The following is a 115,343-nucleotide window of genomic DNA, read 5'->3' on the forward strand; positions in this document are numbered from 1 at the left end:
CGAAGCGTTCTTACCAAACGCTCTTAGTATTCTTACCAAACGCTACTTTCCACCTCTCATATTCTCCCACTCTCATGATAAGAGTAGTACTGTCCATCGGCAACGATGACGTGGTCCATGAACTTTAGGCGCATCAGGTTGCAGGCCTGCAGGAGACTTTTTGTCAGGTCGTTGTCAGCCTTGCTGGGCATGATGTTGCCCGAAGGGTGGTTGTGGCATGCCACAACGATTGTGGCGTTGCAGAGCACAGCCTCGCGGATTATTATGCGCACATCCACGCTCACCTCTGATATGCCACCGCGTGCTATTCGCTGTTTCTTGATAAGTCGCTGACTCTGGTTCAGGTATAGCACCCAGAACTCCTCTGTGTCGAGGTCTTGCATCAGTGGGTGCATGTGGTTATAAATGCGAGTGGCTGTGGTCAGCTCAGGGCGTTCCTCAGGCTTCTCCATCTGGCGACGCTTGCCCAGTTCGCAGGCAGCCATGATGGTTATGGCCTTCGCTGGTCCTATGCCGTTATACTGGCACAGGTCGTGAATGGTCTTCTTGCCCAGCGTGTTCAGGTTGTTGTTGCAGTCGCCCAGCAGTCGTTTCATCAAGCTGACAGCATCCTCCTTTGTTGATCCAGAGCCGACGAGTATTGCCAACAACTCTGCGTCGCTGAGCGACTGTGCCCCCAGCCGCTCCATCTTTTCGCGCGGACGGTCTTCCTCTGCCCATTGGTTAATGTTCAGCTTCGTCATCGTTTTTTCTTCGTCATTTCTCATCATGGCGACAAAATTACGAATAAAAATTGAAACACCAACTATTATGTTGATTTAAAACAAAAAACACGAGCAAAACATGCATTTCTATTTTGCTCGTGTTTTTATTTTGTGTCGTGTATCTACTTATAGAACTTCTTTTCCAAAGCTTGGCGTTCTGCCTCTGAGAGGTCGGCAGGTAGTGCTTCCGGCTGCTTCAAGACGCAGCGTTTCCACCATTGCTCTATGAAACCGAGGCCGTAGCCCATGAGCTGAACAAAGGCAGCAGGGATGCTGAGAACACCTACCCAAAGACTCTTATTGAGAATGCTGGAGTCGATACAGATAATGAGACTATATAATATAATAGGTGATAGTGCCAGGAGCGACAAGCAGGGAGCCAGGAAGAGTAGGATGGCTGTGCACAACAGCAAGCCAATGACGCCAAGTGTGAAGACGGTGGGCAACAGGTGAACAAGCTTCATGGTGCCCGGGTGGCGCTTCTCCAGGTTTATGCGGGCGCGACCGCTGTTGCTCACCTGGCGGAAGAACTTACGGAAGTCAGTGCGGCGCTTGTGCCATACCCACGCCTCGGGGATAAGGGCTGTCTTATAGCCTGCCTCGACTATGCGATAGGAGAAGTCGATGTCCTCGCCAAAGCGCATCTTCGAAAAACCGCCCAGTTCCTGATAGACCTCACGACGGATGCCCATGTTATAGGAACGTGGGAAGAACTTGTCGAGCTTTTTTCCTTTGCCACCGCGAATGCCGCCAGTGGTAAAGAATGAGGTCATGCTGTAAGAGATGGCTTTCTGGATAGGGGTGAACGACGGGTGAGAGGCGTCGGGACCGCCCCAGGCGTCGATGCTTGAGATGATAGATGATAGATGAGAGATATGGTCGGTTTTGCTGTCGGGTTCTTTACCGCAGGTGTAATCATATCTTTCATTTTTCATTTTTAATCTTTCATCTACGGCATGTAGATAATCTTCGGGTAGCACAACGTCAGAGTCGAGCACAATGAGCCAGTCGCCGTTGGCGCGCTCGGCACCGTAGTTGCGGCTCTGTCCTGGGCCGCTATTCTCCTTAAAGTAATAATGCAAATCAAGGATGCCTGCGTACTTGTCGCAGACATCCTTGCATGGTATGCTCGATCCGTCTTCAACGATGATGACTTCAAAATCCTTTACCTCCTGCTGACAGAGACTCTCTAAGAGCTCATCAACTTCATCAGGACGATTGAAGACCGGAACGATGATGCTGTATTTCATATTATTCTTTAGCGCGAGCGAGGTAGCTGCCGTCGCGAGTGTCAACCTGGATGAGGTCGCCCTCGTTGATGAACAGAGGAACACGCACTTCAACGCCTGTCTCAAGTGTAGCTGGCTTCAGAGTGTTGGTAGCGGTGTCGCCCTTGATGCCGGGCTCAGAGTGTGTAACGCGGAGAATGGTCTTCACAGGCATCTCAGCGTAGAGGATAGTGCCGTCGGTGGTGTCAGAAACAACCTCCACGATGTCGCTCTCCTTCATGTACTCATGACCGATAACGAGCTCGTTGTCGATGGGAATCTGCTCGAAGGTCTCCTGATTCATGAAGATACGGCCTGACTGGTCCTCGTAGAGATACTGGTATGGGCGACGCTCGATGATGACGTCTTCCAGTTTCTCACCGATGTTGAAACGACGCTCGAGCACGCGGCCGTCGCTGACGTTCTTCAACTTGATAATCATGATGGTGTTTCCCTTACCTGGCTTGCGGTGCTGGAAGTCGATGCAAACCCAAATGGCGCCGTCCATACGAATGGCGGTGCCCTTCTTAATGTCTTGTGAGTTAATCATAAAAACTTGAAAATGTATATATACAAATAATAAATGCGTACTTTGCGGCTGCAAAGGTACGAATAAGCGAGCGAAAATGCAAATAAATTTGCAATTTTCCGAGCGAAAGTACTTTCGAGCAAAGCTCAGAGGTACGAATAAGCGAGCGAAAATGCAAATTATTTTGTAATTTTCCGAAAATACAAATAAATTTTTGTTTTTGTGTTGAAAAGCATTACTTTTGCAGCTGTTATGATGAACTGGAACCAACTGATATCTAATTGTCGTCTCGGTCAGGAGCATCGCCGTCTTGAGCGCCATGATGACCGCACGGAGTTTAAACGCGACTATGACCGCCTGATTTTCTCGGCCCCTTTCCGCCGTTTGCAGAACAAGACGCAGGTGTTCCCATTGCCGGGCAGCGTCTTCGTCCACAACCGCCTGACCCACTCGCTCGAGGTAGCTTCTGTGGGCATGTCCTTGGGCAATGATGTCTATCAGCACCTGCATGAGCGCTATGGCTCAGAGCTCAGTCCGCTGGTGGCAGAGATAGGTCAGATTGTGGCAACGGCTTGTCTGGCTCACGACATGGGCAACCCACCGTTCGGCCATTCAGGTGAAAAGGCCATTCAGACATTCTTCACCGAGGGCAAGGGCGCCTATCTGCAACAGAAGGTGTCGCCAATATTCTGGGATGACATTACCCATTTCGAGGGCAATGCCAATGCTTTCCGCCTGTTGACCCACCAGTTCTGTGGCCGTCGTCCTGGTGGCTTCGTCATGACCTACAGCACCCTGGCTTCAATAGTGAAGTATCCTTTCTCATCGTCTGTTGCCGGCAAGAAAGGCAAGTTCGGCTTCTTCGACAGTGAGGCACCTATCTATCAGCGCATTGCCGAAGAGTTGGGAATACTGAGAATAGAAGAAGACAATCCTCTTACCTCTCACCTCTCGCCCCTCACCTCTCACCTGCGTTTCGCCCGTCATCCGCTGGTATATCTCGTTGAGGCTGCCGACGACATCTGCTATGAGATAATGGACCTTGAGGATGCCCACAAGCTGAAGATCCTCTCTTATGAAGAGACATCTCAGCTGATGCTCAGCTTCTTCGACGAAGAGACTCAGAAGCATATCATGAAGCGTATCGTAGATGAGGAAATAACCGATAACAACGAACGGGTGCAGTATCTTCGCGCTTGTGTCATTGGCAGGTTAGAGAACGAGTGCGTGAACACCTTCATCGAAAACGAACAGCTCATTCTGGAAGGACGTTTCGAGGGCTCGCTCGTTGACCATATCTCTCCACTTCAGCGCGATGCCTACAAGCAGTGTACAAAGATTTCCAAGGCACGCATCTATCGCAGTCGTCCTGTGCTTGATGTGGAACTGTCCGGTTATCGCATCATGGCTACGCTGATGGAACTGATGATTGAAGCCATCGAGCATCCTGAGCGCTACTACTCACAGCAGCTAATAGGCCGCGTCAGCAGCCAGTATGACATCAACAGCGATGACCTTGAGACACGTGTCATGGCGGTCATCGACTATATCAGTGGAATGACCGATGTCTACGCCCTCGATGTATATCAGAAAATTTGTGGAATATCGCTGCCTATAGTCTGACTTCTTGATGTCAACTTGTTACAGCGGCAGGGTCAGCACGAAGCGTGCGCCAGGATTGTAGCTTGTGTCAAGCGTCACGTCGCCACCCAGACGTCGTGCCAGCGAACGGGCTACGGTGAGACCTATGCCCATTCCGTCGGCATATTCATCCAACTGTACAAACTCCTCGAAGATGTGCTCCGCCTCCTCTGCGGGAATAGTCTTTCCATTATCCTCAACAGTGAATGTTACGTTGCGCCCGTCGCTATCTACCAGCAGTCGGGCCATGGCGTTGGGCAGCATCATTTTTGTGTGGTTGTCCATCGTAAACTTGCGGGCATTATGGAGCATCAGTACAAGAATGCGAATCACGGCACTCTCTTGCGTGAGCAGCATGGTCTGCTCGGCAGCGTTGGAGATGCTCATATCGAAGTTCAGTCCCTCCTGTTCCTCTATGCACGACTGTGATACAGCCTGTGCTGCCAGCTGTGCCACATATACAGTGTCTGTGCGGTCTATGACGCTGCGGCTGTTGATTTCCGAGAGTTCCAGCATCTTGTTCACAAGCTCGGTGATGCGGTTCGTGTTGGTGACTATGCGTTTCGATATGTCCTTCTTCGTGTCTTCGTCAAGCGTCATCCCTGGTGTGGTGACCACTTGTACAAAGCCCGACAGCACATTGAGCGGTGTGCGTATCTCGTGGCTCACCTGCTGAATGAAGTCGGTCTTCATCTTCGACGACTCTTCCGCCCTTGCGTTGGCAATGGTCAGCTCGGCGTTCGATTGCTCCAGCTGATCTAAGCTGTCAAGTAACAGCCGGTGCTCTTTCTTCAGGCGCTGTGCACTGTGATAATAGACAACGAAGAGCAGTATGAGCATGACGATGATAATCACACCAATCTCGATGATGAAGCGTGACTGCTGCAGCTTGCTCTGCATCTTCAGCTCGTCAACATGGAGCAGCGTGTTCATCTCGCTCAGCTGCACCTGCATGTCGTGACCATAAATGGAGTCGTTGTCAGCGAGAATCTGTTTGTAGAGGCTGGCAGCCTCGTCGGCACGCCCAAGGTGAACCAGTGCCTCGGCGCGTAGCATGTCGCCTTGATGGTCAACAAAATCCTCCAGTTTGACAATGCTGTCTGTCCAAGCCAGCGCCTCGGCATAATGACTCTGCCGCAGACTGTTGGAAGCCTTGAACAGGTAGATATAGTATAGTCCCAGATCGTTGGGCGAGAGCCTGATGTGCATCTCTGCGCTGTCAAGTGCCTCCCTGGCCTGCTCGTCGCGGTTGAGTCCGAGGAGTGCCGATGTGCGGGCGATATATGCCGAGCAAAGCGGGCCGTCAACCATTGCTGCTCCACGCTGCTGCTTTACTTCGTTAAGATAGGCCAGCCAGCGATTGCTTACCTCCAGGGCCTCATTGTATTTTTTGAGCTTGTCATACGACTTGCACAGGAAGTCATAGAAACCGCTTGTCATGCCGCGTCTCTCACCTTCGTTCTCCATCAGTGATATGCCGCGAAGGAAGGCATCGGAAGCCTCTTCATACTGCTTCATGTCATAGTAGGACAAGCCCATCTGCTTGTAGGCCATGGCGCGGCCTATGTTGTTGTCGCGCTTCGTGGCATCATCGAACATCTTGTGCGACTCTTGTAGTCCCATCTTCACCTTGCCTCTGTCGTGGAGGGCTGAACATTTGCGCTGCCATGTCTGGTAGAAGCGGTCCCACATCTCGTGTTTCTTAAACCACTCCATCTGTATTACGGCCTCCTGCTCCAGCTGCTCAAAGCGGGCTGAGTTGTTCAGTATGGCCACACGCGTCCAGCGCATAGAAGCCTCTTTGTTCAAGCTGTCTGTCTGCTGGTAGATGCTGATGAGACTGTCCAGAAAACTGAGCGAGCTGTCTATCTGTCCTCGCTTGTAGTACTCATTATATATAATAAAGCCGGTTCTAGCCTTCTCCATATCTGTCTGCTTGCTGAACCTCATAAGCAGCGAGTCCATGTCAACGGCATGAGCTGAAACAGCACACACAGACAAGAACACGATGAAGAATAGCGACTTTTTCAGAAGCGTAATCATTTTTATGGTAGTTATTGGAATAATGTATTAAAAAGTTAAGGTATATTCTACTTTGCAAAGTTAGTGTTAATATTACAATAAACAAACAACTTCATTAAAAAAATGAAATTATTTTTTAATTCGCTGTTCATTCTTTTCGTTATTTTGTAGGATTTCACTACATTTGCAAACAAAGCGAATGATTATAACCTCATGTTAAAAAACTGTTACTATAAAAACATGATTGAGGCGGGGTGCGACGAAGCCGGTCGCGGCTGTCTGGCAGGTGCTGTCTATGCGGCTGCCGTCATACTCCCACCGGACTATCACAACGAGATGCTCAACGACTCCAAACAGCTCACCGAGCGCCGCCGTTACTTGCTGCGCACGGAGATAGAGCGCGATGCTGTGGCGTGGGCCGTGGGCATAGTCAGTCCTAAGGAGATAGACAAGATAAACATCCTCAATGCTTCGATACTGGCCATGCACCGCGCCTTGGACCAGCTTTCGGTGCGTCCTGAAGCCATTATTGTTGATGGCAACCGCTTTAAGCCCTATCGTCCTGTGGTCAGCGGCATTGCCGCCGACACTCTCCAGCGATCCGCCACCGCCCTTCCCCATACCACCATTGTGAAGGGCGATGCCAAATATCTCAGTATTGCTGCCGCCTCCATTTTAGCCAAGACCTACCGCGACGACTATATGAACCAGTTGGCAGAGGAATATCCGCAGTACGACTGGCTGTCGAACAAGGGCTATCCCACGAAGAAGCACCGCGAGGCCATCCGTCTCTATGGCACCACGCCCTACCATCGCCGCACGTTCAACCTGCTGGGCGACGGACAACTGGAACTGGAATTCAAATAACACGAAACCCTTATAAAACCCTAAAACTATGTACGGAAAAATGAAAGAACATCTCAGCAAGACGCTCGCTGAGATTCGCGAGGCAGGACTCTACAAGCAAGAGCGTCTTATAGAGAGTCCACAGCGCGCTGCCATCGAGGTGGGCGGAAAAGAAGTGCTTAACTTCTGCGCCAACAACTACTTAGGACTTAGTGACCATCCGCGCCTTATCGAGGCCTCGAAGAAGATGATGGACCGCCGAGGCTTCGGCATGTCGAGCGTGCGCTTCATCTGTGGCACGCAGGACATACACAAGGAGCTGGAACAGGCCATCTCTAACTATTTCAAGACCGAGGACACAATTCTCTATGCCGCTTGCTTCGATGCCAACGGCGGCGTGTTCGAACCGCTGTTCACCGAGGAGGATGCCATCATCAGCGATGCGCTGAACCACGCCTCCATCATTGACGGTGTACGCCTGTGCAAGGCAAAGCGCTACCGTTATGCCAATGCTAACATGGAGGAGCTGGAGCACTGTCTGCAGGAGGCTCAGGCACAGCGCTTCCGCATTATCGTTACCGACGGTGTGTTCTCTATGGACGGAAACGTGGCTCCAGTGGATAAGATTTGTGACTTGGCAGAGAAATATGACGCACTGGTGATGGTTGACGAGAGCCATTCGGCTGGTGTCGTTGGACAGACAGGCCATGGCGTCAGCGAGTTCTTTGGCACTTACGGACGTGTTGACATCTACACGGGTACCCTTGGAAAATCATTTGGCGGTGCCCTCGGCGGCTTCACTACCGGCCGCAAGGAGATAATCGAACTGCTACGTCAGCGCTCACGTCCTTATCTGTTCTCTAACTCACTCGCGCCAGCCATCATCGGTGCCTCGCTCGAGGTGTTCAAGATGCTTGGCGAGAGCAATGAGATTCACGACCGTCTGGTAGAGAACGTGGAGTATTTCCGCGAGAAGATGATGGCTGCCGGCTTCGATATCAAGCCCACGCAGAGTGCTATCTGCGCCGTGATGCTCTATGATGCGAAGCTCTCGCAGGTCTATGCCGCGAAGATGCAGGACGAGGGCATCTATGTCACAGGCTTCTACTACCCCGTGGTACCGAAGGGACAGGCACGCATACGTGTACAGATCTCAGCAGGTCACAACCGCGAACAGCTCGACCGCTGCATAGCAGCATTCATAAAGGTCGGACGTGAGTTGGGAGTGCTCTCACCTCTTACCTCTCACCTCTAAAATCTCTAAGTATTTCTCTATGGCGGCCGCTATCTCGCTGCGACAGATATATTCGTCGGCAGAGTGAGAGCGGCTGCTTTCGCCTGGTCCCAGCTTGAACGATGGGAACGACATCAGTGCCTGGTCCGACAGGGTAGGCGAGCCAAAAGGCTTGAGACCCATAGCTACACATCTCTTTATTAATGGGTGGTCAAGACTTATGGCCGAAGAGTGCAGACGGAAGGAGCGTGCCTTCAGCTCACAGTGTTTCATGTTCTTGCACAGGAACTCATAGACATCCTCGTTACGATGGTTCTCGTTGGTGCGCACGTCGAGTATGAAATGCAGCGTGTCGGGCACCACGTTGTGCTGAGTGCCGGCTTCTATCACCGTGACGGTCATCTTCGTAGGACCAAGCAGCGGACTGACTTTATCGAAACGGTAGTCTCGCAACCACACGAGGTCGTCGAGAGCCTCGTAGATGGCGTTCACACCTTCGTTGCGTGCCGCATGGCCGCTTACCCCGTGAGCATAGCCGTCTATTACCATTAGTCCCTTCTCTGCCACGGCTGGCTGCATGCCGGTAGGTTCTCCCACTATGGCCACGTCAATTCGTGGCAGTAGTGGCAGCACCATCTCTATGCCGCTCTTTCCTGACACCTCTTCCTCACAAGAAGCCAGAAACACCAGGTTATAGTCTCTAGTCTGTAGTCTATAGTCCTCTGCCTGTAGTCTAAAAACTGTAAGCAGCGACACCAGTCCTCCACCGCAGTCGTTGGCGCCCAGTCCGTAGAGTCGGTCGCCCTCCCACTGTGGTGTGAATGGGTCTTTAGTCCACGTTGCCACAGGCTTCACCGTGTCTATGTGGGCGTTGAGAAGAATGGTCTGTCGCAACTCGTCAAAGTAGGGCGACAGCGCCCATATGTTGTTGCCTTTGCGCTGAGGCTGTAGCCCCCACTGCTCCATCTGTGTGAACAGCAGGTCTGCCGCAGCCGTCTCTTCACGGCTTATGCTTGGTGTTGCAATGAGCCGCTCCAGTAGCTCGCATGCCTGTTTCGTGAGTTCGTCCATAGTCAAGAACTGATTTTGCAAATATTTGCGTGCAAAAGTAATAATTATTCTATGAATAGCTACACCGTTTGGCAAAAATCAGGCGAAAAGAACATAGAACCACAGCAATTTCTATTTTTTTTCGCAAAAATGAAGATGTAATACAAAAACAATTCTTATCTTTGTCCAAATTTTATTCACAAACCAAAACTATGAGTATGAAAAAACTACAATTCTTTAGCCTTCTGTTAGGCTTAGTGTTCGGTTCGCTGGCTTTCGTTGCCTGCGGCGATGATGATGACGACAACAACACCACTCCCAAAGCTACCACTGCTACACTGGCAGACACAAAATGGTATGAGGAACAGACTATGGATGGTAAGTTCCTAAACTATGTTACCTACATCTTTGACAATGCAGGCCATGTCAGTTTTGGCAATTTGGACAATAATGGTGCCGATAAGAAGTGGCACAAGTGGACTCGCCATACCTATGATTATACTGTCAGTGGCGAGAAGTTCTCTTGGACTAACGAAGGTGGTACCTCCACAGGAACGTACTCTATTAACGGCGATATCCTTACTATTAAGATGGAGAGTAACTCGCGTGACATTGTCGTGAAGCGTATGACTGGCGATGTGTTGAACTGGTATAACAACGCTATCGAGGGCTTCGAAGGATATTACAAAAAATAAACATAAAAACACGTCAGTAATCCTGTCTGACGCATAATACAAACAGCCGGAGGTTTTCTCGCCTCCGGCTGTTGCTGTTATTTAGCTTTTAACTCACAAACTTGACCTGGCACCGTCTGAATGTCATATTCAAACACCTTCTTCAGCTGAATCTGGGGTTTCGAGGTGAGCGCCTTGGACAGCAGCGGTTCCTTTATCTGTGCAGGGGCAAAGAGCTCGTTGGGACAATCGCCTTGGGCAGGCTGCAAGCCTTTACCCTCCAATTCAACGTATGAGCGTACTCGTAGCGTGCCACCAATGGTAGAACGCACACTCGCTGATATAAGATTACCTTCGCGCCACTCCTCGTCCACGATGAATCCGCCACGTGCACGCAAGCCTTTTACCTGGCCTTTCTTCCAGTCTGTAGGCAGGGCAGGCAACAGATGGACGGCACCGTCATGACTCTGCAGCAGCATCTCGCAGATACCTGCCGACACGCCAAAGTTACCATCAATCTGGAAAGGCGGGTGGGCATCAAAGAGATTCGGATAGGTGCGGCCGTTGGGATACTTACGGGCAGCACCATCGTCGGGCAACAGATGCAGCATATTCTTAATGATGCGGAAGGCATGGTCGCCATCAAGCATGCGTGCCCAGAAATTCGTCTTCCATCCCAGGCTCCATCCCGTAGCCATGTCACCACGCTGGTTCAAGGTGTTAGCAGCAGCGGCAAAGAGTTCGGGATGTGAATACGGAGAAATCTGATTCGAGGGATACAAGCCATAGAGGTGAGAAATATGGCGATGCTCGTCCTTGGGATCGTCAGCATCGATAATCCACTCCTGAAGTTGGCCGTAACGTCCTATCTGCATGGGAGGGAGGTTCTTAAGTGAAAAGTTAAGAGTGGAGAGTGAAGAATCTCTTGCCGCATCCGTGTCCTTTCCAAGTACCTTGGCTGCCTTCAGCGTTTGACTCAGCACGTCGAAAGCAATCTGGTTGTCCATAGTGGAACCTGCACAGACATTAGTGCCTTTCCCCCTCGGTCCGTGCTCGGGTGAAACCGTAGGAACAGTCATCAGCCATCCAGCAGCCTGCTTCACCTCACCGGCAGCAGGATACACCTGCATATAATCGAGCAGGAAGTCAGCAGCACCTTTCATCACAGGATACCACTGTTTCAGGAATTCTTTGTCGCCTGTATAGAGATAATGCTGCCAGATATGCGTGGTCATCCAGGCTCCACCAGTGGGGAACATACCCCAAGGTGTGCCGTCAACAGGACCGGCAATACGCCACAGGTCGGTATTGTGATGTGCCACCCAGCCACGGCAACCATACATTTCCTTGGCAGTCTTCGCACCCGTCTCACTCAGATCTTTTATCATTGAGAAGAAGGGCTCTTGCGTCTCGGCGAGGTTGCCTATGAGTGCCGGCCAATAGTTCATCTCGGCATTAATGTTGATGGTGTACTTCGAGTCCCAGGGGGCATTCATCTTGTCGTTCCATACGCCCTGCAGATTTGCTGCCTGTCCGCCAGGCTGACTTGAAGAAATCAGCAGGTAGCGGCCATATTGCATCATCAGCGCTACCATGTCAAGGTCTAACTGAGAACTTAGAGTTGAGGACTGAGAGGTATGATTGGATTTTTCTTCAAAGGCCGCCAAACGCTTATCTGTAGCTAATGAAGAATCATCCGATTTAGGTAAAATAAGCTTTACACGATTGTACTGCTCCTGATATTTCTTAATGTGATTGGCCAGTACTAGCTTGTAGGGCTTGCCATACACAGCTGCCAACGCCTCATTATTCTTCTTCACAGGATTGCCGCTCACATCGTGGTAGTTTACGAAATTAGTACCTGCTGTGATATAGAGCGTAGCAGTTGTAGCATCATCCACGCTGATTCCATTGGATTTGAGCTCCACCTCGCCATCAGTTTCCACCAATACACGACACTCGGCTTTCAGTCCGGCCTTGATACCCTCCTGTCCTACGCCATCTATGACGGCTGCCAGTTCATTGACCGTTCCCTTGATACCTTCATGCTCTTTAACAGTAAAGACGTTTGAGGGTAACTGGCTTGTGAATTCCATGTCAAACTCCAGTTGCTTTCTCTTGTTGGCCTTCAGTTGCACAACAATCACATTGTCAGCCTGCGAAGCAAACACCGTGCGTTCGTATTTAACACCATTATAAACGTAAGAAGTTGTGGCAGTAGCATCACCAAGATTCAAGGCACGCTCATATTTTGTGACATTCTTATGACCTAACGACAGCTTCAGGCTACCCATAGGCAGGAAACGCATGCCATGAGGACCTTTCACGAAATGCTGGTCAATAAGCTTTGCAGCCTCGCCCTCCTTACCTTGGAAAATCAGACTGCGCACATCTGATAGATACTCCTGTGACTCAGTGCTGTTGTTACTATAAGGCTGACCGCTCCAGAATGTCTCTTCGTTGAGTTGAATCTCCTCAACATCGGTACCGCCATAAACCATGGCACCCATGTGACTGTTACCTACAGGCAGTGCCTCCAGCCAGTGGGCGGCAGGTTGTGCGTACCAAAGACGTTCGGTGTTGTTGTCTTTTTTTGCGAAAAGCTGTGCAGCTGACAGCATTGTTAGCAGGACAAGGATTGCTTTTTTCATTTCTGTTATGTTTATGATTCTGTATTTAGTTATTGTGGTTATCTGGGTGCAAAGATACAATAAATACATCAAAAACGCGCAAAGATTATGTTGCTTTGGCTTTTTAAAATGTTTCAAATGTATCGAAAAAGCTCAAAAATCTTTTGGCTTTTCCCTCGCTTAATCGTACTTTGAGACTTTGTCTCTAAGATACTCTCGCTCGGAAAATTGCAAATTTATTTGCATTTTCCCTCGCTTAATCGTATCTTTGCAGCCGCAAAAGAAAAAGAGATGAACAAGATAAAGATAACAAGGGCAGGAATATTAGCTGAGGTGCGTGACTATCTGGTCATCGCCATCGGTATGCTGTCTTACTGCATAGGATGGGGCGTGTTCCTTCTGCCAAACAATATCACTACTGGTGGAGTGGCAGGTGTGTCGTCAATTCTCTTCTGGGGAACAGGCATACCGGTTGAGGTGAGCTATTCCGTGATAAACGGTGCTCTGCTGCTTGCCGCACTGAGGATTCTTGGTATACGTTTTTGTCTGAGGACCATCTACGCTGTTGCCGTACTGACATTTGGCGTAGCCTTCACCACCGCAAACTATCACGGTCATCTGCTTGCCGACCAGCCGTTCATGGCAGCAATAATTGGTGCGGTGTTCTGCGGATGCGGTGTGGGACTGGGTCTCTCGAGCAATGGCTCCACAGGTGGAACAGATATCGTGGCTGCGATAATAAACAAATACCGTGACATATCGCTCGGACGAGTAATAATGATGTGTGACGTTATCATCATCTCGTCGAGCTATCTTGTACTGCAAGACTGGGAAAAAGTTATCTACGGCTATGTGGTTCTTTACGTCACGGCTTTCTGTATTGACCAGGTGGTGAACTCACAGCGTTCGTCAGTACAGTTCTTCATTATTTCTAACAAGTATCGTGAAATTGGCGAACGTATAAACCGTGAACCACATCGTGGCTGTACGGTCATTGATGCACAGGGCTTTTATTCAGGCAACGAGGTGAAGATGCTGTTCGTGTTGGCAAATCGCCGTCAGAGCGACGTTATCTTCCATATAATCAACGATGTTGACCCCAACGCTTTCGTGTCGCAGAGTGCTGTCATAGGTGTCTATGGCGAGGGCTTTGATAAGTTTAAGGCGCGTCGTAGTAAGAAAGAGAAATGATACGCTATACTCATAAAGAAGAGATTTGGAACACGTTCTCCCATGCCGGCGGCATCTTGCTTGGCGTGGTGGTGGGCATCATCTTTCTGGTGATGACCATAGGTGCTGAGAGCTCATGGGCAAGCATTGGCGTGTCGCTTTATCTTTTCGGAATGCTTGGGAGCTATATCGCCTCTACCGTCTATCATGCTCTGCCATTACGCTCGAAATGGAAGGAGCGTCTTCGCCGGTGGGACCACGCTGCCATCTATTGGCATATAGCAGGCTCTTACTCGCCACTAACGCTTGTAGCCCTTCGCAACGAAGGCTATTGGGGATGGAGCCTTTTCTCGTTTGTATGGCTGTGTGCCATTGTGGGCACCATCGTGAGCTTCATCCATCTGAAGGAACATTCCAATTTCGAGACACTGTGTTTCGTAGGCATGGGACTGAGTGTGTTGGTAGCTTTCAAACCGCTCATAGATACTGTCTCCACTGCCGCCTTCGTGTGGATAGTTGCCGAGGGTGTGAGCTACATAACCGGAGCAGTGTTCTATTCTCTGAACAAAACAAAATACATGCACTCTGTGTTCCACTTCTTCGTTCTTGCAGGAAGCATCTGCCACATCATTGCTGTGTGGGATGTGCTGCTGGAGTATCTTTAGAGGTGAGAGGTGAGAAGTGAGAGGTGAGAAGTGAGAGGTGAGAGAAAAGCAATGAGATGAAAAAAATATTATATATTTCAGTTATTTGTCTGTTAATGACGCTTGTTTCTTGTGGCGGCACAAAGCAGGGCGGAAAGGAGACGGCGGCAGAAGAAAAACCCGTTGGAGTGGAGTTCTCTGCTGACTCTGCCTATAGCTTCTGTCAACAGCAGTGCGACTTCGGGCCACGAGTAATGAACAGCGAAGCCCACGACCGTTGTGCCGAGTGGATAATGGAGAAGTTCCGTAGCTATGGCATGAGTGTTGAGGCTCAGCAGGCAACATTACATGGCTATGACGGTACACAGCTCCGCAGCATGAACATCATTGCGAGCTATCGTCCGGAGAAGACCGAGCGCATTTTGCTCTGCGCCCACTGGGATAGTCGTCCATGGGCCGACAACGACCCTGACGAGGCTAACTGGCACAAGCCCGTCATGGCAGCCAACGATGGTGCCAGCGGTGTGGCGGTGATGCTCGAGGTGGCTCGTCTGCTTGCGCTTACCGAGAGAGGCATTTCGGTTGACTCTGCAAATGCAGGCGCTGCTCTCAATGAGAATATCGGCATTGACTTCGTTTGTTTCGATGCTGAGGACTGGGGCACTCCGCAGTGGGCTGAATCGAAGGGTGATGATAGCGACACATGGGCGCTGGGAGCACAGTACTGGGCAGCCAATCCTCATCGCGACGGCTACAAGGCTCGTTTCGGCATACTGCTTGACATGGTGGGTGGCAGAGGTGCTCATTTCTATCAGGAACTCTATTCCAAGCACTATGCGCCAAGCATTGTCAACCGAGTGTGGAAAGCTGCTGAGACAGCTGGCTATGGCAGTTTCTTCCCCCGACTGGAGGGTGGTGCCATCACCGACGACCATGTGCCAGTGAACAAAGTAGCAGGCATACCATGTATAGACATCATACCTTACTATCCTGACTGTGAGGCAAGCTCGTTCGGACCTACATGGCATACAGTCATTGACGATATGAGCCATATAGATGCCTCAACGCTCCGTGCCGTAGGACAGACCGTTGTGCAAGTGGTGTTCTCGGAGAAATGAGAACTGATTACTCCCAATAAGGTTCTTGATATTTCCATAGCCAAAGACTGCGATAATCGTCTTTGGCTTTTTTCATGTATCGCGCCTGCTCGTCGTGACCGAGCTTGCGCCACAGGCGGTCAATGTTACGTGCCAACTCCTCCAGCGTAGTAGAGGCGACCTTGCTGTCAAAAGAATAGACTGCGGTGTTGATGGGCTCGTCACACCATTCCCAATTGTCGCCGCTGACCATTGAGAAGGTGTCAGTCCACACGCGCAGTGCTAAAACAGGATGACCTGCATCTTCGCAAATCTTGCCAAGATGCAGGCCACGCTTTGCCCTTTCGTCGCCTCCATGTGAACATTCTACTGCTTTCATTCCCCATTTCACTGTCTCATAGAGCTCTCGGGCATCCATGTTGGTGATGTTTCCTTTGGGGTCGCCACAGCAGACGAGTTCACCTTTTATGCGTTTTCTCATAGTGAGGCTCGCGAAAAGTATAGTTTATTTTACGTATTCAGAGAAGTCGGTGAGGTGCATGTCGCCTTTGCGAGCCAGCGTGTCGTGCATGGCAAAGGCAGCTGTAAGCTCGTGACGTGTCTGTCCCATCTTTGCCAGCTTCAGATACTCGCGAAGCAATGGCTTGTAGTCGGGGTGAGCGCAGTTCTCGATGATGATTTCTGCACGCTGTGCAGGAGACTTACCACGCAGATCGGCTACGCCCTGCTCTGTTACGATGATGTTCACATCGTGCTCTGAAGAGTCCTGATGGCTCACGAATGGCACTATAGACGAGATGAGACCACCCTTTGCCGTTGATGGACAGGTGAAGATAGACAGATAGGCGTTGCGGATGAAGTCGCCCGAACCGCCAATACCGTTCATCATCTTTGTACCACTGATATGGGTAGAGTTCGCGTTGCCATAGAGGTCCACCTCGATAGCTGTGTTGATGGCGATGACGCCCAGTCGGCGTATAACCTCGGGCGAGTTGGATATCTCGCTCTGGCGCAGGGTGAGGTGGTTCTTAAAGTAGTCCATGTTATCATAGACCTGCATAAGGCAGTCGTTAGAAACTGTCAGAGAACAAGCAGAAGCATCCTTTACACGACCGTTGAGCATCATGTCGATGACAGAGTTCTGGATAACCTCAGTATAGATGTTGAAGTTAGGCACATGCTTATCCTGTCCCAGCGCACCGAGGATGGCATTTGCTGTTGAGCCTACACCGCTCTGCAGTGGAAGGAACTCCTTTGGAATGCGACCCTTGTGCATCTCCTCAACGAGGAATTCTGCGGTAAGGAATCCAATCTTGTCGGTTACAGGATCATTATCCTTGAAGGCACGTGCCTCATCGGGGATGTTACATTCTACCACACCAACAACCTTGTCCTTGGGTATTGACACGTAAGGCACACCGATGCGGTCGCTCACCTTCTCAATCATGATGGGCTTGCGATAAGGAGGGTCGAGAGGCTCGTAAACGTCGTGGATAAATTTCGCGTTAGCGTTGTGGAACGAGTTGAGCTCCAGTATGACGCGCTTTGCCAGTCGGGCTGCTGTTGGCGAGATGCCGCCTGCTGCTGTGAGATAAACGTGGTAGTCGTTGCCAACTTCTTCGATGTCGCACACCTCAAGTATTGCCCAGTCCACCTGTCCATAGAAGCCATAGCGCAGCTCCTGTGCCATGTGACTCAGGTGCAGGTCGTTATAGGGAATTTCACCCATGTTGACGTGCTTGCGGAAATCGGGGTTTGTGGTGTAGGGAGCACGGTATTTGATGGCCTGTGCATTTGCCATGTCACCATCGGTTGACTGACCTGTTGATGCACCGGTGAAGATGCCAACCTTAAACTCGCGTCCTGCCTCATGCTCCTTTACGGCAATCTTGGCAAGTTCTTTCGTTGTAGCCTTTGCCACACCAGCAGGCGTAAAGCCGCTCATGGCAATGTTATCTCCGTTTTTGATAAGTGCTGCAGCCTCGGCAGCGGTCATACGTGTGTAAGCCATTTTGTTAGTTTTACGTAAAATTGCAAGCAAAATTACAAAGTATGTAACAGAAACGGAAGAATTACACGTTGTTTAACACAGTTTAACTTATAGATAAAGATAAAAAGCTAATAATTATGTACTTTTGGCCTTTGTAAGTTGAACCCTATTAATATTACTACTGTTATGAAAAAACTACTCATGTTGGTCTGCGTGACCATGTTGGCATTAACTGCCAGTGCCCAGAAGAATATCTATCAGTTGCAGAGTTCACAAGCCCGTTCATTGGAAGTTATCAGCAATTCCTATGTGCGCCCAGTCACCGTAGAGTTGAAGATTGATGAAACCAAGGGCCGCATAAAGGATGTGTGGGAAATTACCTACGAGGAGTTTGCAAGCATAGCCGGTGCAATAAGCGACCGCGGCTACAGCGACCAGCAGATGCAGCGCCTGCGCGACTATGCCACCTTCATGTCGAGCCAGAAACACAACTGCGATGTTATAGTCTCGCCAATCATTAACATCAGCACGAAGAACCTCGCCCAAGGCTGTACCATCACCCTTGTGGGATTCACTGCAAACTACATCAACTGGCGCACGATGCAGGATAGTGACATTCCCTGGATTAGAATTGAAAGCGAGCATCCACGCATACAAGGACAGGGCTATGTACCCTACACCAGAGCTACTGAACAAAAATAACCACATCGCCTTATGAAGAAACTGTTGATTTTACTGTTGGCATTAGGCACCTATGTCTCTGAAGCCAGCGCTCAATTTGGTACGGTCGTTTCGAAGAAGATTACTTCGAACACCATGAATGTAATCAAAGTACCTCGTGACAGAACGTTTTATTTTGCCGCTGGCGGACAGTTGAATGGCGTTACGGAAAGCCATTTTAAGCCCGTCATTGGCTACGAGGCAGCATTAGGCTACCAGTGGGCCATGAAACGTGGCACACAACTTGGGGCACAATTAGGCATTGAGGCTGGTATCACAAGTCGCGGATGGGAATATGACCAATTCTATGCAAGCCATAAGTCAACAGGTATGGCAGTTTTCCTCTCACCCATTAACTACGTTTACCGTATGGGACTGGGAGCAAATAATAATATCTGGTTAGAACCTCATATCGGTGCCTTTGCCGCAATAGATGTTATTGACAACTACGTACATAATGAGGGAAAGTATGAATTAGGAGAAAGAGGATATATAAACAGCCACACAAGTACTCCAGAAGTCGATGCAGGCATCAATGTAGGACTACGCCTATGGGTAGCTAAGCGCATCAGTGTGGATCTCTCTTATCGTCAAGGCTTCATCGAATTTGCAGAAGAAGAGGCAAAAATCCAATATAGAAACCATACCACTTTTTCAGGCTACGATGGTTATGAAACTACGGCTGAAGAGGTTAAGCACAGTGGCTTGTCTGGAAACCTTTGCCTGCGTATTGGCGTGAAATTAAATAAATAACTTATTCCCCCAAAAGACATCCATTATGAAACATATCAAATACATCTTCCTGTCAATTGTTGCTTTAGCAATAGCTTCCTGCGGTAAAGAAATGACTGTTGAAGAAATCACGCAGAAACTGCCAGAGCCTAAAGTCAATATAGAGATATCCTATGGAACAGGGTCGGAACTGAGAGTAAACAGAACTCAAACCATTTATCCTACGTGGAATTTCGGAGGTGAGAAAGTCAATTGGAGAACATCCAATGACAATGTTGTAATAACTGATTTCACCTTGTCATCTTCATCTGCTCCACATTCCGTCAGTGTTAAGGGCGTTGCTCAAGGAAAGTCCATCGTGACTGCTGAGATTGATGGCTATGAAGGTTCTGTTGAGGTGGAAGTTCTTCCCCTTGCCGATTTTACTATAAAACAAACTTCTGGCACAAAAAAAATGACTTATACCTTCGTTGCCCAATATTATGAGTTCTATCGTGCCGAGTGGAGTTTTGGAGACGGCACTACCTATAGCCAATATTCAGACTCTAAATACAATGGGGTAAATACCTACTATGCTTCAAGTGGCACTTATAATGTTACTCTTTCTCTGTACGACAAGAAGGGCAATAAGATTGATTCATACACCAAGTCAGTTACTGTAGAATAGCATTACTCTGTTTTGGTATTATAGAAGCAAAATAATGTTTTAAGTGAAATTATAGTTAATTATGGTCATAGTCCAAGCGATTATGGCCATATTTTTTTTACCTTTGCGCCCATGAAACGACTTTCTGCATTTTTTATTATGTTTCTGTTGGCAGTGACCGTAGCCTTCGCTCAGGACGATGCGAAGGAGGAGACGGTGCTCACACCTTCTTTGAAAATAGGAAAGGTGCTGGTGGATGGCGACTCTATACAGTACATGGAGATGCAGAACGTCTATGTATATCCTGAACCCACGTTTAAGACAAAGCGCCAGCAACAGGCATATATGCGCTTGGTACGCAATGTGAAGAAGGTGTTGCCCATAGCCAAGCAGGCGCGACAGATGCTCATAGAGACAGCGGAGTATATAGAGACGCTGCCCACTCAGAAAGAACGCGATGAACATCTGAAGCGTGTGGAGGCAGCCATAGTGGCAGAGTATAAGCCCAAAATGAAGAAGCTCACCTTTTCACAAGGCAAGCTTCTCATTAAACTTGTTGACCGCGAGTGTCACTCCACTGCTTTTGAGGCTATCCAGGCCTTCATCGGTCCTGTGCGTTCCGGCATGTGGCAGGCTTTTGCCTGGATGTTCGGTGCTTCACTGAAGAAAGACTATGACCCAGAAGGAGTTGACCGTCTCACCGAGCGTGTTGTTCTAATGGTAGAGGCGGGACAGCTCTGACTAAACTGTAACATAGCGGAAACAATAATGCGATGCAGTTCTTAATGTGCTATTTTACAAACTCGTCGACTTTGGTCACCAAACTCGACGAGTTTGGTTTTCAGCTTAGTTAGTTCTGGATTACAGAACTGTCAGGACAGGATTACAAAACTGCCAGTATTGAATTACAAAATTGCCAGTATTGGATTAATAAGTTGAGCCTTTTATTTGTCTTCAGGTAGTGGCCAGCATTCCGAGGGCGTGTGCATGCGTCGCATAGCCTCGTCGAAGAGTTGCACCATTTCGGGGTAGTCCTTGGCCAGATTATTCTGCTCAGCAGGGTCTTCATCGAGGTTATAGAGCTCGAGTGGTGCACCTTTCTTTATTGTAACACACTTCCATTTGCCCAGGCGTGCGGCACGTTGCTTGCCAGGGAACTCCCAGTAGAGCATGCGGTGGTTGGTGTCGGCATCGCTACCGAAGAACAGTGGTGAGATGTCCATGCCATCAGTATTCTGTGGCATGACGGCATCAGCGGCTTTTGCATCAGTAGAGCCATCGTCCTTGCTTGTGGCAATGCTGGCGAGCGTGGGCATGAAGTCGGGGAAATAGACCAGGTTGTCAAGACGACGCACAGGTACACGACCTGGCTGATAAACGATGAGCGGCACACGGATGCCTCCTTCGTAGAGCTGTGCCTTACGTCCGCGGAACCCCGCATTACAGTTCAGCTGAGGCAGTGGTGCCTGAACGGCGGCACCGTTGTCGCTGGCAAAGATGACGAGAGTGTTCTCTGCCAGTCCGCGTTTCTCAAGATGTTCCATAAGCCGGCCTACGGCTGCATCCATGTGTTCAATGAGTGCTGCATAGCGCTGTGCATTCTCCTTTGCCTCTGGCGAAGTGAACGGTTCGTCTATATCGTGCCAGCGCCAAGTGTGCTGGTCGATGATGTATGGCTCGTGGGGCGCATCATAGGCGAGATAGAGGAAGAAAGGCTCGTCTTTCTTCTGCTGACGGTCTATGAAGGCGATGGCGTCGTCGGTGGAGATGTCGGTATTGTGACGCACATGACGGTCGTTGCGGTTCGCCTTGATGTTTACGAGCTGGTCGCCGTCGAAGCGATAGTACGGATAATAATATGGTGCGTTGGAATGTACTGTAGAGATGGTCCAGCCATGGAACTCGTGGAAGCCGCGGTGGTTGGGCGCTGCCTGCGGATCATAGCCATCGAGGTGCCACTTGTTAATGAGACAAGTGCGATAGCCTGCTGAGGAAAGGACTGTGGCGATGGTGGTGTCACAGGGCATGAGGTTGGTGCGGTGGATATAGGTGGTGTCGCCGCGAGGGTTCACCTTGATGCCTACGCGACCGCCAACAGGACACTGATTGTCGCGAATACGCGAATGGCCTGTGTGCAGACCTGTCATGAGTGAACAGCGTGAGGGTGATGAGATGCCGCTGCCGGCGTAGCAGTGGGTGAACGTGGTGCCTTGGCTGGACAGACGGTCGATGTTTGGCGTGCTTACATGCTTGCTTCCAAAACACGAGAGGTCGCCATAGCCCATATCGTCGGCTAAAATAAAAACAATGTTCGGACGTTGGGGTGTGGCTTTCTGTGCATCCGAGGGTGATGCTATGGCTGACAGCGCCAACAGTGACAGTGCGGTTTGTTTCATGAAACTCTCTTTTGGAGCAAAAGTACTAAAAAACATGATTAAAACAAGCGTTTTGATAAAAAATGTGCTAATTTTGTAGGCTGTTAATTGCTTAGCAAGAAAAAAACCGATGATTAAGGATATTAAATATATAGCTTTCGATGCCGATGACACGTTGTGGGACTGTCAGGGACATTTCGAGCGGGTGATGCAGGAACTATACACGTTGCTGGAGCCATGGGTGGACCGCCAGACTGCTGCACGCGAGCTCTTTGCCACCGAGCGCAAGAACATGGCTCTGCTGGGCTATGGTACGAAGGCCTTCACTCTTTCGATGATAGAGACAGCGCTGAGAGTGTCGCACCACAAGATGAGCGGCGACCGTTTGGCATGGATTCAGCGCGAATGCTATACATTGCTTGAACTGCCAGCCACACCGCTGCCTGAGGTGAAGGAGACGCTGGACGAGCTGAGCCGACAGGGCTGGCATATGGCGGTCTTCACAAAAGGTGAGCTGCTTGACCAGGAGAACAAGCTGCGCCGATCAGGACTGGATGGCTACTTTGAGCATGTGGAGATAACGAGTGACAAGACCGAGCGTGAGTTCCTGAATCTTTGTAAGAGGGTGGGGCACAAGCCCGAACAGCTGCTCATGGTGGGTAACTCGCTGAAGAGCGACATAGCACCAGCGCTTGCCATAGGAGCATCGGCAGTACATATTCCATTCCAAGTGACATGGGAGCTGGAGCATAGCGAGCCTTTCGAGCATCCGCGTCTGCGAAACATTACTCACTTTGGTGAACTGCTCGACATCTTGCGATGAAAATACCGTCCATAGAAAAAGCACCTCTTCTTCCTATCGCAATAAGCCTTGTGGCAGGCATTCTGACAGGATTCAATATTGATGCCAGTATAAGCTACCCCTTTCTGGTGGTGATGGCTGTACTGGCATTCTTTTTGCGAAAAAAGCCTGTGGCCCATACACTGACGATAGTCATCGCGACAATGCTTTTGGGTATGGTTATTGCACAGAGGGAACATAGGATTAGTCATGGCTATGGCTACGATGGGCATGAAAGAATGTGCGACGTGGTCATAACATCGGAGCTTGTGGAGAAACGCAAGACGGTGGCTGTGGACGCGGTGAATGTGGATAATGGGGAGAAGCTGAAGTGCTATGTTCAGAAGGATAGTCTTTCTATGAAGCTGATGCCTGGCAACGGACTGAGGATAATGGCTCGCATAGAGGGACTTTCTGACGACGAAAAGACTTCCGACTATGACAGATACCTTCTCCGGCAAGGATATGCAGGACGTTGCTTCGTTAAGGCTGAGCATTGGGAGTGTCGAAGGTTGAAACTTGACAAACTGTCGGTTGTCATTCGTGCCCAGATAAGGTTCTTGCAGTGGCGCCATCAGTTGCTTGAACGTTACCGTATGGCAGATGTCTCTGGTGATGCCTATGCCGTGGTGGCTGCCATGACGCTTGGCGACAAGACAATGCTTAACGATGACTTGCGCGACACCTATTCCATTAGCGGTGCGTCACATGTGCTTGCTCTTAGTGGAATGCATCTCGGCATCATCTGTTGTCTGCTGCTGATGCTCACTATGAGTCGACGTCGACCACGCGTGCTGTCGCAGATATTACTCGTCATTGGCATCTGGGGCTTTGCCTTCCTTGTAGGGTTGCCTACAAGTGTAGTTCGTTCGGCACTGATGATAAGTATCTTTGCAGTGTTCTCGCTTGGTTACAGGACACACATGTCGGTGAACCTGCTGTGTCTGGCTGCTGTGATAATACTGTTGTGTAGCCCTTACGCTGTCTATGACGTGGGCTTTCAACTGTCTTTTGCTGCCGTGATGAGTATAGTGGTGCTTATGCCAATGTTTTTTGATGAACGTAACCCGTCTTTTCTTGTGGGGTGTATGGCGGTGTCGCTGGCAGCACAGGTGGGAGTGGCACCTATAATAGCCTATCACTTCGGACGCTTCTCCACTTATTTCCTGCTTACGAATCTTGTCGTGGTGCCTGCGGCATATGCCATAATCTGTGGCGCTTTCCTGACACTGCTGTTCCCGCCGCTGTCGATAGTACTAGTGTGGACGGTGAACACGCTGAACACAATACTCACCATGATAACGCGAATGCCACTTGCAAGCATCGAAGGGCTTCATCCCTCAATGGTGCAAGTGGCACTATACTATGTTTTTGTTGCCGTTATGTTGGCGGCTTATCTTATTTGGAAAGGCGATTACCCGAAGAGTGTGAACAGATGGTATAAAAGTTCATAGCCCTTATAGCCTGCTGTTACAGCTGCTGCATGTCATACAGACGCTTATAGTAGCCGTTCTTTTCAATAAGCTCTTCGTGCTGACCGCGCTCAACAATCTCGCCTTCATAGAGCACATATATCTCGTCAGCGTTCTTGATGGTTGACAGACGGTGGGCGATGGCAATGGTGGTGCGGCTCTTCATCAGTCGCTCCAAAGCCTCCTGTACCAAGCGTTCGCTCTCTGTGTCAAGCGCAGAGGTAGCCTCGTCAAGAATGAGAATTGGCGGGTTCTTCAGGATGGCACGGGCAATAGACACGCGCTGACGCTGACCGCCTGAGAGTCGTCCGCCACGGTCGCCAATCATAGTGTCGTAGCCGTGTTCGCTCTCCATGATGAACTCATGGGCATTGGCAATCTTTGCAGCTTCGATAACCTGTTCCATAGTTGCATTCTCTACACCGAACGTGATGTTGTTATAGAATGTGTCATTGAACAGGATAGCCTCCTGGTTAACATTACCAATGAGCGAACGGAGCTCTGATATGCGCACATTCTTTATGTTCTTACCATCGATGAGCACCTCGCCGCTGTTCACGTCGTGATAGCGAGGTATGAGGTCAACGAGCGTTGACTTACCTGAGCCTGACTGTCCTACGAGAGCTATGGTCTTGCCCTTCGGAACGGTGAGGTTGATGTGCTTCAGCACCGGACGGTCAGCGATATAGCTGAACGACACATCGCGAAGCTCAACTTCTTTCTCGAAAGAAGGCATGGGCTCTGGATTCTCTGGCTCCTTGATGGGGTTCTCAGCTTTCAGTATGAAGTCGATACGGTCCATTGATGCCAAGCCAAGTGGTATCTGATAGGTAGCCTTAGACAACTCCTTCAATGGGTTGATGACACTATATAGAATCACCATGTAGAAGATGAATGTCGAGGCATCGATAAGATGTGACTCGCTAAGGATGAGTGAGCCGCCAAACCAGAGCACGATGACGATGATGATGGTGCCGAGGAACTCCGACATCGGGTGGGCGGCATTCTGACGGATAATCATGGAGTTCATGCCGCGGCGGAACTCGTCGTTGACAAAACGGAAACGTGCGGCCATCTTGTGCTCGGCAATGAAAGCCTTGATGATACGCAATCCGCCGAGGGTCTCGTCAAGCTGGGCGATGATGTCGCCCCACTGTCCCTGAACGGCTGCTGACTGGCTCTTCAGCTTACGGCTCACGACGCCCATAATCCATCCGGCTATAGGGGCTACGATGAGCACGAAAAGGGTCATCTGCCAGCTCACGGTGAACAGGGTGAAGAAACACACGAGGATGGCGATGGGCTGACGGATGAGCATGTCGATAGAGCTGGTTATAGATCCCTCGACACACTGAACGTCGGCCGACATACGGGCAATGATATCGCCCTTGCGCTCTTCGGAGAAGAAGCTCAGTGGTAGTTTCAGCACTTTCTCATAGACCTGTATGCGGATGTCGCGAACAACACCTGTACGTAGAGGCACCATCACGGCTGAAGAGGCGAAATAGCCTGCGGTCTTGATGGCTGTCATTACGATAAGAGCTATACCCATGATGACAAGGGTGATGAATGCGCCGTGATTGGTAATCATCTCCTGCACCCATGCATAGCCGTTGTTTATGATATCGTCCTTATGGATGTGTGACCAGTCAATGGGCTTATACTCATAGACTGTCGTGTCGATTTTGAAAAGGATGTTGAGAATAGGGATGAGCACTACGAACGAGAACACATTCATCCACTGTGAGAAAAAGTTCAGCAACACTGACCAAGCCAAATATTTACGATATGGCTTGAGGTAGCGTGCCATGATAGATAGAAACTGTTTCAGCATATCATTTTATGTTTTGCGTGCAAAGGTACGAATAAAAAACTAATATGTATTAAAAAAAGGAATAATTCTTATAATTAGCACTTTGTTAGTGCTTGACATACCCACACTTACGGTGTGAGCCGGTCTTGTGTCATTCGTTCCATATATTGCTGTATGATAGCTTTCAACTCTTTTTCCATTGGTTGTTGATGGCTTACTTTGTTCAGCAGGTTGTTCTGCATGAGTGAGTCGCTGAGGGCATAGACAGCACGTGTGTTCTGACCATCGAACTGTAGCACATGACCGTGTTTTACATACTGATAGATGCCGTTCATGTAGTTAACAGCCCAAGTGCTGTCGGCAGGGGTGCTAAGCAAGTCGATGCCGAAGCCGAAGTATGGCTTTTCATAATGGAGCATGCCCATGACCGTTGGCAGTATGTCGATCTGCTGGGCAATCTTGTCCTGCATCTCAGGCATAAGGTCAGCATTACCTGGCTCATATATAATAATAGGTGAGCAGAATCCCCCGAGGTCAGTCTGATAGAAGGCATGGTCGCTGGTGTTAGTGTGGTCGCTGGTGATGATGAAGATTGTGTTCTTAAACCACGACTCTCTACTTGCAGTCTCAAAAAAACGTCCCAGCGCCATGTCGGTATAGCGTATGCACTTGTGTATCTCGATGCCTTCCTCTGGATAGACATCCTTGTATTTCTCTGGTATGACGTAAGGATGATGGCTCGATGCGGTGAAGACAGCTGTCATGAAAGGCTCTTTCATCTCAGACATCTTCGTAGCATAGTATTGCAGGAACGGCTCGTCCCAGATAGCCCAGGTTCCGTCGAAATCATTGTCACCTCCGAAGCGCTTGTCTTCGTTGAAGTCCTCACGGCCGTAGTATTCCTGAAAGCCGATGCTCTTGGCGAAAGCCATGAATCCCATGGAGCCGCGTTGTGCTCCGTGGAAGAAGGCTGTCTTGTAGCCTTCGGCTGCCAGCAACGATGCTATGCCATCAACGTGGTTCATTGAGGCGGGAGTAAGGAAGAACGGTTCCACGAACATGGGAATGGATGCCAGAATAGAGGGCATGCCATCGATGCTCTTCCTACCATTGCAGTAAGAGTGACGGAAGGTGATGCTTCGGCTTATGATAGAGTCTATGCATGGGGTGTAGCCTTTGTATTTGCCATCTTCCAAATGCTCGTTTAGTGCTCCGATATATTCGCGACCGAAACTCTCGACAATGAGAACCACGACGTTCTTCTTTGTCATCGTGATGCTGTCGGCAGGTATGTGGATGGGAGAATAAACAGATGCCATCTCATGCTCGTCGGAGAAATACTCTGGTACGACGAACACAGACTTGCCGATGGTGCGGTAGAGCGAGAAAGGTGTGTTCAATACCAATGCTGCCTCTATGGGACGCGCGGCATACTGGTTTGCATTCGAGATGGTTATAGGGCGCACGGCCTTTGTGAATCCACCTCTTATACCGCCAATCACCAATGGCGTCATGAGGAGTAGTGATAGCAGTGCGGCTCCGCTATAGTGAAGCCATGAGAAGTCGTTTGGCTTGATGGCAGGCTTCCTGTATAGCCGGTACATCACCCATATGATAACCACAAAGATAACGACAAGATATATGTGGTTGATTGTCTCTGTTAGGAAGATGCTTCCCAGATTGCCTTCGTTAGAGAACTCGCTAAACACTGTCGTTGTGGTTCGTCTCATCGTGAAGCGGAAATAGACGGCATCACACAGATTGACAGCTAATGCCAGCCCATTGACAGTCAGGAACAGGGCCTGACATAGTTTCTGATACCAGGCGACCTCTTTCAGATGAAGCGGGAAGAGCATCATGACGATATAGAGGCTGTTGGTAAGCAGGATGGCCGAAGTGTCGAACATCAGTCCACCGCCAAACAGCTCCATCAGGTGATTGAACGTGAGACCCTGCGAGAAATAGCTTAGGTTCTCCAACAGGTAGATGATGCGTGCCAGAAAATAGACGGCATAGGCTATGACAAGATTGCATAGCGTAGCCGTCAGTGGGGATAAGAGTCTTAGACTTCTGAAATTCATGCGGTCAGATTATTTCACCCAATAGTGTGGCACTTGTTGACCCTGTTATGCGAACACGTACCGTCTCACCAATATGGTGGGAACCTTTATCTACGACCACGGCCTTGTTCTGCTCAGTGCGTCCCATGAGCTGTTCACGGCTGCGCTTTGAGAAACTCTCAAGGAGCACATCGAACTCCTTGCCTTCGTCGCGTTTGTTTGCTTCTGCCGAGAGCTGTGTCTGCAGGGCAATCATCTCGTTCAGACGGCGAATCTTCTCTTCCTCGGGCACGTCGTCGGGAAGATGCTTAGAGGCGTAGGTTCCAGGACGCTCGCTATACTTGAACATGAAGGCAGAGTCGTAGCCCACCTCACGCATAAGCGACAGGCTCAGCTGATGATCCTCTTCTGTCTCGGAGTGATAGCCCACAAAGATGTCGGTGGAAAGGCCGCAGTCGGGTATGATGCGGCGAATGGCGGCAACACGGTCCAGATACCATTCACGGGTATATTTGCGGTTCATGAGTTTCAGGATACGGTCACTGCCGCTCTGTACTGGCAGGTGGATGTGCTTGCATACGTTGGGCTCCTCGGCAATGACATGGAGCGTCTCGTCGCTCATGTCCTTCGGGTGAGAGGTGGTGAAGCGTATGCGCATCTCGGGAACCTCATGAGCTACGGCTCTAAGAAGCTTCGGGAAGTCGAAGCCTTCAAAATTATATGAGTTGACATTCTGTCCTAACAGCGTGACCTCTTTGTAGCCACGGTCGCGAAGGTCACGTACCTCGCGCAGGATGCTCTCCACGTCGCGACTGCGCTCACGTCCGCGAGTGTAGGGAACAATACAGTAGTGGCAGAAGTTGTTGCAGCCACGCATGATGCTCACGAAACCACCTATCTTTGCACCATGCAGGCGCTGAGGTACGATGTCGCGGTAGGTCTCGGTCGTAGAAAGCTCAATGTTTATTGCCTTGTGGCCAAGCTCTGCCTGTGCTACAAGGTCGGGAAGTGACAGATAGGCGTCGGGACCTGCCACGAGGTCGGCACCATGATTCTCAAGCAGGTCCTGCTGAACACGCTCTGCCATGCAGCCGAGCACGCCAATGATTAGCGGGCGTTTGCGCTTCTGGTTGTTTAATGCTTCTAAACGGTGATATATCTTCTGCTCTGCATTGTCACGAACAGAGCAAGTGTTCAAGAACACAGCGTCAGCCTCTTCTACATTCTCACATGCTTCATAACCAGCCATCTTCATGACTGACGCTACAACCTCGGAGTCAGCAACATTCATCTGACAGCCATAGGTTTCAATAAATAGTTTTTTCATCAATCTTTTTTAAATCTTCAATTTTTGTTATTCCGGAATATTATTTACTCGTTGCAAAGAGAAACCGGTACCCTTGTTCTCAGGCTCGGGCTCTGGTTCTTTTTGTTGTGTTTTCTGTTGCTTCTTTTCTTGTTTGTTATCCTGTTGTACAGGCTTTGTCACTTCTTTAGTGCGCTCTGTCTCCTGTTTCGGTGCGGTCTCTGGCTGAGAAGGCTGCGTCTGCTCAGACTTTTCCGTCTGTTGCTTTGTTTCAGTCTTCTTTGCAGCTCTTGCCTTTCCGCCATACTGGAAGTAATAGACTCCCTTCTTGTTCTTGCCAATAGACTTGATGTACTGTCCTGGGCGTACGGTGTCGTCGTTGGTGTCCATCGTCAAGTTACCGTTAGAGTCGATGAGGTAGAGCACAGCAAGACGCTCTTCCGTTTCACGGCTCTCAACAATAAAGGCGAGACATCCATTTTCACCAACCTTCTTACTCGTGTAGATATTACGTCCGTCGGAGTCGCTTCCGTAGATCTTCATCGTCCTGTCGGTGATAATGTTCTTGCGGAATTCGATGAGGGCTTTCCTGTAATTGGCTTTGGCAATCTTCTCTTTTGCAGCTTCATCGCCCCACATACTTTCGAGCAGGCTCCACTCCTCCTCGGTGCAGATACAGCTGTCGGCAATATAACCTTCTTCACCGTTGGCTTTCACTCTATACAGCTCGCCTACCTTCTCATAGCCTTTCACTTCATCGCTATACTTGACAGTGCCGATGACCTGTGCACTGCTCTTGTCATCAAGGAGCACGTCGGTCTTGTCAGAGATGACATACATCTTCTCGCTTGAGCCATCGAAGATGTCAGAAACCCAGTTCCACGCAGAGTTAAACCATCCGTAGTACCAACCCAGACCGATGAGCGCAATAGTTATCAGACAGCCGCAGCCGCTACTGCTGCTCGAGTCGCTGCTACTACTGCTTGAAGAACTGCTCGATGATGATGAGGTCTGTTGTGTCGTTTGCTGTGAACCGCTACGACGAGCTTGAGCCAACATGTCGCGGAACATGTTGCAGTTGTCAACACCCGCATTCTCTGCTGCACGCAGATAAGTCTCTGCAGTATTGAGGTTGCGCCCTACACCGACACCGTTAATATATGCATAGCATAACAACAGGTTTGCAGGATTGTATCCGAGGTCAACAGCCTTCTTAGCCAGTTCAACACCACGCTGTGCACGTGATGTGTCATTGAATAGGATATGGTTTGCCATGAGGTGCATAGCTGATGCAGAACCCTTATCAACAGCACTCTCAAGCCACATCAACGCCTTCTTGTGATCTTTGGCTACTCCAATGCCGTTCTCGTAACAGTAGTGAACACGCACCATACAGTCGGTATCGGCGCTGAAGCTGTTGTTATCTTGGGCACCTTTCATGTAACACTCGAATGCTTTAGAGGCATCCTTCGTAACGTGCATGCCTGACTCGTACATGCGTCCCAGATAGTAATATGCGGGGTTATATCCCTGATTTGCGAATGACTCGAAGACCGAGTATGCCATATCCAGGTCTTCATTGTGCTGGAAGGCATAAACGGCTCCGTTCCAAAGCGTATCAAAGTCCAAACCCTGGTCTTGCTTCTGATCCTGTCGTGTCCAGAAGAGAGCGTCCTCTGATGTCTGATCCAGGGTCATCACCTGCATGAAGTCCTGATAGTCTGCTTTCTGCTTTAGCTTCTTGACATTTGATGCAAAGGTCTCGGCATGCTGCTTCAGATCAAGGTCGGTATAGTCACTGACCTCGGAAACGAGCGTTTCACAGATGTTGTGCAGGTCGTCGACCGACTTGCCGTTCTCCAGTGCCTCAATGATGTCAATGATAAGATTGTGGACGGTGGCGCATTTCTCTACACCACCGATTCCTTCTATATGCTTACGCAGCTTTTGCAGACTTTTCTGACATTTCTTCGCCTGCCCTTCTAAGATCTGATCCATGCTTACCTGTTCGTTTCTTCCTTATTATTACTTTACACGTGCTTGTTAGCCAGACGGCGACGCTCGCGCTCAATCTCCTGTTCACTGAGCGTGCCCTCGCCCTTGATGGTGAATGTCTTTGTTTTACCCTGACACTCCACCTTAATATTTACTATACCATTAGAGTCGCGTACAACAAAAGCAGTGATCTCTGTCTTTGCAGGTACGGGGAAGCCCCATTCGAGCTCAGACTCCTCAATGAGTGTACACTTCTCCAGCTCCACCTCTTCGTCGGTACTGATGTTCTCGTAGAGAGCAAGGTTAACGCTTGTGCTTCCGTCTTCGCGGGTTGTGAATCCTGTAGAGCCCTCATAGACCAGTGAGTCGGTACGCTTAATGACGTTCTGCACGATGAGGCGGTCCTCAGAACCGTAGCAGCGGATGCCATAAGAGCGTGTGGCGAGGTCGTCGCCGAGCGTCACCTTGGTTTTCTCGCCCTCTAAGCTTGAGGCATGGATGGCTGCACCTTTAGCTACAGCACGGTCTGGCTCAAGGTTGTCCAGTCTGAGGTTGCAGTTTGGATATTCCTCCATCAGGCGCTTCTTAATCATCGGCATATATGATGAGCCGCCAACGAGGATGATATCACTGATGTTGAGATTGTCGGTACGCTCAAGAGCCAGCTTCTTCGCTTTCTCTACTATGTTGATGGTGCGGTCAACGAGGTCTTCAGTCAGTTCCTCGAACACACTGCGAGAAATGTCTATAAAGTGCATCTTGCGCTGATACATGAACTTGAAGGCAGCCTTATCAGCTTTAGACAGGTTCTTCTTACAGTTCTCTGCATTGACGAGCATCTTACCGACTTCCTTCGAGTCCTTGATGTCATCATAAGTTACGTCAAGTCCTTCCTTCTGAAGGGCATAGTCTATGAGAGCGATGTCCCAGTCCACGCCGCCGAGGTGGTGGTTGCCGTCGCTGGCGAGTGTCTCAAGCTCGTTGTTCTCCATGCGCATGATGCTCACATCGAAGGTGCCACCGCCAAGGTCGTAGATCATAAATGTCTTGTTGTTCAGTCCCTTTGTGCCATAGCTAAGTGCTGCCGCTGTAGGCTCGTTGAGCAGTCCGAGCACTTCCAGTCCGGCTATCTGCGCAGCCTGCTTAGTGCGCTCGCGCTCGTCGTTGCCGAAATAGGCGGGAACGGTGATGACTGCCTTATGAATGGGCGGCAGTCCCTCATAGGAGCGTTGCTCGTTGGCATCGTCAACAACTTTCTTCAGTATGAGTGCTGATGCTGTGATAGGAGTGACTGTAGTGCCATCGATGTCGAGCTCGTAGTTCTTGTTGGACATCTCGCGCTTAATGAAAGCCACAGTACGCTTGATATCACTACCCATCATACTCTTTGCCTCGCCGCCCACTACTGGCTCACCTGTCTCGTCATAGAATATAACTGATGGCGTTGTAGCAGCATCCTCAAGGTTCTTGATGACCTGTGGCAGTCCGTCCTCACCGATAACAGCGATACAAGAGTTGGTTGTGCCCAGGTCAATGCCATATACTTCTTTCATTGTTCTGTTGTTTTTATTTATGATTCTTTTTTGTTTTTGCTTCACGTGTTATTTCAGCTTGACCACCTCTTCCTGACGGATGACATAGCTGAACTTCTTTGGCACTTTGTTGTCTGCCATGATATTCTGCAGCTGTACGTCGGAGCGCACCACTACATAGGGTACTGCCCACTCATATCCAGGCTGCTCTGTGCGATAGGTGCCTGCGAGTTCTGGCGTTGGAGCTTCCTCGGTGTCGGTGATGGCCTGTCGCTTAGGATTGAACTCCAGTGTACCGGCTTCGGCGAAGCGGCGCACACCATTGTCCTCAAGCGACGAGTCAATCCACTGCTCCAGTCGGCGCACGTCATCAAGCAAGTCGTCATAGTCCTTAGCCTCTTTCTGCTTGGCCAGGATGGTGCGCACGTTGTCTGCCAGACCTATAAGCTCCATTATTAGTCCGTGTTGCGTCTTGTATATCACATCATCCTGGAATTTCAGCAGTTGGTTGTGCTGCTGCTGGATGATATTCTCTTTCTCTTCTATCTGTGCGTCGAAGCGTTTCTGGGCTTCAGCATATTCGTTCTGCTGTTTCTCTGCCGAACGCTGTATGCTGTCCATGCGGGCGTTCATCTGCTGCAGATAGAACGCTATGTTCTGGAGCACGGCATTGCCTGCAGTCTGCTTCTGCTGCTCTGTCTCAGCAGTAGTCACCTGCTCTGTGGCCTTCGCCTCTTGGCTGTCATTCACTTGTTCTTCAGCCTTATCTTCAATGACAGTCTGTGACTGTTCTTCTACCTTTGTCTCTTCAGTAGGCTTCTGTTCCTCCTGAGAGTGGGTTTCTTCTTTCTTTTTCCAACTCCATTCCATAGCTGTATGTATTTGTTGTTATCTTTCTTTCTGTCCTTTGTTCCACCGTTCGTCTTCCACCTCTCCGTCATCATAATAGTGATGGCATAGTCCGTCAGGACCTTCCGGTGTCATTCGTCCAGTGATGTAAGAGCCGTCGCGCAGATAGCAGATACCTTCGCCTTCCTGCATGACGCCATTTTTAAAACGGGCGCAGATCTGTTTGCCGTCGGGCAGATAGAGGATACCTGCTCCGTTCTGCTTTCCGTTCTTCCATTCGCCAGCATATCGGTAGCCGTCAGCACCTATGCTCACGCCTACGCCCTTCTGGCGATTTATGCTCCACTCGCCGGCATATTTGTTTATGTTCTTATCGACCTCCATGCCTATGCCCTGTCGCATGTCCAGCTTCCATTCGCCGGCATAGTAGTCGTTAAGTTCCGAGCGCTCCACGCCGAAGCCTGAGCGTTCGCCCTCCTTGCTGCGGTTGCCGCAGTAGAATTTTCCGTTGTCTTCTTCCTCGAACGAGAGCTCTCCTTTAGGTCCCCCTTCGTTGTTGCCATCGTCGGTCAGTTCCTCCGGCATCTCGTCTGTCCACTCCAGTGAGTAGAGGAAACAATCTACGATATAGTCGGCTACTCCGTGGCGCAGGAAGTTACGCTCTTGGAACGCCTGTTTGATGTTTGCCAGTCGCAGAGAATAGATGTCATCGTCAAGTCCCTGTAGCTCCAAGAGCTGCGCTCCAAGGTTACTGTTCACTGCACACTGTATGATGCGGTTGCTGACAGCGTCGCCAGGCAGATAGTCGCTGATGAGACCGCGCAGTCGCGTCTCACCAACGACATCTTGTCCGAATTGTTCCACCAGCTCGTGCATGGCGGTGTAAAGTGTCATCTCTTCTTGTCTCATTCTTCAGCTATAGACTCTTGAGAATCTTGTTCTACTGGCTCTTGAGGTTTTTGCTCTTCAGATATTTGAGGCTCTTCTGTCTCTTGAGGTTCCACTGTTGACAGCATGCTGCTGAGAGTCGCTTCTTCTGGCTCTTGTTCGATAGCCTCTGGTGTTTCCACCGGTACTCTCTCCAGAGCCTCAAGGGCTTGCTGTGAGACGGCCTCCATGTTCTGCTGCTTCTGTTGCAGTGCCTCCATACGGCGGTTGCTGTCAGCGGTGTGGTAGTCAGCGGTCTGCTGTTGCCACAACAGTCGGGCTGCCTCTTCATCGTTGCTGGCTTTCTTGCGTATGTCATCCACCTCAACCTTGAGCGTATTGAAGCGTTCCTCGTTGGCAGCCATCCACTCGTTGTAGGCTTCTGTCTCCTGTTTCAGATTCTCAGTAGCTTGCTCGTTTGCTGTCTGAGTGGCATTGAGCTTTTCTGTCACCTCGTGTAGCGTGTCCTCATGTTTTCTGAGCAGGTTGAGGAAATTGTTCTGTTCCCTTTCCGCATCATCGCGTTTTTTCTTCAGTTCGGCTAGTTGAGCCTCTAACTCCTGCACCTCCTTCTTGACTTTCTCAAGTTCGGCTGTTCGCTTCTGTCGTTCGGCATTCAGCTCGCGTATCTCGCGTTCCTTTTTGTATGCTTGCAGACCTGTCTTGATAAGTGCCAGATCAATGATGCCCGCCATTGACATATCGTCTTGTGAGGCCTTTGCACTCAACTTCGGCAGGAAGTCACCCAGTTCCTCTACAGCCTTGTCCTTGCCTAGGTTATCAAAGATGCCGAGCGTCTGCGAGTAGAAGTTGGCCAGTCGTTCGAAGTTGCCCCATGAGTCGTCAAGTCCGTCACTGCCGAGGATTACTGCTACGGGGAAGTCGCCCATGCCGCTGAAGGCATAGCGGAACTCACCCACCGGACTGCCGTCGCAGAGCGATGTTGTCAGGTTCAGGAAGCAGCGACAGTCCCAAGGCACTGGCTCAAACCAGTTCAGCGAGGCATCGCATGCCATCATCTTTCCGTCGCCAATATGGAAGGCGAACCAGTACAGCGGCGTGCGCACGAAAGCCATCAGCGTACTGCCATAAGCTTTGACGATTGGCGTGTACATGCTGTCGCGCAGTCCGCTCTGCTTCTCCTTCTGCCATTGCTGGTAATACTTTCCGAGCATTGTCTGCTCATGGTCGTTGAAGGGATTTTCCTCAGCATGCTGCTCGATGGCCTGAAGCCACTGCATGTAGATGCGTCCGAAGAGCATTGTGAAGCGCAGGTCCTGGTCACGTATGTCAGCCACCTGTTTCAGAAACTGCTGATCCTGCTCATGGCGCTGCAGTTCCACCTCAGTCATCTTTGAGGTGTCGCATCCTGTGGCAGCCACGGCGGCGTCTTCATCCTTAGGATGGCTGGTCACCGCTCCTTTCTTTCCGAGAAACAGACGGGCAGGAGTCTCTTCCACAAACTGGCGAATGTTGGCCAGTGCCGTTTCGGCGGCCAGACGCGAACCTACGTCACTACGAACGTAGGTGTCGCCTCCGTGTCCGTCGCATACGATGGCCACGCGCAGTGAGCCGTCGTCGCTCTCATAGCTGAGCGAATAGTCCTGACACACGATGTCTTTCTTCACATGGGAAGCACCGCGTCGTGTGGCATTGAATACTATGATTTCACTCATATCGTGTGGCGTTACTGTTCAATTGATTATTGTTTATCCCCATGAGCCCCAGTCATCGGTGCCGCTGCTTACCTCGGTACCAACATCAACGCCGTCGAACTGGTCGTCGCTCTTCACCTGCTCGGCAATCTTCTCCGACAGTTCCTCCTGCTTGGTCTGGGGAGCGTCGCTGCCCACTGATGAGCTCTTGCTGGCCACCTGTGAAGAGGTGACGCTGACGAAGCGGATAATCTTCTTCAGCTGCTCTTTGTTGTGAACGGTGAGCACAGCCTCGCTTGTGCCGGTGAACTCAGCCAAAATATCCTGGTTTGCATCTTCGCCTATGGCAATGGCTACCTTGATGCCGGCGCGGAACCAAGGGTTGCCCTTCAGTTTTTCCAGTCCGTGTTTATAGTCATCGGTAGGCTCACCGTCAGACATGAAGATGAAAGCGGGTGCAAACGAGCCTACAGCCTCCTGCATGAATGCTTTCTTTGATAGTTTAGCGTTCAGCTCGTTGAATGCGTCGCCCATAGCGGTCAGACCACCAGCCTCGAGGGTACGCCAAGAGAACTCGCCTGGATCCATGGGCTGTGGATACATCCACTCACAGCCGCTTGAGAACTCCAGTGCGGCAATCTTGATCTGTGCGTCAGGGTTTGTCGATGAGATGTCATCTACATAGGGCAATACCTCCTGTACTGCCACGTTTACGCTCTCTATTCTCTCTCCCTTCATGCTGCCTGATGTGTCAACGATGAAGAAAAGTACCATTGTACGCCTCGGGGTGGCGTCAACCTCATCAAATGCTCCCATAGTTGTAATTTTTTTAGTTTTTTATTTTGGTTTCAATTATTGATTATTATTTCACGATTTCGCCTGTGATGTCCTTCGAGAAGCGAATCTTTGCTCCGATGACCATAGGCATGCCTGAGCCGCTGTCCACGTTGCGCACGGTGCCGTCGGGCAGAGTGACCGTCCAGGGCTGACCCGACTTGTTGACGAGTCCCCATTTCTTTGGGTCAACCTTGTTGCGTACTGCCTCGCCCACAACCGTATCATGGTCTTCCTCGAAGGTGGTCATACATTTATAGAACTTCTGTCCGGGTACAAGTGGCACGTTATACTTGCCGCACTTCACGAGGACGGGCTTCGTCAGTGGCTTGCCGCACTCGATACACTGTGTAGGCGTCTCATCGTTGACGAAGGTCATCTTGCCACATATCGGGCACTGTACATAGAAAGCTCTGAGCTGAACGAGCAGCTGCTCCCATTTGCGGTCCATAGTGCGCTTCGTTGGGTCGTGCATAGCTTCACTGCTGAAAGTCTTGATAAACTCGTCCTGCAGCATTTTTGGGTAGGCACCCCAGCGGCGTATAACGTTCTTATGGACACCGGGTACTGGACGGTTTTTGGGGTTTGTTGGGTCCATGATGAAGATGGCGTCCTTGCCGTTGAGCTTGCGCTCGGCATCCTCGTTCATACATGGGCATGACAGTGCGAAGGCACCCTCGAACGGACGATTCAGATAGAACAGTATGAACAGCGTAACGGCGAGTGAGAAATAGTCGGTGTTACGGTTTGGCAGCGACTGGTGCTCAACAATCTCAGGCGCCATGAAACCTACCTTACCGGCAATACCCATGTTCACGCCGTTAGGAGCAACGTTGTCATTGTCGCAGATGAGCACATGGCCAGTCTCGGGATTTATGAAGAAGTTACCATCGTTCATATCCTGATAGCTCAGTCCACGGATGTGGAGCTTCTGGAAACTTGTGCATATCTGCAGGGCAGCGTCTATCACGCACTCTACGCTCTTGAATCGAGCCTTGGCAAGCATGAACGCGCCCAGTTCCTCATAGCCTTTCGGACGCAGTTTCATTATGTATCCATAGCTGTCGTTCTGACGCTCAGTTACTGCCAGTGGCCAGATGAACGATTCGCTTGGGGCACCTGCCTCAGCGTTCTTCTTCAGGTTAGCATAGAAAGCATCGGGGTAAGGCAGATGATACCACTTCAAAGCATAGTCGTTGCCGTTGTAGTCAACGAGATAAACGATACCCTGACCGCCTCGGCCGAGTTCTTTCTTTACGGTACAGCTGCCGCCGTTGGTAAATTTTACCTTTGTTCCAGTTGATAGTTCTGACATATCGTTATCGTTTTTTTTGTTGTTTACTGTTGTTCAGGCGGACTATCCGCCTTTCTTCCCATTGTTTAATAGCCTCCGCCGCTGAGGTCGAAGTCATCGCTTGTCGTTACCTCGCCAGAGTTGCCGCATACAGGACAATGGAAGGTTCCTTCTCCTACGTAGCAGCTTATCTTTCCACATTGGCCGCATTGTACCCAGCTCTGGTTGCCGCAGTGGGGACAGCCTGGGAACTTGTCTCCGTTGAATATGTTGCCGCGCACCTTGTTCTCGGTGAATCCTTCGCTCTTGGCGGCTTTCTCCGTCAGTTTGAAGGACCAGTCGAAGACATAGTCTTTGCCTTGTTTGATGGCGGTGATGCCATAGGGCTGTTTGTTGCGCGAGCAATAGGCCACAATCACCATTCCGTCATACTTTGGATGTTTCATAGTCTTTGTAGTTTTTTTGGTCTATATTATTGGTTGTTATAAATTCTTTCGTTTCATCTTCCGTTTGTTACATCTTCTTCAGTTGGCTCATCACGTCGGGCAGGCTGCCGTTGGCTAAGTTGTCATATACAGCCTTTACTATGCGGAAACCATCACCATATACAGGCGTTGGGTCACGCTCCAGGATTGTCATCATGGCCTGTGACACAGGTGTCGCCATGTGCTTATATACAATCCATGAGCCGAGATTGCAGAAACCCTCTGTCAGCTCTGACCGCAGATATATGTTCCTTTCGTATTGCCACACATGAAGCAACTCGTGGGCAAGCACTCCGCCGAACACTATGCGATGCATGTGGTTGAGCATGTTAACCTCGTAGCTCTTGCTGAATATAGATTTTGCTACCTTGGTCTCACCCATCTTGTGGGCTTGTGTGGCAGGACGTCCTGGGGTGTAGCGTGGTTGAATAAGGCGTATGGGTACAGAGTTAGGCCATTTGTCAATGCCGTGGGCAGCGAGCATCTGCTTCACTCTCGTCTCTACCCATTCCACATGCTTGTCGGTCTTCACCTCCTTCTGCATGCAGTCGGCACACTGGTAGCGACCATCGGGCAGTCTGTGGTCTGTAGATGCCACGAAGCGCTGACAGCTGAAGCATTGGAAAGCGTGCTCCGGATGTGCTCCGAAGCCATGCAAGTCCTTCTTGAACATGCCTCTAAGTTCCTCTCCGCAATATGCACATTTCATGTGTTTACGCTTTTTTCGGCTGTAAAATTAGTAAATTACAAGCAGACGGCAACTCTGATTGAGTTAATTTTTTATAATAGAACACGCGCGAAGCCTCTTACTGAGCCTCAATCGAACATTACTCGTGGGTTCATAACGCTGGGACTGCGCCATTCTAATTGGTAGTCTTTGCGTAGAACTGTAGCGCGCTCATGCCAGAAAGCATGGCAGAATCCCATTCCGCGTGGAGTGTCGGCAAGGTTATCATATACCTTACGGTCGGCTTCGTCGATAATCTCCTCCCAGCGTGCTGTCCACTCTACTGGGTCGTGCTTCAGTCCGCCCGACTGTGGTATCTCATTTAGTTTGCCTTCGTCTGCCAGCTTGATGTTGCGCTCCAGGCGTTCTATCTCTTCGATTACGTCTTCAGTAATAGTGAGTTCGTGCTGCTCCATTGCCTCTGTTCGTCGTAGTACGAGTTTCTCGAACTTCAGCAGTCGAACCATCAGACGTGGGTGCTCGCTCAGTGCATCAGCCATGCGCTTCACTGCGCTATAGAGCTTGTTTATCATGTGGTCGTAACCTTCGAGAGGCTCAGCATAGCGGAGCATCTCTTCTGCCAGTGATGCTATCTCCCACTCATTCTCTTGCTCGTGCAGGTCATGCTCTGCCAGAAGTACGGTGCCGCATACAACTTCCCAATAGGCGTCAATCTCGCCTTCATGACCATGTAGCTCAATGCCGGCAGCTGCCTTGCGGGCTTTCTCCAGTTCTTCGCGATAGTTAAGTTCTTCTTCCATATTTTATCACATGTTATTGTTAGTTTCCGCAAATATATGACAAATAATTGACAAACAACGTTTTTTCGCAGTATTTTTTTGCTTTATGTGCCTTTTTGCGTACTTTTGCAGGGATAAACTCAATTCTAAAGCCGTAAATAATCAAAATATCAATATAATTTATGGAAGAAATGGAAATTAAAAGTCAGTTGCCTGAGAATGCGTTTCGGGAGCTGAAAGATGGCGAGCAGTATGAACCGCTGATGTCGCCACAGGGCACATTCCCTGAAGTTAACGCATGGTCCGTGTCTGTCGGTGTGGCTATGGCCATCGTCTTCTCGGCAGCAGCAGCTTATCTCGGACTGAAAGTGGGTCAGGTGTTTGAAGCCGCCATCCCCATTGCTATCATCGCCGTAGGCATGAGCACGCTGATGAAACGTTCAAAGGCGCTGGGAGAAAACGTTATCATCCAGTCTATAGGTGCCTGTTCGGGCGCTGTCGTTGCCGGAGCCATTTTTACTTTACCTGCCATCTATATCCTGCAGGCGAAATATGGTTTTGACGATGTTGCGTTCTACAAGATGTTCCTTGCCTCGCTGCTTGGCGGAATTCTGGGCATCTTGTTCCTGATACCGTTCAGAAAATATTTCGTTAAGGATATGCATGGTAAGTACCCCTTCCCTGAGGCCACTGCTACCACACAGGTGTTGGTGAGCGGTGAGAAGGGTGGCAGTCAGGCAAAGCCTCTGTTGCTGGCAGGTCTCGTGGGCGGTCTCTACGACTTTGTGGTGTCCACGTTCGGACTGTGGAACGAGGTGTTTACCTCACGTATGGTTGCTGGAGGCCAATGGCTTGCAGACAAGGCAAAGATGGTGTTCTCGCTTAATACTGGAGCTGCTGTGCTCGGCCTGGGTTATATCATTGGACTGCGCTACACACTGATTATATGTATTGGCTCGCTGGCTGTATGGTGGTTGCTGGTGCCAGGGATGGCAATCATATTTGGTGATACTGTACTTAACCAGTGGGACCCCACAATAACAACGGCTGTTGGAGAGATGTCACCTGAAGCCATCTTCAAAGCTTACGGCAAGTCTATCGGCATTGGCGCAATAGCAATGTCAGGCATCATTGGTATTATCAAGAGCTGGGGCATCATCAAGAGTGCTGTCGGACTGGCTGCCAAGGAAATGAAAGGCAGCGGAAATGTTGATGAGGCTAATCAGAAGCGCACAGACAAAGATCTTAGCTTCCGTTTCATAGGCATTGCCTCTGTGACGGCTATCATCTGCACATTCCTGTTCTTCTGGCTCGGCGTGATGGAAGGCAACTTCCTCTTTGCGGCTGTGGCCATCGTGCTGACAGTAATCATCGCGTTCCTCTTCACCACTGTTGCGGCTAACGCTATAGCTATTGTGGGTTCAAACCCTGTTAGTGGTATGACGCTGATGACGCTCATCGTTGCTTCGGTAGTGATGGTGGCTGTAGGTTTGAAGGGCGTGGGCGGTATGATTGCTGCGCTGATCATGGGTGGTGTGGTATGTACGGCACTATCGGTGTCAGGCTCGTTTATCACTGACCTTAAGATAGGCTACTGGATGGGCACAACGCCAAGGAAACAGGAGATGTGGAAATTCCTCGGCACACTGGTGTCGGCAGCTACCGTCGTAGGTGTGATGATGATACTCAACAAAGCCTATGGCTTCGCTTCTGGACAGCTTGCTGCTCCTCAGGCTAACGCTATGGCTGCCGTCATCGATCCGCTTATGAATGGAGTAGGCGCCCCTTGGCTGCTCTATGGTATCGGAGCCGTGCTGGCTGTGGTGCTGACGCTCTGCAAAGTGCCTGCACTGCCTTTCGCTCTTGGCATGTTCATACCTCTTCAGCTTAATACTCCTCTTGTGGTGGGTGGACTGATTAACTGGTTCGTTACCACACGTTCGAAGGACAAGGCTGTCAACGAGGAACGTGGCGAGAAGGGTAATCTCATCGCATCTGGATTCATCGCCGGCGGTGCGCTGATGGGTGTTGTGAGCGCCATTCTTAGATTCTGCGAGGTGAAGTTTGACTTTGATGCCTGGTGGGCTAACCCATTGTCAGAGTGGTGCGCTCTTGCTGCTTATCTGCTGCTGATAATCTACTTTATCATAGCTACTAAGGTCAAGAAATAATCTGACAATGCAAAAATCGGACAATCGTACTGAATGATGAACGATTGTCCGATTTCTTTGTGTATATATGCCAGTACCTTTGCAGCAAAACAATTACTAAAAACTAATCTCTTAAACAAATGATGAAGAAACTGATACTTTCAATGGCTTTGGCTGCTACCATGACGACAGCCGTGGCACAACTGCCAATACAGGACTTCGGACAGAAGCGTGGCATGTGGGCATCAATAGCTGTTGACCCATCGAGTGGTGCTATCTCTCTTGGTGAATACAAAAACCACTCCAACAAGCTCCTCATCAGTTGGCGCATGCTCCCTACAGACACATGGGAATCATCGTTTGCTATCTACAGTCGTTCGGCCGACGATGTCAATGCTTTTATCTATAATCGTGTGACAACTAGTCCTGTGAAGAACTCTACCTGCTATCAGACAAGTAATCCAGGCTATGCATTGACATATTATCTTGTGCCTGCAGAACACTTCGACGGCGATTTACCCATCTTCCTTATGGATGACGATGAGAAGTCTGCCCTTCGTGCTGCAGCTGTTGACTCGCTGACCATTGATGAGCGTATCTATAGAGACAAACTGCCCTATGTGCAGATAGACCTTAAATCGACTGCAGACTGTAGTGACTACCCTTCAGCTATCACCTATGAAGCCAATGACTGTTCAGTGGGCGACCTCGACGGCGACGGCGAGATGGAGATAGTGGTTAAGCGACTGATCAATGCTTATAATGACAAAGGAGAGAAGACCTGTAATGCAGAGTCTGCTGGCGACACAGACCCACGTGCACGCCACATCGCTCTTTTTGATGCATATAAGCTTGACGGCACATTCCTTTGGCGCGTAAAGTCTGGACCAAACATCACCCCAGGCAACTCTATCAACTTCGCTGTGGCCGACCTCGATGGCGATGGCTGTGCAGAGGTGGTTACAAAGACCAGCGAGGGTACTGTCTTCGGCGATGGCTATGAGATTCCCGATACCGATGGCGATAATAAGACAGACTACCGCGATGTTTGGCCTGCAGGTCACTATATAGGTGACGGCCCCAAAGGTTATGGCGGACCGGAGTTCTTCTCTGTCATCGATGGTAAGACGGGTAGGGAGCTGGCACGTGCTAACTTTATCTGCCGTGGTAAGGAAGGCGAGACGCCTGCTCAGTTGGCAGCCAACTGGGAGGCAAACGACTGGAAGTGGGATCCTCGTTCAAATAAATATATATGGAAGCTGGCTAACTCGTTGCGATTGGGTGTGGCTAAGTTCCAGCCTGGCGAGGGCATGCAGATATTCCTTGGTCGTGGCGTCTATGGCCGTACGGTCGTAGAGGGATGGCAGTATAATGGCGAAGGTCAGGAAATGACTCGCCTGTGGAAACTTGATACTGACGATGCTGGCGGTAAGGATGTTAACAAAGACGGAAAGACCTTCAAGGCCTACGCTGGTCAGGGCAACCATGCCTTTAATGTGGCTGACCTCGATGGTGATGGACTTGACGAGGTGATGTATGGCTCGTGTGCTTGGGACAACGACGGCACAGGACTGTGGTCAACGGGGCTCGGCCATGGCGATGCCAGCCATGTGGGACGTTTCCTGCCTAACAGCGATGGCTTGCAGGTGTTCCATTGTCTTGAGAACGGCACTTGTCAGGTGGCGCTCCACGATGCTAAGGATGGAAAGATACTGTGGGCAAAATATGGTGCCTCAGATAATGATATGGGACGCTGCATGACGGCCGATGTTGATCCAGGAAAAGCCGGTTATGAGTTCTGGATGTACGGCAATGAGCTGTTCGATATGAACGGCAATGAAATAATGAACAGCGAGGGAACCGCTCGTGCCAAGGAGAGCTCGGCAAATGCCGGCATCTGGTTCGACGGCTATCTGAACCGTCAGATGATTGATGGCGGAATAATCAATAGCTACAGTCACGGTCGCACGTTCACTATGTATCGCTATGACATATCTTTCAACAACAGCACTAAGTCTAATCCTGGCTGGTATGGAGACATGATTGGCGACTGGCGTGAAGAGGTAATCGTGCCTGACCAGACGAAGCTGAAGAACATAAAGGTTTTCTCTACCTGGTATCCTACGGAGTATAAGCTGCCTTACCTCATGAGCGACCATACTTACTACATGCAATGCATCCACGAGCAGGTAGGCTATAACCAGCCAACAAACATTGGTGGCTACTATCTCGGTTATGGAATGGATTTTGCCAAAGTGCCCATCGTGGCAACAGGAATAGAAGATGTGAATGCCGAGATACCTTACATGGAGAAGGGTGACAATCGCATCTATGACCTCAGCGGACGAGTAGTGTCAACACCTTCAAAAGGCATCTATGTTCGCAATGGAAAGAAGTTCTTTGTGAAGTAAAAATCAACTACTTATCTATTATATTTTGAAGCGGATGTTCAATGTGATATTGAGTGTCCGCTTCCCTCTTTTGGAAACCTTGTAATTTGTTAAGTTTTCCAAAATTATTTCTATATTGTTGATAATCAGATGTTTGACATTTCTTAACAACAAAAAAGTTGTCCAAAACTAACAACTTTTGCGAGATTATTAGTACCTTTGCACAAGTGTTATTTCGATACAAAAACAAATATTCCTTTAATTTATTATGATACAGACAGTTGTAAAGCGCGACGGTCGCGTCGTCGGCTTTAATGAGCAAAAAATCATGGCAGCAATTCGTAAAGCCATGATGGCAACAGAGAAAGGTGAGGATGAGCGATTGCTCAACACCATAACAGATCACATTGCACAGCGCGGACAGTCACAGATGACCGTTGAGGCTATTCAGGACCTCGTGGAGGTAGAGCTGATGAAGAGTGCGCGCAAGGACGTGGCACAGAAGTATATTGCCTATCGCAACCAGCGTTCTATAGCACGAAAGGCAAAGACTCGTGACATCTTCCTCGACATTGTTAACGTGAAGAACAATGACATCACTCGTGAGAATGCGAACATGAATGCCGACACACCTGCCGGCATGATGATGAAGTTCGCTTCAGAGACTACAAAGCCTTTTGTTGACGATTATCTTCTTTCACAGGATGTGCGCGATGCAGTAGAGCATAACTATCTGCACATCCACGACAAGGACTACTATCCCACGAAGTCACTCACCTGTGTTCAGCATCCACTTGACAATATCCTTAACTGCGGCTTCATTGCCGGACATGGTGCTTCGCGCCCTGCAAAGCGCATCGAGACAGCATCTGTGCTGGCTTGCATCTCTTTGGAGTGCGCACAGAATGAGATGCATGGCGGACAGGCCATACCAGCCTTCGACTTCTATCTGGCACCTTTCGTCCGTCTGTCATACATTGAGGAACTGAAGAATCTTGAAGACCTCAATGGCGAGGACTACAGCGCTCTCTACGAGGAGCCCCTCATGGACTATCTGAAGCAGCCGCTCGATGGACTGACTGGTGTTGACCGTGTGCGTCAGCATGCCATCAACAAGACCGTTGCCCGTGTTCACCAGTCCATGGAGGCTTTCATCCACAACATGAACACCATTCACTCTCGTGGCGGTAACCAGGTAGTCTTCTCTTCTATCAACTACGGAACAGACACCAGTGCCGAGGGACGCTGCATCATGCGCGAGCTGCTGCTCTCTACCTACGAAGGCGTAGGCGGTGGCGAGACAGCCATCTTCCCCATACAGATTTGGAAGAAGAAGCGTGGCGTGAACTATCTGCCCGAGGATCGCAACTTCGACCTCTATCAGCTGGCATGCAAGGTTACTGCACGTCGTTTCTTCCCCAACTTCCTTAACCTCGACGCAACGTTCAACCAGTCAGAAGAATGGCAGGCTGACGATCCTAAGCGCTACCTGCACGAGGTGGCAACGATGGGCTGCCGCACACGTGTGTTTGAGAACCGCTTCGGACCAAAGACCAGCATCGGACGTGGTAACATCTCGTTCACTACTATTAATATCGTGAAGATTGCCATCGAGTGTATGAATATTGAGAACAAGGAAGAGCGCATAGCAAAGTTCTTCGCAAACCTCGATGACATGCTTGAGATAGCTGCCAAGCAGCTCGACGAGCGCTTCCAGTTCCAGAAGACAGCCCTTGTGAAGCAGTTCCCACTGCTCATGAAAAGCCTGTGGATAGGTGCCGACAAGCTCGGACCAAACGAGACCATAGAGAGCGTCATCAATCAGGGCACCCTCGGAATAGGCTTCATCGGACTGGCAGAGTGTCTTGTTGCTCTGACAGGCAAGCATCATGGTGAGAGCGAGGAGTCACAGGAGTTAGGTCTGAAGATCGTTACTTATATGCGCGACCGCGTCAACGACTTCTGCGAGCGCTATCATCACAACTACTCTGTTTTGGCTACGCCTGCAGAGGGACTGGCAGGCCGCTTCACCAAGCGCGACCGAAAGATGTTCGGTGTCATCCCAGGAGTTACCGATCGTGACTACTACACCAACTCTAACCACGTGCCAGTCTATTACAAGTGCTCTGCACGCCATAAGGCCGAGGTTGAGGCTCCTTATCACGACCTCACACGCGGCGGACATATCTTCTATGTAGAGATTGATGGTGACGCAACTCATAATCCACAGGTGATAATGAGTGTTGTTGACATGATGGACCGTCTTAATATGGGCTATGGCTCTGTTAACCACAACCGCAACCGCTGCATGGACTGCGGCTATGAGAATGCACAGTCAGGCCTTAAGGTTTGTCCGAAGTGCGGCTCAACAAACATCGACAAGCTGCAGCGCATCACCGGCTACCTCGTAGGAACGACCGACCGTTGGAACAGTGGCAAGCTGGCTGAGCTCAATGACCGCGTTACTCACATTGACGACGGTGAGCAGACATTGTTCTAATTGGTTATAAGCTTTTTGTCAGCTCCTTCGATTCTATGTTGAATAAAAGGTTTCTCTTTGCGTTGTTGCTGCCAGTGTTAGCGACAGCTGCTATGGCTCAGGATGGGGGAGCGAAGTGTCCCCTCGTGTATGACGTAGAAAACACAGGAAGCAACTTCGCAAAGCCACTGATGCCAGAGCCGGAGAAGCTGCCAGTCATCAGAGAACTGCCTGATGCGCTGGAGGGCGTGGCGAGCTTTGCCGATTGGGCAAAGCGCCGCAGTGATATAGGCCACATGATTCAGCATTATGGCATCGGAGAGAAGCCTGCCGTAGAGCCTCGGCAAGTGTCGGCACATATGGAAGGCGACACAGCACTTGTTGTTGATGGATAATTCGGATAATTCGGAACCGTCCCCATTTTTTTCCGGAACCGCATTCTATGCTAAATTCCAAACATTGATTGATATTTAACTATATATTTAACACTTGAGGAGCTAGGCTTACCTCGTTACTCGTTCTATACACGTTATCGGGATTGTATTTTACCCGATCTCTGACCATTGCCACGAGGATGTGCAGCATCTTGTTCTTGATGTTATTATGTATCAGCAACGGATGCTTGCCTCGTTCTATGAGCCGCTGATAATAGCTGTGTACGTTTATGTCAAACTTAATTGCCGCCAGTGCCGCTTGCGAGAGTAAGGACTTAATCCTCCTGTTGGCAAAAGGACTGACCTGAGGCCTGCTGTTGACGCTAGTGCCCGATTGTCGTCCGAATGGAGCAATACCATAATAGCAGGCTATCTTCCTTGAGTCTAGGTCAAATTTCTGGAAGTTGTCCGTATAGACCATCAGGCACGTCGCATTCTGCACTCCAATGCCTGGCATGGAGGTGATGATGCCAAAGATCTCCCTGAGTTCGTCATCAGAGGCAATGATTTCCTTAATCTTCTGGTCACATTTCGCGATGGCTTTGTTTACCTCTGTAATAAGGTGTTTGCTGGTAAAAGACATAAAAGCTCTGGCATCCGACTTCTCCTGTGTGAGACGTTTCTCGTCTCTTCTGACCGTCAGTGCTACCTTCTGCCTGACAAGGCTGTGACGATAAAGGAATATCTCTCTCAAACAAGTTAGCGAGGCACTCTGAGGCTTGTGCAGTATCATCTTGTCGTAGTTACGCATAGCATACTCTGCGATGGCCCGTGAGTCAGCCTTGTCGTTCTTTACACGTTGGATACCTGCAGAGTGCTTGATCTTGTAGGCACACTCCAGCCACATGTCATAGCCCGAGGCATAAAGATAGTTGCTAAGCCCGATACTATACCCACCGGTATTCTCCCCACAGAAGAGCCAGGAATCTGCCGCAAAGCCCTCTGCATGAGCCTTCACCCACTTCGCCAGACGACGATAGCCTGATGTTTTGTTGTCAAACACTTCGTGCACGCTAGGGGCACATTCCTTCAGTCCCTCTGCCTGAATGAGGGTCGCATCAAACTTTTCTTTCGAGAAATCGATGCCAATAAAGATTTTTTTCATACCTTTGTACCGTTAAAATGAAGGAATTGGCCAATAGTTGTCTGGTCTTGGACTCTAAATAGGCTATTATGCCGCTGGCATTCTATCTGGACTTCGCAACTAAGCAGGAAGGACTAAGACGGTTCATAGACTCTAAAGGACTGTTGTCCCACGGATAGTTTCCCTTTCCTGTCGGCCTCTTCCTCCTTCTGACAACAAAGGTAAGGATTTGGCCGTGATAAAGCAAATTCTTCACTGATATATTCTATCAGAGCGCAAAATTAGAGTCCCCATTTTTTCAAAGATACTACTTTTCCGTTATAGCAGCTTAACATAGTCACAATTATTTTCAGATTCTGACCGTTATTGATTCGGATGCAGTCAGAAATTCTCATCAAGACAGACTATTATTCTTAAATCTGTGTCACAGATTTATAAAACCATGACGTAGATTATTAAATCTGCGACGCAGATTATGTAATCCGTGCCGCAGATTTAACTATTTTAATCCGGCTAAGAAGCATTTTTAACCGTTACTCCGCTCTATTTCTGATAGTCTAAGTGGATAATCGGAACCGTCCCCGTTTTTCAAAAGGCAAAAAATCGCGTATTTTTGGATTTTATTCACTAAAAATGTTGCTACATTAGAAAATATTTGTAACTTTGCGAGCGTATTCTTTGCAAAGGCTCCGTGAAACGCCTGAGTACCAACGGAGTGCAAAAGCGGCCTAAGGGTCGATTGTGATGAATACATCTCTTTTTAATTGCTCAATTTTCCTGCCGAACTGCGACCTCGAAAGGGATTTTTACGAGCAAGAACCTATACATTGTTGAAGCTGCGTTTATACGCAGACTTCACCATAAATGTATAGGGGCTGTCGCAGGCCTGGCAGGAATTTGGTTGGGTCTGCGTTTTTTGTGTCTCTACACTTCAAGTGCTTTCCCTTCCAGCTTAAAAAGCGAATGTTGAGAAAACTAACTAAACAATTATGTATATGACACAAAAATTTTACTTACTTTCTAAGAGCCTTCTCACTAAGATTGCTCTTGTTGCCGCCCTGATGAGCTGGGGAGGAATTGCTGCGGAGGCAGATGATGTTATTTATAATGGCGAAGGGACTATTCCTACAGGATGGACTGGTTCGGATACTAAAATAGCTAATAATGAAATTGTAGGAACCAACACATGGACACCTTATAATCTGATATCAGAATCTGCCATTTTTGCTCCAAATCAAACATTAGTATTAACTGTTAGAGGCACGAGAACAACCAGTGCAAGAATACAAATTTATACATCTTCGACTGGATCTTTTGATAAGGTTGCTAAAGAATATACATCAGAAATACGTGTTGACACGGACAATGCTTATGAATTAATTTATAGAAACACAAGTGCCAATACGTACTATCTGAAAATTACTGGTAGTTATGCAGCAATACAGAAGATAGAGATTTTGGATCCTATTACTTCGTTAACTCTGGATGAAGGGACTCCTACCGATTTTTCTTCTTTAACGGTAGCGACTTCTATCCCAACTGTTACTGTAAAATACACGGCAAAAAATGGTTGGAATACTATCTGTATGCCATTTCAGTTGAGAACTTGGAGTGTAAATCATATGAATTCCATCTTTGGGACAGGATGGTCTGCTTATACACTTTCTAGCTATTCTTCAAACACATTGACTTTTACGGCTATATCTGGTTCGGGATATATTCAACCAAATACCCCAATGCTAGTTAACGCACCTAATGCTTCCGGTGAACAAGTGACATTAAACCTTACAAATATTGAAGTAACATACTCCGCAAATCCTTCAACTCCAGCCAATGGCATCACTTTCCAAGGCACTTATGCTCCAATGCCAGCAGGCTCATTGGTAGGAAAGTACGGTGTCACTTCTGACGGTAAACTGGCAAAGGGTGGTAGTGGCGCATGGATGAAAGGCTACAGAGCCTACCTCACAGGACTGCCTACAGGAGCCCAAGCACGTATCATTGTTATAGATGGTGATGATGAAACAACAGACATTGGCGGACTGGCACAGATAGTAGACGATGAGATTCTTGGCAAGGGCGGCTCTAAAGCACCTCGCGCTTACAACCTGCAAGGACAGCAGGTGCGCAATGGCAAGAAAGGCATATATGTAGTGAATGGGAAAAAGATAGTGGTAAAATAATCAGAAGGAGGATAACTTATGAAAAAGAACTATATACAACCCGAACTGCGTATCGTTTTTATAAAAGGTACTACCATACTGTCAGGCTCATCAGGTAACGAAATTGAAACCGGCGAAAGCAATGCCACCATCATCGTTACAAATACTGATGATTATAATGGTGAATTCTTCTCTCGCAAAGGTCACAGTAGCATCTGGGACGACGAAGAATAACCACTGATAGATTCAAACTTTTCACCCATCCCTGCACTCTTTTTTAGCGCGCTTACCTGTGTCATTGCAAGTTATCGGGTAAGCACCTGAGAGGAAGCACGGGATGGGTGTTTTGCTGATAATAAACGGCAGGCTTCAAGTGACGAGCCTGCCGTTGTCTTTCTATGGATAAGTATTATTCTATAGCAATAAGTTCACGGCCTATTTTGTGTAGACCTTCAACAATGCGACGGCGTTGCTCTGGACGAGGCTTCTTAATGCCGTTAGCATAGTGGCTTAGCTGGTGCTGATTGATACCAGACACACGGCTGATAGCAGCAATGGAGGCATAAGGAGAGCACATTTGCAACAATGCAGCTGCATCCAGATGGTACTCGAATTCGTAGTCGCCATCGCGAAGCCACTGAGGTACATCGTCGCCATCAGCAATCATTCCTTCTATATGGAAGTTGAGGGTTTCGCGCACCTCATCAACCAGTTCGTCGTACGCTTTAGCGGTAACAACTACTGCACCAGGTACATTCTCGCTCAGAGCTGCACCAAAATTCTTGTCACACCATGAAACATTTACAATAATTTTTTCCATATCCTTTCCTTTTATTATTTCCAACCTGCTTGTTTCCAAATACTATTCAAGAGAAATTGGCTTAACACCTCATTCTTATGTCCTCTGATAGTCACCTTGCCTTTATTCTGAGGATGTTTATATTGTCGATGGTCACCTTTGGTGGCTACAAGGACCCATCCGTCAGCTTCAAGCATTTTGATGACTTCGATAACCTTATATGCTTTCATGTTTGTACTATATGTTGGTGCAAAGGTAATAAAAAGAATACCATTTTGCAAACAAATCATCAAAAAAAGTATTCTTTTTAATACTCTTTAAGATAAATAGAATTCGGAGTCCCCATTTTTCTTCTTTAAACTATCAAGAACTAATTCGCAATCAAACATAATACGCCTCTTTTTGAATTCTTTGTTTCAATAATGCGTTCATATTGTCACGCATCCTTACCAAGTCTACATTACATCCTAAAAGATGTTGTAGCTCTTGTTGCATATGGTCTATTGTAAGTAATGACAATGGAGCGCCTTCGTAACAAACATCTACATCGCTATTCTCCGTATGCTGACCACGTGCCACAGAACCAAAAACACCAATTCGAGTTAGTCCGTAATGGTTTACTGCCCTCGGTTTAAATGTTCCAAGCAATTGAATTATTTCCGATCTAGTCTTCATGTTCCAGTCCTTTCATTTTTCACTATCGAACTCAAATGAGCAAATAAAATGTCTGTGCACCAAGATGCACGTGGCAAAGATAGAAAGAAAAAACCGAACCGCAAAGCGATTCAGAGAAAAACTTGTTTGTGAATAAAAAAAGTAATGAGTCAGTGGAACCGTCACCCTGATTCATCATAGCCATATTCGTAGCTCAAATTAAACCCAATTATGGAAATTCGTTTCAATGATGCCAGAGGGACAGGCGCTGACATCTCAAATAGATATCGACGGTTTTATTTATAAAGCGTATTAAAGTTGTTTAGGAGTTTTTTGCTTTGTTCTGAATGCGAAATACAATTGTTCTCAATTAGCATGCGCTTGATGGGCCGAGAAGGCGAAATCAATGATAGATAACAATAAAAAAACTGTATTTTCCTTGCAGAACCAAATAATATTTGTAATTTTGCCGATGTAATCTTGAAAATGATATATTCCAACAACTAAAAAACAATAAAGAGGGGCAAATACTTCCTTTTACTTTTTTTGCAACATATTATATTATCTTTAACTAAAACAATAAAACTATGAATGAGGAAATTTTAAATGAAGAAATGACTGAAATGACTGTCGATGAGGGTATGAAAGCTAACCTGATTTCTGCTGCAAATTGGGCAAAGTTCCTGTGCATTGTTGGTAGTATTAGTGCAGGACTTATTCTGTTGGTTGGAATTATCATATTATTTGGGGGATCCAGTTTTAGCACTATTCCGTATGCGAGTGCCGCAGGTTTTGCGTATATAATTCTTGGTGCTATTTACATTTATCCGATTCTGAAGGGATTCCAGTTTGCGAACTCAACGAAGTCTGCCTGTCTTTACAACGAGAAAGAAGATTTGGCGCAAGGCTTTGAAGGGTTACAATCACTCTTTCAATTTATAGGTATCTTAACTATCATTATACTGGCATTATATGCATTGATCTTTATCGCAGCAATTGCTTTTATATAATTGCTCTAGAATCCGGTGAAAAAAATAACATCAATAACCATTAAAACGAAACGAGTATGAGAAAAAGTGTGATTTTCGGAGCCTTCTTTCAGATGATTATTGATGCAGAAAAAGAATCTCGGATATTGCTATTATGCAGAGGGGACTGACAAAACCGTAGAGCTTGTTCACACAAATGCTGAACTAAAGGAAATCTTCTCTAATTGATGACGCCATGTGCTAAGTGTAGTGGTGGGCGTCTCGCTTTAACGGATAATGTTTAGTGATTTAATACCTTATCTTGAAATACTCGAGCAGGGCTTTGTATTGGTCTTGGGCTGTCAGACATGTGTCTGTTAGATAGCCATTGATATGCCCCCATTCGTGTAGGCCGCGATAGTAGAACATTTTGAGTTCGTCCGTGATAATGAATGGCACGATATTATTGGCCAGACATTCCTTGAACATCAACAAACGGCCTATTCGGCCATTACCGTCTTGGAAAGGATGAATGCGTTCGAATTGTACATGGAAATTGAGAATGTCTTCCAGCGTCTTATTGTTATTATGATTGTAGTCGCTAAGCAATGCCTTTATCTGTTGATGAACCTGTTCTGGTGGACATGTTTCCTGTCCACCTACTTCATTTGGCAATCGCTTGTAGTCACCAACAGTGAACCAATCTTTTCGACTATCGGATGTTCCTGTCTTAAGCAATAGATGCAGTTGCTTGACGAACGCTTCTGTCACTTTCTCCTCTGCATGGTCTATGATATAGTCTATGCAGTGGAAGTGGTTGACGGTTTCCATGATATCATCCACGTTGACGGCATTGTCAGTAACGCCTATAGTGTTTGTTTCATAAATATAGCGTGTTTGGTCGTGAGTCAGACGACTACCCTCAATATGATTTGAGTTGTAGGTCAAGTCAATCTGCGTACGATGATAGATATTGCCTTTCAGCTTTGAAGACTTTTGTTCCATTAGGGCTGCCAGCAGGGGCGAGATCTTTCCTGTGGATGCTCTTCGTTTGGGAAGCATGGCATCGCTTGGAATATTCCAGGTTTTTCCTGTTAAGAACGCACCTTCTATTTTTCCGCTCGCACAGTAATTGCGGGCAGTTCGTTCAGAAATTCCGTACTTCTCAGCAAATTGTATGACTGATATATACTCCATCTTTTTCTTCTATCGGCAAGTTCGTAGTTCTTTTTCTGTTGCAAATGTACTACTTTTTGCCGATACCGGCAAGATTTTGGACAGTTTTGTTACGAATCAGCGGAATCGTTCCGCTAATCAGCAATCAGATTACTACGGCAGTGCCGCTGACAGCGACCATGAGCATAGAACCCTTGGCACCAATGGTTTCGTAGTCTATATCGACGCCTACGATGGCATCTTTTCGCAAAGAAAAAGAAGGAAAAAGTGTTAAACAGCGATGTTTACATTATTTATATTTTCTTTTGCAAAGAATCTTTCTTGGGAAAGAAAAATATCCCTACCTTTGCAACATCATTGAAAAAGAGACAATCAATAATCATGAAAAGAACTGTTTTTGCTGCATTTTTGTGTGGTGTCGTGTCCTGTTGCGTCATGCCTGTGACGGCGCAGAACGGTCCCACTATGGGGTGGAGCTCCTGGAATACCTACGGAGTGAACATCAATGATGAGCTCATACGTAACCAGGCTAACGCAATGGTGTCGAAGGGACTGAAGAGCGTTGGCTTCAACCACATAAATATTGACGACGGCTATTTTGGAGGCAGGGATAAGGAGACAGGTCAGCTGCTGATACACCCGACACGTTTCCCTAACGGTCTGAAGGGCATCGTTGACCATATCCACAGCAAGGGCTTGAAGGCAGGCATATATAGCGATGCAGGCCGTAACACCTGTGGCAGCATGTTCAATGGCGATGTGATAGGCAAGGGAGTGGGACTCTATGAACATGACCAGCAAGATGCAGATTTCTTCTTCAAGGAGCTGGGATTCGACTTTATAAAGGTGGACTTCTGTGGTGGTTCGTACTATCACAACGAGGACCATCTGGTGCTTGACGAGAAAGCTCGATATACATCCATTGCACAAGCTATTGCCAATACTGGTAGAACGGATGTGCGCATGAACGCCTGCCGTTGGGCTTATCCTGGCACATGGGTTGACGATGCTGCCTTCTCTTGGCGTACAACTGGCGACATCTACGACGGATGGGCTTCAGTAAAGGGAATACTTGCTGAGAACCTGTATCTCGCGGCTTATAGCAGCGAGGGGCACTTCAACGATATGGATATGCTTGAGGTGGGACGTTCCATGACAACTGAGGAGGACAAGACCCATTTTGGCATGTGGTGCATCATGAACTCACCGCTGCTCATAGGATGCGACATGACAAACATAAAGTCATCGGCACTCTTATTGCTGAAGAACAAGGAACTAATAGCACTGAACCAGGACACCCTCTACCAGCAGGCTTATGTAGCAGCCCTTAACAATGAGTGCTATATCTTGGTGAAGGACATAGAAAAGCGTAACGGAACGAAGCGTGCCTTTGCCGTCTATAACTCTACTGACGCAAGCAAGACGGTGAACGTTAGTTTCAAAGCCCTGGATCTGGCAGGACAGGTGACCCTGCGCGACGTGTTCCAGAAGAAAGACCTCGGCGAGTTCACTGATAGCTATGAGGTGACGGTGCCTGCCCATGGTACCCGTATCTATGTTGCGAATGCTGAAACGCGGTTGGAGCGCACGCGCTATGAGGCGGAGACTGCCTATATAAGCGACTATCAGGAGATAAAGAATAACCAGTCAGAGAAGACGGGAATATATGAGTATGCTTCTTACTGCTCTGCGGGTCTGAAAGCAGGATGGCTGGGATTTAGCGAAAAGAACGACCTACAGTGGCGCGATGTGTATAGTTTTGAAGGTGGCACTTATCAGCTTACCATAGCTTATATATGTGGCGCGAACAGAAACATTACCATCAGCGTGAACGGACAGAAGGTGCAGACCGTTTCCTGTAACTCTGGTGGTTGGGACAAGGTGGCCACACGAAACATTACCATTCAGTTGGAGAAAGGACGTAATGTGATAAGACTGTCTAATCCTTCGAACTGGATGCCCGATATAGACTATATTCTCCTGAAGAACAAGTCGGCATCAGCAGCCATCAATGCAACAGAGTCGGATAACCGCGATGATGACAGAGCATTTAGTCTTCTCGGTCGTGAGGTAGATGCCGACAATATGCAGCATGCAGTAGTAATAAAGAATGGTAAGAAAATATTGAAATGATACAAGTATTGTCGATAATAGAGGATACGATGGTCGATGGACCAGGTTTCCGCACGTCTATCTATTGTGCAGGATGCCGCCATAACTGTAAGGGATGTCATAATCCACAGTCATGGGACTTCGATGGCGGACATGCCATGTCAACAGAGGATATAATGAGAGTCATCGAGGCCGACCCCTATGCTAACGTCACCTTCTCCGGTGGCGACCCAATGTATCAGCCGGAAGGCTTTGCTGAGCTGGCTCGTGAGATAAGAAAACGAACGAAGAAAACGATATGGTGCTACACGGGATTTACCTTTGAGGCTCTGATGACAAATCCTCGTCAGCGTGCGCTGCTCGAACAGCTCGATGTACTCGTTGACGGCCCTTTCGTCAAGGCCGAACGCGACGAGACACTATGTTTCCGTGGCTCGCGTAACCAGCGGCTGATAGATGTGCCGGCATCGCTGAAGCGTGGTAAGGTGGTGGAATACAAATACTCACCGACAAGCATCGCGGTGTAGTTGTATTATCTTGTAGTTCTCAGTGTTTGCAGTAAGACACTGAGAACTATTAGTGTTATGCCTAAATAGAACGAGAAATTAACTTCACGACCTTCACCGAAGATAAGGAACGCGAGGATAATGGTATAACACGGCTCGAGGTTGTAGCTGAGGTTCACGGTGAAGGCAGAAAGGCGCTTCAATGCCTGAATCTGCAAGAGGTACATGCCTACAGTGCAGAACAGCGCGTGGCAGAGCATGAACCACAGGTTGTTGCCTTCGGGGATAACCACTACAGCCTGACTGCTTGGAAAGACCATCAGATAGAGTGGTATTATGCAGCTTACGACAATGAGACCGCCCGACATCTGTGACATGAGCACATCGCGGCTTCTCACCCCCACGCTGGCTTTCTTGTTATATATGACATAGAGCGCACATACGAGCGACGACACTATGCCAATCATTATGCCGTAGCGGTAGCGAGTGTCGAAAGAGAAGATGCACATTACGCCAGCCACGGTGATGCACGACAGCAGCAGCTCCATCCAAGAGAAGCGCCGCTTGAGTATCAGCGGCTCACAGATGGCAGTGAAGAAACCTACGAGTGAGAAACATATCACTCCAATGCTCACGTTGGATGCCTTTATGCTGCCATAGAAGAGCATCCAGTGTAGGCCGAGAAGCGCTCCGCAACCGCTCAACTGTATGAACTTACGCAGTGTGACCTTGGGTAAGCCGGTGAACACCAGGAGTATTGACGTGGTGAACAGCATGCGGTACCACACGATATCTACTTCGTTAAGTGTGATGAGCTTGCCGAAAAGTCCAGTGAAACCGGCCAGAAGCACACTCAGGTGAAGCTGTATAAAACCTTTTCTCGTCTCGTTCATTAACCTTTCTTTTTTCTTTAGACAACGAATTAAAAAACGAATTATTTGAATATCTCTGATAGCGGTTTCATTACGAAGTCGCGCTGACGCATCAGCGGATGCGGAATCTTCAGATCGGGCTTGTTGACAGTGAGGTCATCATAGAGAAGTATGTCAATATCTATTGTGCGGTCGTGGTAGTGGCCGTCAACAGATTTCTGTGTTCTGCCAAGCAGTCGTTCGATGGATTGGGCCTTTTTTAGCACTTCGTGAGGTGAGAGTGTTGTCTCGCAGCAGATGACACTGTTGATAAAAGAGTTGTCAGACTCAAAACCCCATGGCTCTGATTCATATAAAGCTGACTGGCGCACAATGGTGCCAATCAGCTTTTCTATCTCTGCATAGGCTCTGCTTATGTTTCCCTGGCGGTCGCCAAGGTTGGAGCCTAAACCTAAATATATTTTATGCTTAGTCAAATTCTCAACTCTCCATTCTCTTAGTCATCGAGCATCAGTATGGCATCGCCGAAGCAACCGAACTGGTACTTATGCTTCAGAGCCAGCTTATAGGCTTCGATGGTGAGGTCATAGCCTCCGAAGGCAGCTGTTGCCATCATCATTGTTGACTCGGGGTGATAGAAGTTGGCAATCATGCTGTTGGCGAGTCCGAAGTCGTAAGGTGGGAACAGGAACTTGTTGGTCCATCCCTCATACTCCTTCAGCAAGCCGTCGGTGCCTACTGATGTCTCTGTGGCACGGGCAACGCTAACACCTACTGCGCATATCTTGCTGTTTCTTGCCTTTGCCTCATTAACTATGTTGCAGCAGTCGGCATTGATGACCATCTGTTCAGAGTTCATCTTGTGCTTAGATAGGTCTTCCACCTCTATCTGGTCGAAGCAGCCAAGGCTACAGTGAACGGTGAGGTAGGCGAAGTTAAAGCCTTTGATCTCCATGATCTTCATCAGCTGTTTGCTGAAGTGCAGACCTGTTGATGGAGCGGTGACAGCACCTTCGTTCTTCGCGAAGATGGTCTGGAAGTTCTCCATGTCATCGGGCTCGGTGGCACGGCGCTCCACGATATAGCGTGGCAGTGGTGCCTCACCAAGAGAATAAAGCTCGTGCTTGAACTCGTCGTGGTCGCAGTCGTAGAGGAATCGCAGTGTGCGACCGCGTGAGGTGGTGTTGTCAATAACCTCTGCCACCATGGGACCGTCGCCGTCGAAGAACAGCTTGTTGCCAATACGGATCTTGCGTGCAGGCTCAACGAGCACGTCCCACAGGCGCAGCTCCTCGTTAAGCTCGCGCAGGAGGAATACCTCGATCTTCGCGTCTGTCTTCTCCTTTGTGCCATAGAGGCGCGCTGGGAACACCTTCGTGTCGTTGAAGATGAATGTGTCACCCTCGTCGAAGTAGTTCACTATGTCGCGGAAGGTGAGATACTCTTCGGTGTCGTTGCCATCGGCATCTTTCTTGAAGAGTTCAATCTTCTCGCTCTTGCGGTGAAGTACCATCAGGCGGCACTGGTCGCGATTATAGATTCTGTCCACAGTTCCGTCTTCGTTCTTGAAGGCACGGTGAGGAGGGTAGAGTGCCACCAGCTCCTCTGGCAGTTTGAATTTAAATTGTGATAGTTTCATCTATGTATAATAATTTTGTTTTATTCATTACTTAGCAGTTCATGCTTTTGCCTTTGCTGGCATCTCGTCTTCAGTGTCCACTGTTTCAAGCCATTCGTTGAAGCCGTCAAGAGTGAGGCAGTCTTCTATGCGCTTGTCGCCAAGACGTGTGCGGCACAGTGCTGTAAGGAAGGCACCGCTACCGAGTGCTGCACCTATGTCACGGGCCAATGAGCGTATGTATGTGCCCTTGCCGCATGCCACGCGTATGCTCATCTGCATGGTCTCTGGGTTGAAGTCGGTCAGCTCTATCTCGTCAATATGTATGGGCTTTGCCTGCAGTTCCACGTCGGCACCTTTGCGTGCCAGTTTGTATGCTCTGTATCCGTCAACCATTACAGCCGAGAAAAGCGGTGGCACCTGCATTATATCGCCTTCAAACTGATGCAGCACTTGTTCTATCAGTTCCCGTGTGATATGCTTTGTGGGGTAGGTCATGTCAACGGTGTGCTCCCTGTCGTAGGAAGGCGTCGTTGCGCCCAGTTGCAGTGTTGCTGTGTATTCTTTGCTTTGCAGTTGAAGGCTTTCTATCTTCTTTGTAGCCTTGCCGGTGCATAGTATCAGCACTCCTGTAGCCAAAGGATCGAGCGTGCCGGCATGACCTGTCTTCAGCCTTTTCACGCCCAGCTTTTTCGACAGTCGTGTACGCACGAAAGCCAACGCGCCGAACGATGTCATGCGGTATGGCTTGTTTATGTAGATAAATTCGCCTTCGTGGAAGTTCATTTCACTCACTTAAGGTTTGGTTATGTGTTGATGTCCGTATTAATCTACCATTGCAAGAGAATGGCCTGTGAGCAGCAGTATGATTATTATGCTGCCTACAACGATGCGATATATGCCGAACGCCTTGAAGCCGTATTTAGTGAGGAAAGCCACAAACCACTTCATAGCCAGCAATGCCACGATGAAAGCCACCACGCATCCAAGTATCAGCATTGTTATGTTGTGAGTAGTAGCCCATGCAGCATCTTCCTTCAGCAGGTCGAGCAAGTCCAAGAGTGTTGCTCCAGCCATAGTGGGAACAGCCAGGAAGAACGAGAACTCTGCCGCGCGTTTACGTGTCAGTCCCTGTGTCATACCGCCCACGATGGTTGCCATTGAGCGCGACACACCCGGGATTACCGATATACACTGGTAGAGACCAATGTTGAAAGCACGTTTCTCGCTCAGTTTGTTCTCATCGGTGCCTTTGTTAAACAGTTTGTCACAAAACAGCATAAAGATACCGCCTACTACCAGCATCACAGCCACCACCTCTACACTGTCCAGAAGCCAGTCGAGCAGTCCCGACTTCTTTGCCAGCAGTCCTATGACAACAGCAGGAAGCACGCCAATGAACAGCAGCCAATAAAAGCTGAACTTATGCTTCAGTTTCTGGAAAGTGTTGCTGCCGGCAGGCGCAGGTGAGTTGTCGAGCTGGAAAAACTGTTTCCAGTAGAGACAAACCACTGATAGTATGGCGCCAAACTGTATTATGAATGTGAAGGCATGAACGAAAGGATCGCCTTGTGGAACGCCAAGAAGATTCTGTGTGATAATCATGTGTCCTGTCGATGAAACGGGCAGAAACTCTGTCAGTCCTTCAACAATGGCAATGATGATTGTCTCAATCCATGTCATTCTTTACGTCCTCCTTATCCTTAGCCTTATAAACGACAGCATAGATCATCGACACAAAACCGATGAGGCACACTATAGGTGCAACCTTTATGCGGCGTACACTGAAAATGTCGGGATTGTAGGCCGACTCTGTTGAGCCGTCGCCACCCATGAGTATGAACCCTATGATGACAATAGCCATTCCTATTGCCAACAGAATGAAATTCATTCGTCCAAATGCAAAATTTCTCTTATCCATTGTCTTTTATATAATTCTCAATTCTCAATTCTCAGTTCTCAATTCTCAGTTCTCAAATCTTATAAAGCTCTCCTGCCTTCATGCGTAGGAACTTGTTTACCGACAGGAAGGTGCAGAACAGCATTATCACCAGTCCAGAGGCGAACACAGCTGCAGCAGTGACGCTCATCTCAAACACGCCGATAACCTGTTCTACTCCTGGCTGATAGCGGTAGAGGGCATATAGCACTCCGCCAAGCACTCCGCATGCCAGTAGCGATGCCACCAGGCCGATGCCTATGGCGCGGCTAAGGAACGGACGTCGAATAAATCCCCACGATGCTCCCACCAGTTTCATGGTGTGTATGGAGAAACGGCGTGAGTAGATGTCCAGACGTACTGAGTTTGATATAAGTGAATAGCTCACTATGATGAGCAATACTGCCAGTGCAAGGAGTATTACCGAAGCCCTCTGCAGGTTGTTGTTCACGCTTTCAGTGAGATCTTCCTGATATGCAACGTCGGTGACAATCCTCTTGTTGCGTTTCAGCTGTTTCGATATGCGTCGTAGTGAGTCGGCATTAGCATAGTCTGCATTTACGTTAAGCTCGATAGTCGCCACAAAGGGGTTTACACCAAGGAACTCTGAAGGGTCGCTTCCCATCGCCTCGGTCTGTTCCTTCAACGCCTGCTCCTTGCTTATATAGACCACCTTTTTTGCGTATGGCTTCTTGCCCAGGTCTTTGGCAAAGCTGACACTCTCCTTAGCCGTAACGCTGTCGCCCAGCATCACGGTAACAGTGAGATTCTCGCGCACATAATTAGAAAGATTCTGGGTGGTGAATACAGTGAGTACTACAAGCCCTAAAAGAGTAAGCACCATGGTGGTGCTGATACACAATGTCACGGCCTGCATACCTTGATGGCGCCGGGTCGTCTTTTGTCGTTTTTCCATTAGCTAATTGGAACGTTTACACCAAATTTTGTGCAAAGTTAGTAATTTCTTCACTATAAAAGTTTGTATATAATTGGTTTACATGCGCGAGTTATGTATATTTAACACTTTTAGTCTAAAAAAAACTGCTTCGCCGTCTTTTTCTCGCAGTTTACTATTACCTTTGCCCGTGCTATGAGTACAGTTATCTATCCTTCACCCATCTTCGGACCTGTTCATAGTCGCCGACTGGGTCTGTCGCTCGGCATTAATCTTCTGCCGGCCGACGGTAAGGTGTGCAGCTTCGACTGCATATATTGTGAGTGTGGCTTCAATGAAGATCACCGTCCCAAACTATCCATGCCTTCTCGTGAAGAGGTGGCTCAGAAGCTTGAAGAACGTCTGCAACTGATGACAGCTGAAGGGCGCCTGCCTGACGTGCTGACCTTTGCCGGTAATGGCGAACCGACATGTCATCCGCATTTCCCTGAGATCATTGACGATGTGATTGCCTTGCGCAACCGTTATTGTCCTGATGCTAAGGTGTCGGTGCTGAGCAACTCGACCCTCATACATGTTGAGCGTGTTCACGATGCCTTGATGAAGGTTGATAACAATATTCTTAAGCTCGATACCGTCTCGCCTGATTATATCAAGCGCGTTGATCGTCCTGCAGGCATATATGATGTCAACCGCATCATTGAACGAATGAAGGCTTTCAATGGACATATCATCATTCAGACGATATTCTTCCATGGACCTGAGGTGACAAACACTTCCGAGGATTATGTTGCTCCGTGGCTTGAGGCGGTAAAGGCGATTCATCCACAGCAGGTGATGGTCTATACCGTTGACCGCGAGACTCCCGACAAGACGCTGTCGAAAGCTACTCATGAAGAACTTGACGGTATTCGTGACCGCGTAATCGCCGCCGGCATATCTTGTACTGCATCTTATTAAAAACCCACCCCCAACCCATTCTTTGCAAGCAAAGCGTCGCAAGCGCCGAGCGCCCTAGGGGAGGGGGAGTGTATATAGTTTTTTATGGAGTTCCGCACTATTGTTAATATCCCCCAACCGTCGTTCCAGATAGAACCGCTGGAGCGAATGCTCTTTGTTGGATCGTGTTTTGCCGATGGAATCGGACAGAAGTTTGTGGAAGAGCGGTTCCGCGCAACTGTTAATCCTTACGGTACAATGTATAATCCCGCCTCGATACTTCATACCGTGGAGCGTTTCTGTGAAGAGTCTGTTGACGGCGAGTTTCCCCGCGTTGCGTTCTTTACGCTGGGCACTAATCATGTCTATCGGCTCAATGCGACAGGCGAGATTGTTGACAACTGTCAGAAGCGTCCTCAGCGATTGTTTACTGAAGAGGTGCTTGCTGTCGATGAAATCGTTTATTTCTTAAAAAAAGCGATAGGAAAGTTGCGATGTCATCACCCTGATATTCATGTTGTGCTGACCGTGAGCCCCATACGCTATGCGAAATATGGATACCATGAGAGCCAGTTGTCGAAAGCAACACTTCTGTTGGCTGTTGACAAACTGTTGAAGGAAAGCGATGAGGCTGTCTCTTATTTTCCGGCCTACGAGATTGTTCTCGACGAACTGCGCGATTATCGGTTTTATAAAGAGGATATGCTTCATCCGTCAGCACAGGCTGTTGAGTATATCTGGCAACAGCTTGTGGATAATTATCTGTCGCCTGCTGCACAGACATTCCTCAAAGAGTGGAAGCCAATAAAAGAGGCTCTTGGTCACCGACCGTTCAATCCCGATAGCGAGGAATATAAGCGGTTCTTGACTGAAGCAAAGGCAAAAGAAAAAGCCTTACTGACAAAGTACGGCTTTAGACTATAGACGGTAATTTTTCTTGACGTCTTCAATTATGGAGTTGGGGACGAGATTATCGATAGAATCGCCTGTTTTTATGCGATTTCTTATTTCTGTACTTGAGATGTCCATCAGCTCTGTATCTACGATTTTTACGCTTGGAGGAAGTGTCGTGAGGTCAATATCGCTTCCGCGACGAGGATAGACAATTATCTGATGTTTTTTTACAATGTCTTCGCTGCGATACCATCGTGGGAATAGTTCCCAGTTGTCACCGCCAATAAGAAGTACAAAAGTGTCGTTAGGGAAGTCCTGTTTCAGATGCTCAAGTGTGGTCCATGTGTAGGAAGGCTTGGGAAGGCGCAGTTCATAGTCACATGCTTTTATCCCTTTTTCGCCTTCCAATGCTTTCTTCGTCATCTCAAAGCGGAGTTTGTCATCAAGGAGATCGTTCCTTCCCTGTTTAAGCGGGTTCTGTGGCGAAACCATCAGCCATACCTCGTCGAGCCCGCCCAGTGTCAGCAGTTGGCGTGCCAAAGAAATATGTCCCACATGAATAGGGTTAAAACTGCCACCGAACAGACCTATTTTCATTATTCCTCCTTAAGAAAATCGTTTACCAGTCGCAGTGTCTCTGCCTTTGCCTCCTCCAGGTTGTCGTTCACTACGATATGGTCGAACTGTGGTGCAAAGGTCATCTCATATTCTGCCTTTGCAAGTCGTTCTGCAATAGCCTCTGCTGTATCGGTGGCGCGACCCTCGAGACGACGGCGCAACTCTTCTACCGACGGTGGCTGGATGAACAGGCTCATCGCTTCGTCACCATAGTATTTCTTTATGTTTATACCACCTTTCACATCTACGTCGAATACCACGTTCTGCCCCATCTCGCGCTGACGCTCCACCTGCTCTTTCAGTGTGCCATAGAAACGGTTTTCATAGACCTCTTCATATTCCAGGAACTCGTCCTTTGCAATTTTTTCGCGGAACTCTTCTGGTGTTAGAAAGAAATACTCCACACCATTTTGCTCTGTGCCGCGTGGTGCACGCGATGTGCAAGAAATAGAGAATGCCATGTGCAGCTCAGGGTGTTCCTTCATCAGCCACTGCACGATTGTGCTTTTACCACTGCCGCTAGGAGCAGAGATAACAAACATTTTACCTTTCATACTTCGTAAAATTCGTTGTTTAAAGAAATAGGAAGTTGAATTGTTTTTACTCCCCTCCTTGGATGGGGCGGGGGAGGTTACAGTGCATTCAGCACTTGCTCTTTAATCTGTTCGAGCTCGTCCTTCATCTGTACGACGATGTTCTGCATCTCGGCCTGGTTCGATTTTGAACCGGTGGTGTTTATCTCGCGTCCCATCTCTTGCGCGATGAAACCGAGCTTTTTCCCTTGTCCGTGACCGTTGGCCATGGTCTCGCGGAAGTATTTCAGGTGGTTGGTCAGACGCTGCTTCTCTTCGCTGATATCCAACTTCTCGATGTAGTATATCAGCTCTTGCTCTAAGCGGTTCTTGTCATATTCCACTCCGGGAATCTGTTGTAGCCCGTCAACAATACGCTGACGAATCTTCTCTACACGTGACTTCTCGTAAGGCTCAATCTCTGCCAGCAGACGCTCTATGTTGTCTATCTTCTCATTGAACTTCTTCTCAAGTGCTGCACCCTCTTGTTTGCGGAAGTCTATAAGTGCATCTATAGCCTGTGTGACAGCCTTGCGTCCCTCTGTCCATTCCTCGTCGGTGAGCACCTCTTGGTCTGTCTTCGCCATCACGTCAGGCATACGGGTAAGCAGTGGCAGCCACTCTGATGGTTCAGCGATACCTATACGTCCTGCAGCATCCTTTAGCTGATTGTAGTAGATCTCCATGAGTGCAGCGTTGACAGGAGTGGCGTCGACACCCTGCTCCTTCTCTATCCATAGTGAGAAGTCCACCTTACCGCGCTCCACGGCAGCAGCAACCATCTGCCTTATCTCCATCTCTTTCTCACGGAAAAGCGGAGCGATGCGTGTCTGCAGGTCGAGCTGCTTTGAGTTTAATGACTTGATTTCAACGTTGATTTTCTTGTCTTTGTAGGCTACAACAGCTTTGCCATAGCCCGTCATTGATTGTATCATGATATTTGTTGTGTATTGTTTCTTCGTTGCAAAGGTACTATTAAGTGATTAAAATGCCAAATTTTTTTCCACTTTTCCTGTCTGTAACTAAAAAGGTGTCTCGCCTTTCGGCGAAACACCCATTATCAGATTGTGTTGAATAATCGAAACTAGAACTTCCAACCAAGACGGATAGCTGGCTCGATGTAAACATTGAGTCTTGCAGTTGTTCTTGTGTTGTCAATAGCACCTGCTGTAGGTGTAATGGTCATTGTCTTGATGTCAGTCTCTGTTACCACAGGAGTTGTTGTTGGGTTGTTTACAACCATCTTGCCGATTCTGCGACCATCTTCAGATGTTTCTGTCCAGTTGGTCTTGGTGTTAACAGTAACGGCTGTCAGACCAGCAGGTACAGTACCAGTATATCTTGTGATATTGTCCTGGTTCTCGTTGTAAGTGGTCTTGTATGTTGGATTAACATAGCTGGTTGCGCTGAAGCGGATGCCAAGCTCTGTGCCTACATAGAGACCCTTGTAGATGTAGAAATCCAAACCGGTAAATGCCTGAGCGAAGAAAGAGTGGTTAGACGCATTACCTGTGTCGTCACCATCAGTCCACTCCGTTTTTTGGGTATAATTGCTCTTCGTCTCTGTAATTGTGTTGAATGCGCCCGTTGTTGTAAGGTTATAGTTATCAGAATTGCCTTTTTCTTCAATTTCAGCTGAATAGAACTCTCCTCTATACCCCAGCTCACCACCAATATAGATGTTCATACGACCATTGTTAACGATATGGTGCTCATAACCTACAGCAACTTTAAATGAAGCGTCAGCTCTTGTTGTCTCTGTCTCTTTGTTATTAATGATGTAGCTTGTTACATCGTTGTCGAACTTGTTATTATAGGTTTCCTTAACAGTGTTGTTGTCGCCACCAATGCTGAATCCAAGGTTAACGCGGAGAGCGCTCTTTTCACTAAAGAAGTAACGAACCTTCAGACCGTCAATACGGAACTGGTTGTAGTTGTTGCCAAATGGGTTGAACTGAACTTCAGTAGTAATGGTTCCTGCCTCAGGTGTATACTGGGCCATTGCACTTGTTGATACAAGCATCAAAGCAGCAGCTGCTGCGAACTTTACGATTGTTTTCATTGCGTTTAAGATTTAATTATACAAAAAGTTTATTGTGTAAACTGCGGCAAATATATGGGTTTCTTCTGAATTAAACAATTTTTTTTAAAGAAATTTTTAAAAAGTATAAAATTTTGTAGCATTTTCGCCTCTTTTGTTCCCTTTTTTGCGTTAATGGTGTGTCTTTTCATGGAAAATGTTTAACTTTGCACCTTATTTAATATATAAGGAACTGACTATGTCTTGTATTTTGCATATTGAAACAAGCACTTCGGTGTGTTCAGTGGCTGTGAGCGAAGATTCTCACGTCATCTATCATGCCGAGGAACACACGGGTGAGAAGGGCAGCGCAGCCGAGAAGCTTGGCACTATGGTTGACGAGGCTCTTTCATTCACCGATAACCATGCCATACCCTTCGATGCTGTGGCCGTGAGCTGCGGACCTGGTTCATATACAGGCCTGCGTATTGGCGTGTCTATGGCAAAAGGTATCTGTTTCGGCCGTGATCTGAAGCTACTTGCCGTACCAACGCTCGAACTGCTCTGTGTGCCGGTGCTGCTGAGTGAGAAGGTAGAATGCCCCGACCCATCCGAAGAAGGTGGAACATCACAAAAAGAACCGCTGCTCTGTCCTATGCTCGATGCCCGTAGAATGGAGGTCTATGCAGGTCTCTACGATCGTGCCCTCCGTCCTGTACGTCAGGTGCAGGCTGATGTGGTCAATGGCGACACCTATCGTGAGTGGCTCATGGAGCGCCCTGTCTATTTCTTCGGTAACGGTGCTGAGAAATGCATGGAGACAATACGCACCGGTCTGCCCGAAGAGTGTGTTTCAAACGCGCGTTTCATACCTGATGTGGAGCCCCTCGCTCGTTGGATGCAGCCCTTGGCAGAACGCCGCTTGATTAACGGCCAGACCGAGGATGTGGCTTATTTTGAGCCGTTCTATCTTAAAGACTATGTGGCAAAGATGCCAAAGAACCCCCTGATTTGATTTATGGATATTAAAGGATTAGACTACAACACACAGCGCGAGCCGCTGCTCATGCCCGAGTATGGTCGCGAGATACAGCTCATGGTTGACCACGCCATGACAATCCCTTCGCGTGAAGAGCGTCTTCGTTGCGCCAAGACCATCGTAAAGCAGATGGAGTTTAAGGTGCCTCAGATGCGTGAGAACGGAAACTACAAGCAGACACTCTGGGATCATCTCTACCTTATGAGTCGTGGAGAACTCGACATCGACTGGCCCTTTGATGTAAGCAATGCCGAGAAGATGCATACCAAGCCCACACCTGTGCCCCTGCCAAAGGGAAAGATTCATCTGCGTCATTATGGTCGTATGATTGAAGAAGCCCTGCAGCGCCTGACGGAGATGCCCGATGGTGCTGAGCGCGACGAGCTTATACGTCTCACTGCCAACCAGATGAAGCGTGACCTCGTACAGTGGGGTCATGGCTCTATTGATGATGAGAAGGTGGCTGATGACATGGCACGCCTGACCAACGGTGCGGTGCAGTTAGATCTCCACACGTTCCGTTTTGAACAGGTCAAGCCCCAGAGCGAGCCTGTGCAGACAAAGAAAGGCAAGAAGCGTAAGTAAGCGGTGCTTCAACGAGATAGATATACTACGTAGAAACACCTAACGAATAATAACGATGGCATCATTCTTAATAGAAGGCGGACATGCGCTGAAAGGAACCATCCAGCCGCAGGGCGCAAAGAACGAGGCACTACAGGTTATATGTGCTACGTTGCTCACTGGTGAAAAGGTGACCATTAGTAACATACCCGACATACGCGACGTCAACAACCTCATACAGCTGTTGCGTGACATTGGCGTGAGAGAAGAGAAGATTATCAGTACGCGTGCTGACGGCTCGTCGGTAACGTCTTACTCCTTCCAGGCTGACAGCCTCAATCTTGACTATCTGGAGAGCGACGAGTTCGTGCGCAAGTGTTCAGAGCTGCGCGGCTCCATCATGATGATTGGTCCGCTGCTGGCACGTTTCGGCAAGGCTTACCTCGCCAAGCCTGGTGGTGACCAGATAGGCCGTCGTCGTCTTGACACCCATTTCCTCGGTTTCGATAAACTCGGGGCAAAGTTCGAGCAGGTAGAAGGACGTAGCGTCTATAAGATAGCAACGCAGAAGCTCCGCGGAACATACATGCTCCTTGACGAGGCTTCAGTCACAGGTACTGCCAACATTGTCATGGCAGCTGTACTGGCCAAAGGTACCACAACTATATATAATGCAGCCTGCGAGCCTTATCTGCAGCAGCTATGTAACATGCTCAACCGCATGGGGGCACGCATCAGCGGCGTTGGTTCGAACCTGCTCACCATTGAAGGCGTTACTAAGCTGCACGGCACCGATCACGCCATATTGCCAGATATGATTGAGGTGGGCTCGTTTATAGGCATGGCAGCCATGGTAGGCGACGGCGTGAGGATAAAAGACGTGTCGCTGAAGAATCTGGGCATCATACCCGATGTGTTCCGCCGTATGGGCATCAAGGTGAAGGCTGAGGGCGACGACCTCATCGTTCCGACACAGCGCCACTACGAGATACAGTCCTTCATGGATGGTACGACCATGATTATTGCCGATGCTCCATGGCCAGGACTGACACCTGACCTGCTGTCGGTGCTAATCACCGTGGCAACACAGGCCCGCGGTTCGGTGCTGTTCCACCAGAAAATGTTTGAGAGCCGTCTGTTCTTCGTCGATAAGCTCATAGACATGGGGGCACAGATAATCCTCTGCGACCCTCACCGTGCTGTCGTCGTAGGTCATGACCGTAAGATTCCACTTCGTGGCGGTCGCATGTCGAGTCCCGACATTCGTGCAGGTATTGCCCTGCTTATCGCTGCCATGAGTGCTAAGGGAACCAGTCGCATCGATAACATTGAGCAGATAGACCGCGGCTACGAACACATAGAAGACCGCTTGAATGCTCTTGGCGCTTGCATAACACGTGTGTAAGCCACCTAAATAGTGATTGGTATGATAAGGAAAGAAGAGGTTTTTAGGATTGGTCGCCTTGGTAAGGCCCACGGCATTCAGGGCGAGGTGACACTTCAGTTCGATGACGATATTTTCGACCGCGTAGATGCCGACTTCCTCGTGCTTGAGGTAGAGGGCATACTCGTACCGTTCTTCATGGAGGAATATCGCTTCCGCAGTGACAGTACCGCGCTGGTGAAGTTTTGCGATGTTGATACCCAGGAGCGAGCACGCGAGCTTACGGGTTGCGACGTCTATTTCCCTCTGTCGCTTGTGCCCGATGAAGATGATGCGCCCCTCTCTGTAGCCTTCCTTGTTGGCTTCAAACTTATTGATGCCGGCACGGGAAAAACCGTTGGCACTATCGCTTCTGTCGATGACTCTACCGTAAACCTGCTTTTCGAACTGGAAGACGGCACTCTTATCCCCGCCAACGACGACCTCATCACTTCGATAGATAAAGATAAACGTCAAATAATAATGGAGCTGCCCGAAGGACTGCTCAATTTATGATTCTGTTATGAAACGACAAATAGCCATTCTCGGCTCAACAGGAAGTATCGGCACACAGGCTCTTCAGGTTATAGAAGAGCATTCCGATCTCTATGAAGTATATTGCCTCACGGCCAACAACAAGGTTGAACTGCTGGCAGAGCAGGCACATAAGTTCCACCCTGCAGCTGTGGTCATAGCTAATGAACAGCGCTATGACGAACTGAAACAGCTTATGAGCGACATGCCCGACGTGAAGGTATATGCCGGAGCACGCGCCCTCGACGAGATTGTAGAGTCACAGCCCATCGACATGGTGCTCACCGCAATGGTGGGCTTCGCAGGACTGAACCCCACGATACATGCCATCAAGGCACATAAGACCATCTGTCTTGCCAACAAGGAGACACTCGTCGTGGCAGGCGAGCTGATATGCCGACTGGCAATAGAGAACCATGTAGCCATTCTGCCTGTTGACAGCGAGCATTCTGCCATATTCCAGAGTCTCGTGGGCGAAGACCAGAACCCGATAGATAAGATTCTGCTCACTGCTTCTGGCGGACCGTTCCGCACGAAGAGCATGGAGGAGATAGGCCATGTGACCAAGGCCGATGCTTTGCGCCATCCTACATGGGACATGGGAGCAAAGATCACCATTGACTCGGCATCGATGATGAACAAGGGCTTCGAGGTTATCGAGGCAAAATGGCTCTTTGGCGTCGATGCAAAGCAGATTCAAGTGCTCGTACACCCACAGTCAATCGTACACTCTGCCGTACAGTTTCAGGATGGCTCGGTGAAGGCACAGCTCGGCGTTCCCGACATGCGCCTGCCCATACAGTATGCCTTCTCCTTCCCCCACCGACTGCCACTCAGCGGCGATAAGCTCGACCTCTTTGCTGCACAGAAGCTGGAGTTCTTCGAGCCCGACCTGAAGAAGTTCCGTTGTCTGGCTATGGCTTATGAGGCATTGGCGCGAGGCGGCAACATGCCATGCATCGTCAATGCAGCCAATGAGATTGTAAACCGTGCGTTCCTCGAAGACCGCTGCGGCTTCCTGCAGATGGGCGACATCATTGCCGAGACCATGGCGAAAGCCACCTTTATCAAGACACCAACACTCGATGACTATATGCAGACCGATGCAGAGGCACGTCGCATAGCATCACAATTATTATAATAACGACAAATGGAAGTTTTTTTAATTCGAACACTACAGTTCATTCTCGCCATCTCACTGCTTGTACTGCTGCATGAGGGCGGACATTTCTTTTTCTCAAAGCTCTTTGGCGTAAGAGTTGACAAATTCTTCATATTCTTCGACCTCGGAATAGGTAAGTGGAGCGGTAAGCTGTTCAGCTTCAAGCCGAAGAAGAGCGACACCGAGTATGGCATCGGATGGCTGCCACTGGGCGGCTATTGTAAGATATCAGGTATGATTGATGAGAGCTTCGACACCGAACAGATGAAGCAGCCCGAACAGCCGTGGGAGTTCCGCACAAAGCCCGCATGGCAGCGCCTGCTCATCATGACTGGCGGTGTGCTCGTCAACTTCCTGCTCGCCTTGTTCATCTACTCCATGATAATGTTCACGTGGGGCAACACCTATTACGATGTGAAAGACATGACCTACGGCATGAAGTTCAGCGACGAGGCGAAGGCTCTTGGCTTCCAGGACGGTGATATACTCATCAGCCACGATGGTACAGCTTTCGATGCTTTCGATGTTGACACCTATCGTGACCTTGCCGATGCTACCGAAGTAACGGTGAAACGCGACGGCAAGAACGTGTCTCTCAGTCTGCCTGGCAACCTCAACCTGCTTGACATGATAAAAGACGAGCCACGCTTCGTATTCCCATTCATGCCTGCTGTCGTTGACAGCGTTAGTCCTAATACTCCTGCTGCAGAGCTGGGACTGAAGCATGGCACGAAGCTGCTTGCCATAGGCGGACACGATGTCGATTCCCATAACAGCTTTCTCTTTGAGATTGGTCGTCTGAAGGACATGATGACCGCAGCACAGACACCTGAAGACAGTCTGAAGGTGCGTACCACCACGCTCGTCTATGCTAACGGTGAGCAGGTTGATACTGCCACTGTAGTGCTTACGTCAGACCTTCGTCTTGGCTTCACTGCAAAACATTATTTCAATCTCTATGAGCCGGTACACGAGACCTATGGTTTCTTTGCCAGCTTCCCTGCCGGCATTGAGTATGGAATGGATGTACTGAAGGGCTATGTGGGTGACCTGCGCTACCTGTTCTCAAGCGATGGTGCCAAGTCGCTCGGAGGTTTCGGGTCTATTGGTAAGATGTTCCCCCCAGTATGGGACTGGCACATGTTCTGGTTGATGACGGCACTGCTCTCCATCATCCTCGCCTTCATGAATATCCTGCCTATTCCTGCGCTCGATGGTGGTCATGTGCTGTTCCTGCTTTACGAGATGGTTACTCGTCGCAAGCCAAGCGAGCAGTTCATGATTTGGGCTGAATACTTTGGCTTCGGAGTCGTCATCCTCCTTATGGTCGTTGCCAACCTGAATGACATCCTACGTGAACTGAACCTCATGTAAAGTTAATTGACATATATAAGAGGGTGTGTCAAAACTGATACACCCTCTTTTCTGACAGTTCTATAATATAGTTTTGACATCCTCGTATTCTTGTTTTTACTACCCTGAAAACCAAAGTCGTCGACTTTGGTGACCAAACTCGTCGACTTTGGTCACCAAACTCGACGAGTTTGTAAAATGGTATTGTCAGAACCACATCGCACCCCTGACTATAACACATCGCAATTCTGTAACCTTCAGTCCCATTTTAAATACCGATGTTTGCAGTTTTTTATAAAAACACCGCTTACGCTAAAAACAGGACCTCTCCTCGCTCGGCTCTGCCGCTTTGCAAGGCAAAGAACCTCTCCAAAGGGCGAGGGGAGTGAATACAAAAGAGGGTGTGTCAAAACACAAGATTTAATTAAAAACAACGGATTTCACGGATTTTACGGATTAAAGCCCTACTGATAATCAGTAACTTAGAAAATCCGTTTAATCCGTGAAATCCGTTGTGGTTAATTATGACACGTCCTCTCTATGTGTAGTTCGTTACTTAACCACTACCTTGAGCTAAAGCTCGAGCTCGTTCACGTTCGATAGAGCATGAGCGAGCTCTGCTCTATTCTCACTTAACCACTACCTTTTTACCGTCGTGGATGTAGATGCCCTTTGGCAGCTTCTTGCCATCTTCGACCTTCAGACCCGAGAGGGTGTAGGTAGCTGCGGGACGCTTCACCTCGAAGTTCACTGTGCGGATAGCTGTGACGAGGAATGAGAGTTCCACAATATCACTGTCAGCATAGCCAGGAGCCTTGGCAAACGCCTTGATGACTAAGTCGCTGGTTAAAGGAATGGGCGCTTCGTACTTCTTCACGCTGCTGCTGCCTTCTGCGCATGGGCAGGTGCCGTCGAGCGTGTAGTAGATGGTTGCCTCGGGCAGTTCGCAGGTTAGCTCAATCATCGTGCCGTAAGCGTAGGCTTGATCCGGCATGTAGTTCGACTCAGGCATTGGGCAGATGAAGTCATTTTCGTCCTTCACGTTGACCACCACCACCTTCTTCATGTCGCTGTCATCCTGCATCTGGATGATGGCAGCGGTGGTGCCATGAGCCTCGCCCGTGAGGTTCAGTGTGGCAAAGCCCTGCTCGTTGAAGGTCAGCTCGTCACTTTCAGCTGTTACTATCATGTCAGAGAGAATCTTCACGCTGGCCTTCTTGCCGGCAGCTGCATCGGCAGGCATGGCTTGGATGGTGACAGGCGTAGTCTTGTCGTAAACGACGTGAACAACTGAGTCGGCCAACAGTGCATTGATAGTTTGCGTGATGTCGAAATCCTGCGTATAAGCATCACCCATCGTCACACCTGCATAGCTCTCCACGTTGCCGCTCACGGTGAGCAGCAGCTTTTGGCCTACTGGCAGACTGGTCTCGGGGATGAAGTCGGCACGCTGTGCATAGAGCGTATCGGCACCGTTGAATACCGGTTCCACGCTTCCGCTAATGGCCTCACCGCTCATAGTGACGCTGATGTTCTCAGCACTCAGTGAAGAGGGCAGCATGTACTTGTCGAACGTGACTTGCACACCGTTCTGCGTAGCCTTGACCTGACTGACCACAGGCTGCGAGAACTGCGTCATGCTCTGGTTCACATCGAGTTGTGGTGGTGGCACGGGCAGCCATTCCGAGTATTCGGTCTGATAGCCCTGCTTCTCATATTTCACCTGCCACAGTCCGGTAGGCACCATCCATCCGTATTCGCCATTCGCGTCGGTCACCTGCGGGTTCACCTGTCCGTAATTCTCGGCATCCCATACGATGACCTTCTCCACATCGTCGCCAAACTCGTTCTTCGTCACCTTCTTATAGAACACGGTTGTCGTAGCACCCTCCAAGCGGTTGCTCTCCACGCCCTCATAGACGAAGCCAGAAGGGTCGAGTGTTGGTGGCGAATCCGGGCAGCAAGGGCCGCAGTTGCTGGTGCACTCCTTCGGGTCTTTCTTTTTAGATTTCTTTGTCTCTGTGCACTCCAATTCGTTTCTCTCAATGATGAGATCGCAGTATTCCTCTGTAATGCGCATGCCGAAGTATTCATCACAAATCTTGGTCAGTGCCATACTGCCGACCGACAGTCCTAAGCCCATGAGACCTTCAGGTGCAGCCACAATTGTGGTGCAGCCCACCAGACTGGCAATAGCTCCTGTGATGCCTATTATGTCGGCAGTAATCTTCTTCATGCTGTAGCCAGCGGCCCACCATGCCAGGTTGAAGGCATCTTCCCTCAGCTGAGTGGCCTTGAACTGATCGTTCGGACACGGATTTGGAATGCTAAAGTAGAAATCAACTATCGTCTGACAGTTCTGTACCATCTCTCTCAGGTTGTTCACCAACGAGATGAAGCCGCCTACACAGCCTATTGCGTCGCCGAATTTCAGGTAGCTGAGCGCATTGCGTGTCTTGCAGGCCAGCGTCGATTTCTTGGCCAGTTCGTTCAGTCGATCATAGCGCACCTTGTTGAATTCGGCTATCTCTCGCGGAGTGAGCGTACCCATACCCTTGGTCTTATTAATCAGCTTGATGATATTGCTCTGTTTCTTGGCAATGTCGTCGATGTAGTTGCTCATCACATCGATGGCCACACTCAGGTATTCCTGATATTCCGATATCTTTTCGCTGATACCGCTCAGTTTTTCCCACATCGCCTCGATAGTTTCCTTTAGAGCTTGGATGTCGTATGAGCTGACACGGCGGCTGGTGGCTGGAATATCATTTTTGAACGTTACTACGAGATTGTCTTTCAGGCTCACTAAAGTGAGTGTATTGTCCTCATCGTTCGAGCGGATGTAGAGAGCACTTCCGTCATCCATCATAAAGCATTGGTAGCCCTCCGACTGTAGCGACAATTCTGTCATACCCGTGGCAGGAGCCGTGATGATGCCATTGAACATTTCGCCCAAACTGTTCATGTCCTTCAGGTCTTTGGTAATGGCCTGTTCGAAATAAGTCTTCTGTGCAATGATATTGTCGATGTCGATGTTCAGTGCCGACTCGTCGCTTTCGCTGATGTCTTCATCGTCAATCTGCATGCCATAGTAGCCCAAAACCTGAACATAGATGTTGTACAGCTGGTCGTCAATGGCCTTGCAGCGTTCTTGGTCGTTATTGTCGATAGCAGCCTGTAGCTGCTCCAGCAGGGGTGTAGCCTGGTCGATGAGCTGCTGTGGAATCAAGTCGGGTGTAAGCAGATTCTTATAGAAGTTGACGGCATTCTGCACTTTCACTCGCGAACCAATGATGTCACTGTGGTAATAGGGCGTCACGTTCACGTTGCAGGGCATCGATCGGGTGTTGAACTTCTCGTAGGCAATCCAGCGGTTCTTGCGTGCGTTGTAGTGGGCAGGAATTATGAAATGCTCAGCATCGGGTCCGTCGGTGAAGATGGACAGATCTACGGCATAGACCTTCGTGGTGTCGTTGTTCGACAGATTGATCTCGAAGGTGAAGTCGGTGTTATAGCCCTCTTCGTTAGAGTAACCGTAGGAGTGAGGATTGGTCTCGCGTTCCATCAGGTCGAACGTTACCACCTGCTCCTGCAAGTGCACCGGGTGGTGGTTGAAGAACGACATCTTCACCGACAAAGGCACCACAGCGTTGGGGTCGAACCTCACCTTCTTGCTCTCAGTCTGATAGCTCACACCATTCTTGTAGGTAATCTTCGCATAAACGTCATAGACATCCATGGCCAGGGCGTTGGGCAGGGTGCACGTGGCTTTCCACTCACCTTTGCTGTTGATCTGTGCCTTACCGATGGGCTGGTTGCCCGCCATCACCGTCACCTCGTAGTATTCTTGTACCCAAGGTTTACTTTGAGCAAGTCCATAAGATATGCGACGCGGTGCTCCCTGTCTGGCAGTGGCGGTAGAGTCTTCAGTCTCGTCCTCTTCCGGTTCAAAGTACATGGCTGTGCCCTTCACGTTGAAGGTAGGTTTGACAATCATGTCGGGAGCCTGAATGCCCGAACGACTGACCGCGATGCTCGTGGTCTCCAGAATCTCGCGCTCCTCCTTGCCGTTGAGGGTGTATACTAAGTAGATCTCGGGCGTGTAGTTTCCAGCCTTCAGTGGTATCATGCTCAGCTGCATCCTGCCGCCTTCGTCGTAGTGAGGCCATTCGATGGTGAGCTTACGCTCGACCTCATCCCAAGTCGTGGTGGCAGCGGTGAGCTGTATCTCGCTCTTGCTTACATGCGATCCCGATGCGATAACATCCTCAACAGTACCAATGGGAAAATACATTCCTCCACCACCACTGCCATTCGATGAGGAATGGACATATACTGTTCGGTAATACATGCGATAGCTGCGGTAGGCCGAAGGCTTGCTGATTCCTTCGGGTACGTACATCTCCAGTCGGCAATCGGTGGGATAGAGCGACTCATCATAGGTGCTGCCATAGACGCGCTCTTTCAGACCTTTAAAGGCCACTCTCGCCGTAATGCCTATGCTCTGGCCCACAACGCCCGTGCCATTGCCAAACCTGGCGCGGCGCTCCGTCAAGTGACTTTCAAGCTGGGTCATGGTGAGAGGCACACGGGTAAAGCGTGTCTTGGCCGAATGGCCATTGCTGATGCTTACTTGCTCGGTAACATAGTCGGTGTCTTCAACGTACTGCTCTAACTGGCTCTTGCTATTGATGGAGGCATACTGCGGTCCTTGCGACATGGCAGCCAGCAGGTAGTCGCCTGCCTGCAGTCCTTCGAAGCGCAGCAAGCTCTCATTACCAAAAGCCTGTTTCTTCACCAGTTCGCCCGTCTCGGCCTTGAACAACAGCACAGCGGGGTGGCTGCTGCTTGACATGTAGTAGGAGGCCTCGATATAACCGCGCTGAACGATGGGCAGCGTCACGCCCACTTCTTTCTGCTGACCTACCACGGTGCTTGCCTCCACGGGGTCGATGTCGTTCTTGGCACTGCTGGCCGCAACCGTCAGCCGTGTGCCTTCGGGCAACTGGGTGTAGAAGGTATAGCGCGGATAGCTAGACAGATAATGCGTGATGACCGAGTCCTTGCCATTGGGCAGATGGGCGGTGAACTCATAGTTCAGGCTGCGCCCGTCGGTATAGCCCTGCATCACCGTTGGAGTCACGTCCTCTGCCACAGCAGCCTGATAGGTGTGACTCAGCGTTAGCTGTGTGCCGTCGGCCTGTGTAAAGGCGGTGGTAAACTCTGTGCTGTCGGCCAGGTTGACATTGAACGACTTCGAGCCGTGTATTGGTGATGTCACGGTAATGTGGCTCCAGGTGGCCAGAGCCTCTCCTACAGCCCGTCCGTCACCGCCAGTGGTCAGCGATGTGGAATTTCCTGTGACTCCCGATGGCAGTATCTGTGACACCTGCACCGTGGCATTTTCAATGCCCGCATGGGTTGCTTCGTCAATGACGCTGAATGTCACCGTTGTGTTCTTCAGCGGCTCTAATGGCAGCACGATGTTGTCGGGCTGTCCGCTCTGTCCCACAATGATGACTGTCGTGTCGGGCTGCTCATACTGGCTGGCCAGTTGGCGTTCCAGCGAGACCACATACTTCACGGTCTGTCCGTCGAGCATATCGACAAGCTTGGTGCCGCGAGCCAGGTAGCTGTTGTCGGCAGCGAGCCACATGTTGCTGAACTTATCCTCAGGCATGGTCTGACCGTCGGCCTTGATGGTGAGCGACAGTGCGTGCACGTTTTTCAGTTGCGGGAAGGTGACGTTGAGGTGCTCGCTCTGCACGAAGATGTTGTCTATCTGGGCCACTGCGGCACCACGGCTGTTGACCAGTGCCAGCGAGTAGTTGGTGTTCTCAGGCAGGTAGGTGAAGGCATACTCGTTTCGTCCGTTCATCAGCAGGCGGCGCACTTGTCCGCTGCTCAGCGAGGTCAGCTCTAACGACATGTTCTTATACTGTGCCAACTGGGCGGCGGTGGCGTTGTCCATCAGTTTCACCGTCAGGTTCACGTAGTTCTGGTCCATGGCCAGAATGGTAAAGTCTTTCCAGCCTTTGGCTTGCTTATAGAGCTCTACCGACTCAGCCGGTACGCGCACCACCATGTCGGGGCAGTCGGGGAAGGCCCACTTTCCGCTCTCCACGAGATCCCACTTTTCGGTCACCTCGTTGTATTCTTTATCGAATTCCAGCTCTGGAGGGGTCATAGCAAAACAGATGAAGGTCTGCAGTTTCGTACCCATGAAAGCATTGCGCTCAATCTTCTTCAGCGTTGAGGGCAACAGAACTTCTTTAATGCTCAATTCGCTCATGGGCCCTCCATAGTTTCCGCCATTGATGGTCTCTATGGTTGAGCGGCTGAGGTCGTAGACCAGACAGTTCTTGAAGTCATAGATATTGCCGAAACTCTGTGAGATGAAACGTATCACCTTGTCGTAGTCGTCTTCGGTGAAGCCAGCCGGGTATCTGCTATCGTAATCCAAGATGAGTGTGCCTGTTTCAGGATCCCACGAGTTGGCTCCGGGCTGGTAGCCAGGGGCTTCTGGGTCGTACTCAAAGAATCCTCTCAGTTTCACATCCTCATCGGGCATGGTGAAACTTAAAATTGAAGCCGTCGGTGTCTGGTTTTCAAATGTGTATGGCAGACCGTTGAGAGTCCATTCTTTCAGAGCAAAGTCATAGCTCCTATAGCTAATATAAAATACGACCGGAGCACCTACGGGAACCTGCACATTATTGAGTGTGTCGGTACAATAATAAAACTGTGTTGAGCTCGTCACACCGCCGTCGTCAACAACTTCTGCAAAGAAAGAGACGGTGACCGACACTACACCTTCTGGCAGTGTCTCCACGCTCAGACGGTGTGTTTTCGGACTCTGTGCGGTGGCCGTGAGGGTCAGTAGGCACAGTAGGAATATATTGAATAGCTTTTTCATAATCGTTCGGTTTTTAGCGTTGATGATGTTTTACTTCAATACTTTCTTACCATTATTAATATAGATGCCACGCTGAGGAGCGCTGATGCGCTGACCGGCCAGATTAAAAAGACCTTCCATACGTTGCGGCTGGGCTTCGTCAATATCGGTAATAGCAGTTGGATCGGCATTGCCAATAGCAATCAGGAAGCGAGAAGAGAGCGTGGTTGCCTCAGCAACCTCAAAGGTATAAGGCTCAGCTGGTGTGCCATCGGCATGGAGCAGTAGCCTGCGGGTATTGGTTTCGTTGTCAACGAGCCAAACATCCTCAGCAACACTACTATAGAGGGTTCCTGTCTTCAGGGCAAGACTCATCTTATAGGAACCAGCTTTGGGCAACTGCATGCCCAGACGGATGAGGCCATCGTCCAATGGTCGCTCGTTGATTGCATAGGCCACGCCGCCAGCCATAGTGTAAAGCAAGGTAGCGTTGTCAGCAGCCATTGCCGGCGCATCGCGACCAATGTCGTAGCAAGTGGTGGCTTCGGGGTTGATGACGAAGCGGGTGGTGGCTGTCACAGGAGCCTCCGCCTGTTCGGTGGCCTCCGCGTTACGCGACAGTATCGCGTTAAACACAACACGGTGGGCATTCTTGTCGGCACGGTGCAGGGCGCGGCGACTGTTGCTTTCGTTGCCCTTGGCTAACTGGTTGCCAAACTGACGGCGGTCGGCATCGAAAGTGAGCGAGCTGAGGCCGTCGGGAGCCTGAATGAAGATTGCCGACATGGGGTGGATGACATAGTCGTCGTCGAGTGCCGTCACTATGTCCCAGTCGCTATAGATGGGATTCCACACAATGACGGGGCCGTCGAAATCGAGTCCGCGGATGTAGAAGAAGGCAGCATATGGCATTCCAATGAAGTTCCAATTGCGGTTGTGGGCGAACTCGCCCTGATAGTGGTTGAGCGGCAGGGTGATGTCGCCAGCGGTGGTCAGATAGTCGGTGCCCCCCTGATGCGAGCGGAAGTGTAGGGTGCTCCATTCCTTCTTCCACTCTCCTTTGTCGTTTTTCGTAATAGTCTCATCCCCTTTATAGGCATAGCCCTGTCCGGCACGCAGCATCTCGTCGTTGCTCACCCTCACCCACGTGTTGCTGAAATTTCCGGCAGCACGCGCAGCACCGTCGTATCGGTAGATGACATAGGGTGTGTTGGGCAGTTCGGGAATGATGTCGTACATGTGTACATCGAACGACGGTGTGAAGTAGGTTTCATAATCTATCTTACAGCCCAGGTCTAACTGGTCGCAGGCAATGGTTCCGCGGTTGAGCAGTACATCGAACTTAAATGGTGGATCCTCCTCCCACCAGTAAGCCATAGGAATGTCCACAAGGTCGAAGTTCATGGAGAGTGTACCGATGTTGAGCTGTGCGCCCTCCTCTACTGAGAGGCGCGGTCGCTCCTTGGCGCTCACGCTGAGACCGCTGCCATAGAGCGAGCGATACTCCACATCAACCTTATCGGTGCCCAGGCTATTGTTGGGTGTGATGGCAGTGTATCCGGTAATCGTCAGTTTGTCCACGGCTACATCGATGGGCTGGATACTGGCCATCCGGTTGTAGTTATTGTTGTTCTGATAGAACGACAGCGTCTTGGCAGGCACATAGAGTGTGCCATTAGTGATGTTACCTTCAATGTATCCCCCATAGGGAGGTATCACGGCACGGATGATGAGGCTGTCCAAGGCTTTCGCTCCCGACACGAAATTTGTGCCCAGTGCGATGATTGTCGTGGGCAGATCGAACACCTTCAGCGTGTCGCTGCTGAAGCAACCGTCTCCGATGGTGAGCACACCCTCGGGCACTGCCACATGGGTGTACTTACCGCCTGTGAAAGCTTCATAGCCCAAGGTCTTCAGGGCCTTAGGCAATGTGAGGCTTTGCAGGGGAACATCGCAGAAAGCCCTATCGCCGATGGAGGTCACCCCGTCTGGCAGGTCAATATGCTTCAACTGATTGCAGTATCTGAACGCTTCTACGCCGATGGTTTTCAGCTGAGCAGACAGTGTAACATTCTCCAGTTTAGGGCAATCCGAGAAGGTACCCGGAGCGATTGTGGTGACAGTTTCGGGCAGACGGATGCTGCGTAGTGAGGAGCAAGACGAGAAGGCATTGGTGCCGATAGCGCTGACGGTCTGTGGAATATCAATCTTGCGCAGATTCTTGCATCCCGTGAACATCCCATCGCTGATGGTAGTGACCGTCTCGGGCCACACCATCTCCTCGCCATCCCAGCCCATGAAGGCATTCCCTTCAATCATCGTGACGCTATTTGGCAGTACCACTCTCTTTAATCCGTGAAGTTCATGGAAAGCGCCCTGGCCTATTTTGCGAACCGATGCCGGCAGGGCAATGGTGTCGAGCGATGTGCCGCCAAAGAACCAACTGGGTATCTCGGTAAGTGTCTCGGGCAGACGTACATAGTGAAGCGAGTCGCAGCCACGGAAGGTCTCATAGCCTACGTCATACTTGTCGATGGGTCCGTCGGGGAAGTAGAACGTGCGCAGCGAGTCGCAGTTGGAAAACACAGCGCCACCATCTATTTTCACACCTTCAGGCAAAGTGAACGTCCTGAAGGCTGTACTCGCAAAAGCACTACTATTAATCACTTCCAGACTGGCCGGCAGTTTCACCTCGCTCAGTCTCGAGCATTCCTCGAAGAAGCCATCGGGAATCGCCTTGATTCCTTCAGGCAGCACGATGCTGGTCAGTCCACTACACCCCAAGAAGGAACTGCTTCCCAGATTTGTCAAGCCTTGGGGCAGCTCGATGCTGATCAGTCCACTACACCCCCAGAAGGAAAGGCTTCCCAGATCTGTCAAGCCTTGGGGCAGCTCGATACTCTTGAGCGACACACAGTTAATAAAGGCACCGTCATAAATCATGGTCACCGTGGCAGGTATGTCGATGCTCTCCAGATGAGTACAACCATTGAAACAGCTGTACGGGATAGCCGTCAGTGCTTCGGGTAGCACCACGCTGCGTAGTGAATCGCAATTCTCAAAGCACCTGTCGCCTATAGTAGTGACCGTTCGTGGCAGCAGACAGCGGCGCAGCTTGGATTCCCAATTGCCCAGCCAGATGTCCTCACCGTTCTCTGCGGTTGTGGCCGAAAGGTCAAGCATTGTGATATTGATGAGCTGATTACGTATCACGTTGTAATCATCAACATTCAGCGGACCAGTGACAGTAAGCTCGCCCACGTCATAGAGTTCGCCCAGCTCCTCTATCTGTTCCTGAATCTTCACGAACAGAGTGCCGGCCTCGTCAGTGGTAACCGCTACCTTTAGATTCAGTGGCACGTGTTGTTCTTCTTCCTGGGCCACGGCTACGCCTGTTGTCATTATGCAGACAACTAAGGTAAGCAATAGTCTTGATAGTCTTTCCATATTTATAGTGGTTTTAGTTAATACTTTTTTGCGTTGTTTAGGTTGTCTCAAAATATAATTAGATTCACTACTGTCCGGTTAAATTTCACCAAAGCGAAAGTTGGCGGTCATCTTCCGGATTTTGATTAATAATTGGTTTGTCAAAAAGTTCATTCAGCGGAGTCCTCTCAAAGAGAACTTGGCCGATGACATTAGAGAATATGTAAAGATTTTGTTCGATATGATACATCTTCAGAGCAATAATAAGCAGCAGGTAGTCACAGATGGCAATCCATATCTGTGTGAAGACTGCGTTTTGGGACGTCCCATAGAACGTCTTGATGTGCAGGTGCTGCTTGATCCATTTGAAGAACGTTTCGATAGTCCAGCGCTCTCGGTACAGTTCCGCAATGGTAATTGCTTCAAGGGTGAAGTCATTCGTCAGGAATCGATACACTACGTTCTGCGCAAAGTCCTCATAGACGACCAGACGCAACAAATCAGGGTACTTCTTGGCTGTAAAGAGACCAGTAAGACTGATGGACTCGTCAGAGATGACGCCAGTCTGCCTGTCAACCTCTCTTGCCTCGAATACGGAATATTTCATGTTGTCCTTTGCTCTGGTTACAAAGTAAGCCTTCTGCTGTTGGAAGAGACGGAACAGACGGTCAAAGTCCACATAGCCTTTATCCATCAGATAGTAAGCCCCTGCTTCTACAGGCAAGCTGTCCATAGCCTGAGTATCATGCACATTGCCAGGAGTAAGCATGATGAAGTTGGGTATGTTGTTCTTTACATCAATCAAAGTGTGCATCTTGAAAGCACCTTTGTCATGATGGAACTTCGCCCATGGACAGAGATGCAGACACAGGTTGATGGTACTGCTGTCAAAGGCATACACCATATTGTCAATTCCCAACCGATAGTATTCATCTTTATACAGGACTTTAGCCCTCTCGACAAGTACCATTGCGTAGTCCTGATAGATACGCCAGTCCTTCTTCTCGTTCATGTCGGCGAGAGTGGACTTGGGCATCACCTTCAGACCGGCATGATACAACTTGGAGTTGAAAGCAGTCAACTGAGCCTCTATGCTACGAAGGCTTGCGCTGCTGGTCAGCTGAGCATAACTCATGACAAGGAACTGGTCACGGCAAGTGAATCGTCTTGCATGAAAATCCCCTCTATATCTGTCAATACATTTCCTGAGCTCGTAGTCAGGGATGAGAGACATCAGTTGCGAGAATACAGTATTTCCGGCATTCATATCCTGTGCTATCTTATATATGAGACAGTACAAAGATAAAAAATCAAATCGGAAAATTTTTAAATCGCTGTATCTCATTGAAATTTAAACATTTAATTAACGTTCGGAAAAATTTAACCGGACACTAGTGAATTAGATTATTGTTTTATATGTGTAAGTAGTAGTGTCTTTTATTATAGTGTGGCTTGTAGCCACTCGCGAGGGGTCATATTTGTGAAGTTTTTAAACGTGCGGTAGAAGGAAATCTCATTGTCAAAGCCCGACTCCAGCGCTATAGCTGCAATTTTCTTATGCGGTGAATTAGTCAGTTGGATTTTAACAAAGTCTATGCGGTAGCTGTTGACAAACGTTGAGAAAGTGCATCCGCGATGGGTCTTGATGCTTTCGGATACATAACGACTATTGACACCCAGCAGGGCGGCAATGTCTGATAATTTCAAGCGTGTCTTGAGAAACAACTGCTCCTTTTCCATCAGTTCGCAGATGCGTTCGAAAAGTGATTCGATTGCGTCGTCTGGCGCTTTGTTCATAATTGTACGTACGATTAATTTGTGCAAAGATAGTAAAATCGCGTACAGAAGAACTTACAAAAAAGGAGAACTGACTAACAAATTCCAATTTTGTTAGTCGGTTTCGTTTAGCCATTCCCTTGGAGTCATGCCTGTGAGGTTCTTGAACGTCCGGAAAAACGATGTTTCGTTGGCAAAACCGCATTCATAGGCAATGGCGGCAATCTTCATGTCAGGATGCTCTTTAAGTAGTTTTTTCGCATAGTCTATGCGGTAGCCATTGACGAACTGTGAGAAGGAGATGCCCTCCTGCTGGTTTATGCAGTCGGATACGTAACGCCCATTGGTGCACAGCTGTGTCGCCACATCAGCAACCTTGAGCTCACTATTCTTAAACAGTTGCTCGCTTTCCATTAGTTTGCGTATACGTGGCATAAGCGTATCTATAGGGACAGACACAACTATTGACGGTTGCTTGTCTTCGATGGAATCGGTGACTTTTGAACTTTTTTTTATTATTATAAAACAAAATATCAATAATAGAGGTGATACTGACAATGCCCACCACCAACTGCTGTGTTCTACCTCGGTTTCATCGGGTGAGAAGCGAAATAACCACGCAGTGTTAAGCGGCGCATAGTTGTCGTGTTGCACATCACCATGTCCGAAGTTCAGTCCTCCGCAGATAATAAGGTTGCCTTCTGGCGAGAGTATTGGTGAGCCATAGCCGCATTCAGGCATGGGATCGGTATAGTAAACTGTTATGGGAGCAGGGCGTTGCGCATAGTCAATCGCCACTATATAATGCCGTTCAAGGGTGTCTAATCCATGGATATAGGCCCGTTGTGTCCTTCTGTCAGCGAGAACTCGCGACTCATAGAGTATAGTGTCTGTGTTGATGCCCTTTGTCGGAATACAACATGTTGTTGGGAGTAGTGAGAAAATGGTGTCGCGTATCGCCATGACAGCTATCTTGTTGCTGTCATTATAGGCTACCACTAAATGTTCGTAGTGTCCTTTTTCCTCGTCGCCAATAAAGCCTGCATCGTTGTTTATGTTGCACTCAAGGAGTAGGGGATGCCATTCTTTCAGTAGTGGCGCATGGAACGGAGAACCTTTGACTCGGTCAACTATATCTGTGTCGTTGCGTTGGAAGTCAGGATTCTCGCTGCTGAAAATAATTGCATTGTTGGGTGCTATGCGCAGAATAAGAGGTAGCATATGTGGCGTAGAAACATCTTTCTTCTTGTGAAATAATTTCCGTCCGTCGAATATCTCTATTTCGTCAGTAGCTTTCTGATTGCCAGATATAATCACTCTTCCACTGTCAAGTTCGAGCGCCGTGGCCATGCTGCGTTTGCGGTACAAGCATCCGAAACCTTCGAAAGAATGTGTCTTTGCGTCGTACCATTCTGCCATGAACGACTGTCCTATACCCAGGGGTTGGTCGTGCCCACCAGCCAGTAGCACCTTACCAGAGCGTAAAGAAACAACGATGCCGTTGTCATGAGCATAGACCATTGACAGCTGATGCCACTCGCCGTTGCGCAGATATTCAGCCGTTGCCGTGGGGACAAAGCCAAGAGTGTGTCCGCCGAAGACTGTTAGTTCGCCGTTGAGAAAGAAAGCAGCATGGCTACCACGTGGCGTGTTCAGGTCTGGCAGTCGTTCTGGTGTAATATGCACCATAGCAGGAGTCTCCCCATTCTGTGCCATCATTGGTTCTGTTATGGCGAGAATGGTGAGAAACAGAAAAAAAATGCTCAGATTATGGTGCATGGATAGGAAGTTTAGATTAATTTCTCTGCAAAATTAAGGATAAGTCAACAAAAAATGACTGAAAAAGTAAAAAAAGAACTAACATTTTTTTATACACTTCCGTTGTTCTTGCAGAATTGCCAATTATTTCGTACTTTTGCAGCCCAAAGAGCAAAAATAATAAAAAATAAACAATATGAGAAAGAATTTTGTTGAAGAACTGCGCTGGCGTGGAATGCTGGCACAGATTATGCCTGGCACTGAAGAGCTCCTGCAGAAGGAGATGGTGACAGCTTACTTAGGCACCGACCCGACTGCAGATTCACTGCACATCGGTCACCTATGCGGCATCATGATGCTGCGTCACCTGCAGCGCTGTGGCCACAAGCCCATCATCCTCGTTGGCGGTGCCACAGGTATGATTGGTGACCCAAGCGGAAAGTCACAGGAGCGTAACCTCCTCAACGACGAGACACTGCGCCACAATCAGGAGTGCATCAAGGCACAGGTTGCTAAGTTCCTGGATTTCGAGAGCAAGGATGCCAATGCGGCTGAGATGGTTAACAACTACGACTGGATGAAGAACTTCACCTTCCTTGATTTCGCACGCGAGGTTGGTAAGCACATCACCGTGAACTATATGATGGCAAAGGAGTCTGTGCAGCAGCGTCTTAACGGCACAGCACGCGATGGACTCAGCTTCACCGAGTTCACCTACCAGCTTCTTCAGGGCTATGACTTCCTCTACCTCTATCAGCATAAGGGCGTGAAGCTTCAGCTGGGCGGCAACGACCAGTGGGGTAACATGACCACAGGTACCGAGCTCATCCGTCGCACACTGGGTAACGACGTGGAGACATTCGCGCTGACCTGTCCGCTCATCACCAAGAGCGATGGCAAGAAGTTTGGAAAGACCGAGAGTGGAAACATCTGGCTCGACCCGAAGCGCACCACTCCTTATCGTTTCTATCAGTTCTGGCTTAACGTGAGCGACGAGGATGCAGAGCGTTACATCAAGATCTTCACTTCCCTGGAGAAAGATGTCATCGATGCGCTCATCGAGGAGCACAAGCAGGATCCCGGTCGCCGCGTGCTGCAGAAGCGTCTGGCAGAGGAGGTAACTGTTATGGTACACTCTCGCGAAGCTCTTGACATGGCTATCGAGGCATCAAACATACTCTTCGGCAAAGCAACGAAGGAGGCACTTGAGAAGCTCGACGAACAGACATTCCTCGATGTGTTCGACGGTGTTGAGAAGTTTGAGATTGGCAAGGACCAGCTCGGACAGCCCGCTATTGAGCTCTTCACCACTGCCGCTCCCGTCTTCCCCTCGAAGGGTGAGATGCGCAAGATGGTGCAGGGTGGTGGCGTTTCCCTGAACAAGGAGAAGCTGACCGACCAGAACCGTCCTGTCACCACTGAAGACCTCATCGATGGCAAGTATCTCCTTGCTCAGAAGGGTAAGAAGAACTATTACCTCATAACAGTGAAGTAATCGGATAATACCGACCTTATACACTAAAAAATGTCCGGAGCCCCCGGACATTTTTTTGTTTCACGTTATAGTGAGATATGAGAAAAGCCAGCTTTCCGCAGTGGATAGCTGGCTTTTATAGTGGTTGGACGACTCGGATTCGAACCGGGAATGACAGAACCAAAACCTGTAGTGTTACCATTACACCATCGTCCAATCATGTGCTTGAATATGCTTCTTTCTGCAAATTCGGCTGCAAAGGTACTAAAAAAATGATATGTCACCAAATTTTTAGTTATTTATCTTATCCCAGCGTGACGTTCTCTACGTCTATCGGCTCGTTGAGGAATATCTGGGCATGCTCGCGGAAGGTGTCGGGATTCTCGGTAGTGAGATAGTGGGTGACACCACCTTTAGAGCATCGCTGCTCAAGGTCACCATGACGTTGTAGATAGTCTTTCAATGAGCTTGCTACATAGTCGCCCTGAGCAATGATATTGATGCCTGTGGGCATGAATTTCCTTATCTTTGGCAGTAGGATGGGGTAGTGGGTGCAGCCAAGGATTACGGCATCTATGGCGGGATCTTTCTCTATGAGCTGGTCTATGCACTTCTTAACGAAGTAGTCGGCACCAGGGGAGTCAGCCTCGTTGTATTCCACTAACGGTACCCAGAACGGACATGCTACGCCGGTCACGCTGACATCGGGGTGCAGTTTCTTTATCTCCAGATTATAGCTCTCGCTTTTAATGGTTCCTTCCGTGGCAAGCACGCCGATATGGCGCGACTTTGTCAGGCTGCCGATAATCTCTGCCGTGGGACGTATGACACCCAGCACACGGCGCTCAGAATCCCATCCTGGAAGGTCGTTCTGCTGTATGCTTCGCAGCGCCTTTGCCGATGCTGTGTTACAGCCAAGTATCACAAGCTGGCAGCCACGCTCAAAGAGGAATCGTACCGCTTGGCGTGTGAACTCATAGACTACGTCAAAAGAACGAGGACCATAGGGTGCACGCGCATTGTCGCCGAGGTAGAGATAGTCATACTCGGGCAACAGTCGGCGTATGCCATCGAGGATGGTCAGTCCGCCGTAGCCACTATCGAAGACACCTATTGGTCCAGGATTCTTGCTGAGTGTTATCATTTAAGATAGTCTTCCACCATCTGCTGTATGTCCATTCCCATCGTTGGGTCAATGAACGGACATGCGTTGGCATCGGTATTGATGACAAGGGCAAAACGGTATTCCTTGGCTATTGTGGCAAGGACACCGTTGAGGCGCTGCTTCAGTGGAATGAAGACATCGACCTCGGCCTTTTTCAGCTCCTCGCGAGCCTGAGCTTTGAACTCTATGTTGTGTTGCATGAGTGCTTTTAGCTCGTTCTGGCGTTTCAGCAGGATGGTCTTTGGAAATTCTTTCTGTCCCTCAAGGAACAGCTCGTACTTCTGGTTGAAGTCATCTTCCACGCGCTGTATCTCTTTCTGATAAGCCTCGCGCAGACGAGCTACTGAGTCGAGCGTAGCCTCGTACTCAGGCATTGACTTCAGCGCTGCCTCGTAGCTAAGATAACCGAAGCGTATCTGATTAGCAACGGTGTCTGTGCTCTCGACGGGAGCCTCTGTCTGTGCCTGAATAGTCAGCGCAAATAGTGAAAGTATTACGAATAGTATTCGTTTCATTTTTTTAGAGGTTAGAGGTGAGTGGTTAGAGGTGAGTGGTGAGAGATTTGTTTATTTCAGACCGAGCTTAGCCTTCACCTGAGCAGTAACATCTGTAGAGAGTGTTGTGCTGATGTAAGGAATGCCAGCGCCCATCTCCATGATATATACATATCCGCCTTCGGTACCTACCTTCTTGATAGCATCGAGCACCTTTGTGGTGATGGCCTGCATCTTGTCCTGCTGAGCCTTCTGAAGTGCCTGCTGGTTGTCCTGATAGCTCTGCTGAATCTTCTGATACATCTGCTCCAGCTCCTGCTGACGGCGCTGCTTGATGTTGTCGGGAAGTGTTGCCTGATCTTTCTCAAAAGCCTCACCCTTCTTCTGGAGCTCGTCCTGCATCATCTTGAGGTCTGCCTCATACTGCTTTGTGAGATTCTCAATCTCGGTGCGTGCAGTGTTGAACTCTGGCATGGCCTGAATTATCTCCTGTGTGTTGACGTGGCCGAACTTAGCCTGTGACTGTGCTGATGCGGTGAGACCGCAGATAGCGCAAATAGCGCAAATGATAAACTTTTTCATTGTTTTTTATTGTTTTTGATTTTTGATTTTTCTTTTTCGACTTTTCGTTTAACCGATTAATCGTTTAATCGATTTTCCGATTCTTCGATTAGTCGTTAATTCGATTAAACGAAAAAACGACAGTAAATTAATTAGCATAACCCAGCTTGCGCAGCACCTCGTTAGAAATGTCGATCTTTGGCGATCCAAAGATGATGCCTGTATCGCTGGCGCGGTCGAGAACGAGATGGTAGCCGCGGAGGTCGGCAATGTCCTTTACGGCATTATATACTTCCTCCTGTATAGGTGACATGAGTGATGTGCGCTTCTTGAAGAGCTCACCCTCAGGACCGAAGTACTTGCGCTTCAGTTCGGCAGCTTGCTTCTCTTTCTCCATTATAGCATCCTGACGAGCCTTCTTCTGTTCGGCTGAGAGGAATACTATTTCGTTCTGGTAGTTCTTATACATGGTCTGTGCCTCGGTGTTGATGGCATCGACTTCTGCCTGCCATTTTCTTGACACCTGTGCCAACTGCTCGTTAGCGCGTTCATAGGCTGGTATGTTCTTGAAGATATAGTCCATGTCCACAAGAGCGAACTTCTGTGCCTGCAACGAAACAGTTGCTGCCAGCATAACCATCATCAATAATACTTTTTTCATAATCGTTTTTTTTAAAAGGTTACATCTGTTTGATGTGAAAACCGTGAAAAGGTTTAAAGTTTTCTTAGAATTCCTGTCCCAGTACGAAGTGGAAGTTGCTTCCGCCGCGTGTTTCCTGAGTTGTTCCTTTATATACTTTGTCGAAGCCGTAGGCCCAGTCAATACCCATCAGACCAACCATTGGGAGGAATATGCGTACGCCGAGACCTGCAGAGCGTTTCATATCGAACGGATTGAACTTCTTTGTTTCGTTCCATGCGTTACCTGCTTCAGCGAAGCCAAGACCATAGATGGTGGTGTTGCCGAGCATGAATGGGTAGCGAATCTCCAGTGTGAAGCGGTCATAGGCGTAACCTTCCTGACCATAAGGAGTAAGTGAACCGTTCTCGTAGCCGCGCAGACCGATGGTCTCTTCTGCATAGCTGGTGCTATATCCGCTCATGCCGTCACCGCCCATGTAGAATGTTTCGAATGGCGACCTTTTGTCTTTATTGTATGAACCGAGGAGACCGAACTCAACACGTGTCATCAGCACGAAGCATTTCTGCTCGTTGGTGAGGGCTGTATAGGTGCGGCTCTTGAACTTCCACTTGTGGTATTCAATCCAGCGGTATTTCTCACGCAGTTCCTCGTTATACTGTTCGCGATTGCTGTTGTAGGTATCGGCAGTAGCCATACGAGAGTAGTCCTTTCCGTCGAAGAGAGACCAAGGTGGAGTAAGCGTTACTGACAGCGAGAACTCTGAGCCATGACGTGGGAAGAGTGGGTTGTCAGTAGATGTACGCGTGAGAGCGAGACCGAAGTTAAGGTTGTTACAGTTACCGTTGGAGATGAGGAAGTAACGCCAGTCTTTCAGCATGTAGCGCTGATAGGCCACCGTTGCCGATAGCTGGAAGTAGTCATCGGGCCAGCGCAGACGCTTACCCCAACCAACTGATACACCAAACAGCTTGATGTATTTGTCGTCGTCGAGATAGCTCTCGTAGTTGTTGTAGTATGAGTTGTTGTATGTGCCGTAGCCACCATAGTAACCATAGAGGGAGTTCATCCATGAGTTATTATAGTATGTGCTTGACACGTCGCTCTGCTTAGAGTAGTAGGCCGATATGTTGAATGAGTTTGGACGCTTTCCGCCAAACCATCCTGTGGCATAGCTACCGCTGAGTGAGCTGTAGTAGCGACCATTGGTCTGGAAGCTGAGTCCTATCTGCTCACCATCGCCTGAAGGCATGATTCCGCGATGCAGCTTGTTCTTGCCGAGAAGGTTGCGTATTGAGAAGTTGTTGAACTTCACACCGATACGTCCTATGATACCAGTCTGTCCCCAGCCGAGTGACAGCTCCAGCTGGTCGTTTGATTTCTGTTCAAGGTTCCAGTTGATGTCCACGGTGCCGTCCTCGTAGTTTGGCTTCACGTCGGGCTGCACCTTCTCAGGATCGAAATATCCCATTGAGGCTATCTCACGTGCCGAACGCATCAGGGCATCTTTAGAGAACAGGTCGCCAGGCTTTGTGCGCAGCTCGCGGCGTACTACCTCCTCATAGAGGCGGTCGTTACCGAATATCCTCACGTTGCTCAGGTGAGCCTGTGGTCCTTCTGTTATGCGTATCTCTACGTCGATAGAGTCGCCAACGATATTAATATCTGTCGGTTCTATGTTTGAGAACACATAACCATTATTATAATAGTAGTTGCCTACAGCATCATCGTCGTCACGCAGACGCTTCGTCATGAGCTTCTGGTTATATACGTCGCCAGTCTTCATGCCGAGCACACGGTTAAGATAGTCTGTTGAGACAACGGTATTACCTACCCAGTTGATGTTGCGCAGATAGTATTTCTCACCTTCGTCAATCTTTACATAGACATTGAGATGCTTTTCATCTACGGTATATATAGAGTCTTCAATGATGGTGGCATCGCGGAAACCCAGTTCGCTGTAGCGCTCGAGCAGTTTCTCCTTAGCCTCAGTATAGCGTTCTGGGGTGAACTTCTTTGCCTTGAAGAGGCTGTAGAACTTGCCAGACTCGTGAATCTTGCCGAAATGGCCTTTGTTCCATAGCTTACCCTTAATCTTCTTGGTTGACAGCTTCTCGTTGCCTTCGAAGATGATGCGGCGCACCTTCATCTTGGCTTTCTTGTCAACGTTGACATCGAGGATGACCTGATTCTTTCCTGTCACATCGTCGCGCTGGCGTATGTCTATCTCAGCATTCTTGTAGCCCTTGTCGTCGAAATACTTTGTTGCAAGAATCTTTGCACGGTCTATGAGGTTTTTTGTGAGACTCATACCCCTTGCCATGCCCAGCTTTGACTCGAGGTCCTCGCGTTCCGACTTCTTCACGCCGTGGTAGTTTATCTGGGTAATCTTCGGACGAAGTGAAAGGTGGAGCGTAAGATAGATCTTTGAGTTTACTATACTGTCGGCTGAGATCTGTACCTTCGAGAACAGTCCGTGCTTCCAGTAGCGTTTCACTGCCTCTGTGATCTCCGTGCCAGGAACGCTGATGGTCTGTCCAACTGATAGTCCAGACAGGCCTATAACTACATAGTCCTCGTATTCGTTGACACCTTCAACGGCAATTCCACCAATCTCACATTGTCTTGGGGTGCCGGCGTAGGAAATTTCAGGGTTCACGATGAAATCCTGCGCTCTTGCAGTGGTGAATGACAAATGACAGATGACCAGTGATAATACCATTACCACCATCCATCTGTATCTCATCATGTCCTTCATCGTAAAACGACTCATTTTTATATAGCACATATATTTTCTGTTGTCATTTATCTTTTATCATTCTGAGAGGCTGCCTCGCTTTCCACCTGAGCCTCTGTCTTTCCGAAACGGCGCTGACGGCTCTGGAAGCTTGCTATGGCCTTGTGCAGCTCAGCCTCGTCGAAGTCTGGCCAGTAGGTGTCGCAGAAATAGAGCTCGCTGTAGGCTATCTGCCAGAGCAGGTAGTTTGATATGCGCAGTTCACCGCCAGTACGTATGAGCAGGTCTGGGTCGGGCATAAAGCGTGTCTGCAGGTGCTTGCTTATCATCTGCTCGTCTATATACTTCCAGTCCATGTATGAAGACTCGCCCATGTCGCGTCGTTGCATAATCTCCTGCATGGCATTCACTATCTCCCAACGACTGCTGTAGCTCAGCGCAACCACCATGGTCATGGCAGTATTGTTAGCAGTATGCTCTTCTGTCTCACGCAGCTTTCTGTACACGTTTTCAGGAAGACGACGCATGTCGCCTATGACACGGAAGCGCACATTGTTCTTCTGAAAAATCTCGTCTTCAAGCGATGTGAGTACCAGTCCCATGAGAGCTGAGACCTCGTCGGCGGGGCGGTTCCAGTTCTCTGTAGAGAAGGTATAGAGTGTCAGGTATTTTACACCTAATCTTACACACTCTGACGTAATCTTGCGTACAGCCTCCACGCCAGCCTGATGTCCTACCGTGCGCTCTTTTCCACGCTCCATAGCCCAGCGTCCATTACCATCCATGATGATGGCAATGTGCTGTGGTATGCGGTTCATATCTAATTCGTTGTTCATATTTCGTAATTCTCAGTTCTTACTTCTCACCTCTTACTTCTCACCTCTCACCTCTCACCTCTCACCTCTCACTTCTCACTCCCTATCATTATGACATGTGCGGCATTTTGCCCAGAGGTCGTAAGTGAGGGTCACCGTGAAGGCGCTGTAGCAGTCGGTGTTCTTGAAGAGCCCACTGCTTTTTATGCCGTAAGGGTCTTCAACTCCGTCAAGGAGGTCATTGCCTGTGAAGTGCATAGACCATTCTGCTGCGAGGTTCCATCTGTTACCCGCCTTGTACTTAACGCCTATTCCGAGTGGCAGCTGTCCTGCTGCTTTCGAGTGTTTGTAATGTTGCCCGCTCAGCGTTGCATCAGCGTTGGCGTATGTCACTCCCAGTCCGATGGCAATGAACGGTGTGAAAGGTTTCGCACCATAGTATTCATGACCTGTTCCGAATGGCAGGAAGTTATATTCATAGCGAATCACTACATCTATGAGTGATGTGGAGTACTCTGCCTGACTGGCAGCCGTTGCCGGATACCATGTGTTGGCTTTTGCCGATGTGCCGCTCAGTTTTGCATATCCCACACTCATGGCCCATGCCATGCGTGGGTTGAGCTTGTATTTAGCAACAATCTCCCCCATGGGTTTCATGCCACGGAGAAGGTTGTCATTGTAGTCGCCCTCATAGGTCACGAGACCTGCGCCTGCTCCCAGCTCCAGCCGGTATTCAGGCTCTGTCTGTGCCATCATGCTCATTGTGGTGAGCAGAAAGACTATGAAGGCAATTGTATGTTTCATTTCACGCCTTTCCATACTTTGCCATTGGCTGTAACAGCCCATAGCACGTTATTGTGGGAGTCTTTCGTTACAGCCATCATCGCCTCAGGAAGTGCGTAGCTGGTATCTATGCGCCATGTTATTCCCTGGTCAACGCTCTTGTAGGCTGTTGTCGCTGATGTGCCATAGGCAATGGCAGCATCATTGATATATACAAGCGATGAGTGCTGGGCTTGAGGCAGCTTGTAGTCGTTGATAGACTCAGTAGGAATGTTTACCCACTTGCCTCCTTTTGGCGTACCACCATAGCGCGTAATCTTTCTCCAAACAACAGTATTTGTCTTGTTATTGCCTGTAAGCAGACAGTAGTCTGTGCTGTCGCTGGCTATGAATGGGAAGCTTGCGAAGGCTATGTCGTCGAGACCTAACAGTTGCTTCACGGAGTCGGTCTTAAGACTTGTGCTCAGGTCATCAGCCATCCATGTCAGTCCTCCGTCAGAAGAGACGTTCATCACGCTGTCTTTTGTGATGGCATAAAGCTCTTTCGTGCTCAAGCCCGCCAGCTTCTTCAGTCCCGTTACTGTTGCGGTGCTCTCTGCGTTCCATGTCGTGCCGTCTGTAGTGCTGTACAGCTGTCCGCCGCTCATGGTGAACGCTTTCTTTGTGTTTGACACAGCATTAGCCCAAGCGTTCTCGTCGAGAGTGGCTACCTTTGTCCAGGTCTTGCCATAGTCTTTTGAAGCGAGCACCTCTGTGGCGCTGCTCTTCTTGCCCATTGCCACGAGAACCGTGTCGATGGTGAGCATTCGCATGTTGCTGAATCCTGACAGCTGTGTGTCTTGAGCAACCTGATACCAGCCAACATTGTCTGACGCGCGTTTTGCTACGTTGAGCTGAACGCGATAGTCGCGATAATATGTTCCGTCGGTTGAGAACACGCGGAAGATGCGTGTCGTTGAGTCGTTAGCGAAGTCAATACCCACGGAAGAGCTGTACCACTGGAACTGGTCGTTGTCGATATTCTTTACTGCGATGCCACCTGAGTTGAGTGCCGTCACCGTACACAATACGCTGTTGATACGTGTGCCGTAGGGTAGTGAGTCGGTGTTGAAGATGTGGTAGCCGGCAGGCAGGCTCGCAGTTGCTGCAGCCGTCTGCTTTATGTGCATCTTGTAGTTTGAGCCAGTTATCTTGGCAATCACAGAGTCTTTGCCGTCTGCATATTGGTTAAGGGCTCCAAGTGTGAAGGCTGTGATTGCCGCATCGTTGTAAAGCGTTACTTCCTCGTTGTCGTCTTTCAGACATGATGTCAAAGACATGGTTGCGGCGAGCAGCACGCAGAGCATATAGAGGTATTTCTTCATTCTTTTTCTATGAAAAATTTCATTTTTGGCTGCAAATTTACGCACAATTCCGCAAAAAGCGGTCTTTTTCGCCACTTTATTAAAGAAAATATATGATAAACAGCCCGATTTTAAGTTGTTTTTAGTTTTCTGCGGTCGAGTAGGTTACTGATGCATGCCTCAAGATATTTCACAGCGAATGGTTTCTCTATGAATGCGTCAACGCCGGCTTTCATGGCTGCCACCTTCGACTGGCTGTCGGTTTTTGCCGTGAGGAGTATGAACGGTATCTGGTTTGTGGCTGCATTCTGTCGCATACGGCTGCACAACTCAGGACCGTCCATCTGTTCCATCATCCAGTCGCTGATGATGATGTCCACTGTTGAGGTGGGCGCATGACCGTCTTTGACTACAAGCGAGTTCTCAAGTATCTTGAGTGCCTCAGCGCCGTCGCGTGCTGGCGTGACTTCAAACCTGTCCATGAATGTGGTGACGAGGAAGGTTAGCATGTCCTCATTGTCATCGACTATGAGCATCGACGGCTTCTGTTGCTGTACAACCTCGGAAGCGTTCTTACTAATCTCTTCCAGCGTTTGGTTAGAACGCTCCTCGCGTTCTGGCTGAACGGGTTCGCCGCTTATCTCCTGTGTCGAGGGCAGCGTGATGCGGAAGGTGGTGCCCTTGCCCAGTTCTGATAGCACTTCTACTGTACCGTGGTGCTGTTCCGCTATCTTCTTTACGATGCTCAGGCCGATGCCTGTTCCTGGCTTTCGGTCCTTCGTCTGGAAGAACGGATCGAACACTCGCTTCTGGTCTTCCTTGCTTATACCGTGGCCATTGTCTGATACCTCAAGACAGAACTGCTTGCCGTCTTCTATGACACGGCAGCTCAGCGTTATCTTGTCCTTGGTGTACTTGTTGGCGTTAGAGAGCAGGTTGCTTAACAGCTTCACCATTCCTTCGCGGTCTATGACAGGCGTGAACGTCTCGTCAGGATAGTTTATGATGAGCTGACGTTTGCTCTGCTGGAATGTTGTCTCGAAGTTTGCTGCAATATTGCTCATCAGCTCACGCATGTTCTGTGGCGCGAAGTTCACATCGGCCTGGCTCTTGTCGAGCTTGCGGAAGTCGAGGAGCTGGTTCACAAGCTCTAACAGACGGTGGGCGTTGCGCTCAATGACGTCAAGCTGAGAGTCGATGCCCTTTGGCGTGCTGGCACTTTCTGCGAGACTGCTCTTCACCTGCTCAAGCGGACCTATGATGAGCGACACTGGGGTGCGTATCTCGTGGGCAATGGTGGTGAAGAACTCCACACGTGCGTTGTGAAGCTCCTCTTGTTTTGTTTTGTTGAGTTGCTCCATCTCCTTGCGGTGACGACGCTCGACATACATGATGCGCAGACGTATGAAAGCAATGATGAATAGAGCGAACAATATGACGTAGAGCGTCTTGGCATAGATGTTCCACCAGAAAGGAGGGTGTATCTCGATGATGAGTCGCGCCTCCTTTTCAGACCACACTCCATCGTTGTTTGTAGCCTTGACACGGAACGTATAGACACCTGGCGAAAGGTTCGTGTAAGTGGCTTTATGCTCATGGCCTACGTAGTTCCAAGTCTTGTCGAAGCCTTCGAGCATATAGGCATACATGTTCTTCTCTGGCGAGCAGTAGCTTAGCGATGCAAAGGAGAGACTGAACACATTGTCGTTGTAGTAGAGGTCTAACTTCTCTATCTCAGCAAGCGCTTTTGGCAGATGCCAGTTGCCTACGGGTATTGGGTCGTTGTTTATCTCCAGCTGGGTGATGAATACAGGCGCCTGCTGCTGGTTCACGGTGACCAAGTGAGGATAGAATGAGTTGAAGCCTGATATTGAGCCGAAGTATAGGCGTCCGTCGCTTGTCTTTGTTACGGCATTGCGAAGGAAGCGCTCTCCCTCGAGGCCGTCGTGACGCGTGAATCGTAGCAGACTTTTCTCTGGCTCATATTTCATTATTCCGTTATCGCTCGACAGCCATAACACACCTTGGTCTTCAGCCATTGCAGCAACGGCCTGTTGTGGCACGTCGAGGTGAATGCGCTGGAAGTTGTCGGCAGCTTCATCGTAGCGACACAGTCCACCTTGCGTGGCAGCCCAGATGATGCCTTTACCGTCTATGACGAGGCAGTTTATAATATTGTCGCTGAGCGATGTCTCGTTATTTGCCTCGTGGCGATATGCTTTTGTTTTCTCGTTTCCGTCATAGCGCCAGATGCCCTCTCCCTGAGTGGCAATCCATAGGCGGCCCTTGCTGTCCTCTTCTATATCGATAGGCAGTGACGTCTTTTTTATGACACGTTCGAAGCGGTCGCCTTGTCTATTATAGCGACACAGTCCGCCCATGGTGACAACCCATATGGCGCCTTTGCTGTCGCGAAGCAGAGTGCATGAGTTTGGGTCGAAGAGTCCTTCATTGCTGCTGGCAGCTTCATAGTGACGCAGGCGTCCTGTCTGTGTGTTATAAACATACACTCCATCACCAAAGGTGCCAATCCACAGGTCGTTACCATCCATGATGAAAGAGTAAGGCTTCATGCCGTGTAGTTTCTCTTCGTTGTTAAAAGACACCTTCTTGCCATTCTGGTAGCAGATAACATTGCCGTTCTCGCCAGCAACCCACATTCTGCCGAGGTGGTCTTCGCAGAAACGCCATGAGAGACCATCGGAAACGCCAGTGAAACGGTGGGCGATGGGCGACGAGTAGCTCACACCGTTGTAGGCTGTACCAGTCCAAAGTCCTCCCTCATGATCTCGTGCAATGGACTGAACGTATGGAGACGTCTGGTATATCTCGTAAGTATGACTGCGCGTATCGAAGAGCCAGAGACCATCGTCGCATGCTAACAGGATCTGTTGTTCAGAGAGCTCGAACATAGCGTGGAGGTTCTGGCAGTGGCCAGGCGCTGACACGGCCATGTACTGGATGTTTGAGTCGTGGTCAACCAATGCCACACCGTGATCTCTTGTGCCTAACCATTGCTGTCCGTTACTTGTCTGTAGCATGGCTGTGATAGGCGAGGGTAGGCTGCCTTTTAACTCAACAGCAGTGAACTCGTCTTTCGATTTGTCGAGGCGCCACAGAGACGCGGCGTGTCCTCCATTCGCTATGAGCCACTGGCGATTGTCGTTGTCGGAGTAGATATAGTTTATGATGCCCTTAGCAGCATCCATCGGATAGTGGCGTGTCTGTCCGCTTGTCGCATTAAAACTATATACACCTTGCCCCCAGGTAGAAATCCATAGCGTGCCCAGCTTGTCTCTGACAATGTTTCTTACCACCGTGTCAATGTCTTCTATGATGGGCTCGAAAGATTCTGGAACATATCGGAAACGGTACAGGCCATTTGTTGTGCCAACGAGCATGTCACCATTGTCTTCTGGCAGTAGCGAGGTGACGTAGGTGTTGATAATGTCGCCATCGTCGTTGGTAATCATGAAATTAGTGGCTGTCACTCCGTCATAGCGCGAGAGGCCATTGCTCGTGCCTATCCAGATGAACCCTCTGCTGTCCTGCGTTATACAGCTGATGCTGTTGGATGCCAAACCATTGTCTATCGTTAGCTGGCGCTGACGATAGTTTACTTGTGACAGACCGTTCATCGTGGTCAGTACTATGAGGAAAAACGAAAGAAAAAGCCGTTTCATGACTAATTGGTCTTTAATTATTTGGCAAAGGTAATGAAAAACAACGGTATTTTGCAAATTTTAAGCTTCAAATTTGGCATTCTGCATATTTTGACGTACTTTTGCATGAGTTATTATAGAAGAAAAGCTATGGAGCAAATTAATTCGCACTTATCGCGCCTCGTGCATGATGTAGCTGCCCAGTTGGGCAACCGTGAGGCACTTATCTACAAGGACTTTGGTGGAACACAGTGGAAATCATACTCTTGGAACGAGTTCTCTGAGGCTGTGTGGAAGGTGTCAAGCGCCATGTTGAACATGGGAGTGAAGGTTCAGGAGAATATTGGCGTGTTCTCACAGAATACTGTACAGTATCTCTTCACCGACTTCGGAGCATGGGGCATAAGGGCTGTTACGATTCCGTTCTATGCCACCTCTTCGGAACAGCAGATACAGTTCATGGTGAGCGATGCTAAGATTCGCTTCCTCTTTGTCGGTGAGCAAGAGCAGTACGACAAGGCTCGCCGTGTGTTCTCAATGTGCAAGTCGTTGGAGAAGATCATAGTTTTTGACCCAGCTGTTCATATTGAAGATGGCGACACTACTGCCATGCACTTTGACGATTTCCTGAAAATGGGCGAAGAGCAGTCGCGACGCAGCGAGGTTGAGAGTCTTCAGCAGAGTGCATCGTTCGATGAAATCGCAAATATTCTATATACCAGTGGCACCACAGGCGACTCAAAGGGCGTTATCCTAACCCACAGCCAGTATCATGCCGCTTTTGAGGCAAACCATAAGTGCGTGGCTGTTACCAGCGAAGACCGAGTGATGAACTTCCTGCCCTTTACTCATATCTTTGAGAAAGGATGGAAGATACTGTGCATCACCGTTGGCGCACGTCTGATTGTCAATACCCGTCCTATGGAGGTTCAGCAGTCTATGCGTGAGACCCATCCTACATGTATGTCGAGCGTGCCACGTTTCTGGGAGAAGGTATATACAGGCGTTCAGGAGAAGATAGATAACAGCGGCGCCCTGCAGCGTAAGTTGTTCCGTCATGCCCTCGAGGTGGGTCGCAAGCATAACATAGATTATCTGTCGCAGGGCAAGCGTCCGCCTATGGCCTTGCACCTCGAGTACGAGATGCTTAACCGTACGGTCTTTTCACTCGTCCGTAAGGAGCTCGGACTTGAGAATGCCCATTTCTTCCCAACAGCAGGCGCTACCGTAAGCCGTCATGTTGAAGAGTTCGTACATTCCATAGGTATTAACATGGTGGTGGGCTACGGACTCACAGAGAGTCTTGCCACCGTGAGCTGCAACCATCTTGGCGAACCTTGGACAGTGGGAAGCGTAGGAGTTCCCATTGAAGGTATTAGTGTGAAGATAAGCAACGAGGGTGAGGTGCTCCTCAAAGGTCCGACCATCACTCGCGGCTACTATAATCGTGATGACATCACGCGTGAGTCATTCACAGAAGATGGCTATTTCCGTACTGGCGACTCTGGCTATCTGAAGAATGGTGAGCTGTTCCTAAAGGAGCGCATAAAAGACCTCTTCAAGACCTCAAACGGCAAGTATATCGCTCCCCAGATGATTGAGTCTAAGCTGCTTGTTGACAAGTATATAGACCAGATTGCTATCATTGCCGACCAGCGTAAGTTTGTTTCGGCTCTCATCATCCCAGTCTATCCGTTGCTTGAGGAGTATGCCCGTGCACACAACATCGCTTTCGACTCTCGTGAAGACCTCTGCAAGAACAAGCAGATTCACGACATGCTCATGGAACGTATCGACACCTTGCAGCAGCAGCTGGCTCACTACGAGCAGGTGAAGCGCTTCACGCTCCTTCCTCACAGCTTCTCATTGGAGCGTGGCGAGCTAACAAACACGCTGAAGATTAAGCGCCGCGTACTCAACGAGAACTACAAGGCCGAGATCGATGCTATGTATGCTGAGTAACCCTTATACAAGATAATACTCACGAAATAAGCCAGAAGCCTGGAGCTTCTGGCTTATTTCTTTGCATTAGAAAATGTGGTTCTGCCTATTTTGTAATCCGTTATTGGCAGTTCTGTAATCCAAATATGACTAAGCCAAAAACCAAACTCGTCGACTTTGGTCACCAAACTCGTCGACTTTGGTCACCAAACTCGTCGAGTTTGTAAAATAATATCGTCAGAACCACATCGCAATTCAGTTTTGGCTATGCTACAGTTCAGTCTAAATAATGCCATAGCGTAGTCAGGATCATGGGTTGTTTGAAGTGAATTCAACGAATTCATTCAAAAACCTGTCCCCATGATCTTGGAAAATAGTGGTTATTTGCCTTTCTTTTTCCTGAACTGGCTGGCATATAGACCATTAATTTCCACAGCTTTATCAACCCATCCTGCGTATTCGTTTTTTCTTCCTGTTGACAAAGTTACAAGCTCCATCTCAGAAGGCATGTCAATTGATAGCATTTTCTCAGACATTAGGTATTGATTTTCTTTGTCGTTTTTATACAAATAGTGCATCATAGCCCAATAGTAGCCTTTCATCATAAAATAATAGTCATTGTCTTTCCTGTTAATAATATCCTCGGCACATTTATACAACCTTTCAGCACCTTCAAGGAATTCTGGTATGACAATAAAATCTGCATTGAATCCTCCTTTAGCATTTGCTATACCACCTACGAGAATAGTCCAAAATCTGCGATCATTAATTTGAGTGATATATTCAGGAGAAGCCTCTGCTGCTAACTTACAAACCGAATCGGCTTTCTCGAAATAGCTGACTCTTTGTTCAGTAGTTAAAGTAGTATCTACTCCTAGATAAGTATATGCTGTAATTAGTTGGTTATAGTGAGCATACTCTACAGGTCGTCCAAGACTCCTACGGTATTGCTCAAACTCTGAGAATTTTTCTATGCTTTTGTCATATTGCTCTGTCTTATTGTAGCAATTGACAAGATCCAAATTCGTGTTCATTAATTCTGTAGTATCCTTGACCATTTCTAATTCTTTATTATAAGCGTCTATCGCTTCGGTATATCTTTTCTTTTCTTCATATGCCTTAGCAATGAACTTATAATCATTAAAACTAGGCTGCAGAGTATCTGTTTGTTCAAAGAACGTCTCGCTCATTTTTATCACCTCGTCCCATTTCTCGTATCTGCCTAAATTCCATAGCTTTGCTCTAAGGAGTGGGGGGTAATTGGGAAATTTTTCTAGGCCTTTATTTGCAATGTTTATTCCGTAATCCTCTTTTGGGAAGCTTCTGTAGTATTGGAAAACTAGAATCGCAAAGTTGTTCCAGTGAGCTGCTGATAGTTCGTTCCTTTCACCGGCTTTCTCATAGTATTCTGCAGCATCAAGAAGGAAGTTCTTGTCTTTTTTAGCAAGAATATCTTCGTAGTATCGTGCTGCATCCAAATAACCAGGATAGTCTGGTAATTTTTTCTTTAATGCCTCGAGCTCTTCGTCAATGGTAGCAACAGACAGCGTGTCATTATAGTGTTTATATTGTGCTTGCAGTCTTACCCATAGCATATATGGTTCTGCGCTATTTGGCATCAATATCTTTGCACTATCAATTTTGATTTTACATTTTTCGAGAAGTTCTGGCTTAATCTTCAATTTGTTTGGATCACCATTTTCATAGTACCATGCCATAGAATGGAAAAGTCTTGCTTCACTAAGATATGCCTCAGTATATTCTGGGTGCATCTTCTTTAGCGCACTATATCTTCTTTCTCCATAGACCTCATTATTATATATGGTATAAAAGGATTCTGCAATAGAATCCATAAGTACTGGATCCCAACCAAACTTCTCACACTGGATGTCAGCAAAATTCATTATGTCATCAGGAGTGTCTTTGGTCCTGTATTTCAAGATTGAGTCCATAGCAATCTTTGATGCTTTTAGACTTGCCTCGTATTCTGGTGTGTTCTTCTTAATCTTTTTGCTTGTCTTAGAGGAAACTGTAGTTTTTACAGCTACTTTTGGAGATGCTTTTTCGCCTTTCTTTGCCTTCTCTTTCTTTGCTTTTGGCTCCTTAGCCTTCTTCTCCTTCTTTGGCTTTGTAGCCTTAGCCTCCTTCTTGGCATCATCCTTCTGCTGTACATCCTGAGCGATGACAGCGGTGCTCACCATGGCGAGCAACAAGAAGCATATATATAATCGTTTCATCATTGTCATGACTGTTTTAAATGTTAGAATCCTGTAATTGCATTAGAACTGATACTGCAGACCGAGGTCAAGCATCTCAAATGTTCTCAGACGTCCCATCTTCACTGTTTTGAGATCCTCCATGAGTGGCACTAAGTATATCTGTGGAGATAGTGTTATGCCAATATGCTTGGTCAGATGAGCCGAGAGCTTCACACCGCCGTTTAAAGCAAATAGTGTGCCCTTGGGATCTTGTAATGTGGTTTTAGCCTCGTGGTATTCACGAAGATTCTCGTTTATGTCAAGCTCTGAACTCTGTTTTATGTGAAATGCTATGCCAGGGCCGAAGAATAGGTCGAGGTTGAACAGACGGCTGCCCTTTGAACCTACGCTACGATAACCGCAAAGTGCATTGGTGAGGTTAATGTCATAGTCCAGAGCTGCGAAGCCAATTCGGTTTGTGTAGTGCCATAGTCCATTTCTGATGGCAGGCTTCTCATTTGGCAGCTCTGTGTTATAATCCTTGAACGCAGAGTAGTCTGATGTTGAGAAACTAAAGAAGGCAAAGCCTAGACGAACAGCCGATGTCTTGTTCAGACGGTATTCCAAAAAGCCGTTATAGTTGTAGTTAAACGGTTTCTTTCCTTTAAAGCGTGATTCCGACATGATGAGGTTCATGCCTGCACCCAGACCTACAGCGAAACGACTCATCGTGCTGTCATGGTCAATGGCATATTTGCGATATCTCTTTTCTATCAGTGCTGACGTTACACCAATGTTCACACCATAAGAGTTGTCACTGAAATTCTGTGACCAGTTCTTGTTTCTGTATGGAATGTTATACACGTTGTGCATGTAGCGTGGTTCAAGGAATATCTGAAGCCCGTCTGTAAGACGATACCACAGATGCAGTCCAACCGTGTAGGACTCACTCCAGCAGTGGAGCGATGGCGAATCCTTATGTTTGATGAACCATCCTAAGCCTGCACCACCGGTGATGTAGGCTCCGAATGGTGCATCCCAACGGAAGCTCTTAAGCATGCCAAGAGGATTAACCATTGCCTCTACACGTCCGCCGACATATAATGAACTGAAAATCTGTTCGTAGTAACGATAGCCATTATTGCCAACCACATACTTCTTTGCCCAGTCAGAGTGGCGGGTCATGACAGATCCGCGTATTCCGATGGCAGGTGAGAACCATTTGCCTACGCTCAGCGCAACCTCATGACCCATTGTCTCCATCAAGCTCATGTTGGGTATATCGTTGACAATGGGACCACCGGCAAACTCGAATATCCATGGTTTCTGCCATGAATAGAGGTGAAGTGAGTCCGATGTAATGTTATTAGGATTCTTTTCCTTCGATTCATTTATCATACGGTGCCGTTTGGCGCGTGTCAGATGGTTATCGAAGTAATAGACCATGTTCATGTTAAGTCCGTATGTAACGTCATATCGGCGCCAGTTCATGTTTCCGCTGAAGTCAATGTCGTCAGAGGCAAGCTCGCAGAACGGCTCTATGTTAACCATACCATGAGGTCCTGTATAGAATCTGAACTGCAAGCCGCCATGTATCTCAACAGGTGTGGCTTTAATGCCTGTTCCACGCATAAGGGCACGGTGCATTCCCACACCGAGAAGTGTAGATATGTTTACTGGTCGTGTAGGCTTATATCCGCTAGCGTATGAACTCAAGTCGAAGCTATGGTCCAGTGTCAGTCCCCATCTGAGGTATAGCCTGTCTTTGTTCTGCTGATAGCCTATAGCGCCCTGGCCAAGCATTCTTAGGGAGTGGTATGGCCCGAACTGTTTGCCAAATCCAAGATGGAATGTTGTCAGTGTATTGAACTTATAATACTTATTTGGTGGTGCAATCTCCTCGGCACCGAGTCCCATCTGTATGAACATGTCCTTATACCACTTGCCTTTGTCTATGGTGTCGCCTTGAGCAAGGTAACGATGGTCCATGACGTAGTTCATGGCATTTAGTGAGCGTGCGCTGTCTGAAACGAGATTGCGCTTTTTACGAAGACTGTCAGGCACTGCAAATGGGTTGTCCTCCTTTACAGTGTCTCTTTGTTCAGCGGTAAGTATGGGCTGCGAAAATTGTCCGTACACATATGTGTGCGGAACTGTACTCATGAATAGTATTATTATAAAAACTAAGCTATGTGTATTCCTTATTGTCATCGTAAAAATATCACGGTTTCATTTAATAGCTATGCTACTCTGCTTCTGTATTTTTCTCTGTCGGAGTAGTTGCTTCTGCCTGATTCTGTACTTTCTTGAGAAGGGCAGCGAATCCGAGTTCCTCAAGGTTATATCCTTTAGCCTCAAGTTTGTCTATTGCATCAGCAACTTCCTCGTCGTCTATTTCTTTACGTAAATCGAAAATTTTTCTATATACAGGAACAAATGCATTTTTGTATGGATACGTTTTTCTAATCTCATCAATAACGTGGCCTTCGTTAAAGTAATAACGCATCAAGTCATTCTTACCTCTTTGGGCTTCCATGTCAAATGCGTGTTGAAAATACCCGAGATAGTGCCCCATCCTCTTTAGGTCTACTTCTCCAAAAGTATCCATATCAGCATCGTCTAATTCCAAATCAGCCTGTCTGTCTGTCTTTTTTGACCAGAGTATGCCTTTTAAATACCATTTAGTCGGTTTGCCGTCGTCCATTAAATCTACCCAATATTCTGCTTCATCCTCTTTGCCTAATTCTTCTGGAAGTTCAGTGTATAATATAGCACGGTTGTCAATACCTGAATTCTCTATGAACTCCTGAGCGGCTTTAAAGTCGCGCTCTTGTTCATCGGTTCTATTCTTGTTAGGTAGTTGTTCCTTGAAGTTTACGAAATGTTCAAGTCTTTGAACACCTTCTTTTACTTCATCATTATATGTGTTAATGTCTTGCTTGAGCATCTGAAGCATCTGCTTTGCTCTTTTTATTTCCTGTAGTTTGAAGAATGCAACAGCTTGATTCAATATGAACTCAGGGCGATTAAGTCTTATTTTGGTTTGGGTGTTGAAGTCTAAAAGCATGTCGTAATTAACAGACATCGTATCATTGATAACAGCCTTTAATATCGTTGTGTCAGGATCGATTCTGTTTTGTACGACAGCCATCTGGTTGATAACGTATGGAGCAATCTTAATCATAAGATTATCTTCCATTTTCACCAATCGATTATAAATATTTCTCGTAAGTTCCTCTATCTCAAGGCTGTCTTTCTTGTCTTTGTTTATTTCAAAGCGCTCTATTAGTTTATCAAAAACATTATAGTAATCACCCCATGACAAAGGCTTCTTCTTGTTCTGCATGTATGCAGTTAATGCTTCATCTGGTGTCTTAACATGTTCGCGTAATGAACGATAAGTGAATGTCATCTTACGTTCATTTACCATCTCAGGCAAAATGATTTCTTCATACATGGGCAAAGCCTGTATAGCTTTGTCACGTTCCCTGTAATCTTTGTCTTTACTACTACACTTTGACAATGCATCGCGAATGGCTGTAGCAGCTTCCTGTTTTGCCGTATTCTCCTCTTTTTTTGCTTGCAGTTCTAATTCATTTGCTGTCTCCTCCCATGTGAATACATGTGAGCCTGTATTCATCTTTCTCCCTCTTGGCATGTGAATCATTGATGCTGCTGTAGCTGCTCTCTTTTGCGCCAGAGGTCCATTAATTGCCATACCGCCCTCAGGTGAGTTAGAAACGAACAGTTCTGCACCGAGTAGATCTTCTACCTGTCTTAATTCTTCATTCAGGTCGTAGAACTTTCCTGCGTATGTCGAGTCTTCTTCAAGTTCTGCCTTACCGACTTTAAACTTGAAGTCAAGATTCTGCTTTACACTATCAACACCCATCTCTGGCTCCTCATAGAATTCACTTCTGTCTAGGGCCAAGGGCGCTTCTGCAACGCTGAAATCCAGAAATTTTAACGGCTGTATTCGTAGGCACGTCCCCGGATTGTCTTTCTTATAATAGCTGTGGTGATAGTCTTCAAGCGAATATGTATAGGGGCCGCGATATTTCCTTTTTTTGTCTGGCTTCTTATATATTACTACCGTCTCAATAGTCTGTTCTTCACCAGCCTTAAGTACCTGGGTAGAATCGTATCCTATTGCTAAAGGATCATTTTTCGCATAATCATAACCTTTGCGTTTTATTTGAAGCTTGTGGTAATCTTCTCCTTCAAAGACTTTGGGAGAAAGATATGCAACTGTGTCGTCAGAAACGCAATCAACAGCATATATTTGGAAGATTAGTCGTGAATCGTCTTTAGCCAATCTCTTTGGTATATATGCTTTAACTTTGAATCTCTCAAATCCGTCATTGAAATCAATAACTGAGACCTCGTCATACTTCTTGCGCTTTCTTTTTTTTGTTTTCTCAGTTGCGGGGATTCTCATTACGTTTACAGTATCTGAATAGTAAGTCTTACCATTCACTACTTCAAACATCTTGTATGCGTCAAAGTCGGTTGTGATATACACTACCGCCATTCCTGGAATAACTGCTGGATATGTAACTTCGCCAGTCTTTCTGCTTTTTTTCCTTTTGAAAGTTTCTTTGATAAGTCTTTCTAGGGCTTTGACTTTCTTGTCATCATAGTCGTTTAAACCAGATGATTGGTTCTTCTGTATAGTCCTTATAATATCTCTTCCTTTTGCTACAGATGAGACAAGTGTACAGTAAGCCACCTCTGTAGTATCAGTATTATCATATTTGTTGTGTATTCTAAGCTGGAATGTAGCCTCGAACTCTTGTGCTGATACAGTATTGGGCATGATTGCAAACAATAAACCAGCAAACAGACCAATGAGTAACTTAGTGCATTTCATAACAGTAATCTATATTGTGTATCGTGGATATTCTATTTAAAGATGTATGTCACGGAGACGCCCATGCGGGTGGGCATGATTACCGTGCCGCGTGCGTTGGCAGTAGCCATGCCGTGGTTGTATTCCGTTTCAAAGAAGTCGCCAGTGAAGTATTGCTTCTGGCGGTAATAGTTTATACCAAAGCCAGAGTGAACGTCAATGTTCAGGCGTTTGGTTAGGTTAAACACGTAGCCGAACGTTAGTCCGGCACCTGCGGAGTTGCCGCGATAGATTTCACGCCCCCATGTGATGTCGTATTTCGACAAGTGGGCGCCGATGCCGAAGAACCATCGGCTCATGGCACGTCCGGAGAAATAATGGCGCAGCTCTGGCTGCACTCCCCAGGCACTGATCTCCTTGCCCCAGGGGTTTTTAACGAAATAGGCCTGGCCGCCCAAGGTGGTACGCTCCATGAAATGACTGCGACCAAGATCCATCTCCAGACTAATATTGGGCATCATCAAGACATCCATCAACACGTCGGTGCCAACGGCTAACTGTTGTGCCCATATTCGCTGGGCACCGCAGAGGGTTATGATGACGGCAAGGAGTATTCTTTTCATTGCTTTTGTTTGTGAAAGGATATGCCGCCATGTCTAAGATGGCGACATATCCTGATAGTACATTATGCGTCGTTGAGCTTCATGGTTAGTTCAGCTCAAGTTCTTCAGGTAGCGTTTCTGGTATCCAGTTGTCAAGTACGGCGTTAACCTTTATCTCCTGAGGTCCGGCAATACCCATCTTCACATTATAGATACGGCCTGCTTTGTAGTCCGAGTGATTGATCATGATGGGGTCTGACTTCATGAGCGTCGACGTGTGGTTGACATCGTCGTTGATGCGGAGCACAATGTTGACGTAGTAAGTGTCGTTGACAGTATGACCTGTAGGTATGGGCAGCATGACAACATTACCCACGTTGATAATCGATTCGGGCTGCGTCTGACTGATGCGCTTCTCAAACTCTGCCTCTTCGGGAATGGGTTTCACGAGGAGACTGTCGATGAGGTCGTAGCCCCATTCGGCTTCGAATGTGCCGGAATTTTCGGGATCGATGCGGTCAGCCACGGTGAGGTAGCCCTTACTTGGCACGCCCAACACCTGAACCTTGACGATGCTCATCTTCTTGGCACCAGTATAGTCATTGGTTCCCTCAAAGTCAGGCAGACCATAAATCTGGAACTGGAAGGCCATGAGCTTGTGTTCGAAATGCAACTCCGGCAGCACGTAGTTAGTGCGGCGGAAATACTTGGCACAGTAGCGAAGACGGTTGATGTCATCATCTTCGGCATAGCCCAGACTCTTTCCCCAAATGACATCCTTCTCACCGTCAAGTTCGGTGATGGTAGCTATACGTCGATCGCTGTCGGAATAGATGTTCTCTGGCTTAGCGTATGGATAATAGCCAAAGAATTGGTAGGCATACCAGTTGTTGAACGGGTATAAGCGAACCTCTCCGTCTTTCCAATTAATAGATGTCGACGTATAATCATCACCAGTCTTTTCTGCGGTAGCCACGGCACATTCATTGTCGAGCCATACGTAGCGATGAGCCTGGTAGGTCTCTCCTGTAGGATTGTACCATGTGTCCACCTCTGGAGCGATGATGTTGACGCCCGTCTTGTGGGTTGCCAGCATGAAGATACCCAAAGAATCAGCATCGAAGAAGTCAGTTGACACATTGCCATTCTTCTTGTTGTAGATGATGGCTCGTGTGGCAGAAGCTCCTGATGACAGGAGTATCTCCACGTCGCTGACACCTTCAGTGTAGGTCGTGCTCATGTCGGGGTCGGTCACGGCAGCAGCCTCTGCAGCCAGTTCGGTGATTTCGTCACCGGAGCAGGCAGCGAGAGCCAACGCCGTCATGAATACACTAATCAGTTTCTGATACTTCATACTTTGCTTTTAAATGTAACGTCTTGAAGATTGTAAATGAATGGGAACGGAACATTAGTTGGTTGTCCAGTTGTCCTGCTCGTTAACATCGATGTCGCCACCGTTTGTCCAAGGCTCGAGCTTAGTCTCAACAGTGACAATCTTATGACCGAAGATGGTAAGACGCACGTTGTAAGAGGTGCTGATCTTTGCATATGTGTGGTTTGCAGGAATCTTGATGTTACCCTCTACGTAAGAAGCATAGTTGGGGGTTGAGAGAGATGTTCCGTTGGCCAAGTCCTCGTTGATGTAAACGCGGATCTTATAGACAGAATCGCTGGGGTTTACCATTAGGGCCTCACCGAACTTTGTGAAGACATTCTCTAAGATGGGCTGGTCAGCATCGAGTTTAACGAGATTCACGCTGTCCGCATTGACGCCTGGTGTGGTGTCGCGCTGCTTCATCTTCAGCCAAGCACCACCAGAGACAACGTGGTCGAGGTCGCCCTCATAGTTAGCCTCATAGACGATGGGGTCCCAAACTATACGTGAAGAATCAAGAGGATGATCAAGGGCATCAGCATATGCCAGTGTCATAGTTGGTTTGTTCTTAGAGAAGATAGCGATAGAGTCAACCTTCACGTTGGCTGCTGTCACTTCGTCACCTGCCTGAATCTCTACGGTGAAGCGAGTGAGCATGTGCTGGAAATTAAGCATCGGGTAGATGTTATGACGAGAAGACCAAGCAGAGAACGAGTTGTTCAGCTCTGTTGCATCAGTCACATCTGTGCCATCTCCTTTTATAGCCGATGACTTAGCGAGCAGCACGTCCTGTGAACCATCGATGTCAAACTTCACTGTCAGAGAGTCGCCATCGTAAGAGAATGTTGCCGGGTTGTAATTGTTCACGATGGTTACTGAATCATCGGCACGATAGGCGATGAATTCATAGGCCTGCTTAGCCTCGTTTGGATAGTAACGAATCAGCTTGTCATAGGGGGCTGCAGCTGTAAGCTGGTCAATAGCCTTGGCAGACATACCTGCATGACCCTGAGAAATCAGAGAGTCGTTGTTAAAGAGGGCAAAAACATCAGCTGGCGTGTTGTCACTATACTTCAAGTCGTTAGTGGCGAGGTTGAAAGTAAGTGCACCTTTTGTACCGTCATTCATGGCATGCTTGAACATAAACATGCGGAATGCCTGTCCTTTCCAGTTGTGGTCGAGGTCGTCATTAGTGCCGTTCTTTACGCCACCAACGGTACCTGTACCCTTGGTCATGATAGTCGATACGTTGCCAAGACCAATCTTGATAACTTCACGACCGTCGAGATTCTGCTGAGCTGCGGGATTCTGTCCCTCATCAGCAATCACTACGTCGTCTGACGTACAGCTTGCGAACAAACCTGCTGCTGCAAGCGCAAAAAACATAATTTTCTTCATGTTTTTAAAGTGTTAGTGAATAAAAAAGTTAATTAAAAAGTTAATTCGTAATGTTTGTTTCTTGTTTCTTTTCTTGTTTCCTCCTATTTTGATTAATAATTACCAACCATCGTCAACGACTTCGGTTGAACCTCCGTCTTTCCACTTTTCGAAGGCTGTATATACTTGAATGCCCTTTTGGCCGAAGACGGCAATGCTTACCACATAGCGCTGGCCTGGCTGGAACCACTTGTTTTTAACATTGTTAAGTTCGATGTTCTTTTGAGATATCTTAGAGAACGACCACTCCTTTGGACTACCTTCCTTCTTTGCCGCTTTCTGCTTATAGTGGATGCGCATCTCGTATATGGTGTCGCATGGCAGAATGAGACCTCTTCCAACATCTTTGCTGGACTGATCATACCATTCCCCTTTGGCATTCTTGTCCCACTTTACGGTGTAACCGCCTACGTCGATTTTGTTACCAGACTCATCAACGGGAAACTCCAGATCCTCTGCAGGGAAATTGAGGTTACCCCAGTCGGGCGTACCATCGAACCATACCTTCGGTTTGCTTTTAGAGGGATCCTGAGTGGCAATGGTCATGTGACCGTTGTGGCGGAATAATACTTCTATCTTCTGAATCACTATATCGTCTGCTGTGGCATCGCCTGGGTAAATTTTGAATTTCAGCTGCGTAAGCTGATGTTCCATTCTGATATATGGGTGAATGTCGCGGTCGGCAGAAAACTTGCTATAGCCGTTGCGGATGACGCTGCGCTCGTTATCAGAGAGCCTTTTGTTCTGATTGGGGTACCACGTGTCAAGAACATCCTTGAGTGGCGGTGCCATACCGCACATGATGTCCTGTGTGCCGTCGATGCTGATATCATACCAGATGCTGTCCCGTGTACGGTGGACATTGCTGTTAAGCACACGGTTCTTGTCCAGCTCATCAATATAGTAGGCGAAGAAGTTGTAAGGGGCCTCCTGGTGACGATCGCTATAGTAGCATACATGATCCATGATCTGGTCATAGGTGATGAGTGTGTCCTCCTTCAAATCCTCTGCGGTGTATTTCAGCTCACCTGACGAACCTGGACGTACGAAGGTTCTCAGGCCAAGTGTATAGTCATCGCCGTCGATAAGACAGTCGGCAAAATCTGGGTCGTGAGGGTAGCCTGTGGCATAGGCACTCTTAGTCAGGTCGGCATAACTTGTCAGCTCGCCCTGGGTGTTGCGCCCGTCACGGAAGGCATAGATATAGACAGCTCCCTTGGAGTATTTGCTGAGGTCTTCAGGAGGGAACTCTCCCATGCCGCGCGTTGCGGTGACTGTGAAAAGGTCCTGCTGGTTGATGAAGAGTAGCACCGGCGTACGGTTTGCCGTACTGTCGCTGTTCAGGTCGTGGATGTTGGCCTTCGTCTCTTCCAAAATCATAGTAGGGTAGGACTCCGTGCATGCCATGAACGCAGTCGTGGCAAGCGCGGTGAGTACTGTCTTTATGTAGTATGTCTGTTTCATCAGATCATTAGTTTTTTCTTCTTTCTTAAT

At 48.6% G+C, this 115,343-nt stretch carries 91 protein-coding genes, 1 tRNA gene and 1 pseudogene; 32 read left to right on the forward strand and 61 right to left on the reverse strand.

The annotated features are described in order from the left end of the window. Window positions 1-56: 56 nt before the first annotated feature. The 3 genes from radC to efp form a co-directional block, all read right to left on the reverse strand. Entirely contained in the window at window positions 57-743 is a 687-nt protein-coding gene (gene radC, locus M1L52_RS05210; RefSeq protein WP_248613881.1) for a RadC family protein, read from the reverse strand. Window positions 744-886: 143 nt separating this feature from the next. Further along, the gene (locus M1L52_RS05215) at window positions 887-2,014 is read right to left on the reverse strand and encodes a glycosyltransferase (protein WP_248613882.1); all 1,128 of its coding nucleotides are present in this window, start codon (window positions 2,012-2,014) and stop codon (window positions 887-889) included. Window position 2,015: 1 nt separating this feature from the next. Then, window positions 2,016-2,582, reverse strand: a complete 567-nt coding sequence (efp, locus tag M1L52_RS05220; protein WP_248613883.1) for an elongation factor P — start codon at window positions 2,580-2,582, stop codon at window positions 2,016-2,018. Window positions 2,583-2,816: 234 nt separating this feature from the next. On the opposite strand from efp, the gene dgt reads away from it, so the two are divergent. Beyond that, the gene (gene dgt, locus M1L52_RS05225) at window positions 2,817-4,184 is read left to right on the forward strand and encodes a dGTP triphosphohydrolase (protein WP_248614576.1); all 1,368 of its coding nucleotides are present in this window, start codon (window positions 2,817-2,819) and stop codon (window positions 4,182-4,184) included. An 18-nt stretch (window positions 4,185-4,202) separates the two neighbouring features. Here dgt and M1L52_RS05230 read toward each other — a convergent pair whose 3' ends face one another. After that, entirely contained in the window at window positions 4,203-6,245 is a 2,043-nt protein-coding gene (locus M1L52_RS05230; RefSeq protein ID WP_248613884.1) for an ATP-binding protein, read from the reverse strand. A 192-nt stretch (window positions 6,246-6,437) separates the two neighbouring features. Between M1L52_RS05230 and M1L52_RS05235 the strand changes: the two genes are divergently transcribed. After that, a complete protein-coding gene (locus M1L52_RS05235; protein WP_248613885.1) occupies window positions 6,438-7,091 on the forward strand; it encodes a ribonuclease HII in 654 nt (217 codons plus the stop codon). A gap of 28 nt (window positions 7,092-7,119) precedes the next feature. Continuing rightward, entirely contained in the window at window positions 7,120-8,325 is a 1,206-nt protein-coding gene (gene kbl, locus M1L52_RS05240) for a glycine C-acetyltransferase (RefSeq protein WP_248613886.1), read from the forward strand. Here kbl and M1L52_RS05245 read toward each other — a convergent pair. Then, window positions 8,302-9,375, reverse strand: coding sequence for a M20 family metallo-hydrolase (locus M1L52_RS05245; protein WP_248613887.1), 1,074 nt, complete (start codon window positions 9,373-9,375; stop codon window positions 8,302-8,304). The two genes, kbl and M1L52_RS05245, sit on opposite strands and share 24 nt — an antisense overlap. A 197-nt stretch (window positions 9,376-9,572) precedes the next feature. Between M1L52_RS05245 and M1L52_RS05250 the strand changes: the two genes are divergently transcribed. Further along, window positions 9,573-10,049: a hypothetical protein gene (locus M1L52_RS05250; protein WP_248613888.1), complete on the forward strand. Its 477-nt coding sequence runs from the start codon at window positions 9,573-9,575 to the stop codon at window positions 10,047-10,049. Between the two features lie 77 nt (window positions 10,050-10,126). Here M1L52_RS05250 and M1L52_RS05255 read toward each other — a convergent pair whose 3' ends face one another. Further along, on the reverse strand, window positions 10,127-12,679 hold the full coding sequence (locus M1L52_RS05255) for a glycosyl hydrolase family 95 catalytic domain-containing protein (RefSeq protein WP_248613889.1): 2,553 nt from the start codon (window positions 12,677-12,679) through the stop codon (window positions 10,127-10,129). A gap of 270 nt (window positions 12,680-12,949) precedes the next feature. On the opposite strand from M1L52_RS05255, the gene M1L52_RS05260 reads away from it, so the two are divergent. From M1L52_RS05260 to M1L52_RS05270, 3 genes are read left to right on the forward strand one after another with little or no spacing between them, the layout of a single operon-like run. Further along, window positions 12,950-13,849, forward strand: a complete 900-nt coding sequence (locus tag M1L52_RS05260) for a YitT family protein (protein WP_248613890.1) — start codon at window positions 12,950-12,952, stop codon at window positions 13,847-13,849. Continuing rightward, window positions 13,846-14,493, forward strand: a complete 648-nt coding sequence (gene trhA / locus M1L52_RS05265) for a PAQR family membrane homeostasis protein TrhA (protein WP_248613891.1) — start codon at window positions 13,846-13,848, stop codon at window positions 14,491-14,493. Before M1L52_RS05260 ends, trhA begins: the two co-directional genes overlap by 4 nt. Window positions 14,494-14,549: 56 nt before the next feature. Beyond that, on the forward strand, window positions 14,550-15,590 hold the full coding sequence (locus M1L52_RS05270; protein ID WP_248613892.1) for a M28 family peptidase: 1,041 nt from the start codon (window positions 14,550-14,552) through the stop codon (window positions 15,588-15,590). A 7-nt stretch (window positions 15,591-15,597) separates the two neighbouring features. On the opposite strand, the gene M1L52_RS05275 is transcribed toward M1L52_RS05270, so the two are convergent. Then, a complete protein-coding gene (locus M1L52_RS05275; protein WP_248613893.1) occupies window positions 15,598-16,050 on the reverse strand; it encodes a hypothetical protein in 453 nt (150 codons plus the stop codon). A 24-nt stretch (window positions 16,051-16,074) separates the two neighbouring features. Then, window positions 16,075-17,580, reverse strand: a complete 1,506-nt coding sequence (locus M1L52_RS05280; RefSeq protein ID WP_248613894.1) for a succinate CoA transferase — start codon at window positions 17,578-17,580, stop codon at window positions 16,075-16,077. 165 nt (window positions 17,581-17,745) lie between these two features. On the opposite strand from M1L52_RS05280, the gene M1L52_RS05285 reads away from it, so the two are divergent. From M1L52_RS05285 to M1L52_RS05300, 4 genes are all read left to right on the forward strand, one after another. Next, entirely contained in the window at window positions 17,746-18,261 is a 516-nt protein-coding gene (locus M1L52_RS05285) for a hypothetical protein (protein ID WP_248613895.1), read from the forward strand. Window positions 18,262-18,273: 12 nt separating this feature from the next. Continuing rightward, the gene (locus M1L52_RS05290) at window positions 18,274-19,032 is read left to right on the forward strand and encodes a hypothetical protein (RefSeq protein WP_248613896.1); all 759 of its coding nucleotides are present in this window, start codon (window positions 18,274-18,276) and stop codon (window positions 19,030-19,032) included. A 25-nt stretch (window positions 19,033-19,057) separates the two neighbouring features. After that, on the forward strand, window positions 19,058-19,678 hold the full coding sequence (locus M1L52_RS05295) for a PKD domain-containing protein (RefSeq protein ID WP_248613897.1): 621 nt from the start codon (window positions 19,058-19,060) through the stop codon (window positions 19,676-19,678). Window positions 19,679-19,789: 111 nt separating this feature from the next. After that, window positions 19,790-20,398, forward strand: a complete 609-nt coding sequence (locus M1L52_RS05300) for a DUF4294 domain-containing protein (RefSeq protein ID WP_248613898.1) — start codon at window positions 19,790-19,792, stop codon at window positions 20,396-20,398. A 203-nt stretch (window positions 20,399-20,601) separates the two neighbouring features. Here the strand turns inward: M1L52_RS05300 and M1L52_RS05305 are convergent, their stop codons facing one another. Beyond that, window positions 20,602-22,053, reverse strand: coding sequence for a sulfatase-like hydrolase/transferase (locus tag M1L52_RS05305; RefSeq protein ID WP_248613899.1), 1,452 nt, complete (start codon window positions 22,051-22,053; stop codon window positions 20,602-20,604). A gap of 109 nt (window positions 22,054-22,162) precedes the next feature. Between M1L52_RS05305 and M1L52_RS05310 the strand changes: the two genes are divergently transcribed. Together M1L52_RS05310 and M1L52_RS05315 are read left to right on the forward strand one after the other, a co-directional pair. Further along, entirely contained in the window at window positions 22,163-22,855 is a 693-nt protein-coding gene (locus M1L52_RS05310; protein ID WP_248613900.1) for an HAD family hydrolase, read from the forward strand. After that, complete coding sequence (locus M1L52_RS05315) at window positions 22,852-24,327, forward strand: ComEC/Rec2 family competence protein (protein WP_248613901.1); 1,476 nt, start codon at window positions 22,852-22,854, stop codon at window positions 24,325-24,327. Before M1L52_RS05310 ends, M1L52_RS05315 begins: the two co-directional genes overlap by 4 nt. A gap of 16 nt (window positions 24,328-24,343) precedes the next feature. On the opposite strand, the gene M1L52_RS05320 is transcribed toward M1L52_RS05315, so the two are convergent. The 13 genes from M1L52_RS05320 to M1L52_RS05380 form a co-directional block, all read right to left on the reverse strand. Then, complete coding sequence (locus tag M1L52_RS05320; protein WP_248613902.1) at window positions 24,344-26,179, reverse strand: ABC transporter ATP-binding protein; 1,836 nt, start codon at window positions 26,177-26,179, stop codon at window positions 24,344-24,346. A gap of 107 nt (window positions 26,180-26,286) precedes the next feature. After that, on the reverse strand, window positions 26,287-28,239 hold the full coding sequence (locus tag M1L52_RS05325) for an LTA synthase family protein (RefSeq protein WP_248613903.1): 1,953 nt from the start codon (window positions 28,237-28,239) through the stop codon (window positions 26,287-26,289). Between the two features lie 4 nt (window positions 28,240-28,243). Further along, window positions 28,244-29,545, reverse strand: a complete 1,302-nt coding sequence (gene miaB, locus M1L52_RS05330) for a tRNA (N6-isopentenyl adenosine(37)-C2)-methylthiotransferase MiaB (protein WP_248613904.1) — start codon at window positions 29,543-29,545, stop codon at window positions 28,244-28,246. Window positions 29,546-29,572: 27 nt separating this feature from the next. Beyond that, the gene (locus M1L52_RS05335; RefSeq protein ID WP_248613905.1) at window positions 29,573-31,522 is read right to left on the reverse strand and encodes a tetratricopeptide repeat protein; all 1,950 of its coding nucleotides are present in this window, start codon (window positions 31,520-31,522) and stop codon (window positions 29,573-29,575) included. 32 nt (window positions 31,523-31,554) lie between these two features. Continuing rightward, window positions 31,555-33,072 carry an Hsp70 family protein gene (locus tag M1L52_RS05340; protein WP_248613906.1) on the reverse strand — a complete coding sequence of 506 codons (1,518 nt, stop codon included), beginning with the start codon at window positions 33,070-33,072 and terminating at the stop codon, window positions 31,555-31,557. 48 nt (window positions 33,073-33,120) lie between these two features. Further along, window positions 33,121-33,921, reverse strand: a complete 801-nt coding sequence (gene grpE / locus M1L52_RS05345) for a nucleotide exchange factor GrpE (RefSeq protein ID WP_248613907.1) — start codon at window positions 33,919-33,921, stop codon at window positions 33,121-33,123. Between the two features lie 18 nt (window positions 33,922-33,939). Continuing rightward, a complete protein-coding gene (locus M1L52_RS05350) occupies window positions 33,940-34,809 on the reverse strand; it encodes a hypothetical protein (protein WP_248613908.1) in 870 nt (289 codons plus the stop codon). Continuing rightward, window positions 34,806-36,503, reverse strand: coding sequence for a protein phosphatase 2C domain-containing protein (locus M1L52_RS05355; protein ID WP_248613909.1), 1,698 nt, complete (start codon window positions 36,501-36,503; stop codon window positions 34,806-34,808). The genes M1L52_RS05350 and M1L52_RS05355 overlap by 4 nt, the downstream gene beginning before the upstream one ends. Before the next feature lie 33 nt (window positions 36,504-36,536). Then, the gene (locus M1L52_RS05360; protein WP_248613910.1) at window positions 36,537-37,298 is read right to left on the reverse strand and encodes a vWA domain-containing protein; all 762 of its coding nucleotides are present in this window, start codon (window positions 37,296-37,298) and stop codon (window positions 36,537-36,539) included. Between the two features lie 46 nt (window positions 37,299-37,344). Continuing rightward, window positions 37,345-38,631: a protein kinase domain-containing protein gene (locus M1L52_RS05365; RefSeq protein ID WP_248613911.1), complete on the reverse strand. Its 1,287-nt coding sequence runs from the start codon at window positions 38,629-38,631 to the stop codon at window positions 37,345-37,347. Window positions 38,632-38,696: 65 nt separating this feature from the next. Beyond that, window positions 38,697-39,056, reverse strand: coding sequence for a TerY-C metal binding domain-containing protein (locus tag M1L52_RS05370; protein ID WP_248613912.1), 360 nt, complete (start codon window positions 39,054-39,056; stop codon window positions 38,697-38,699). A gap of 67 nt (window positions 39,057-39,123) precedes the next feature. Continuing rightward, window positions 39,124-39,804, reverse strand: coding sequence for a hypothetical protein (locus tag M1L52_RS05375; RefSeq protein WP_248613913.1), 681 nt, complete (start codon window positions 39,802-39,804; stop codon window positions 39,124-39,126). A gap of 107 nt (window positions 39,805-39,911) precedes the next feature. After that, window positions 39,912-40,583, reverse strand: a complete 672-nt coding sequence (locus M1L52_RS05380; protein ID WP_248613914.1) for a hypothetical protein — start codon at window positions 40,581-40,583, stop codon at window positions 39,912-39,914. A 161-nt stretch (window positions 40,584-40,744) separates the two neighbouring features. Here M1L52_RS05380 and M1L52_RS05385 point away from each other — a divergent pair, with 161 nt between their 5' ends. From M1L52_RS05385 to M1L52_RS05400, 4 genes are all read left to right on the forward strand, one after another. Continuing rightward, window positions 40,745-42,733, forward strand: a complete 1,989-nt coding sequence (locus M1L52_RS05385) for an OPT family oligopeptide transporter (RefSeq protein WP_248613915.1) — start codon at window positions 40,745-40,747, stop codon at window positions 42,731-42,733. Window positions 42,734-42,852: 119 nt separating this feature from the next. Continuing rightward, on the forward strand, window positions 42,853-45,123 hold the full coding sequence (locus M1L52_RS05390) for a hypothetical protein (RefSeq protein ID WP_248613916.1): 2,271 nt from the start codon (window positions 42,853-42,855) through the stop codon (window positions 45,121-45,123). Between the two features lie 247 nt (window positions 45,124-45,370). After that, a complete protein-coding gene (locus M1L52_RS05395; RefSeq protein WP_248613917.1) occupies window positions 45,371-47,602 on the forward strand; it encodes an anaerobic ribonucleoside triphosphate reductase in 2,232 nt (743 codons plus the stop codon). Between the two features lie 35 nt (window positions 47,603-47,637). Continuing rightward, complete coding sequence (locus M1L52_RS05400) at window positions 47,638-47,976, forward strand: hypothetical protein (protein ID WP_248613918.1); 339 nt, start codon at window positions 47,638-47,640, stop codon at window positions 47,974-47,976. 79 nt (window positions 47,977-48,055) lie between these two features. On the opposite strand, the gene M1L52_RS05405 is transcribed toward M1L52_RS05400, so the two are convergent. After that, window positions 48,056-49,120 (reverse strand): IS110 family transposase, encoded by a 1,065-nt coding sequence (locus tag M1L52_RS05405; RefSeq protein WP_248613919.1) that lies wholly within the window; start codon window positions 49,118-49,120, stop codon window positions 48,056-48,058. A gap of 968 nt (window positions 49,121-50,088) precedes the next feature. Between M1L52_RS05405 and M1L52_RS05410 the strand changes: the two genes are divergently transcribed. Continuing rightward, window positions 50,089-51,282, forward strand: a complete 1,194-nt coding sequence (locus M1L52_RS05410; protein WP_248613920.1) for a hypothetical protein — start codon at window positions 50,089-50,091, stop codon at window positions 51,280-51,282. Window positions 51,283-51,300: 18 nt separating this feature from the next. Next, on the forward strand, window positions 51,301-51,495 hold the full coding sequence (locus tag M1L52_RS05415; protein ID WP_248613921.1) for a hypothetical protein: 195 nt from the start codon (window positions 51,301-51,303) through the stop codon (window positions 51,493-51,495). 175 nt (window positions 51,496-51,670) lie between these two features. On the opposite strand, the gene M1L52_RS05420 is transcribed toward M1L52_RS05415, so the two are convergent. From M1L52_RS05420 to M1L52_RS05430, 3 genes are all read right to left on the reverse strand, one after another. Continuing rightward, entirely contained in the window at window positions 51,671-52,081 is a 411-nt protein-coding gene (locus M1L52_RS05420; protein WP_248613922.1) for a type II toxin-antitoxin system HicB family antitoxin, read from the reverse strand. A 14-nt stretch (window positions 52,082-52,095) separates the two neighbouring features. After that, window positions 52,096-52,290, reverse strand: coding sequence for a type II toxin-antitoxin system HicA family toxin (locus tag M1L52_RS05425; protein ID WP_248613923.1), 195 nt, complete (start codon window positions 52,288-52,290; stop codon window positions 52,096-52,098). Window positions 52,291-52,441: 151 nt separating this feature from the next. Next, entirely contained in the window at window positions 52,442-52,735 is a 294-nt protein-coding gene (locus tag M1L52_RS05430) for a nucleotidyltransferase family protein (protein ID WP_248613924.1), read from the reverse strand. A gap of 566 nt (window positions 52,736-53,301) precedes the next feature. Here M1L52_RS05430 and M1L52_RS05435 point away from each other — a divergent pair. After that, complete coding sequence (locus M1L52_RS05435) at window positions 53,302-53,724, forward strand: DUF5362 family protein (RefSeq protein WP_248613925.1); 423 nt, start codon at window positions 53,302-53,304, stop codon at window positions 53,722-53,724. Window positions 53,725-53,991: 267 nt separating this feature from the next. Here M1L52_RS05435 and M1L52_RS05440 read toward each other — a convergent pair whose 3' ends face one another. Both M1L52_RS05440 and M1L52_RS05445 read right to left on the reverse strand, forming a co-directional pair. Next, window positions 53,992-54,879: a Fic family protein gene (locus M1L52_RS05440; RefSeq protein ID WP_248613926.1), complete on the reverse strand. Its 888-nt coding sequence runs from the start codon at window positions 54,877-54,879 to the stop codon at window positions 53,992-53,994. A 124-nt stretch (window positions 54,880-55,003) separates the two neighbouring features. Further along, window positions 55,004-55,099: pseudogene (locus tag M1L52_RS05445) on the reverse strand (heavy metal-binding domain-containing protein); the annotation flags it as partial. Window positions 55,100-55,239: 140 nt separating this feature from the next. Between M1L52_RS05445 and M1L52_RS05450 the strand changes: the two are divergent. Further along, window positions 55,240-56,991: an alpha-galactosidase D gene (locus M1L52_RS05450; RefSeq protein WP_248613927.1), complete on the forward strand. Its 1,752-nt coding sequence runs from the start codon at window positions 55,240-55,242 to the stop codon at window positions 56,989-56,991. After that, window positions 56,988-57,497 (forward strand): anaerobic ribonucleoside-triphosphate reductase activating protein, encoded by a 510-nt coding sequence (nrdG, locus tag M1L52_RS05455; protein WP_248613928.1) that lies wholly within the window; start codon window positions 56,988-56,990, stop codon window positions 57,495-57,497. The genes M1L52_RS05450 and nrdG overlap by 4 nt, the downstream gene beginning before the upstream one ends. Before the next feature lie 5 nt (window positions 57,498-57,502). Here the strand turns inward: nrdG and M1L52_RS05460 are convergent, their stop codons facing one another. Genes M1L52_RS05460 through M1L52_RS05490 form a run of 7 tightly spaced genes read right to left on the reverse strand, consistent with a single transcriptional unit; the run spans window position 57,503 to window position 62,821 of the window. Further along, complete coding sequence (locus M1L52_RS05460; protein ID WP_248613929.1) at window positions 57,503-58,369, reverse strand: DMT family transporter; 867 nt, start codon at window positions 58,367-58,369, stop codon at window positions 57,503-57,505. A gap of 41 nt (window positions 58,370-58,410) precedes the next feature. After that, complete coding sequence (gene folK / locus M1L52_RS05465) at window positions 58,411-58,824, reverse strand: 2-amino-4-hydroxy-6-hydroxymethyldihydropteridine diphosphokinase (protein ID WP_248613930.1); 414 nt, start codon at window positions 58,822-58,824, stop codon at window positions 58,411-58,413. A gap of 20 nt (window positions 58,825-58,844) precedes the next feature. Then, window positions 58,845-59,987 (reverse strand): tRNA preQ1(34) S-adenosylmethionine ribosyltransferase-isomerase QueA, encoded by a 1,143-nt coding sequence (gene queA, locus M1L52_RS05470; RefSeq protein ID WP_248613931.1) that lies wholly within the window; start codon window positions 59,985-59,987, stop codon window positions 58,845-58,847. 39 nt (window positions 59,988-60,026) lie between these two features. Beyond that, window positions 60,027-60,752 carry a tRNA pseudouridine(55) synthase TruB gene (truB, locus tag M1L52_RS05475; RefSeq protein ID WP_248613932.1) on the reverse strand — a complete coding sequence of 242 codons (726 nt, stop codon included), beginning with the start codon at window positions 60,750-60,752 and terminating at the stop codon, window positions 60,027-60,029. Window positions 60,753-60,791: 39 nt separating this feature from the next. After that, window positions 60,792-61,649, reverse strand: a complete 858-nt coding sequence (locus tag M1L52_RS05480) for an undecaprenyl-diphosphate phosphatase (RefSeq protein ID WP_248613933.1) — start codon at window positions 61,647-61,649, stop codon at window positions 60,792-60,794. Next, window positions 61,636-61,887 (reverse strand): DUF3098 domain-containing protein, encoded by a 252-nt coding sequence (locus M1L52_RS05485; protein WP_248613934.1) that lies wholly within the window; start codon window positions 61,885-61,887, stop codon window positions 61,636-61,638. The genes M1L52_RS05480 and M1L52_RS05485 overlap by 14 nt, the downstream gene beginning before the upstream one ends. A gap of 52 nt (window positions 61,888-61,939) precedes the next feature. Continuing rightward, complete coding sequence (locus tag M1L52_RS05490) at window positions 61,940-62,821, reverse strand: cell division protein FtsX (RefSeq protein ID WP_248613935.1); 882 nt, start codon at window positions 62,819-62,821, stop codon at window positions 61,940-61,942. A gap of 174 nt (window positions 62,822-62,995) precedes the next feature. On the opposite strand from M1L52_RS05490, the gene M1L52_RS05495 reads away from it, so the two are divergent. Beyond that, entirely contained in the window at window positions 62,996-63,760 is a 765-nt protein-coding gene (locus tag M1L52_RS05495) for a radical SAM protein (protein WP_248613936.1), read from the forward strand. Between the two features lie 84 nt (window positions 63,761-63,844). Next, window positions 63,845-64,663, forward strand: coding sequence for a GSCFA domain-containing protein (locus M1L52_RS05500; RefSeq protein ID WP_248613937.1), 819 nt, complete (start codon window positions 63,845-63,847; stop codon window positions 64,661-64,663). On the opposite strand, the gene nadD is transcribed toward M1L52_RS05500, so the two are convergent. From nadD to M1L52_RS05520, 4 genes are all read right to left on the reverse strand, one after another. Further along, a complete protein-coding gene (gene nadD, locus M1L52_RS05505) occupies window positions 64,658-65,230 on the reverse strand; it encodes a nicotinate (nicotinamide) nucleotide adenylyltransferase (RefSeq protein WP_248613938.1) in 573 nt (190 codons plus the stop codon). The two genes, M1L52_RS05500 and nadD, sit on opposite strands and share 6 nt — an antisense overlap. Continuing rightward, a complete protein-coding gene (gene gmk / locus M1L52_RS05510; RefSeq protein WP_248613939.1) occupies window positions 65,230-65,805 on the reverse strand; it encodes a guanylate kinase in 576 nt (191 codons plus the stop codon). The genes nadD and gmk overlap by 1 nt, the downstream gene beginning before the upstream one ends. Before the next feature lie 77 nt (window positions 65,806-65,882). Then, window positions 65,883-66,758, reverse strand: coding sequence for a YicC/YloC family endoribonuclease (locus M1L52_RS05515; protein ID WP_248613940.1), 876 nt, complete (start codon window positions 66,756-66,758; stop codon window positions 65,883-65,885). A gap of 149 nt (window positions 66,759-66,907) precedes the next feature. Further along, entirely contained in the window at window positions 66,908-67,885 is a 978-nt protein-coding gene (locus tag M1L52_RS05520; RefSeq protein ID WP_248613941.1) for a hypothetical protein, read from the reverse strand. 217 nt (window positions 67,886-68,102) lie between these two features. Here M1L52_RS05520 and tsaB point away from each other — a divergent pair, with 217 nt between their 5' ends. The 6 genes from tsaB to rseP are packed head-to-tail and all read left to right on the forward strand — an operon-like array spanning window position 68,103 to window position 73,939. Next, window positions 68,103-68,858: a tRNA (adenosine(37)-N6)-threonylcarbamoyltransferase complex dimerization subunit type 1 TsaB gene (tsaB, locus tag M1L52_RS05525; RefSeq protein WP_248613942.1), complete on the forward strand. Its 756-nt coding sequence runs from the start codon at window positions 68,103-68,105 to the stop codon at window positions 68,856-68,858. A gap of 3 nt (window positions 68,859-68,861) precedes the next feature. After that, the gene (locus M1L52_RS05530) at window positions 68,862-69,467 is read left to right on the forward strand and encodes a DUF4290 domain-containing protein (RefSeq protein WP_248613943.1); all 606 of its coding nucleotides are present in this window, start codon (window positions 68,862-68,864) and stop codon (window positions 69,465-69,467) included. 55 nt (window positions 69,468-69,522) lie between these two features. Next, window positions 69,523-70,851 (forward strand): UDP-N-acetylglucosamine 1-carboxyvinyltransferase, encoded by a 1,329-nt coding sequence (murA, locus tag M1L52_RS05535; protein WP_248613944.1) that lies wholly within the window; start codon window positions 69,523-69,525, stop codon window positions 70,849-70,851. 21 nt (window positions 70,852-70,872) lie between these two features. Next, a complete protein-coding gene (rimM, locus tag M1L52_RS05540; RefSeq protein WP_248613945.1) occupies window positions 70,873-71,385 on the forward strand; it encodes a ribosome maturation factor RimM in 513 nt (170 codons plus the stop codon). Between the two features lie 7 nt (window positions 71,386-71,392). Then, on the forward strand, window positions 71,393-72,544 hold the full coding sequence (locus tag M1L52_RS05545) for a 1-deoxy-D-xylulose-5-phosphate reductoisomerase (protein ID WP_248613946.1): 1,152 nt from the start codon (window positions 71,393-71,395) through the stop codon (window positions 72,542-72,544). A 9-nt stretch (window positions 72,545-72,553) separates the two neighbouring features. After that, window positions 72,554-73,939 (forward strand): RIP metalloprotease RseP, encoded by a 1,386-nt coding sequence (gene rseP / locus M1L52_RS05550; RefSeq protein ID WP_248613947.1) that lies wholly within the window; start codon window positions 72,554-72,556, stop codon window positions 73,937-73,939. A gap of 607 nt (window positions 73,940-74,546) precedes the next feature. Here rseP and M1L52_RS05555 read toward each other — a convergent pair. The 5 genes from M1L52_RS05555 to M1L52_RS05575 all read right to left on the reverse strand — a co-directional run bounded on the left by M1L52_RS05555 (window position 74,547) and on the right by M1L52_RS05575 (window position 87,734). Further along, entirely contained in the window at window positions 74,547-80,834 is a 6,288-nt protein-coding gene (locus M1L52_RS05555; RefSeq protein WP_248613948.1) for an FN3 associated domain-containing protein, read from the reverse strand. Window positions 80,835-80,864: 30 nt separating this feature from the next. Next, on the reverse strand, window positions 80,865-84,260 hold the full coding sequence (locus tag M1L52_RS05560) for a leucine-rich repeat domain-containing protein (protein ID WP_248613949.1): 3,396 nt from the start codon (window positions 84,258-84,260) through the stop codon (window positions 80,865-80,867). Between the two features lie 85 nt (window positions 84,261-84,345). Continuing rightward, on the reverse strand, window positions 84,346-85,506 hold the full coding sequence (locus M1L52_RS05565; protein WP_317231464.1) for an IS4 family transposase: 1,161 nt from the start codon (window positions 85,504-85,506) through the stop codon (window positions 84,346-84,348). Window positions 85,507-85,679: 173 nt separating this feature from the next. Beyond that, a complete protein-coding gene (locus tag M1L52_RS05570) occupies window positions 85,680-86,036 on the reverse strand; it encodes a helix-turn-helix domain-containing protein (protein WP_248613950.1) in 357 nt (118 codons plus the stop codon). 93 nt (window positions 86,037-86,129) lie between these two features. Beyond that, window positions 86,130-87,734, reverse strand: a complete 1,605-nt coding sequence (locus M1L52_RS05575) for a helix-turn-helix domain-containing protein (protein ID WP_248613951.1) — start codon at window positions 87,732-87,734, stop codon at window positions 86,130-86,132. 235 nt (window positions 87,735-87,969) lie between these two features. On the opposite strand from M1L52_RS05575, the gene tyrS reads away from it, so the two are divergent. After that, window positions 87,970-89,268 (forward strand): tyrosine--tRNA ligase, encoded by a 1,299-nt coding sequence (gene tyrS / locus M1L52_RS05580; RefSeq protein WP_248613952.1) that lies wholly within the window; start codon window positions 87,970-87,972, stop codon window positions 89,266-89,268. A gap of 121 nt (window positions 89,269-89,389) precedes the next feature. On the opposite strand, the gene M1L52_RS05585 is transcribed toward tyrS, so the two are convergent. From M1L52_RS05585 to M1L52_RS05630, 10 genes are all read right to left on the reverse strand, one after another. Next, window positions 89,390-89,463: transfer RNA gene (locus M1L52_RS05585), tRNA-Gln, on the reverse strand. Between the two features lie 88 nt (window positions 89,464-89,551). Next, window positions 89,552-90,391 carry a glutamate racemase gene (gene murI / locus M1L52_RS05590; protein WP_248613953.1) on the reverse strand — a complete coding sequence of 280 codons (840 nt, stop codon included), beginning with the start codon at window positions 90,389-90,391 and terminating at the stop codon, window positions 89,552-89,554. Next, window positions 90,388-90,927 (reverse strand): OmpH family outer membrane protein, encoded by a 540-nt coding sequence (locus M1L52_RS05595; protein WP_248613954.1) that lies wholly within the window; start codon window positions 90,925-90,927, stop codon window positions 90,388-90,390. The genes murI and M1L52_RS05595 overlap by 4 nt, the downstream gene beginning before the upstream one ends. Window positions 90,928-90,978: 51 nt before the next feature. Beyond that, entirely contained in the window at window positions 90,979-91,488 is a 510-nt protein-coding gene (locus tag M1L52_RS05600; protein WP_248613955.1) for an OmpH family outer membrane protein, read from the reverse strand. Window positions 91,489-91,615: 127 nt separating this feature from the next. Then, the gene (locus M1L52_RS05605) at window positions 91,616-92,128 is read right to left on the reverse strand and encodes an OmpH family outer membrane protein (RefSeq protein ID WP_248613956.1); all 513 of its coding nucleotides are present in this window, start codon (window positions 92,126-92,128) and stop codon (window positions 91,616-91,618) included. A 64-nt stretch (window positions 92,129-92,192) separates the two neighbouring features. Beyond that, window positions 92,193-94,853 (reverse strand): outer membrane protein assembly factor, encoded by a 2,661-nt coding sequence (locus M1L52_RS05610; RefSeq protein WP_248614577.1) that lies wholly within the window; start codon window positions 94,851-94,853, stop codon window positions 92,193-92,195. Between the two features lie 59 nt (window positions 94,854-94,912). Then, the gene (locus M1L52_RS05615; RefSeq protein ID WP_248613957.1) at window positions 94,913-95,680 is read right to left on the reverse strand and encodes an isoprenyl transferase; all 768 of its coding nucleotides are present in this window, start codon (window positions 95,678-95,680) and stop codon (window positions 94,913-94,915) included. A 75-nt stretch (window positions 95,681-95,755) separates the two neighbouring features. Then, window positions 95,756-96,463: a DUF6089 family protein gene (locus tag M1L52_RS05620; protein ID WP_248613958.1), complete on the reverse strand. Its 708-nt coding sequence runs from the start codon at window positions 96,461-96,463 to the stop codon at window positions 95,756-95,758. Beyond that, a complete protein-coding gene (locus tag M1L52_RS05625; RefSeq protein WP_248613959.1) occupies window positions 96,460-97,806 on the reverse strand; it encodes a DUF6242 domain-containing protein in 1,347 nt (448 codons plus the stop codon). The genes M1L52_RS05620 and M1L52_RS05625 overlap by 4 nt, the downstream gene beginning before the upstream one ends. A 110-nt stretch (window positions 97,807-97,916) precedes the next feature. Then, on the reverse strand, window positions 97,917-101,468 hold the full coding sequence (locus M1L52_RS05630) for a two-component regulator propeller domain-containing protein (RefSeq protein ID WP_248613960.1): 3,552 nt from the start codon (window positions 101,466-101,468) through the stop codon (window positions 97,917-97,919). A 129-nt stretch (window positions 101,469-101,597) separates the two neighbouring features. Here M1L52_RS05630 and M1L52_RS05635 point away from each other — a divergent pair, with 129 nt between their 5' ends. Beyond that, window positions 101,598-103,409, forward strand: a complete 1,812-nt coding sequence (locus M1L52_RS05635; RefSeq protein WP_248613961.1) for an AMP-dependent synthetase/ligase — start codon at window positions 101,598-101,600, stop codon at window positions 103,407-103,409. 359 nt (window positions 103,410-103,768) lie between these two features. On the opposite strand, the gene M1L52_RS05640 is transcribed toward M1L52_RS05635, so the two are convergent. The 7 genes from M1L52_RS05640 to M1L52_RS05670 form a co-directional block, all read right to left on the reverse strand. Beyond that, on the reverse strand, window positions 103,769-105,628 hold the full coding sequence (locus M1L52_RS05640; protein WP_248613962.1) for a hypothetical protein: 1,860 nt from the start codon (window positions 105,626-105,628) through the stop codon (window positions 103,769-103,771). 39 nt (window positions 105,629-105,667) lie between these two features. Beyond that, window positions 105,668-107,749 carry a hypothetical protein gene (locus M1L52_RS05645; protein ID WP_248613963.1) on the reverse strand — a complete coding sequence of 694 codons (2,082 nt, stop codon included), beginning with the start codon at window positions 107,747-107,749 and terminating at the stop codon, window positions 105,668-105,670. Between the two features lie 82 nt (window positions 107,750-107,831). Next, window positions 107,832-110,456 (reverse strand): hypothetical protein, encoded by a 2,625-nt coding sequence (locus M1L52_RS05650; protein ID WP_248613964.1) that lies wholly within the window; start codon window positions 110,454-110,456, stop codon window positions 107,832-107,834. A 32-nt stretch (window positions 110,457-110,488) separates the two neighbouring features. After that, complete coding sequence (locus tag M1L52_RS05655) at window positions 110,489-111,058, reverse strand: DUF3575 domain-containing protein (protein ID WP_248613965.1); 570 nt, start codon at window positions 111,056-111,058, stop codon at window positions 110,489-110,491. An 85-nt stretch (window positions 111,059-111,143) separates the two neighbouring features. Next, window positions 111,144-112,391 carry a fimbrillin family protein gene (locus tag M1L52_RS05660; protein WP_248613966.1) on the reverse strand — a complete coding sequence of 416 codons (1,248 nt, stop codon included), beginning with the start codon at window positions 112,389-112,391 and terminating at the stop codon, window positions 111,144-111,146. Window positions 112,392-112,445: 54 nt separating this feature from the next. Then, a complete protein-coding gene (locus tag M1L52_RS05665) occupies window positions 112,446-113,810 on the reverse strand; it encodes a hypothetical protein (protein ID WP_248613967.1) in 1,365 nt (454 codons plus the stop codon). 99 nt (window positions 113,811-113,909) lie between these two features. Next, window positions 113,910-115,313 (reverse strand): hypothetical protein, encoded by a 1,404-nt coding sequence (locus M1L52_RS05670; protein ID WP_248613968.1) that lies wholly within the window; start codon window positions 115,311-115,313, stop codon window positions 113,910-113,912. Window positions 115,314-115,343 lie beyond the last annotated feature (30 nt).

The organism is Prevotella sp. E13-27 (assembly GCF_023217965.1).
Lineage (GTDB): Bacteria > Bacteroidota > Bacteroidia > Bacteroidales > Bacteroidaceae > Prevotella.

Coding starts and splice junctions, on each gene's coding strand:
- radC (WP_248613881.1), bottom strand. CDS start 743: ATGACGAAGCTGAACATTAACCAATGGGCAGAGGAAGACCGTCCGCGC.
- M1L52_RS05215 (WP_248613882.1), bottom strand. CDS start 2,014: ATGAAATACAGCATCATCGTTCCGGTCTTCAATCGTCCTGATGAAGTT.
- efp (WP_248613883.1), bottom strand. CDS start 2,582: ATGATTAACTCACAAGACATTAAGAAGGGCACCGCCATTCGTATGGAC.
- dgt (WP_248614576.1), top strand. CDS start 2,817: ATGAACTGGAACCAACTGATATCTAATTGTCGTCTCGGTCAGGAGCAT.
- M1L52_RS05230 (WP_248613884.1), bottom strand. CDS start 6,245: ATGATTACGCTTCTGAAAAAGTCGCTATTCTTCATCGTGTTCTTGTCT.
- M1L52_RS05235 (WP_248613885.1), top strand. CDS start 6,438: ATGTTAAAAAACTGTTACTATAAAAACATGATTGAGGCGGGGTGCGAC.
- kbl (WP_248613886.1), top strand. CDS start 7,120: ATGTACGGAAAAATGAAAGAACATCTCAGCAAGACGCTCGCTGAGATT.
- M1L52_RS05245 (WP_248613887.1), bottom strand. CDS start 9,375: ATGGACGAACTCACGAAACAGGCATGCGAGCTACTGGAGCGGCTCATT.
- M1L52_RS05250 (WP_248613888.1), top strand. CDS start 9,573: ATGAAAAAACTACAATTCTTTAGCCTTCTGTTAGGCTTAGTGTTCGGT.
- M1L52_RS05255 (WP_248613889.1), bottom strand. CDS start 12,679: ATGAAAAAAGCAATCCTTGTCCTGCTAACAATGCTGTCAGCTGCACAG.
- M1L52_RS05260 (WP_248613890.1), top strand. CDS start 12,950: ATGAACAAGATAAAGATAACAAGGGCAGGAATATTAGCTGAGGTGCGT.
- trhA (WP_248613891.1), top strand. CDS start 13,846: ATGATACGCTATACTCATAAAGAAGAGATTTGGAACACGTTCTCCCAT.
- M1L52_RS05270 (WP_248613892.1), top strand. CDS start 14,550: ATGAAAAAAATATTATATATTTCAGTTATTTGTCTGTTAATGACGCTT.
- M1L52_RS05275 (WP_248613893.1), bottom strand. CDS start 16,050: ATGAGAAAACGCATAAAAGGTGAACTCGTCTGCTGTGGCGACCCCAAA.
- M1L52_RS05280 (WP_248613894.1), bottom strand. CDS start 17,580: ATGGCTTACACACGTATGACCGCTGCCGAGGCTGCAGCACTTATCAAA.
- M1L52_RS05285 (WP_248613895.1), top strand. CDS start 17,746: ATGAAAAAACTACTCATGTTGGTCTGCGTGACCATGTTGGCATTAACT.
- M1L52_RS05290 (WP_248613896.1), top strand. CDS start 18,274: ATGAAGAAACTGTTGATTTTACTGTTGGCATTAGGCACCTATGTCTCT.
- M1L52_RS05295 (WP_248613897.1), top strand. CDS start 19,058: ATGAAACATATCAAATACATCTTCCTGTCAATTGTTGCTTTAGCAATA.
- M1L52_RS05300 (WP_248613898.1), top strand. CDS start 19,790: ATGAAACGACTTTCTGCATTTTTTATTATGTTTCTGTTGGCAGTGACC.
- M1L52_RS05305 (WP_248613899.1), bottom strand. CDS start 22,053: ATGAAACAAACCGCACTGTCACTGTTGGCGCTGTCAGCCATAGCATCA.
- M1L52_RS05310 (WP_248613900.1), top strand. CDS start 22,163: ATGATTAAGGATATTAAATATATAGCTTTCGATGCCGATGACACGTTG.
- M1L52_RS05315 (WP_248613901.1), top strand. CDS start 22,852: ATGAAAATACCGTCCATAGAAAAAGCACCTCTTCTTCCTATCGCAATA.
- M1L52_RS05320 (WP_248613902.1), bottom strand. CDS start 26,179: ATGCTGAAACAGTTTCTATCTATCATGGCACGCTACCTCAAGCCATAT.
- M1L52_RS05325 (WP_248613903.1), bottom strand. CDS start 28,239: ATGAATTTCAGAAGTCTAAGACTCTTATCCCCACTGACGGCTACGCTA.
- miaB (WP_248613904.1), bottom strand. CDS start 29,545: ATGAAAAAACTATTTATTGAAACCTATGGCTGTCAGATGAATGTTGCT.
- M1L52_RS05335 (WP_248613905.1), bottom strand. CDS start 31,522: ATGGATCAGATCTTAGAAGGGCAGGCGAAGAAATGTCAGAAAAGTCTG.
- M1L52_RS05340 (WP_248613906.1), bottom strand. CDS start 33,072: ATGAAAGAAGTATATGGCATTGACCTGGGCACAACCAACTCTTGTATC.
- grpE (WP_248613907.1), bottom strand. CDS start 33,921: ATGGAATGGAGTTGGAAAAAGAAAGAAGAAACCCACTCTCAGGAGGAA.
- M1L52_RS05350 (WP_248613908.1), bottom strand. CDS start 34,809: ATGAGACAAGAAGAGATGACACTTTACACCGCCATGCACGAGCTGGTG.
- M1L52_RS05355 (WP_248613909.1), bottom strand. CDS start 36,503: ATGAGTGAAATCATAGTATTCAATGCCACACGACGCGGTGCTTCCCAT.
- M1L52_RS05360 (WP_248613910.1), bottom strand. CDS start 37,298: ATGGGAGCATTTGATGAGGTTGACGCCACCCCGAGGCGTACAATGGTA.
- M1L52_RS05365 (WP_248613911.1), bottom strand. CDS start 38,631: ATGTCAGAACTATCAACTGGAACAAAGGTAAAATTTACCAACGGCGGC.
- M1L52_RS05370 (WP_248613912.1), bottom strand. CDS start 39,056: ATGAAACATCCAAAGTATGACGGAATGGTGATTGTGGCCTATTGCTCG.
- M1L52_RS05375 (WP_248613913.1), bottom strand. CDS start 39,804: ATGAAATGTGCATATTGCGGAGAGGAACTTAGAGGCATGTTCAAGAAG.
- M1L52_RS05380 (WP_248613914.1), bottom strand. CDS start 40,583: ATGGAAGAAGAACTTAACTATCGCGAAGAACTGGAGAAAGCCCGCAAG.
- M1L52_RS05385 (WP_248613915.1), top strand. CDS start 40,745: ATGGAAGAAATGGAAATTAAAAGTCAGTTGCCTGAGAATGCGTTTCGG.
- M1L52_RS05390 (WP_248613916.1), top strand. CDS start 42,853: ATGATGAAGAAACTGATACTTTCAATGGCTTTGGCTGCTACCATGACG.
- M1L52_RS05395 (WP_248613917.1), top strand. CDS start 45,371: ATGATACAGACAGTTGTAAAGCGCGACGGTCGCGTCGTCGGCTTTAAT.
- M1L52_RS05400 (WP_248613918.1), top strand. CDS start 47,638: ATGTTGAATAAAAGGTTTCTCTTTGCGTTGTTGCTGCCAGTGTTAGCG.
- M1L52_RS05405 (WP_248613919.1), bottom strand. CDS start 49,120: ATGAAAAAAATCTTTATTGGCATCGATTTCTCGAAAGAAAAGTTTGAT.
- M1L52_RS05410 (WP_248613920.1), top strand. CDS start 50,089: ATGTATATGACACAAAAATTTTACTTACTTTCTAAGAGCCTTCTCACT.
- M1L52_RS05415 (WP_248613921.1), top strand. CDS start 51,301: ATGAAAAAGAACTATATACAACCCGAACTGCGTATCGTTTTTATAAAA.
- M1L52_RS05420 (WP_248613922.1), bottom strand. CDS start 52,081: ATGGAAAAAATTATTGTAAATGTTTCATGGTGTGACAAGAATTTTGGT.
- M1L52_RS05425 (WP_248613923.1), bottom strand. CDS start 52,290: ATGAAAGCATATAAGGTTATCGAAGTCATCAAAATGCTTGAAGCTGAC.
- M1L52_RS05430 (WP_248613924.1), bottom strand. CDS start 52,735: ATGAAGACTAGATCGGAAATAATTCAATTGCTTGGAACATTTAAACCG.
- M1L52_RS05435 (WP_248613925.1), top strand. CDS start 53,302: ATGAATGAGGAAATTTTAAATGAAGAAATGACTGAAATGACTGTCGAT.
- M1L52_RS05440 (WP_248613926.1), bottom strand. CDS start 54,879: ATGGAGTATATATCAGTCATACAATTTGCTGAGAAGTACGGAATTTCT.
- M1L52_RS05450 (WP_248613927.1), top strand. CDS start 55,240: ATGAAAAGAACTGTTTTTGCTGCATTTTTGTGTGGTGTCGTGTCCTGT.
- nrdG (WP_248613928.1), top strand. CDS start 56,988: ATGATACAAGTATTGTCGATAATAGAGGATACGATGGTCGATGGACCA.
- M1L52_RS05460 (WP_248613929.1), bottom strand. CDS start 58,369: ATGAACGAGACGAGAAAAGGTTTTATACAGCTTCACCTGAGTGTGCTT.
- queA (WP_248613931.1), bottom strand. CDS start 59,987: ATGAAACTATCACAATTTAAATTCAAACTGCCAGAGGAGCTGGTGGCA.
- truB (WP_248613932.1), bottom strand. CDS start 60,752: ATGAACTTCCACGAAGGCGAATTTATCTACATAAACAAGCCATACCGC.
- M1L52_RS05480 (WP_248613933.1), bottom strand. CDS start 61,649: ATGACATGGATTGAGACAATCATCATTGCCATTGTTGAAGGACTGACA.
- M1L52_RS05485 (WP_248613934.1), bottom strand. CDS start 61,887: ATGGATAAGAGAAATTTTGCATTTGGACGAATGAATTTCATTCTGTTG.
- M1L52_RS05490 (WP_248613935.1), bottom strand. CDS start 62,821: ATGGAAAAACGACAAAAGACGACCCGGCGCCATCAAGGTATGCAGGCC.
- M1L52_RS05495 (WP_248613936.1), top strand. CDS start 62,996: ATGAGTACAGTTATCTATCCTTCACCCATCTTCGGACCTGTTCATAGT.
- M1L52_RS05500 (WP_248613937.1), top strand. CDS start 63,845: ATGGAGTTCCGCACTATTGTTAATATCCCCCAACCGTCGTTCCAGATA.
- nadD (WP_248613938.1), bottom strand. CDS start 65,230: ATGAAAATAGGTCTGTTCGGTGGCAGTTTTAACCCTATTCATGTGGGA.
- gmk (WP_248613939.1), bottom strand. CDS start 65,805: ATGAAAGGTAAAATGTTTGTTATCTCTGCTCCTAGCGGCAGTGGTAAA.
- M1L52_RS05515 (WP_248613940.1), bottom strand. CDS start 66,758: ATGATACAATCAATGACGGGCTATGGCAAAGCTGTTGTAGCCTACAAA.
- M1L52_RS05520 (WP_248613941.1), bottom strand. CDS start 67,885: ATGAAAACAATCGTAAAGTTCGCAGCAGCTGCTGCTTTGATGCTTGTA.
- tsaB (WP_248613942.1), top strand. CDS start 68,103: ATGTCTTGTATTTTGCATATTGAAACAAGCACTTCGGTGTGTTCAGTG.
- M1L52_RS05530 (WP_248613943.1), top strand. CDS start 68,862: ATGGATATTAAAGGATTAGACTACAACACACAGCGCGAGCCGCTGCTC.
- murA (WP_248613944.1), top strand. CDS start 69,523: ATGGCATCATTCTTAATAGAAGGCGGACATGCGCTGAAAGGAACCATC.
- rimM (WP_248613945.1), top strand. CDS start 70,873: ATGATAAGGAAAGAAGAGGTTTTTAGGATTGGTCGCCTTGGTAAGGCC.
- M1L52_RS05545 (WP_248613946.1), top strand. CDS start 71,393: ATGAAACGACAAATAGCCATTCTCGGCTCAACAGGAAGTATCGGCACA.
- rseP (WP_248613947.1), top strand. CDS start 72,554: ATGGAAGTTTTTTTAATTCGAACACTACAGTTCATTCTCGCCATCTCA.
- M1L52_RS05555 (WP_248613948.1), bottom strand. CDS start 80,834: ATGAAAAAGCTATTCAATATATTCCTACTGTGCCTACTGACCCTCACG.
- M1L52_RS05560 (WP_248613949.1), bottom strand. CDS start 84,260: ATGGAAAGACTATCAAGACTATTGCTTACCTTAGTTGTCTGCATAATG.
- M1L52_RS05565 (WP_317231464.1), bottom strand. CDS start 85,506: ATGAATGCCGGAAATACTGTATTCTCGCAACTGATGTCTCTCATCCCT.
- M1L52_RS05570 (WP_248613950.1), bottom strand. CDS start 86,036: ATGAACAAAGCGCCAGACGACGCAATCGAATCACTTTTCGAACGCATC.
- M1L52_RS05575 (WP_248613951.1), bottom strand. CDS start 87,734: ATGATGGCACAGAATGGGGAGACTCCTGCTATGGTGCATATTACACCA.
- tyrS (WP_248613952.1), top strand. CDS start 87,970: ATGAGAAAGAATTTTGTTGAAGAACTGCGCTGGCGTGGAATGCTGGCA.
- murI (WP_248613953.1), bottom strand. CDS start 90,391: ATGATAACACTCAGCAAGAATCCTGGACCAATAGGTGTCTTCGATAGT.
- M1L52_RS05595 (WP_248613954.1), bottom strand. CDS start 90,927: ATGAAACGAATACTATTCGTAATACTTTCACTATTTGCGCTGACTATT.
- M1L52_RS05600 (WP_248613955.1), bottom strand. CDS start 91,488: ATGAAAAAGTTTATCATTTGCGCTATTTGCGCTATCTGCGGTCTCACC.
- M1L52_RS05605 (WP_248613956.1), bottom strand. CDS start 92,128: ATGAAAAAAGTATTATTGATGATGGTTATGCTGGCAGCAACTGTTTCG.
- M1L52_RS05610 (WP_248614577.1), bottom strand. CDS start 94,853: ATGAGATACAGATGGATGGTGGTAATGGTATTATCACTGGTCATCTGT.
- M1L52_RS05615 (WP_248613957.1), bottom strand. CDS start 95,680: ATGAACAACGAATTAGATATGAACCGCATACCACAGCACATTGCCATC.
- M1L52_RS05620 (WP_248613958.1), bottom strand. CDS start 96,463: ATGAAACATACAATTGCCTTCATAGTCTTTCTGCTCACCACAATGAGC.
- M1L52_RS05625 (WP_248613959.1), bottom strand. CDS start 97,806: ATGAAGAAATACCTCTATATGCTCTGCGTGCTGCTCGCCGCAACCATG.
- M1L52_RS05630 (WP_248613960.1), bottom strand. CDS start 101,468: ATGAAACGGCTTTTTCTTTCGTTTTTCCTCATAGTACTGACCACGATG.
- M1L52_RS05635 (WP_248613961.1), top strand. CDS start 101,598: ATGGAGCAAATTAATTCGCACTTATCGCGCCTCGTGCATGATGTAGCT.
- M1L52_RS05640 (WP_248613962.1), bottom strand. CDS start 105,628: ATGATGAAACGATTATATATATGCTTCTTGTTGCTCGCCATGGTGAGC.
- M1L52_RS05645 (WP_248613963.1), bottom strand. CDS start 107,749: ATGAGTACAGTTCCGCACACATATGTGTACGGACAATTTTCGCAGCCC.
- M1L52_RS05650 (WP_248613964.1), bottom strand. CDS start 110,456: ATGAAATGCACTAAGTTACTCATTGGTCTGTTTGCTGGTTTATTGTTT.
- M1L52_RS05655 (WP_248613965.1), bottom strand. CDS start 111,058: ATGAAAAGAATACTCCTTGCCGTCATCATAACCCTCTGCGGTGCCCAG.
- M1L52_RS05660 (WP_248613966.1), bottom strand. CDS start 112,391: ATGAAGTATCAGAAACTGATTAGTGTATTCATGACGGCGTTGGCTCTC.
- M1L52_RS05665 (WP_248613967.1), bottom strand. CDS start 113,810: ATGAAGAAAATTATGTTTTTTGCGCTTGCAGCAGCAGGTTTGTTCGCA.
- M1L52_RS05670 (WP_248613968.1), bottom strand. CDS start 115,313: ATGAAACAGACATACTACATAAAGACAGTACTCACCGCGCTTGCCACG.